The organism is Marinobacter fonticola (assembly GCF_008122265.1).
Taxonomy (GTDB): Bacteria; Pseudomonadota; Gammaproteobacteria; order Pseudomonadales; family Oleiphilaceae; genus Marinobacter_A; species Marinobacter_A fonticola.
The window spans coordinates 1895179-2010521 of the sequence record NZ_CP043042.1; the positions used below are offsets into that span (position 1 = coordinate 1895179).

Annotated in this window: 90 protein-coding genes and 1 other RNA gene (2 of these 91 only partly in view); 68 read left to right on the forward strand and 23 right to left on the reverse strand. The window is 55.3% G+C overall.

Annotated elements, in window-relative coordinates; genetic code table 11:
• Together FXO11_RS08460 and FXO11_RS08465 are read right to left on the reverse strand one after the other, a co-directional pair.
• Nucleotides 1-32, reverse strand: the start of a protein-coding gene (locus FXO11_RS08460; protein WP_227546135.1) for a polysaccharide deacetylase family protein. The gene continues 979 nt to the left of window position 1, outside the view; only the first 32 of its 1011 coding nucleotides appear in the window; it begins with the start codon at nucleotides 30-32; its stop codon lies off the left edge, out of view.
• 81 nt (nucleotides 33-113) lie between these two features.
• Entirely contained in the window at nucleotides 114-1292 is a 1179-nt protein-coding gene (locus FXO11_RS08465) for a carboxylate--amine ligase (protein ID WP_148862571.1), read from the reverse strand.
• Nucleotides 1293-1431: 139 nt separating this feature from the next.
• Between FXO11_RS08465 and FXO11_RS08470 the strand changes: the two genes are divergently transcribed.
• From FXO11_RS08470 to FXO11_RS08490, 5 genes are all read left to right on the forward strand, one after another.
• Nucleotides 1432-2511, forward strand: a complete 1080-nt coding sequence (locus tag FXO11_RS08470; RefSeq protein ID WP_148862572.1) for a glycosyltransferase family 4 protein — start codon at nucleotides 1432-1434, stop codon at nucleotides 2509-2511.
• 57 nt (nucleotides 2512-2568) lie between these two features.
• Nucleotides 2569-3066 carry an arsenate-mycothiol transferase ArsC gene (locus tag FXO11_RS08475; RefSeq protein WP_168203141.1) on the forward strand — a complete coding sequence of 166 codons (498 nt, stop codon included), beginning with the start codon at nucleotides 2569-2571 and terminating at the stop codon, nucleotides 3064-3066.
• Between the two features lie 222 nt (nucleotides 3067-3288).
• Complete coding sequence (locus tag FXO11_RS08480) at nucleotides 3289-4605, forward strand: O-antigen ligase family protein (protein WP_148862574.1); 1317 nt, start codon at nucleotides 3289-3291, stop codon at nucleotides 4603-4605.
• 1255 nt (nucleotides 4606-5860) lie between these two features.
• On the forward strand, nucleotides 5861-7105 hold the full coding sequence (locus FXO11_RS08485; protein WP_148862575.1) for a glycosyltransferase family 4 protein: 1245 nt from the start codon (nucleotides 5861-5863) through the stop codon (nucleotides 7103-7105).
• 207 nt (nucleotides 7106-7312) lie between these two features.
• Entirely contained in the window at nucleotides 7313-8497 is a 1185-nt protein-coding gene (locus FXO11_RS08490) for a phenylacetate--CoA ligase family protein (RefSeq protein ID WP_148862576.1), read from the forward strand.
• A gap of 263 nt (nucleotides 8498-8760) precedes the next feature.
• Here FXO11_RS08490 and FXO11_RS08495 read toward each other — a convergent pair whose 3' ends face one another.
• Nucleotides 8761-9651, reverse strand: coding sequence for a hypothetical protein (locus tag FXO11_RS08495; protein ID WP_148862577.1), 891 nt, complete (start codon nucleotides 9649-9651; stop codon nucleotides 8761-8763).
• Between the two features lie 425 nt (nucleotides 9652-10076).
• Here FXO11_RS08495 and FXO11_RS08500 point away from each other — a divergent pair, with 425 nt between their 5' ends.
• The 6 genes from FXO11_RS08500 to FXO11_RS08525 all read left to right on the forward strand — a co-directional run bounded on the left by FXO11_RS08500 (nucleotide 10077) and on the right by FXO11_RS08525 (nucleotide 16899).
• Nucleotides 10077-10793, forward strand: a complete 717-nt coding sequence (locus FXO11_RS08500) for a PEP-CTERM sorting domain-containing protein (RefSeq protein ID WP_168203142.1) — start codon at nucleotides 10077-10079, stop codon at nucleotides 10791-10793.
• A 631-nt stretch (nucleotides 10794-11424) separates the two neighbouring features.
• Nucleotides 11425-12345: a glycosyltransferase family 2 protein gene (locus tag FXO11_RS08505; RefSeq protein ID WP_148862579.1), complete on the forward strand. Its 921-nt coding sequence runs from the start codon at nucleotides 11425-11427 to the stop codon at nucleotides 12343-12345.
• On the forward strand, nucleotides 12335-13471 hold the full coding sequence (locus FXO11_RS08510; protein ID WP_148862580.1) for a glycosyltransferase family 4 protein: 1137 nt from the start codon (nucleotides 12335-12337) through the stop codon (nucleotides 13469-13471). The genes FXO11_RS08505 and FXO11_RS08510 overlap by 11 nt, the downstream gene beginning before the upstream one ends.
• Nucleotides 13472-13829: 358 nt before the next feature.
• Complete coding sequence (locus FXO11_RS08515; protein ID WP_148862581.1) at nucleotides 13830-14891, forward strand: glycosyltransferase family 4 protein; 1062 nt, start codon at nucleotides 13830-13832, stop codon at nucleotides 14889-14891.
• Between the two features lie 64 nt (nucleotides 14892-14955).
• Nucleotides 14956-15873, forward strand: a complete 918-nt coding sequence (locus FXO11_RS08520; RefSeq protein ID WP_148862582.1) for a hypothetical protein — start codon at nucleotides 14956-14958, stop codon at nucleotides 15871-15873.
• A gap of 87 nt (nucleotides 15874-15960) precedes the next feature.
• The gene (locus FXO11_RS08525; RefSeq protein WP_148862583.1) at nucleotides 15961-16899 is read left to right on the forward strand and encodes an ATP-grasp fold amidoligase family protein; all 939 of its coding nucleotides are present in this window, start codon (nucleotides 15961-15963) and stop codon (nucleotides 16897-16899) included.
• A 44-nt stretch (nucleotides 16900-16943) separates the two neighbouring features.
• Here FXO11_RS08525 and FXO11_RS08530 read toward each other — a convergent pair whose 3' ends face one another.
• The 3 genes from FXO11_RS08530 to FXO11_RS08540 are packed head-to-tail and all read right to left on the reverse strand — an operon-like array spanning nucleotide 16944 to nucleotide 21044.
• Entirely contained in the window at nucleotides 16944-18758 is a 1815-nt protein-coding gene (locus tag FXO11_RS08530; RefSeq protein WP_148862584.1) for an ABC transporter ATP-binding protein, read from the reverse strand.
• A gap of 49 nt (nucleotides 18759-18807) precedes the next feature.
• Nucleotides 18808-20001, reverse strand: a complete 1194-nt coding sequence (locus FXO11_RS08535) for a glycosyltransferase family 4 protein (RefSeq protein WP_148862585.1) — start codon at nucleotides 19999-20001, stop codon at nucleotides 18808-18810.
• Nucleotides 20001-21044, reverse strand: a complete 1044-nt coding sequence (locus FXO11_RS08540) for a polysaccharide deacetylase family protein (RefSeq protein WP_227546083.1) — start codon at nucleotides 21042-21044, stop codon at nucleotides 20001-20003. Before FXO11_RS08540 ends, FXO11_RS08535 begins: the two co-directional genes overlap by 1 nt.
• 205 nt (nucleotides 21045-21249) lie before the next feature.
• Between FXO11_RS08540 and FXO11_RS08545 the strand changes: the two genes are divergently transcribed.
• The 3 genes from FXO11_RS08545 to xrt all read left to right on the forward strand — a co-directional run bounded on the left by FXO11_RS08545 (nucleotide 21250) and on the right by xrt (nucleotide 25170).
• Complete coding sequence (locus FXO11_RS08545; RefSeq protein WP_148862586.1) at nucleotides 21250-22377, forward strand: glycosyltransferase family 2 protein; 1128 nt, start codon at nucleotides 21250-21252, stop codon at nucleotides 22375-22377.
• Nucleotides 22378-22498: 121 nt separating this feature from the next.
• On the forward strand, nucleotides 22499-23581 hold the full coding sequence (locus FXO11_RS08550; protein ID WP_168203143.1) for a DegT/DnrJ/EryC1/StrS family aminotransferase: 1083 nt from the start codon (nucleotides 22499-22501) through the stop codon (nucleotides 23579-23581).
• Nucleotides 23582-23625: 44 nt separating this feature from the next.
• Nucleotides 23626-25170, forward strand: a complete 1545-nt coding sequence (xrt, locus tag FXO11_RS08555; protein WP_168203144.1) for an exosortase — start codon at nucleotides 23626-23628, stop codon at nucleotides 25168-25170.
• A gap of 27 nt (nucleotides 25171-25197) precedes the next feature.
• Here the strand turns inward: xrt and FXO11_RS08560 are convergent, their stop codons facing one another.
• Nucleotides 25198-27159 carry a PA14 domain-containing protein gene (locus tag FXO11_RS08560; RefSeq protein ID WP_148862589.1) on the reverse strand — a complete coding sequence of 654 codons (1962 nt, stop codon included), beginning with the start codon at nucleotides 27157-27159 and terminating at the stop codon, nucleotides 25198-25200.
• 490 nt (nucleotides 27160-27649) lie between these two features.
• Nucleotides 27650-28543 (reverse strand): ParB N-terminal domain-containing protein, encoded by an 894-nt coding sequence (locus tag FXO11_RS08565; RefSeq protein ID WP_148862590.1) that lies wholly within the window; start codon nucleotides 28541-28543, stop codon nucleotides 27650-27652.
• A 342-nt stretch (nucleotides 28544-28885) separates the two neighbouring features.
• Here FXO11_RS08565 and FXO11_RS08570 point away from each other — a divergent pair, with 342 nt between their 5' ends.
• A complete protein-coding gene (locus FXO11_RS08570; protein WP_148862591.1) occupies nucleotides 28886-29707 on the forward strand; it encodes a hypothetical protein in 822 nt (273 codons plus the stop codon).
• Nucleotides 29708-29933: 226 nt separating this feature from the next.
• Here FXO11_RS08570 and FXO11_RS08575 read toward each other — a convergent pair whose 3' ends face one another.
• The 6 genes from FXO11_RS08575 to FXO11_RS08600 all read right to left on the reverse strand — a co-directional run bounded on the left by FXO11_RS08575 (nucleotide 29934) and on the right by FXO11_RS08600 (nucleotide 39398).
• Complete coding sequence (locus FXO11_RS08575; RefSeq protein ID WP_148862592.1) at nucleotides 29934-32621, reverse strand: tetratricopeptide repeat protein; 2688 nt, start codon at nucleotides 32619-32621, stop codon at nucleotides 29934-29936.
• Between the two features lie 49 nt (nucleotides 32622-32670).
• Nucleotides 32671-33996: a PEP-CTERM-box response regulator transcription factor gene (gene prsR / locus FXO11_RS08580; RefSeq protein ID WP_264766220.1), complete on the reverse strand. Its 1326-nt coding sequence runs from the start codon at nucleotides 33994-33996 to the stop codon at nucleotides 32671-32673.
• 404 nt (nucleotides 33997-34400) lie between these two features.
• The gene (gene prsK / locus FXO11_RS08585) at nucleotides 34401-36515 is read right to left on the reverse strand and encodes an XrtA/PEP-CTERM system histidine kinase PrsK (protein ID WP_148862594.1); all 2115 of its coding nucleotides are present in this window, start codon (nucleotides 36513-36515) and stop codon (nucleotides 34401-34403) included.
• 206 nt (nucleotides 36516-36721) lie between these two features.
• On the reverse strand, nucleotides 36722-37669 hold the full coding sequence (locus FXO11_RS08590; protein WP_148862595.1) for an SDR family oxidoreductase: 948 nt from the start codon (nucleotides 37667-37669) through the stop codon (nucleotides 36722-36724).
• The gene (locus tag FXO11_RS08595; RefSeq protein WP_148862596.1) at nucleotides 37669-38484 is read right to left on the reverse strand and encodes a lysophospholipid acyltransferase family protein; all 816 of its coding nucleotides are present in this window, start codon (nucleotides 38482-38484) and stop codon (nucleotides 37669-37671) included. Before FXO11_RS08595 ends, FXO11_RS08590 begins: the two co-directional genes overlap by 1 nt.
• A 20-nt stretch (nucleotides 38485-38504) precedes the next feature.
• The gene (locus FXO11_RS08600) at nucleotides 38505-39398 is read right to left on the reverse strand and encodes a D-hexose-6-phosphate mutarotase (RefSeq protein ID WP_148862597.1); all 894 of its coding nucleotides are present in this window, start codon (nucleotides 39396-39398) and stop codon (nucleotides 38505-38507) included.
• Nucleotides 39399-39644: 246 nt separating this feature from the next.
• Here FXO11_RS08600 and FXO11_RS08605 point away from each other — a divergent pair, with 246 nt between their 5' ends.
• The 22 genes from FXO11_RS08605 (at nucleotide 39645) to FXO11_RS08710 (ending at nucleotide 63428) form a co-directional block, all read left to right on the forward strand.
• Nucleotides 39645-42134 carry an acyl-CoA dehydrogenase gene (locus FXO11_RS08605; protein WP_148862598.1) on the forward strand — a complete coding sequence of 830 codons (2490 nt, stop codon included), beginning with the start codon at nucleotides 39645-39647 and terminating at the stop codon, nucleotides 42132-42134.
• A gap of 142 nt (nucleotides 42135-42276) precedes the next feature.
• Nucleotides 42277-42993: a 2OG-Fe(II) oxygenase gene (locus FXO11_RS08610; RefSeq protein WP_227546084.1), complete on the forward strand. Its 717-nt coding sequence runs from the start codon at nucleotides 42277-42279 to the stop codon at nucleotides 42991-42993.
• Between the two features lie 115 nt (nucleotides 42994-43108).
• Nucleotides 43109-43205: signal recognition particle sRNA small type (ffs, locus tag FXO11_RS08615), an RNA gene on the forward strand.
• A gap of 201 nt (nucleotides 43206-43406) precedes the next feature.
• On the forward strand, nucleotides 43407-45482 hold the full coding sequence (gene dnaX / locus FXO11_RS08620; RefSeq protein WP_148862600.1) for a DNA polymerase III subunit gamma/tau: 2076 nt from the start codon (nucleotides 43407-43409) through the stop codon (nucleotides 45480-45482).
• 104 nt (nucleotides 45483-45586) lie between these two features.
• Complete coding sequence (locus FXO11_RS08625) at nucleotides 45587-45910, forward strand: YbaB/EbfC family nucleoid-associated protein (protein WP_148862601.1); 324 nt, start codon at nucleotides 45587-45589, stop codon at nucleotides 45908-45910.
• A 65-nt stretch (nucleotides 45911-45975) separates the two neighbouring features.
• Nucleotides 45976-46578 (forward strand): recombination mediator RecR, encoded by a 603-nt coding sequence (recR, locus tag FXO11_RS08630; protein WP_148862602.1) that lies wholly within the window; start codon nucleotides 45976-45978, stop codon nucleotides 46576-46578.
• Nucleotides 46579-46625: 47 nt separating this feature from the next.
• Nucleotides 46626-47750 (forward strand): ribonuclease D, encoded by a 1125-nt coding sequence (locus FXO11_RS08635; protein WP_148862603.1) that lies wholly within the window; start codon nucleotides 46626-46628, stop codon nucleotides 47748-47750.
• Nucleotides 47751-47833: 83 nt separating this feature from the next.
• Nucleotides 47834-48127: a YcgL domain-containing protein gene (locus FXO11_RS08640; protein ID WP_148862604.1), complete on the forward strand. Its 294-nt coding sequence runs from the start codon at nucleotides 47834-47836 to the stop codon at nucleotides 48125-48127.
• Nucleotides 48124-48585 (forward strand): YcgN family cysteine cluster protein, encoded by a 462-nt coding sequence (locus FXO11_RS08645; RefSeq protein ID WP_148862605.1) that lies wholly within the window; start codon nucleotides 48124-48126, stop codon nucleotides 48583-48585. The genes FXO11_RS08640 and FXO11_RS08645 overlap by 4 nt, the downstream gene beginning before the upstream one ends.
• Before the next feature lie 21 nt (nucleotides 48586-48606).
• Nucleotides 48607-48951 (forward strand): hypothetical protein, encoded by a 345-nt coding sequence (locus tag FXO11_RS08650; RefSeq protein ID WP_148864849.1) that lies wholly within the window; start codon nucleotides 48607-48609, stop codon nucleotides 48949-48951.
• Between the two features lie 266 nt (nucleotides 48952-49217).
• Entirely contained in the window at nucleotides 49218-51782 is a 2565-nt protein-coding gene (locus FXO11_RS08655) for a vWA domain-containing protein (RefSeq protein ID WP_168203145.1), read from the forward strand.
• A 165-nt stretch (nucleotides 51783-51947) separates the two neighbouring features.
• Nucleotides 51948-52790, forward strand: a complete 843-nt coding sequence (locus FXO11_RS08660; protein ID WP_148862607.1) for an AAA family ATPase — start codon at nucleotides 51948-51950, stop codon at nucleotides 52788-52790.
• A gap of 33 nt (nucleotides 52791-52823) precedes the next feature.
• Nucleotides 52824-54002, forward strand: coding sequence for a vWA domain-containing protein (locus tag FXO11_RS08665; RefSeq protein WP_148862608.1), 1179 nt, complete (start codon nucleotides 52824-52826; stop codon nucleotides 54000-54002).
• 463 nt (nucleotides 54003-54465) lie between these two features.
• A complete protein-coding gene (locus FXO11_RS08670; RefSeq protein ID WP_148862609.1) occupies nucleotides 54466-54972 on the forward strand; it encodes an AraC family transcriptional regulator in 507 nt (168 codons plus the stop codon).
• A gap of 10 nt (nucleotides 54973-54982) precedes the next feature.
• Nucleotides 54983-56791, forward strand: coding sequence for a coiled-coil domain-containing protein (locus FXO11_RS08675; RefSeq protein WP_148862610.1), 1809 nt, complete (start codon nucleotides 54983-54985; stop codon nucleotides 56789-56791).
• Nucleotides 56788-59634 (forward strand): tetratricopeptide repeat protein, encoded by a 2847-nt coding sequence (locus FXO11_RS08680; RefSeq protein ID WP_148862611.1) that lies wholly within the window; start codon nucleotides 56788-56790, stop codon nucleotides 59632-59634. The genes FXO11_RS08675 and FXO11_RS08680 overlap by 4 nt, the downstream gene beginning before the upstream one ends.
• Nucleotides 59612-60349, forward strand: coding sequence for a tetratricopeptide repeat protein (locus FXO11_RS08685; protein WP_148862612.1), 738 nt, complete (start codon nucleotides 59612-59614; stop codon nucleotides 60347-60349). Before FXO11_RS08680 ends, FXO11_RS08685 begins: the two co-directional genes overlap by 23 nt.
• 55 nt (nucleotides 60350-60404) lie before the next feature.
• Nucleotides 60405-60716, forward strand: coding sequence for a hypothetical protein (locus tag FXO11_RS08690; protein WP_148862613.1), 312 nt, complete (start codon nucleotides 60405-60407; stop codon nucleotides 60714-60716).
• A 41-nt stretch (nucleotides 60717-60757) separates the two neighbouring features.
• A complete protein-coding gene (locus FXO11_RS08695) occupies nucleotides 60758-61399 on the forward strand; it encodes a MotA/TolQ/ExbB proton channel family protein (protein ID WP_148864850.1) in 642 nt (213 codons plus the stop codon).
• 16 nt (nucleotides 61400-61415) lie between these two features.
• A complete protein-coding gene (locus tag FXO11_RS08700; RefSeq protein ID WP_148862614.1) occupies nucleotides 61416-61949 on the forward strand; it encodes a biopolymer transporter ExbD in 534 nt (177 codons plus the stop codon).
• Nucleotides 61946-62458, forward strand: a complete 513-nt coding sequence (locus FXO11_RS08705) for an ExbD/TolR family protein (RefSeq protein ID WP_148862615.1) — start codon at nucleotides 61946-61948, stop codon at nucleotides 62456-62458. The genes FXO11_RS08700 and FXO11_RS08705 overlap by 4 nt, the downstream gene beginning before the upstream one ends.
• 118 nt (nucleotides 62459-62576) lie before the next feature.
• Nucleotides 62577-63428 (forward strand): AgmX/PglI C-terminal domain-containing protein, encoded by an 852-nt coding sequence (locus FXO11_RS08710; RefSeq protein WP_227546086.1) that lies wholly within the window; start codon nucleotides 62577-62579, stop codon nucleotides 63426-63428.
• Nucleotides 63429-63439: 11 nt separating this feature from the next.
• On the opposite strand, the gene FXO11_RS08715 is transcribed toward FXO11_RS08710, so the two are convergent.
• The gene (locus FXO11_RS08715; RefSeq protein WP_148862617.1) at nucleotides 63440-63922 is read right to left on the reverse strand and encodes a MaoC/PaaZ C-terminal domain-containing protein; all 483 of its coding nucleotides are present in this window, start codon (nucleotides 63920-63922) and stop codon (nucleotides 63440-63442) included.
• Between the two features lie 173 nt (nucleotides 63923-64095).
• On the reverse strand, nucleotides 64096-65055 hold the full coding sequence (locus FXO11_RS08720; RefSeq protein ID WP_148862618.1) for an alpha/beta fold hydrolase: 960 nt from the start codon (nucleotides 65053-65055) through the stop codon (nucleotides 64096-64098).
• A 663-nt stretch (nucleotides 65056-65718) separates the two neighbouring features.
• Between FXO11_RS08720 and FXO11_RS08725 the strand changes: the two genes are divergently transcribed.
• The 3 genes from FXO11_RS08725 (at nucleotide 65719) to FXO11_RS08735 (ending at nucleotide 72783) form a co-directional block, all read left to right on the forward strand.
• Nucleotides 65719-67395 carry an AMP-binding protein gene (locus tag FXO11_RS08725; RefSeq protein ID WP_148862619.1) on the forward strand — a complete coding sequence of 559 codons (1677 nt, stop codon included), beginning with the start codon at nucleotides 65719-65721 and terminating at the stop codon, nucleotides 67393-67395.
• A 216-nt stretch (nucleotides 67396-67611) separates the two neighbouring features.
• Nucleotides 67612-71529, forward strand: a complete 3918-nt coding sequence (gene hrpA / locus FXO11_RS08730; RefSeq protein ID WP_148862620.1) for an ATP-dependent RNA helicase HrpA — start codon at nucleotides 67612-67614, stop codon at nucleotides 71527-71529.
• A gap of 132 nt (nucleotides 71530-71661) precedes the next feature.
• Nucleotides 71662-72783 (forward strand): beta-ketoacyl-ACP synthase III, encoded by a 1122-nt coding sequence (locus FXO11_RS08735; protein WP_148862621.1) that lies wholly within the window; start codon nucleotides 71662-71664, stop codon nucleotides 72781-72783.
• A gap of 66 nt (nucleotides 72784-72849) precedes the next feature.
• Here the strand turns inward: FXO11_RS08735 and FXO11_RS08740 are convergent, their stop codons facing one another.
• Nucleotides 72850-73257, reverse strand: coding sequence for an acyl-CoA thioesterase (locus tag FXO11_RS08740; protein ID WP_148862622.1), 408 nt, complete (start codon nucleotides 73255-73257; stop codon nucleotides 72850-72852).
• A gap of 113 nt (nucleotides 73258-73370) precedes the next feature.
• Between FXO11_RS08740 and FXO11_RS08745 the strand changes: the two genes are divergently transcribed.
• The 5 genes from FXO11_RS08745 (at nucleotide 73371) to dinG (ending at nucleotide 80597) form a co-directional block, all read left to right on the forward strand.
• Complete coding sequence (locus FXO11_RS08745) at nucleotides 73371-74171, forward strand: MlaA family lipoprotein (RefSeq protein WP_227546087.1); 801 nt, start codon at nucleotides 73371-73373, stop codon at nucleotides 74169-74171.
• Between the two features lie 37 nt (nucleotides 74172-74208).
• Nucleotides 74209-75690 (forward strand): DUF3336 domain-containing protein, encoded by a 1482-nt coding sequence (locus FXO11_RS08750; RefSeq protein ID WP_227546088.1) that lies wholly within the window; start codon nucleotides 74209-74211, stop codon nucleotides 75688-75690.
• Nucleotides 75691-75798: 108 nt separating this feature from the next.
• Nucleotides 75799-77619 (forward strand): ExeA family protein, encoded by a 1821-nt coding sequence (locus tag FXO11_RS08755; RefSeq protein WP_148862623.1) that lies wholly within the window; start codon nucleotides 75799-75801, stop codon nucleotides 77617-77619.
• Nucleotides 77620-77622: 3 nt separating this feature from the next.
• Nucleotides 77623-78459, forward strand: a complete 837-nt coding sequence (locus tag FXO11_RS08760; RefSeq protein WP_148862624.1) for a general secretion pathway protein GspB — start codon at nucleotides 77623-77625, stop codon at nucleotides 78457-78459.
• On the forward strand, nucleotides 78459-80597 hold the full coding sequence (gene dinG / locus FXO11_RS08765) for an ATP-dependent DNA helicase DinG (protein WP_148862625.1): 2139 nt from the start codon (nucleotides 78459-78461) through the stop codon (nucleotides 80595-80597). Before FXO11_RS08760 ends, dinG begins: the two co-directional genes overlap by 1 nt.
• A 316-nt stretch (nucleotides 80598-80913) precedes the next feature.
• Here the strand turns inward: dinG and FXO11_RS08770 are convergent, their stop codons facing one another.
• On the reverse strand, nucleotides 80914-83607 hold the full coding sequence (locus FXO11_RS08770) for a LuxR C-terminal-related transcriptional regulator (RefSeq protein ID WP_148862626.1): 2694 nt from the start codon (nucleotides 83605-83607) through the stop codon (nucleotides 80914-80916).
• A gap of 190 nt (nucleotides 83608-83797) precedes the next feature.
• The gene (locus FXO11_RS08775) at nucleotides 83798-84574 is read right to left on the reverse strand and encodes a sulfite exporter TauE/SafE family protein (protein ID WP_148862627.1); all 777 of its coding nucleotides are present in this window, start codon (nucleotides 84572-84574) and stop codon (nucleotides 83798-83800) included.
• A 167-nt stretch (nucleotides 84575-84741) separates the two neighbouring features.
• Here FXO11_RS08775 and cysB point away from each other — a divergent pair, with 167 nt between their 5' ends.
• Entirely contained in the window at nucleotides 84742-85716 is a 975-nt protein-coding gene (gene cysB / locus FXO11_RS08780; protein ID WP_148862628.1) for an HTH-type transcriptional regulator CysB, read from the forward strand.
• A 145-nt stretch (nucleotides 85717-85861) separates the two neighbouring features.
• On the opposite strand, the gene FXO11_RS08785 is transcribed toward cysB, so the two are convergent.
• Nucleotides 85862-86587 carry a phosphoadenylyl-sulfate reductase gene (locus FXO11_RS08785; RefSeq protein WP_148862629.1) on the reverse strand — a complete coding sequence of 242 codons (726 nt, stop codon included), beginning with the start codon at nucleotides 86585-86587 and terminating at the stop codon, nucleotides 85862-85864.
• A gap of 207 nt (nucleotides 86588-86794) precedes the next feature.
• On the opposite strand from FXO11_RS08785, the gene thrH reads away from it, so the two are divergent.
• Nucleotides 86795-87418, forward strand: a complete 624-nt coding sequence (gene thrH / locus FXO11_RS08790) for a bifunctional phosphoserine phosphatase/homoserine phosphotransferase ThrH (protein ID WP_148862630.1) — start codon at nucleotides 86795-86797, stop codon at nucleotides 87416-87418.
• A gap of 69 nt (nucleotides 87419-87487) precedes the next feature.
• Here thrH and pabB read toward each other — a convergent pair whose 3' ends face one another.
• Nucleotides 87488-88831, reverse strand: a complete 1344-nt coding sequence (pabB, locus tag FXO11_RS08795; RefSeq protein WP_227546090.1) for an aminodeoxychorismate synthase component I — start codon at nucleotides 88829-88831, stop codon at nucleotides 87488-87490.
• A 105-nt stretch (nucleotides 88832-88936) separates the two neighbouring features.
• Between pabB and FXO11_RS08800 the strand changes: the two genes are divergently transcribed.
• On the forward strand, nucleotides 88937-89512 hold the full coding sequence (locus FXO11_RS08800; protein ID WP_227546091.1) for a hypothetical protein: 576 nt from the start codon (nucleotides 88937-88939) through the stop codon (nucleotides 89510-89512).
• Between the two features lie 178 nt (nucleotides 89513-89690).
• Nucleotides 89691-90545 (forward strand): DUF6160 family protein, encoded by an 855-nt coding sequence (locus FXO11_RS08805; protein WP_148862631.1) that lies wholly within the window; start codon nucleotides 89691-89693, stop codon nucleotides 90543-90545.
• A 140-nt stretch (nucleotides 90546-90685) separates the two neighbouring features.
• Here the strand turns inward: FXO11_RS08805 and FXO11_RS08810 are convergent, their stop codons facing one another.
• Nucleotides 90686-91300, reverse strand: a complete 615-nt coding sequence (locus tag FXO11_RS08810; protein ID WP_148862632.1) for a hypothetical protein — start codon at nucleotides 91298-91300, stop codon at nucleotides 90686-90688.
• Nucleotides 91301-91502: 202 nt separating this feature from the next.
• Between FXO11_RS08810 and FXO11_RS08815 the strand changes: the two genes are divergently transcribed.
• The 10 genes from FXO11_RS08815 (at nucleotide 91503) to FXO11_RS08860 (ending at nucleotide 102644) form a co-directional block, all read left to right on the forward strand.
• Complete coding sequence (locus FXO11_RS08815) at nucleotides 91503-92516, forward strand: DUF58 domain-containing protein (protein WP_227546092.1); 1014 nt, start codon at nucleotides 91503-91505, stop codon at nucleotides 92514-92516.
• Complete coding sequence (locus tag FXO11_RS08820; RefSeq protein WP_148862634.1) at nucleotides 92516-94519, forward strand: transglutaminase TgpA family protein; 2004 nt, start codon at nucleotides 92516-92518, stop codon at nucleotides 94517-94519. Before FXO11_RS08815 ends, FXO11_RS08820 begins: the two co-directional genes overlap by 1 nt.
• Nucleotides 94520-94561: 42 nt before the next feature.
• Nucleotides 94562-95581, forward strand: a complete 1020-nt coding sequence (gene holB / locus FXO11_RS08825; protein ID WP_148862635.1) for a DNA polymerase III subunit delta' — start codon at nucleotides 94562-94564, stop codon at nucleotides 95579-95581.
• Nucleotides 95582-95994: 413 nt separating this feature from the next.
• Nucleotides 95995-96345 (forward strand): PilZ domain-containing protein, encoded by a 351-nt coding sequence (locus tag FXO11_RS08830; RefSeq protein ID WP_148862636.1) that lies wholly within the window; start codon nucleotides 95995-95997, stop codon nucleotides 96343-96345.
• An 18-nt stretch (nucleotides 96346-96363) separates the two neighbouring features.
• Nucleotides 96364-97278 carry an alpha/beta fold hydrolase gene (locus tag FXO11_RS08835; protein WP_148862637.1) on the forward strand — a complete coding sequence of 305 codons (915 nt, stop codon included), beginning with the start codon at nucleotides 96364-96366 and terminating at the stop codon, nucleotides 97276-97278.
• A complete protein-coding gene (locus FXO11_RS08840) occupies nucleotides 97275-98189 on the forward strand; it encodes a DUF4892 domain-containing protein (protein ID WP_148862638.1) in 915 nt (304 codons plus the stop codon). The genes FXO11_RS08835 and FXO11_RS08840 overlap by 4 nt, the downstream gene beginning before the upstream one ends.
• Before the next feature lie 5 nt (nucleotides 98190-98194).
• A complete protein-coding gene (locus FXO11_RS08845) occupies nucleotides 98195-99313 on the forward strand; it encodes a patatin-like phospholipase family protein (protein ID WP_148862639.1) in 1119 nt (372 codons plus the stop codon).
• 98 nt (nucleotides 99314-99411) lie between these two features.
• Complete coding sequence (gene prmB, locus FXO11_RS08850) at nucleotides 99412-100308, forward strand: 50S ribosomal protein L3 N(5)-glutamine methyltransferase (RefSeq protein WP_148864855.1); 897 nt, start codon at nucleotides 99412-99414, stop codon at nucleotides 100306-100308.
• A gap of 25 nt (nucleotides 100309-100333) precedes the next feature.
• Complete coding sequence (gene aroC / locus FXO11_RS08855) at nucleotides 100334-101434, forward strand: chorismate synthase (RefSeq protein ID WP_148862640.1); 1101 nt, start codon at nucleotides 100334-100336, stop codon at nucleotides 101432-101434.
• 76 nt (nucleotides 101435-101510) lie between these two features.
• Complete coding sequence (locus tag FXO11_RS08860) at nucleotides 101511-102644, forward strand: MFS transporter (RefSeq protein ID WP_227546094.1); 1134 nt, start codon at nucleotides 101511-101513, stop codon at nucleotides 102642-102644.
• A 7-nt stretch (nucleotides 102645-102651) separates the two neighbouring features.
• Here the strand turns inward: FXO11_RS08860 and FXO11_RS08865 are convergent, their stop codons facing one another.
• Nucleotides 102652-103518 (reverse strand): LysR family transcriptional regulator, encoded by an 867-nt coding sequence (locus FXO11_RS08865; RefSeq protein ID WP_148862642.1) that lies wholly within the window; start codon nucleotides 103516-103518, stop codon nucleotides 102652-102654.
• Nucleotides 103519-103742: 224 nt separating this feature from the next.
• On the opposite strand from FXO11_RS08865, the gene leuC reads away from it, so the two are divergent.
• From leuC to trpA, 9 genes are all read left to right on the forward strand, one after another.
• Nucleotides 103743-105170: a 3-isopropylmalate dehydratase large subunit gene (gene leuC / locus FXO11_RS08870; protein ID WP_148862643.1), complete on the forward strand. Its 1428-nt coding sequence runs from the start codon at nucleotides 103743-103745 to the stop codon at nucleotides 105168-105170.
• Between the two features lie 2 nt (nucleotides 105171-105172).
• The gene (gene leuD / locus FXO11_RS08875) at nucleotides 105173-105823 is read left to right on the forward strand and encodes a 3-isopropylmalate dehydratase small subunit (RefSeq protein ID WP_148862644.1); all 651 of its coding nucleotides are present in this window, start codon (nucleotides 105173-105175) and stop codon (nucleotides 105821-105823) included.
• A 19-nt stretch (nucleotides 105824-105842) separates the two neighbouring features.
• Nucleotides 105843-106916: a 3-isopropylmalate dehydrogenase gene (gene leuB / locus FXO11_RS08880; RefSeq protein ID WP_148862645.1), complete on the forward strand. Its 1074-nt coding sequence runs from the start codon at nucleotides 105843-105845 to the stop codon at nucleotides 106914-106916.
• 196 nt (nucleotides 106917-107112) lie between these two features.
• Nucleotides 107113-108228 carry an aspartate-semialdehyde dehydrogenase gene (gene asd / locus FXO11_RS08885; protein ID WP_148862646.1) on the forward strand — a complete coding sequence of 372 codons (1116 nt, stop codon included), beginning with the start codon at nucleotides 107113-107115 and terminating at the stop codon, nucleotides 108226-108228.
• Nucleotides 108229-108613: 385 nt separating this feature from the next.
• On the forward strand, nucleotides 108614-111964 hold the full coding sequence (locus tag FXO11_RS08890; RefSeq protein WP_148862647.1) for a FimV/HubP family polar landmark protein: 3351 nt from the start codon (nucleotides 108614-108616) through the stop codon (nucleotides 111962-111964).
• Between the two features lie 175 nt (nucleotides 111965-112139).
• Nucleotides 112140-112982 carry a tRNA pseudouridine(38-40) synthase TruA gene (truA, locus tag FXO11_RS08895; protein ID WP_148862648.1) on the forward strand — a complete coding sequence of 281 codons (843 nt, stop codon included), beginning with the start codon at nucleotides 112140-112142 and terminating at the stop codon, nucleotides 112980-112982.
• A complete protein-coding gene (locus FXO11_RS08900; protein ID WP_148862649.1) occupies nucleotides 112979-113599 on the forward strand; it encodes a phosphoribosylanthranilate isomerase in 621 nt (206 codons plus the stop codon). The genes truA and FXO11_RS08900 overlap by 4 nt, the downstream gene beginning before the upstream one ends.
• A 1-nt stretch (nucleotide 113600) precedes the next feature.
• Nucleotides 113601-114809, forward strand: a complete 1209-nt coding sequence (gene trpB / locus FXO11_RS08905; protein ID WP_202980335.1) for a tryptophan synthase subunit beta — start codon at nucleotides 113601-113603, stop codon at nucleotides 114807-114809.
• Nucleotides 114810-114827: 18 nt separating this feature from the next.
• A protein-coding gene (gene trpA / locus FXO11_RS08910) for a tryptophan synthase subunit alpha (protein WP_148862651.1) crosses the window boundary here: on the forward strand, nucleotides 114828-115343 show its 5' portion. The gene runs 297 nt beyond the window's last position; the window shows 516 of its 813 coding nt (coding positions 1-516); it begins with the start codon at nucleotides 114828-114830; its stop codon lies beyond the right edge, outside the window.

A 115343-nucleotide genomic window follows, 5' to 3' on the forward strand; every position in this document is an offset into this window, starting at 1 on the left:
GTCAGGAAATTAATAGCTATTTCAGAAAACATCACGTCAATAAAACCTCGGAGCCGATCGCCGTTGCGGTGCTGTAACTCAAGTAAGCATATTGGATTAAGTCTGTCATGACATTAGCGCAACGACTTCAAGTATTGCTTTAATTCGATCCATGCCGGCCTAAGGTCATGTAGGCGATTAATTTCATGTTTTTGGCCGTAAAATCTGATCGATAGAAACTCCATAATACGACGTATTTTCCGACGGATGGGATAGGAACTTTTCATGAAGATGTAGAGGCTGTCCAAATCACCGAGAACCCAGCGTAAACGTTGATCGTCTTTGTAGCCAGCGTTTGTCGAAGTGGGGGGGCGGTCAAGGTGCAAATCGGCAAGCATCAATGGAAAGTCCACGCCGGCGTCGATGGCAAGCTGAAGCGATCCCCAAAAACGTGTATTGACCTCCATCAGATAAGGCTTACCTTCGTTGGACACCCGAAATTCCACCATGGCGACACCGTGCCAACTGACGGCATTTAACAGGCGCTCCGACGCGGCCTTGAGGTCTTCCGGAACCGGAATGCTCCGGCTGAGCACGCTTACACCCCCCTCAGGCGGCTTCTCTCGAAGGCGCTGGTGAGCGAAGAACTGCACGGGCTTGCCGCGATTGTAGATACAGAAAACCCCACTTCCGTGGCCCGGTATGAATTCCTGCAGCATAAACGGCGCATAGTCGAGATAGTGCATCGCCTGCATGGCATTATTCCAGCCCGCCATGTCTTTGATCACTTTGACTTGCGTGTGTACCCAGTGGTCATCCCGAAAAATGTGTGACAGGGCGGGTTTAATAACCACAGGGAAAGTGAGTTCCCCGGCATCGACTTGGTCTCTAGATTCGTAAACAGCACTCTTAGGCACCGCAATATCGTGTTCTTGCGCGAGCTTTACCAGAGAAGCCTTTTGAGCCAATGCCATCACATTAGTATATGATGCAAAGGGCAGTTCGACGTGGGGAAGATCCTCTTGGAATTGGAGCAAGAGCTGACTGGTGACCTCCGTGGTCGGCATATAGAGGTCAAAATGGTGCTTGGAAGAAAAATCGCTAATCCACCTTACGAATTCTTTAGGGTATTGATTGGGGTCAGGATAGCGGTAGTATGTCTGGCTGTAACGGGAGGCACCACCCAGCGCGGACGGAACTGAGTCCGCTGTACTGATATCGTAGTGGCCTGATTTCCCTAGTGAACGGGTTACTGCCAAAGCGCTGCGTTGATTGGCGTCCAGCACTAATACACATGGCTTTTCGCGATCCATTCGCGGAATCTCCCTTTACATCGAGATGAGAGCTTATCAAATTGTAGGGCATGCCAATACTCTCATATTGGCCCCCTGGAAAGCGCTAGGTTAACATGGAAAGGGTTGTCGTCGGATCAATGGAGTGGCCAGCAGTATCATGAAACCTACCGTACTTCACGTTATCGATACCACGGGTCCGGGTGGTGCTGAAACCGTTTTTCTAAATTTGGCCGAGGAATGTGCGAAGCGTGGCTATGGTAGCGTCGCGGTGATCCGCGGCCCGGGCTGGGTTGAATCGCAGCTCCAGAAGCGTTCGATCAAGTACTACGTTCGTGACTGCAAGGGCAGCATGAACTTCAAGTTTCTGCTCGAGTTGGCAAAGATCGCCAAGCGCGAAAAAGTGACGCACATACAGTCCCATCTTCTGGGTTCCAATGTCTACGCGTCGTTACTGGGACTCCTTTTACGAATTCCGGTAACCGCGACTTTTCACGGTCATGTCGATATATCCGAGAAAGAACGCCTTCGAAACCTCAAATTAGGCATCATTCGGGCGGGTGCGAAGCACACCATTGCGGTGACGGAAGATCTGAGGCAAACCATTATTGAGTCTTCGTCCGGCTGGTACAGATTGACGCCGATGGTCATACCGAACGGTATTGATGTACATGATCTCGAGGCTATCCCGCTTCGAACCCTGGACACGCAGGAAAAGCCCCTGGTCTTTGGCTGCCTAGGCAATGTCAGGCCTGCTAAGAATTATCGATTGGCGGTAGATTTCATGCATCACCTGGAGGCGAAAGGCGTGAACGTGCGGCTCGTTATTGCAGGGGATGATAGCAAGCCCCAGGCACTGGAACTGAAAGAGTACGTGAGATCGAGCGGCTTGAACGATAGAGTAGAGTTTCTCGGATTCATTGATGACGTGCCGGAATTCTTGTCATCGATCGATATCTTTTTGATGACGTCCAGCAGCGAGGGACACCCTTTGGCGCTGACACAAGCCTTGGCTGCCGGTAAACCTGTGCTGTCCACACGCAATGGTATCGAGAAGATTGTCCCGGAGAAGCTGATTTATCTCTCCGACGAACACTCGCCCGAATCGCTTTCAGATGCGGGTACCAGGCTTCAAAAAACAGACCAACTGCCCGAGCTTTTATCCAAAGCGAGGGAATTTGTAAGGGAGCATTATAGTTTGGACGCGATGTTCACCCGTTACTTTAGCCTCTACGGGTAGGTTTGCCATATGCTACGTGAATTTATCCAAAACAATTATGGCAGTAGGAAAGGTCTGTTGCACTACCAGTTCGATGGCCTGTTACAGAAACTGGGTCTGTACAGGCAACGGCTGCCCGAGGATATCGGACGGGTGGTTTTTGTCTGCCAGGGCAATATCTGTAGAAGCGCCTTGGCTGAGGCCATCTTCAAACAGCATTGCGACGTAGACGCGGTGTCTTTAGGTTTGGACACCACTTCCGGAAAACCAGCTAACCCAAGGTTAATGAAAGTCGCAAAAGAGAAGGCCAACATGGACCTTTCAGCGCATCGAACCACGAGCCTGCAGGACTATGAACATCGGCCGACGGATCTGTTTGTGTGCATGGAAATTAGGCAAATTCGGCAGCTTAGGAAGCTCGGGTATACAAATCCATGCGCATTGCTGGGTGCATTTGGTGACAATCAGATGTGCAGAATAAATGACCCGTATTCGGCGAATGACTATTTTATGGAAAAGACGGTGGAGAACATCGCTTATCACGCAACTCAACTTGCTAAAGCTTTAAAGGTATAATGTCGCCGACGATTTCAGGCCAGTTGTCCAAATGACCGCATTTAAGCAGCCAGTTTATTGCGCTCGATTTTCTGCAATTTCCCAGGATTGAGCGACATTGGTCCGGCGACGTCCCATGTCGGGTGTTTCCAGACCAGAGGAACGATACCTTCATGAGCAAAACCATTGATGACATCGTCTACCACACCGTTGAATTGGCAAAGAGCCTAAAAGAGGTAAAGGGTGTTCTCCGTAATCAAAGATGACGTAAAAGCATTCCGGCAGGCTTTGAAAGGGCAGGACCTAATCTTCTATCTCGGCCTGGCGTTTATCGTACTCTATTATTTGCGTCCACAGGTCATCATTCCAGGGCTGGATATCATTCCCTGGATGCAGATCGTTATTCTGGTCGGCTTCCTGACCATGATCGGCAACAATCGGCTCAAGTTCACCGGCACCCATTTTTTGGTCTTCCTGTTTGCGACCCTGGTATGGCTATCGGCCATGAACTCGCTTTACCCTCATATTTCGTCCAGGGATATGACCACTCCCTTCATTTTTGCCCTAGAGGTTCTGTTCCTTTCAAACTGCGTAAAAAACATCAAGCAGCTGCAATTGCTGCTCATCGTCTTTTTCCTGTGTATTTTCAAAATGTCTCTTTTTGGCGCCCGCGTCTGGACCATGCGAGGCTTTGGCTTCACGAATTGGGGTATTCAGGGCCCAACAGGCTTTTTCCAGAACAGCGGTGAGTTCAGCTTGTTGATGGCGATATGTGCGGTGATGTCGATTCCGCTTATTCTGTATATGAAGCCGAAAACGAAGCTTTACTGGCTGCTTCCCATAACCGCGATAATGACGGTAATGGGCGCGAGCTCCAGAGGCGGCCAATTGGCGCTGCTGGTGGGCCTGGTTTATCTGTTGCTTGCCTACAAGAAAGTCAGCTTTAAAAAATTGTTATATGTTGTCGTGTTTGCCGCGGTTGCTTGGACGCTTTTCCCTGAAGAGCAAAAGGCCCGTTTTGAAACAGCAGGCTCGGATCAAACCTCAACCACTCGCCTAGAATACTGGGAGGCCGGTATCGAGATGGCGAAGAATTACCCGTTTCTCGGGGTGGGCTTCAAGACTTTTCCGGAGCATTATCACAGGTACTACAAGGTGAGCGACGGGAGCTATCTGTCGACCAGGAGGGAAGTGGCCCACAACTCTCTGATTGAAGTTGCATCGACGTTAGGTATCCCAGCTCTGATTTTGTATATTGGGTTCCACTTTTCTGTGTTTTCCCGCCGATCTTTAGTGAAAAAGCATAAAGACCCTGGGCTCGACCTTAAGTTTCTCGAAAGCTTCAGGGTGGCGTTGAATGCTTCCGTCCTGACTTACTTTGTAGGGGCGATATTCATGTCGATTACATTCTATCCCTACATCTACTTTCTGTTGGCTCTTGCGATTATCAAAATGCGGTTTTCGAGAGAAAGGGAGCGGGAAATCAAAGTGAAAAAGGGAGTATTCGGTGGCGGCGCCAAAGCCAAGGTCGTAAGAAATAAAAATGCGGTTGTAAAATGACAACGAAGGCCTCTGCAATCTGCTGGATAGTCGAATGATGGGTTCCGATCGATGTATATAAATAGACACGGGGCCTCGACTACCTGGAACAGGGAAAAATGAAACAAGAGCCGATTACATCATGTTCGTTAATTTCGATATGCTTGTAGCCAAGTGAGGAAAACCTTCACCTCGCCAGGTCGCAGAAGAGAAATTGGTATTACTAACAGGCGATATCGTTCATGTTTCGGCAGCGCTTAATTCGCTAGAGCTTTTTTGGTTGTCACAAATTGAGGAGAGAATGGAAGTATATTAACGGCTCAAATAATGTGCTGTTCGGACATGATCAAATTACGCCATAGGTGGTTTCGGTAGAAAATCTACATAGCGGTGAGGGTAATGACTTCTCTATAAGGGCTTCATCATGTGATTCTCCGTCCAAAAATATGGCTCCCCTCACGCACCATCCTATAGTCGGCCTTATCTTTCTAAATATGTAGCTTCATAGATAGTAGCCTTTAACGTTGGCCTTATCTATATGTAGCCCCCTACCACTGGCATCGGCATAGTCATAATATTATCCACCGAAATTTTAGCCCGTTGTGCCCAAGTCAAAGTATGTATAAGTACGCCTGGCAAAGGCCCGCAGGTTATAAGTCTGCGAGGGCCGTTATTAATTAAGTATTAAAGAATATCCGTATCAAGATAAACGAATAATCGGAATCGCATTTAAATGCTTTTGTGAAATGTCAAAGTGATTGCCGCAGACGTGAAGATATTATGGCTAGAGTTTCAATAATCGTGAATCTGCGTAAGCGGAAAACTCAATGAATGCCTGAAAAAAGCTAAACCATAGTCTTGGCAAGTTTAAATATATTGTCCCCTAAAAGAACTGGATGACTATATTTGGCCCGCATCTATAAATGAATAAGACTACCTTTCACTTTGACAGTATCACTAAGATGCTGCCTGTCAAACATGGAGTCCTTAGACGGCTGGCTATGGTCAACCTAGTCTGTTAAATGTAGAATCTAGGCAGATTTATGCTAGATGATATCTTTAAGGCGACTCAGGAAACGGAAGTTTAGCCTGCATTACGGAGTGAGTAGCGCTCACAGATGTCTTCTCCTATAACTTAGAATGCTAATGCTTTTAAATCGTAGTTTGGCGCCAGTCGTCGTTTAGTTTTAGCTTTCAGAGAAATCTTCGTGGGCCGGATAAACAGGCTGATTCACTGGTAGTATTTTTGAAAGCACTTGTCTCAAAAAGGAAAAACATGAAAATTCTCTGGTTATCCCATCTTGTCCCTTACCCACCTAAAGGAGGAGTTTTGCAGCGATCTTACAACATGATAAACGAGATGGGTAAATACCACGAAATTACGCTGCTGGCGTTCAATCAAAAATCGCTTTTGAAAAGTAGTCTTCCGGAAGAGTCCGACCCGCTTCAGTTTGCCAAACAGATGCTTCTGGAATCCGTGGAGTCCGTTGAAGTGCTCGATATACCAGAGGAACGTCTCCCGCAGGGCCGCTACCTGACAGCATTAAAAGCGTTGCTGAAGGGGAGTGCATATAACATGGAATGGCTAAAGTCTTCAGAAGCGCAGAGAGCTATATCTAAGGCTCTCTCAGAGCATTCTTTTGATGCTGTCCATGTGGACACCATAAGCTTAGCCCCCTATTTTCGACTTTTTTCGGGCCTACCGATAGTTCTAAATCACCATAACTTTGAGTCAGATATGTTAAGGCAACGCGCTGATACAGAGTCAAATGTATTCAAAGCGTTATTTTTTCGTTATGAGGCTTCTAGACTATTAAAGAGTGAAATCGAGTTTAGTAGGAAGGCACACCTCAACTTGGCATGCTCTGATGACGATGCGGAAAAGATGACAAATGTAATTGGTGAAGACAACTTCCTCACTGTGCCTAATGGAGTGGACGTCTCGTACTTTTTTCCGAATGAAAAAGCGCATGTCGAAAAAGGTAGCATTGTTATTGTGGGCGGCATGTCCTGGTACCCTAACAGGGAAGCTGTAGAATATTTTATAAGCGATATCTGGCCGATGATCAAGACAGAGTTCCCGGATATGGCGGTGCATATAGTAGGGAGAAGTCCTACCGAAAAAATACGCGATTTTGGAGACAATGAGCCTAATGTATTTGTGCATGGCTTTGTAGAGGATATTAGAGAATATTTGTGGGCTGCCCAGTTCTATTTTTGCCCAATAAGGACTGGCGGTGGTACTAAGCTTAAAATATTGGATGCGTTAGCTACCGGTTGCTGCATAATAGCAGACCCTTTTTCGTGTAAAGGCATCAGCGTTGAAGAGGGTGAAAATGTTTTATATGCGTCCACGCCGAAGGATTATATAGAGAATGTAAAGTTATTGTTAGCTGAGCCTGGTTTGGAAAAACACCTTAAGGTTAACGGCCCTAGATTGATTAAAGAAAGATATAGTTATTCTTCTATAGGCAGGCTTTATTCCGACAGACTTTGTGAATTAGTAGAGAATAATAGATAACGTAATTAATGCGATCTACGAGGTAAGCAATAAATTATGGTCAGTTATTTTTATAATCGTATGCCGGTTTGGGCTCAAAATTTATTGATATCTATATATGGTTGGTATATACGTAGAGGGAGGTTTGGGAATACATATAGAGTTACTTATCAGACTATAGATTTAAGCTCTAGTCCAGTTAACAACTTTGATAAAGTTCGTGAATTTTTGGCTTCCGCTGCCGAGAGCGTACCATTTTATCGGGAAACCGTTGTAACTGATGCCTCGGAGTTAAGAGAATTAAAGGAACTTGAGCAGATAATAGAAAAGTTTCAGATTTTGAAGAAGGACGACCTGCGAAATTGCGCTCCGAGCATGGTTTCAGATCGTTTTAAAGGAAAGCTTATAACTGTCTCGACAAGCGGTTCTACTGGAAGTCCTCTGGAGATACGCATGGATCGAGACAGTAGGGAGATAAATTATGCATTTTTCCACAAATTTCTCGAATCTATTGGGGTTAACGAGTTTGAGCGGTCAGCTACATTTGCCGGCAGAATTTTAGTCCCTCCTCATCAACAAAGAGCTCCTTATTGGCGCGTTAACAAAGCGATGAACACGCTTTTATTGTCGTCATATCATCTGAGCAAGAAGAGTTGTTTGGACTATATTGGCGCGATAGAAGATTGGGCCCCGTTTTTTATAGACAGCTATCCTTCCGCCATATATGAATTGGCTCTTTTGCTAAAGGATGAGGGTTATAGGCCAAATCTTAAACTAAAAGCGATAGTCACGTCCTCGGAAACACTTTTCTATTACCAGAGAGAGTTAATAGAAGACGTGTTCAGCTGTCCAGTTTATGATTACTATGGCTGTGCTGAGCAAAGTGTCCTGGCCTTTCAGACGCCTCTTTCTCAGGGTGACTATATTGTGCCTAGTCAATATTGTCTGGTAGAAGTGCTTGATGAAAAGTCTTCACCTGTGGCTCCGGGAGAGTCCGGAAGGATTATTTGTACCAACATATTCAACAGTGCAACTCCAGTTATTCGGTACGAAATTGGTGATAATGCCATTGTTGGCGATTACTACCCTGGCACCCGATTCGCCAGTCGGTTGGCATCTATTGAGGGTAGAGTAGACGACGTCGTGGTCACTCCGGAAGGCCATAAGGTAGGCCGTTTAGATCCTGTATTTAAGGGGCTTGGAGGTATAAAGGAGACCCAGATAGTTCAGGTGAGTCGGAGCATGCTTACACTAAATGTTGTAACGATAGAGGGGAAACCTATTAATGAAAAGAAATTGGTGAGTATGCTTAGGGAGCGGGTAGGAACTGAAATCGAAATTGATATCAGATACATGGATAGGATACCGCGATCAAGCTCTGGTAAGTTTCGCTCAGTAATATCGAATATTTAAAAGTTTTAGTTACCGGAGCGGGTCGTCGAATGGGAAATAAACAGGGAGTTCGGGCGCTACTTTTGCTGTTGAGGTTTTTTCTTATTGACTCGAAAGTGACCGAATAAGATCAGCAAAACATCGCCATACCTTGTTCGTCTCTCCATTGATTATCGTACGTAAGATACTCATCTAATCATGGTGAACTTAACATGAGCATACTGGCCAAGTTCTGTCTCGACCAGTATGGTTCTAGAGTCAATTGTACGAGTATCAGAAGAGCTTTATCTTACGACTAGCTCTGAGGGGGCATTTGGAGCATTGGAACTTGAGAAAAGTGGGTTGGTAGAAAGCTCAAAATCATCAAGCAGAAAATCAGTAGTTACCGGATAGGGAGCGTTGGCCCAGCCCATTAAATAGCCGCGTGAAAAGCCTTTTACGCTTGAGCTTAGGCTAATCGGCTGGTTCTTAAGGTCATGAGTTTTTACGTACTCAGCGTTTCCTTCCCACTTCCTCCATACCTCCATGACCCCATCAGCGGCACCTGCTGAAGTTTCACTCACAGCATGAACTACTAGGTGCATCCATTTGCCCCTATCACCGGGAACTTCAATAAAAGGAGCGGCTCCTCTGTCTCCACCAGTGCCCTTGTAACCGCCAGGGCTTATTTTTCCATAAAAATAGGAGCTTCCTCCGCCACTGCCTCTAAATTCCATGCTTACCGTGGAGCCTTCGCCTTTGGTTGAATAGCCATCCATCCATAGTGCGAAGAGTTTTTGGTTATCGCTGGCTCCCGCAACAGTAGGGTGGGAGTAGTTGGTGGGCACACGCAGCCAGAAGCTCATCCATATTTCTGGATGAGCCTCGCCTATTTGAAATCTTTGTTCTACCCAGCTTTTTCCGACGTTATAACGGAAATTTAGTGAATGATTGCCGGTTTTTGCTTGCCAGTTACTGTCTAATGGGGCTGGTTCGTTGAGTAGTGACGTCTTGAACACCTCGGTTGTGGCGGTAACAACGGAAGTAGAGGTGGTGTTTGACCAATCGAATCCAACTGAACTTGTTGTAGACATATTTCCGGACTCAAATGAGTCGGATACTAATGATTCGCTGCTGGCTACCGTGCCAAAGGCCATGATTCCCGCTGCAGTGAAGGCAGCCACAAGTTTGTGCATGAAATCCCCCAAAATAATAAGTTTTCTCATATTAAGCGTAACGCAGAGGCGAGTTATTGTATCCAGAATATGGGTGTATTTTGGTTACCGACCGTTAATGGCTAGATGCTGATTTGTCGCTATTTTGGACATGTTTTTAAACGTTGCTGTATACTTGATGGCAGCTGTGGGCGCGCCACCTACTATCCCAATGTAGCATAATTTGGGAACGCTGCGCAGTTCTCCGATGGAGGGCTGGAGGCATCGAAACGGTCAAAATGAGGTTCGTCTAACCAATTTTTTACAGGTATGTCAGGGTCGCTTACACATTAGAGCTTCTCTCACTTCGATCGTCATATTTCACATAGTTTAATATCGCTTTTTTGAAATACGGCCCAATTCATGCATTAGCGGCAGTTCGTACATCATTAATGGGAGTTACGCTCATGGAATCAAATGTGAACAAAGCAAAAAGCAGCTCGCGAACAGTGGCCGCAGCGATCTGCCTGGTGATGGCGGTGCTAGCCGCATCGTCGACGGCCAAAGCCTACTCTATTGTTATTGAGCCGGACCATTTCCATGAGGGAGTCGATCTGTCGAATGTCTCCCCTTACGTTACTCTGCAGTATCTGGTCGGGGATTTGGGTACTGAATCAGTTAATGCCACCAAGCCTGAGTTTAACTTCGCCGCCCCTACAGGTGAATTAGTATTTGGCAACTTCGCGGCTGGCTGGATTCAGTGTGAGGGCCGCATCGAATGCATTTCCGGGTTTGGTATGACGTTTCATCAGCCCGTGGACTGGGTTTCTTTAAAGGGCATTAACGGCGTTTATGGATACACCGGTGAGGATCGGGAGTTTGGTGCGGATGCAGTTTGGTTCGCTTTCGACGCGAACGGAGATTATCTGGCTTTTGGGTCAGAAGGAGGAGGTCATGAAGACAACCGTGGTATACCGTTCGACATGAACTGGTCCATACCGGGCATGGCCTCCCTGGTTGTGGGGGGTGATACGATAAGCGCTTTTGAATTTGATGATCTGCGCTTCAAACTGAAGCTGGCAACTGTCCCTGAGCCTGGCGCCTTGGCTCTTTTAGGTATGGGCTTGGCTGGTCTGGTGGCCTTTGGGCGAGGAAAGCGGGACATGGCTCTATTTCCCGCTTAATCGTTGTGTTGTGACACGCCAGAGGCTTCAGTAATCTTCCGTTAACTTCAGCCGCCGTCAGCAGCTCCCTAATCTGATACCATTGTCCTTAGGGCAGTTGCCGGTATCCCAGCTGAGCTTCACTTTGGTCGTTAAAGCGAATGAGGGTAGCGGCGACGGCCTTCATTCCTCTACCCGGTCACGCCAAAGTGCTGCGGTTGTTATCTGAATTCAGGGTAAAGGAGGCCATTATCTTCTCCAACTTTGCTTTCAAGGAATCAGCTTGTCCATTCGCTCCAAGAAGATCAGTGGCGAGTCTTGAGCTTCATTGAGTGATACCCGGAGCGGGGGGGGGGGGGCTGATCCATAGTGGCAGCGAATTTCATTCGGTTGGTGATTGCCGTATTGTCGCCGATTCTGGGATTCTATTCAGAGTATCTCTAGTTATTTAGGGAGGGAGGTATCTAGTTAAATAGCGTAAGCAGGTGGAATCGATGTCATAAAAAAACCGTAGCTCGTTGCTGGCTTTTGGAAAGGGTTAACTTTTATAATGAAGTATAAATTTAGTATATTGAGTTCCGCTTTCGCCCCTTATCTGTGTCAGGCGTTCTCCACAATATTTTAAGTATTATCTTGTTTAGGTGACACGATTATGCCTTTTTTTTCGGTCGTTATTCCCTGCTTTAATCGCGCCGACATGGTCTGTGACGCTATCGATAGTGTTCTGCTTCAGACTATTAATGATTATGAAATAATTGTTGTTGACGATGGTTCGTCAGATAATACTATAGAAGTTCTCTCTAAGTATAAGGATTTTATAAAGTTAGAGCGTCAGCCTAACTCGGGTGTTGCAGCTGCGAGAAATAGGGGGCTTTCGGCGGCCATTGGGCGTTATGTATGCTATCTGGATAGTGATGATATATGGGCTGAAAACAAACTTGAAGTATATAAAGCAGCCATTGAAGATAATAGCGATCCGGATTTTCTATTTTCTGATTTTAGTAAGCATGATGTGTCGCTTCCAAAGCGGTATGACGTGTCAAATACGGACATGTTTTCATACATCTATAAGTTTTCACAAAAAACTTCTGGTGAGTATTATAAGCTACAGAATACAAGTCTTCTAGAATTGCTACTAAGCGGTTATCCTCTTTACCCCTCAACGTTTTCAGTAAAGCGAGAGGTTCACGATAACTTTCGCTGGGATCCGGGAATTTTAAAGTCCGAAGATTTTAACTTTGTACTGAGGGTGTCGACCAGGCATGATTTTATTTACATCGATAGAGATTTAGCGACTGTGCGGGTTCACCAATCGAATAAATCCGCTGACTTCTTGATGAAGGATCGGACGAACCATGCAAGCATGCGACTGTATCGCGATTTATATGCAAAAGGCGCCAATAAACTTCTTTGTAATTATTATATTTCACGTCGCCAGTTTCTGGACGGAAGAACGTATATCTCAAAAGGGTTGTTTCGTAAGGGTATAATATTGATTGTTAGTTCACTAGGTTACAGAGAAAATTGGAGCCGGTTGGCAGGAAAGATTTGGGGTAAAATAAATGGACGCTAAGCAGGTATCGAAAAAAGGAATTTTGGCTGTTGGAAATTTTGATTCGAATGAGGGATATGCTTGGCGTCTAATGGAGCGATTCTGGTGCGAATTATCCTTGCTTGGAGCGGACCAGGGATACCAAACCTATGTTTGTTTTCCGACAGTAACGGTTGTCCCTCAATGCCTGACTGATGCGTCCTGCCGAGTTGATAAAGTCGATTTTACGGTTTCTGGTCTAAGCGCTCTGTTTAAGCAAGTTAGATATATTATAAAAAATTCTATCCATGTTATGTATTTAACTGATCTTAAAACTTATTCGTGGCGTTATCTTCTATTTCGTCTCGCCGGCGTAAAAACAATTGTAGTGCACGATCACACGCCAGGTATGCGCAGCATTCCTAGCGGGCTTAAGGGGTTTTTGAAACGGTTTTTAAATCAAATGCCTTTTCTGTCGTGTACAGCTGCATTAGCGGTCAGCCCGTACGTCGCTGATCGCCTTGTGAGCGTCAATGGGTTGCCGAGCAGCAAAGTCTTTTGTGTTACAAATGGAATCGATATTGGTGAGGCGCTTAGCCCCGTACATAAGTCGGAAACGTCGGCGTTGGTTCGTGTAGTGACGGTTGGAAGAGTCTGTTTTTATAAAGGGATTGACTTCGCAATTGATGTTATCAATGTCCTTGTGAAGGATTATTCACTTAACAATTTCGAGTATCTCGTTATTGGCGATGGCCCCGATATTGATGACTTTAAACATAGGGTTCGGCAATTGAATCTTGGAGAGCGGGTACATTTTATTGGCAACGTTGCCAACGTACCTGAGCGCCTTCTCAGTTGTGATATCGCTTTCCACCCGTCTAGAGGGGAGGCTATGTCGCTTGCAATACTTGAATATATGCGCGCAGGGCTTGCAGTTGTCGCTTCTGATAACCCTTCCGTCAGCTCAGCGCTTGAGCATGATGAATACGCCGTCATTTACCGACAAGAAGATGTTCAAAGCGCTGCGCTTACTCTCAAGCAGCTTATTGAAGAGCCCGAAACACGCTTTAGATTAGGTGCAGGCGCCCAACGAGAGGTCGCTGAAAATTTCTCTAGTGATGTGATGTTAAGGAAGTTTAGGGACGTGATGAAGAGGTTTGTCGGCTAGCCTAATAAATATTTAGTTGTTATTAATGCTCATTTTTCCGATGCTCGTTCAAGTTAGGTTGTGGTTCTAGTCATAGAATTTTCGTCATGGGCATCCATAAAGATAGAGTCAAAAATTTGGGACTGTTGTCGAGGGAGGCCTCAGTTGTTTGGGAGGCCCACCATGAGAAGTAGAGGTGATTCGTGTCAGTTCACAAATGTTGGTCCAGGCGATGCTGAGTTGCTTTCCAGATGGCTTCAGCTGCCCTGTTAGATGGATGTTGGGATAGATTCTTATAAGCATTACGGCAATCGTTGACATTTAACGTTCATAAACAAGCGATATAGTTGTTGCTCACTTTCATATTAACGGGGTTGATATGGACACAAGCAATGCTAAGAATCGAAAGTACGTATTTCTTTATCCTGATATAGCTACACCCACAATAGCTGAAATAGAAGCGGGGAGGGCGCCTAGGGAACGCCTAACCGGTTTTTATCAACTTCTCAGGAGGGGGTGGGATGTCAACATTTCCGACAAGAGATGGCAGGGCAAGTTTGCTAGTATACGAAAAAAGCTGAAGCGTTTTGTCTTTATACCTAGCTTCGGAATGGTCAGGGACTGTCTTCCTGCGGATGTCATTGTTGTCAAAGATGACTTTAGCCTGGGGTTAACTCTACTGGCGAAGCTGCTGGGTAAAAAGATTGTCTACCTTGATTCGATGTTTAAGTTTCCTAAAAACCGGATTCGGGATTGGCTGGTCAAACTCAACTTGCTTCTTGCGAATCAAGTTATTTGTTTTTCGCAGTCTCAGGCTGATCTCTGGGCTAGCCACTACAGTATATCTAGGGCTCGTTTTCATGCCCTGTCTTATGGTATGGATTTAGATTTCTATAGCACTGGGAAGATGCGGCAGAAAGCCTCTCCGCCGCAAGTGCTATCAATTGGACGAGATGTTGGCCGGGATTTTAGTGTGCTTACCCGAGCGGTTGCGGATCTGAATGTGTCGCTTAATCTGATTACGCTTCCTTATCTACTGCCGGCGCAGTCGGATTTATCTGCCAATACGCATGTCCACGAAAGAGTGAGTTACGATACGTTGATGTCGTTGTACAGCCAGGCGTCCATTGCTGTGGTGCCGCTTAAGTCGGAGCTCTCATACCCCTCCGGCATTCGTGCCGTTATGGAAGCTGTTTTGCTTGGCGTTCCCGTTATTAGTACGTATACCCCCGTCCTTGAGGAATATTTTTCGCCTGACGAGGAAATGCTTTACATACCGCCAGGCGATGTAGACAGGATGAGGTCGGAAATCGAAAGACTCGCGAAGGACGACGCGCTGGCTGAACGGCTTTCAACAGCGGCACTTGAAAAGATTCGCTCTAGGTTTTCGGTGGATATTTACGGGGATCAACTGGAAGAGGTTCTTGAGAAATTATTCTAGTTGCCTAGTTTGACCAAGAGAGGTTTGGGTTACCTAATCTCTCGTCAGCTGACATTTTATGCGAATGCTTTATACCGAAGAGTCGACGGTTCCAGGCAACTTGGGACTGCCGCGCGCTAAAGCGTCGTTAATTCATTCATCGAAAGTGGTTTGGAGTTTTGGCGTGTCATCACTGGTTACCTTTGTTATACCGTTGCGATCGCCTCAGTCCTCGAAAAATTGGGAGGATGTCCTTGATCGGCTCGATGAAACCGCTCGGTCCATCGAAAATATGCATAGAGAATGTAGCGATGTTCGGGCGATTCTAGTTGCCACGGACGATGCTGTGTTGCGGGCGTTACCTATTTGCTTTGAGGTCGTTCGGACGGATCTACCACCGCCGTCCGTCTCGGTTTTCCATGGCGACTGTGATGAGCGTGTTCGAGTTGACGCTGTACGATGGGATAAAGGCTATAAAGTGGCACTAGGAATGATTCGTGCACGGGAAGCGGGTAGTAAATTCGTAATGTGCGTTGATGCGGATGATCTTCTCTCAAAACAAATACCCGCCCTTGTTCGACAAAATGCCAATGCGTTCGGTTGGTATATCTCCAAGGGCTGGATACTGCCTCTAAAGTCGAAGTGGGGAATTCTGCTACAGGATTTTCATAATTGGTGTGGGACTCATGCGATTGTCAGGACAGATCTGTTGCCTTTAGCTGATCATGTCGATGATATCGAACCCGAGCTGGTTAAGCGCTTATTTGGACATCATCGTGATTTAATTCCTTATCTTGAAAATAAAGAGACCCCGCTTACTCCCATTAATTTCTACGCGGCCGTTTACTGTGTTGATAACCCCGGTAGCAATTATGGAAGGGGCAGCCTAAGAGCCACCTTTTTCCAGCCTCGGAAATTATTCAGTGAGCCCCGCAGCTTTATGAAATGGCTACTAAGATTACGATACTTTGGTAGAAAAGAGCGTGCAATGTTTCTTGGTTAAATATATTCTCTGGTTTTTTAGCCGTTACTGTAACGTCAGGTACGCGATGTATCAGTGCATGACACGCTCTAATTTATTGGACATAGTATGAAAGAAAGTATACAGCCATCAGGTTTTCTAGCTCACAGTAAAAAAGTTGCTAGGTCCCTGCTGGACAATGAGCTATTCATTTTTCGTGACTATAAAAGTATCTTTGGGAAGGAAATAAATTTTCTTGCTCCGCAAACATTTAATGAAAAAATACAGATCCAGAAGCTCTACAATAAATCGCCAAAGATGTCAGCTTTGGTTGACAAATACAAAGCTAGGACGTTTATTGAACAAAAAGGTTATGGTTGCATATTAAATAAGTTGCTAGCGGTCTATCGCGATCCCGAAGAGATCGATTTCGATGAACTGCCGGAACAATTTGTTATGAAGTGTAATCATTCATGGGCAACAAATATTGTTTGTACGGATAAAAAGATGCTTGATTTTGATGAGACAAGGGCGTTGCTAAAGTCCTGGCTTGAAATAAATCATTATTATAAGCATAGAGAATGGGCCTATAAAAATATTGAGCCGAGGATAATTGTTGAAGAGTATTTGTCGGGAGAGCTCAAGGACTATAAGTTTTTCTGCTTTGGTGGTGAGCCTGCTTATATTGAAGTCGATACAGAGCGGACATCAACGCGAACGTTGGATTTCTATGATCTTGAGTGGCGCCATATACCGTGCCGGAAAGGCAACAAACCTAACGCCAGCCGTCCGGAGACCCGTCCACATAACCTTGAGGAAATGTTGGAAATAGCCAGAGAGCTATCTTCTGAGTTCAATTTCTGCCGGATTGACTTTCTTGTTAACGAGACAGGGTTCTACTTTGGCGAAGTAACGTTCTACCCTGGCGGCGGATTCTCCGGTTTTGAGCCCAATAGTTATGATCATGAGTTCGGCAGGCGGTTTGACGTCAGTGCCCTGGATATTCCATTTTCTTCCAGATGCAAAATAGGTGTTATTAAATTTCTGAGTAAGATGGGTCGGGTCTAGCTGGCGATACCTCCGAATATCGCCAGCTGAAACTGCAAGCTTCTTCAAACGGATTGGTTTTCGTTTTCAAGGCTTCCTGACATCATTGAGCCAAACGAAGCATCCATTTCCTGTAAATCATCAAAGGAACCTACGTTTTTTATTTGCCCTTTCTCTAGCAGAATAATTTCATCGGATGCGCGTATTGCCGCAGGCCGATGTGATATCAGCAGTATAATAAGATCCTGTTTGAGTGTATTCAGGGTGTTCATCAGTTTCAGTTCAGACTCAATATCCAAAGCGCTAGTAGGCTCATCCAAGACGAGTAGATCGGCTTGCTTATAAAGCGCTCGTGCTATGCCAATGCGTTGACGCTGCCCGCCACTCAAGAGCTTGCCATCCTGTCCGAGGTTGGAGTCGAGCCCTTTAGGCAGGGTTTCCACGAACTCCAATGCGTTTGCCATGCAAAGAGCTTGCTTTACCCGCTCGATATCGACCTCTTCCTCGGGCAGCCCAAAGGCCACATTTCTGGTAACGGTATCTTCCAGAATAAAAATATTTTGGGCGACATAGCCCAATTTTTTCCGGAATTTAGCTAAGTTTGATTTCTCGAGCTTGCTGTTATTGACCAGGACTTCACCGGAATCTAGGTTCAGCAAACCCAGGATAATGTCGGCTAGAGTAGACTTACCTGAGCCGGAGTGCCCCACCAGTGAATAAATTTGTCCCCGCTGGAGCTTTAGCGAAACGTCGCTTACGGCCGTGTGGTCTGCCTTGGGGTAAGTAAATTGAGCGTCTTTTAGCTCGACGGTTTCAATATCGATCGATTTGTCATATTCAGTGGCGGATGTATCTTCCTCAACCGCTTGGACCTGCTTCCTTATTATCCCGGCAACTGATCCGTGGCCACTTAGGCTTGAGATGGATTTATAAATCTGTTGCATTGTGGGCAGTAGTTTGTAACCCGCTAGAGCATAGATGCTGAGTATGGGGACAACAGAATTTATATTATCTCGTGTTATCAGGAGTGTAAGTGCCAAGACAAGGATGGCGCCAAAGGAAATGGATTCGATAATGAATTTTGGGACATCGCCAGATAACGATATGAAAGCTTGAGAGTTGAGTCCCTTGATATTTATTTTGTTAAACTCCGATGTGTACTTTGGTTCCATTGAGTCGAGTTTAACATCCTTTATCCCGATGAAGGACTCGGATAGTATTGACTGAATTTTATGACTACGCTCGTATACAATTTCCCCATGGTGTTTTAGCTTTTTCCTGAGATAGATATAGGTAGCCAGATAAGAACCGCCTATCAATAGCGCAGATATGATTGCCAAAATGGGGTCGAGTATCAGTAAGCCAACCAGTATAAGACCGGCAACGAATAGTTGACTGGTCATAAGTAGAAAAGGCTGGAATAGCATGTAGACAAAGCGTGGAATTTGTTGCGATACAATGGCAATTTTTTTGTTGTAATTCTGGGTTTTGTGGAATAGATAATCCTGATGTAAAAAATTTCGATAGACCGTCTGTTGCAGGCTGCTCCCTAGAGACACGGAAAATTTATAGGTAAACCAAATGGTCAGACCCGCAACAGTGTTCGAAATCAGGATCATGATTAGTGACCCCAATGCAGCAGCTATAATGAATTGGAGATTGGTCGAGAATCCCAGCAGCTCATAAAAGTAGGAAAGAACAGAGTTCTCATGGATGATTGCAGGATTTGATAGTATGGAAATGAACGGCCCAATACTCGCAATACCTACCACTTGAAAGAAAGCGGAAAACAGGAAAAAAAACTGTAAAGCGTAATATTTTTTTCGAGTTCTTCCGTCGAGAGTGCCGAGAATATTCTTAATAACGTTCAGGATATACATAAAGTTTTATAACTGCTCGGTTTAAATTGATTTGGCTAAAGGGGAAGTATTACAGCGCCTTTGAGTGGCTACCGTTTGGAATATGAGAGCGATGTGGGCTTCCCGTGCCTCGCACAAGAGTCGCATACAGTTCTTCGTACTTCTGAATATTTTGGGTGCTCCCAAACTCTCTCTGGAGATGCTTGACGCCAGCTTCCGCGAGGTTATGCATCGTAGCACGATTGTTGAGAAGTTTGGCGATGGCCTCTGCATAACCGGCGCTATCATGGTTGTCTACCAGCACCCCACACCGGCCTTCTCCCAGCACTTCGGGTATGCCACCGATGTTGTGGGCCACGATAGGTACCTTGATTGCGAGAGCTTCAAGCAACGTCATAGGCAAGCCTTCGTGATCGGATGGCATGACGAGCACATCGGTTGTCGTTAGCTCCTGAGCGATGTTGTTCACGAAGCCTTTGAATTCGACGGCGCCTTCAATTCTTTTAGCGGCGTAATCTTTCATAGATGAAAGTAGAGGCCCGTCACCATATATCGCGCCGTTGACGTCGAGTCCGTGCTGATTTCGGAGAAGAGCAATAGTATCGATAAACAGATCGAGGCGTTTGACGGGCACAGCTCTGCCGATAAGCGCAATTTGGTATGGAGGCTCGTGTTCCTTTACCGGTGTAATCTCGGCCTCTTCAGAAGCATACCTATTATTTAGGTCAATAAAATTGCTGATCCTGACCGTTTTGCCGGGATATCTTGCCGAGAGCGCTGATTCGAGCTGTTTAGAGACGGCGACGACGGCATTTTGCCCGTAGCGTGCGATGCTGTCGTCAAGAATCTGGGTGAGCTTTTTAAGCGGCTTTTGCCAAGACAGCGTTGTTTCTGGATTTCCATGGGCGGTGCGCAACGATCTTGGTACCCGTGCCAAGTGCTGTGCAATGGTGCCTAGAACATTTTCCTTGAACCCGTGGGTGTGAACGATGGCTGCCCCGTTCTCTCGTAAATGCGCGCGAATAGCCATGATTTGACCTAAAGGTGACAATGCCGTTTCATCGGCAATCGTAACCTCAATACCCAAGGCGCAGAGTTTGTCGTAGAGAATACCGGGGTTGAACACGACTGCGGTAGGAGCAACGTGTCCGTTCGCATATAGGCCGGAAATCAGTTGATAAACCTGAGCTTCCGCACCCGCCCATAGATCTCCCGAAATGATATGGGTGACAACGGTAGCCTTTTCCTCCCCGGCGACGCGCACTATACCGGTCTCCCCATCGTCGCCAGGAAATTGAGGACGCTACTGCCGTTGCCATCATGGAAATTGAAGCGGCGCAAACCGTAAGGCTTGGCGGGGGTCTGGTTCCAACCGCGTTCCGTTGTGCAGGCAGCGCTATAATGAGTCTTGACCAGTTCTTCACCTTTCGACGAGATGTCGCCGTTTGGATAGCAGAAGATGGATACCGGGTTAAGACCTTTGTCTTTAAGGTCGTCCTGGCAGACGACGATTTCCTGCTGAAGACGGTCGGCATCCTTTAGGCGATTCAGCCGATAGTGGTGTTGCGTATGGGCGCCGTAGGTCACCAGGCCAGAAGCTCGCATTTCGAGTAGTTCGTCGTCGTTCAATAAATGACGTTCGAGTGGCTTCTCGCCCAGTTCGGGAATTGCGCTGCGCGTGTTAGCCAAGTGCTCTTCAATCGTCTTGTCATCGAGAGATTTAAGCCGGCTTATGACCGCGTCGGCTTGCTCGTTAGTCAGCGCAGTGCCGGTTTGATACCCGCAACGGGTAATATCTTGTGCAAGCCAAGCAAGTGCCGGGTCTCGCAGCTTGTCAGCGTGATTTATCAATAGGTCGAGGATTTGCTCTGGCCAAAATTGCCACCCGGTGTTAATCCGGCGGGACACCAGGAAGATTGTTGACGGAACCTCATGCTTCTTGAGAATGGGGTAGGCGTATTGATAATTATCCTGCCAGCCATCGTCAAATGTGACGGCAACAGAGAATCTTGGGAGATTCGTCCCGCGCTCTGCGGCTTCGAGCCACTCGCCCAGGGAAATGAAGGTCGCTCCTAGGGATCTCATCAAGGTGAGATGCTGGTTCAGCGAGCTGGGCGAAATAACCATGCCGGGCTGCTCGATTTTTCTGGCTGAATGCCCCTCAGGCAGAACTCGATGGTAGGTCAAGATGAGCAAGCTCGGAGAGCGGGTCAACTTGATTCTCGCCAGCGACGTAGCAGCACAAAAAGAGTTAAAAGTCAGCTTTGCTGCCTGTCGAATTAGGTTCACGCGAAAAAATCCCCCCATAATCGCTTGGCGATACCCTAAATCGAATACGCCAGTAACCGGAACGTATTCTGCCAGTCCTGCCTTAAGCTGTCATCAGCCATACACGGCCGTGGGCGGGAAGTTAACCTTATGTCAATGTAAACGTAACTTATTATGGTAAGCTCTTAGCGCTCATTTACGCTGGCGACATGGGTCAACTACTCGCGGAAGGTAAGACGTTAACATGCTGCAGACGATATTCTGGATTTCGGCTTTCGGTGCTCTTTACAGTTATTTCCTATACCCCCTGGTGTTGATGTGTGTGCCTGCCAGGCGCACGCTCAAAACCGATAGCCCCCCGAAGCATCCTTCGGTTTCGCTTATTGTAACCGCGCACAATGAGGCCCACCGTATTCGGGAGAAAATCGAGAATACGCTGGCGATCGATTATGCCGACATCGAGCTTATCGTTGCTTCCGACTGCTCCAGCGATGCGACCGATGACATTGTTAGAGAATTCGCCGACAAAGGCATTCTGCTTTCCCGAACGGAGGAGAGGCTAGGGAAGGAAAATGCCCAAAAGCATGCGATTGCTAAGGCCAGCGGTGAAATTATCGTGTTTTCCGATGTCGCGACGCGTATTCCGCCTGATGCTATCGGCACGTTGGTCGGCTACTTCGACAACCCGAAGGTTGGCGCACTTTCCAGTGAAGACGTCTTTATCAGCCGCGATGGCGGTGTGGTCGGGGAGGGTGCCTACGTCAAATACGAAATGTGGCTACGTAAACTCGAGTCTCTCCGTGCGGGGCTGGTGGGGTTAAGCGGCTCGTTTTTCGCAGCGCGTCGAACATTGTGCCAGAAGTGGGATATTCACTCGCCAAGCGACTTCAACACGGCACTAAATTGTGCTGCTGAAGGCTATGTTGCGGTCACTGCGCCGGACGTGCAGGGGCACTACCATGACGTTGCCGACCCCTCCAAAGAGTATCAGCGTAAGTTAAGAACGGTTATCCGTGGTTTGACAGCGCTGGCGCGCCATCCGCAAGCCTTGAATCCGTTTAGCCATGGGCTGTTCGCTTTTCAGGTTTTCAGTCATAAGGTGATGCGGTGGTTGGTGCCTTGGTTTTTGATTGTTTTGTTTGTTAGCAGCTGGATATTGGTGCCGCGAGGCGGTATCTACGGCCTGGCTTTGTTAGCACAGCTCGTTTTCTATGGCGTGGTTATCGCGGCGCATCTTTCCCCCGCGGTGAGGGCAAAAAGTTTCGCCAAGATTCCTTATTTTTTCGTGCAGGTTAACTACGCGATCGCCCATGCGACCCTGCAATTTCTCTCAGGCCGGCGAATGACGGTCTGGTCGCCGTCTCAACGTTAGGAACCGTTTAACCGTGGGAATACAGATGTTAAGGCCCGTGGGTAGCCGTGTTCCGAGCCCAGAGACCACGGAGACGTCAGTAGACGGTTTCCCCTGGAGTAGCCATTACCACACGGAAATATTGAACAGCGGGACCGCCGCACTGTCTTTGGCGATTGAGCTTTCAATCGCTGCCAGGGAGGCAGCGGATACCCCCGAGGTTATCTTGCCCGCTTATGGCTGTCCTGACCTGGTCGCGGCTGTGGTATTTCAGGGCGCAACCCCCGTTTTGGTGGACCTGGACGGGGAGCAACCGAACCTGTCCCTCTCCGCGATAGTAAGGGCTATGTCGTCAAAGACGGTTGCGATAGTGGCTGTCGATTTTCTCGGGCTTGCCGAAAATCTAGCTGGCATCAAAACACTGATTGCGGAAACGGATATACGGATTATCGAGGACTCCGCGCAGGGATTCCCGCCGGCATCGTCGGGCTCCGGCATAGCGGATTACGTTGTTCTCAGCTTCGGTAGGGGCAAGCCCATCAATCTCATGGGTGGGGGTGCGCTGCTGATACGTCATGACCATCGTGATGACGCGGCTCCAATTTTAAACCGGCTCCCACAGGAGTCGGTGTCATTGGATTCAAAATGGCGATTACGCCGTTTTTTATTCAATACACTCTTGTCGAGGCCATTCTATGGTCTGCTCCTCCGGTTTCCGTTTCTCGGACTTGGTAAAACAGAATACGCCCCCTTGGGAACCATTTGCCGGGTAAACCTACCAACTCAAATGCTTGAGGCGGGCATCCGCTATCATCGGCAACGCCAATACCTCGAAGACTATCTGTCAAAGGCGCTAACCACACTGGAAACTCGTGGTTGGTCAGGTCCTCGACCACTAGCACTGAATTCAGAGGGTGCCGGCCCGACCAATAAAGTTTTGCCGCGGCTTCTTCGGTTTCCTTTATTAGCACCTTCCGTTGAACTTCGGGACCAGGCGGTCTCCGAATTAAACGCGGCTGGAATCGGCGCCAATACGTTTTACGGGCGTCCTTTGCCGGCCATTTCCGGATTAGAGCGTGTTTTAAGCAGCTCAGTACAAGATTTTCCCTGCGCCAGTGACTTTTCGAGGCGCCTGATTACACTACCTCTCCACGAGGATGTCACATCAGCGGATATCGACCGTATGGCTGACGTCTTGGAGCAGTTGACTTCTAGAACCTCTTAATCAGAGGTTCCCTAAATAAATCTACGATGGCGGAGTTGTTGGACATGGCAGTAAAGCAGGGCAAGCGAAATGTCGACGCGGTTTATCCTGTCATCTTCATCGTCGCCTTTCTTCTATTCAGTTGGTCAACCCTCGAAGGTCTTGCCGCCCGCTGGGTCAAGTGGGACGAAACCTTTTCCCATGGTTTTCTTCTTTTAGCCATAAGTGCTGTTTTATCCGTCAAAACCTGGTGGCGCCTCCATCCCAAAGTCGGTTTCTACTGGGTCTGGTTGCTGCCTTTCATCGCTGCCCTGTTATTACATTTGTCTGGCAGCATTCTTAGGATCGAGACGTTCCAGCAACTGGCCTTTGTTCCCGTGTTGCTTGGGGGCCTGGCTCTCATGTGGGGGTGGCGCCAGATAATACCGTTTATCGTTCCCGTCGGGCTCTTGGTCTTTGCACTTCCGTTCTGGGAGTACCTCGAGTGGCCCCTGCAGGTCGTAACGGTCAACGTAAATGAGCTGATGTTGTCGCCGTTGAATATTGAATTTATTGTCGAGGGGGTTTTTGTTTATTTTCCCGGTGTTGGGGCGTTTGAGATTGCAAACGGATGCTCCGGGCTACGCTATTTATTGGTCGGATTGACCTTATGCGTCCTGTACGGCGAGCTGAATTTAAACGCTTGGAAATCTCGCTTCCTGTTAATTGCTGCAGGTGTGGCTTTGGCTCTGGCAGCAAACTGGATTCGTGTATTCGTCATCCTCCACCAAGGCTACGAGACGAATATGACGTCGTCCTTGGTGGAAGACCATGACATGTTTGGTTGGTGGGTCTTCGCAGCAACGCTTATTCCCGTGTTTCTGTTTGCTCGCTATCTGGAGAAAAAGGAAGCTGGGGCGCCCCAAGGTGGAGTAGGCGATACGCAACGTCCCAGTCAAGTACAGGGCCGCCCGCTGTTCGGTGTTTTATCGACGATCGTGCCCATGCTCCTCATTGGCGGCTTTACCTGGTACAGCATGGCGCAGTTCCAGTCGCCGGCTCAATCTGCGGCCGCTTACCAAGAATTTACTGCAGTCGACGAAGCTCATTGGCTACCGGTTTTTCAGAAGCAGTTAGCGGGGTGGCAACCTCATGTTCAGCGGCCTGATCGAAGTCTGGAACGAACCTATGTTGAACGCGGCTCCATAAGCAGCGCCGGCGCGCGCAAGCAGCTCTTCGTTGGGCTCTACTCTTATGATTTTCAACGGCCGGGACGCGAGGTTGTGCAGTACTACAACCGTCTCTTCTCCAACGAGAAACTGATGCCTGAAAGTACGTTCAAGGTAGATGCTGGAAACGGTGTGGAGATGGGCGGGCTTTCTCTACGTTATCGCCAGTCGGAACAACGTATCCATATTGCCTACGGCTACTATGTCGAAGGCCAATGGAAGAGCACCGAACTGCAAGCAAAACTCGCTCAGTTACCCGGGATTTTCAATGCAAGGTCCGATGCCTCACTTTTGGTGTTGGGCATTGTTTGCCAATCCTGTGATCCAAAGCAGGCTCTATCGTCTCTGGCCGGTTCGATTAGCGGGGAGGTCGAACCCTATCTCGACAGCCTCTATAGATAGGGTTCGCTTAATCAATGTCGAACGCCGTTACTCAACTGTCTTTGAAACGGTGTCCGACGGCGGGCTTGTTAGCCCCTGAGTGTCTACGACCTGAATCGTAAAATACCAGGTACCTGTGCTTAAATTGTCGAAGGAATGAGACGTGGCGTCCCCGGGGACCGTCACGGATAGATTCAGTTCTTCAGGTACCAGTCCGTAGTCGATCTCGTAATGATCAATCTCGCTCAGGGAGAGTGAGCTGCCATCTTGACGTGTGAGCGGTGCACTCCAACTGAGTCTGGCATCGCCTGATATATCTATCTCCTTTTCGGGAGAGTCAGGCGCTGACCCAGCAGCCAAATCCAGGGACCAAGGATTGAGTCCGCTTTGATAGGCTTCAAGGCTGGTGACACCGCTACTGTTGAGGATGCTGCTCGCATCGCTCGACAACGGGTTCAGCCCGAAACGCAATTCCCACGTATCGGGGATGCCGTCGTTGTCGGTGTCCTGGAAGCCGCTGGAGTAGGGGTCCGGGGACTCGAAGACGGCCGTTGCCGGAAGCGTTTGACCGCTGTTTAGATGGGTGACGGTGAGTTCTGCGGTCGCGCCACCCCCTCGCTCGTAGTATTCCATTACGACAGGAACCGTTTGGCCCGCCGCCAGGGTTGATGTATGGCTAAAGGTCATGGCGCCATGATCACGCCAATCATTGACCACTAATTGTCCATCGACGTACAGGCGTACGCCATCGTCCGTACGTGCCGTGAACTGATATTGCTCCGAGCCGCTGCTATGAGGTGCCGTAAACTGGCCACTCCAGCGGACGCTGAAGTTATCTGCTGGCACCCCCGGGGCGGGGGTCGTATCTCCGGACCAGTGGAAATTGACTGTGCCATCGTGTCGTGCAGTCACGAACTGATTAAAATTGCGCCCGGTGTAGTACTGGCCGACCAAACCGTTCACGGCGGCCGGTTCCGCGGTCTCCGCAGGAACATCGTCCGCGTCGTCGACATCGGTATCCGCCCTGTATTCCTCAAGGTTTGTATACCCGTCGCCATCCATATCCAGCGAAGCGTCGTTAGGATCTCTCGGATCCAGGCCATAAGCGTATTCATACCCATCGGGTATGCCATCGTTGTCGGTGTCCGCTTGGATGGGAGACGTTCCAACCAGGAATTCATCCGCTGCGGGAAGCAAATCCCCATCATAGTCTGACAATGCATCGCTGGGGTCGTCGGGATTAAGCCCGTATACGACTTCCCAGTTGTCGTAGAGCCCATCTCCATCCTCGTCCCGCGGAGGGAATGAAGGGTCTAAAGGGAGCCCCTGGTCCCCATCTACGTAGCCAACACGGTAGCCGAGGGAGTACGCCTCTTGGGTGTTCATGTCTTCCGATAGTCTTGGTTGAGCCCAGGTTGCAATGTAGTCACTGGTGATGACTTGACGGGCAATGCCTGGACCTTGCCAAGCGACACTGAAATGATCGCCGCCGACGCTTTCCTTAAACCGGATCTCGAAGTAGTAGCGTTGTCCGGCCTCCAGGGTTTGGATCGGAGAAGACTGGGAGCTGTACTTGCTGTAATCCTCACGGTTAGTCCAGCCGGTGACCGACGCGATCATCTCCGCGCCGTCTGGGGATGGCGAGTTACTGACGAACAACTGGGTTTCGTCGTCACCGCTGACGAAGAATTGGTATTCGCCGCTTGACGGGGGAATAATGTAGCCGCGAATAAGTGCGCCGTAGTTTTCCCCACGATTCTCGATGACTTGAAGAGAGGTGATTTCTACCACCTCATCGGGATCGTCAGGGTAGCTCTCAAGAGTAGTAAGGCTGCTTACTTTGTTACCGTTTACGTTATTGAAGTAGCGTACTTGCACTTTGCCGGGCTCGCTACGTTCTGGCAGTGCGGCGGTCGGGGGAAGTGTACCAATGTCCTTGTATTCCCAGGTTTGACAACCATTTATGAGAATGATCGCACTACCTAGCCCCAACGCTCTTCCAATAGACATAGGGTCACCTTAACGGTTGGTAGATGGTCCTTCCTCTTTATTATTGTAGCGATACGGGGATGTTGCGAACTGAGGCTTGGAACGTTTCGATATTTTTAAACTAGTGTTATAGCTGTTAGTTATTTATCGGCCAGCTAACTGAACAACTTGTCATAAAATAACTACATGCTTTAAGAATAGACAATTTATTATTGCGTTTTGACTCGGACTAAAGCGAGCTACGGGCCGTCCTTAACGTCAAGGGTTGGTGTCTCGGTCAGCCCGAGAACAGCCTCAATGTAAAAAGGATACGTATTGGAGTGTGTAAATGTGGGAGGATTATATGTTGGCTTTCTAGAGCTTTCTAGAGCTTTCTAGTCTCGTAGCAGGCCATGAGGAAATATTTATATTTCATGATTAATGCTTAATAATTAATACTTCTTTTTTACGATAGTAATACGACTAAATCTAACATGAGAACTCATTTTCTCGAATTTAATGCCGCTATTTATTACTTTATCAAGCGCTGCTGTTTGGCCCATTTTTCCGATTCGAAATCGAAGAGGTGATCTATATAGGCTCGGGCCTGAGAGGTGCTCCATACGCCTCGGTATACTTGGGGCCAGTGTTCTATTTCATTGTAATGCAGTAACTTCGTAATATTGACGGGGACTTGTCTGTACTTTAATGCTGCCAGGGCGGCCATTCGGTGCTGGCCATGCATGATGCAAAAACGATACTCCCCGGTTCGCTCAATCGCTATCGCAGTGATATCTTCCTTGCTGATGGTACGATCATATCCTTTTTCTTTGATCGCTCGATTTACTTTCAAAAGCCGTTCAAATTCGAGTTGGCCTTTTTCGGGCGTAACGGGGCCATGCAGACCGTAGCCTGCTGAGAAGGGCAGCTCTGGATGGTTGGCTGTGGCATTTTCGTACGCGATGGTCCGTTCCATCAATATTTGTCGATGCTCGGGGGTGGCGTCCATCCAGGGCGAGTGGATGGTAATCGCTGAAACTGCCCTCAGTCCATCTGGCGCATGGTTAAACCCAGGATAGACACCGCGGCCATTCTCGGGGGTCCAGGCCTGGTAGTAACGTTCTAGAAACGAGCCTAAGTATGAAGGTGTTTGTGGATGGTTATTAATTTCTTCTAGGGCTGTCACAAATGGATGGAATCTATCTTCAGAAAAAGAGAACCCGGTCGGGGTAACGCATTTTTCCAGTGGGCAATTATAGGCTACCGAGAGTCCGATGTTTTTGGCGTAAATAGCTTCGTCCAGTGTTTCGTAAACCGGAGGAAGAACACCCTTTTTATTTTCTTTGCTTTCAATTTCCAAGCCCACTATAGAAAATGTTGACTTGAGCGATTTTTTAAATAGCGATCTAAGCGGTATGCCCTTCATGAGACCGGATTTGTTCCTTTATCAGGTAGCTGAGAAGAAGTGGATAGGTGGTGTAATAAAGTTGTAATATTAGCAGTCATTAATACCTGTTTACAATATTCAGCAAACTCTTGGGCGTATAATCGAATGCCGGGCTAAAGATCATTTTAGATCTCTTGAGTTACGGCTGGGAATATGCTTGTAGATTTAGTGGTGTGTTATTTTTCGTAATAGAGAATTTTAAAATTGAACCAGGAGTTAGCAGCGATGAGGTGCGAGCAGAAGGGAAACTTATTAAAATAAGAGATGTTTGGAATTTTTACTTAAGTATTTCCGTTAAATTGACCTGGCAAGGAGTTTGAGGTGCAGCGTGTTTTAACCTTTGTGGTGCCATTAAGGTCGCCGGCGGCTTCAAGAAACTGGGAGCGAGTTCTTGAGAGGCTCGCTGAGACAGTTCGATCAATTCAATCCGCCTGCGATAAGACCCCCGGTCTTGGCGCCGTTTTAGTCGCTAACGACGATGCCCAGCTTCCAGAGTTGCCAGGTTGCTTCGAGGTTGTTCGTGTCGATCTCCCTCCGCCGGAGGTATCTGTATTTAAGGGCGAAGGCTCAGATGAGGCAAGGCGGAACGCAGTTTGGTGGGATAAGGGTTTCAAGGTTGCCACGGGCATGAGGCACGCCCACTTGGCGGGCTCTCGATTCGTAATGAGCGTGGATGCCGATGATTTTATCTCCCAGAACATCGGTGAACTTCCTGCTCGAGAGCCTGAGTCCGATGGCTGGCTTGTCAATGAAGGGTGGCTTTTACCGGCCGGCGCAAGGTGGGGTATCGCTCTTGATGACTTCCACAATTGGTGTGGGACCTATGCCATTGTGCGAACCGATCTGCTGCCGCTTGAGGCGCCGGTGGAAACACTTGCCCCTGAGATTATAAAGCGTCTATTTGGGCACCACCGGGAGCTTGTTCCTGATCTAGCATCGAAGGGTAAAGTACTCAAGCCGGCCGGGTACCTGGCTGCGGTGTACACTGTTGCTCACTCGGAGAGTAATTTCGGCAGGGGCTCGCTTTTAAGCAGTGTGCTCTCTCCAAGCAAGTTTTTTGCTAACCCTCGGAAATATGTCAAGAGATTGCTGAGATTGAGATATTTTGCGCGCCGTGACCGCGCGGAGTTTTCCGTGCTTTGACGGCAGAAATGCAGCAGGAGCAAAAATCAAACTCGACCTTCTGAAACCTAACCCTGGAGCCAGTTAAAGCTAATCCGGTGTTGATTAAGGTCTGGCTGAAGGGGCGGTAACTTTGAAGTCCCGGCGATAATGCCGGGATTCTTCTGTATAACGGCTAAATGCGAGCAGCATACTTGCTTGCTTGCTTTCTTGGCGCAGGGCATGCCCTGCGCCAGTTCGCATCCTCTTACATTTTCTCAAGTATCGTCTTGGCCTTAGGTTCCTGGCCCGTCGCCTTATAGGCTTCTGCCAGGTGCCGTGCGATCTCCTGCGTGTCCGGAGATAGATTATAGGCTTTCTCAAGGACTGGTACGCTTTCTTGATGATTGCCTTTATTAAACAGGATCCAGCCATAAGTATCGGCTATAGCGGGGTTCTCAGGATCCAGTTCATAGGCTTTCGCAGCCAGTTCTTCAGCCCGGGTTTCGCCGGTTTCGTGATAGATCCAGGCAAGGTTATTCAGGGCAATGGTGTTCTCGGGGGATGCCTCCAGAACCCGCTCGTAAGCGTCAGCGGCCTGTTTTTGCTCGCCGATCTTTTGATAGGCCATTGCCAGATTCAGCGCAATCGCTCCGCTGGCCGGATAATTTTCAAGAGCCTGGTTGAGCACATCGATGGCTCTCTGCTGCTGTCCATGCTTCTGTAGCGCATCGGCATAGCGCAGGTAAATTTCCGGGTTGGATTCCTTGTTCAGGGCAAGTTCGTAAAGCTCGGCGGCTTTGTCGAACCGTTCGGCGCGTGTTTCGTATTGCGCTTCCACCAGATAGGGGCGAGGGGATTCAGGATGCTGTAGGCGAGTATCCTTCAGCAATTTTTGAGCTTGCTCTACCTGCTGAGTCTGGAAGTAAAGCTCAGCCGTTTGTACGGCGACAGTCTCATTGTCGGGGAACAAAACCTGCGCCCGCTGCATGATGTCTAGAGCCTCTTCGGGCTTGTCTTGACGGGCTACGCTTCTGGCCGTGCTGCTATAAATGCCGGCAACAACCTGAGTATTGGGGGAGAGCTCATTTTCACTGACAGGTTCAAGCAGGCCGGCGACCAGATTGTCAGCCTTGGTCGAGTCGCCATTCTGCAGGGCAAGGTCCAGTAAGACCAAGCGCGGTCCAACCGCGTCCGGGTTTTGTTTGCGCAAGTCCTCCAGGAACGACGTTAACTCGTCCTCACTGGAAACTCGGGCCAGACCCTGCAATGCCCGTCTATTATCCGGCGCTTTGGTGACGGCTGCCCTGAATTGCTTACGCGCTTCGTCTGCATTGTCCTGACGCATAGCCTGCATGCCCAGGGCAAAGTTCGCACGCGGGTCCGAATCGGAGAGTTCCAGCGCCTGCTGGTAGTATTTGCGGCCCTGTTCGGACTCTCCAGTGGCAATGGAAAGATCGCCGTGGGTAATCAGAGCGGCAATACTCTCAGGGTGCTCTTTGACCCAGGCGCTCGCAGATTCCAGGGCTGCGTCCTGGTTGCCTGCCTTCATATGAGCGCTAATCATCACCATCCGTGCGGATTCGTTCGCGGGCTCCTTGTCCATGACGGTACTGGCCTGATCAATGGCCGTATCGGTATTACCGGTCTGAATCAGGTAATTGGCGTATCGCAGGCGCAGGGGGCTGTTGTCCGGATTCAGTTCAAGTGACTTTTCGATATATTCCTTGCCGGCCTCGACATCGCCTGTGGCCAGCGTAGCGATGCCGATCAAGGCTAAGACACCTGGGTCCGATTGGCTGTCGTCCAGATTCTCAAGGAGCTCGCGGGCCTCTTCGGGGCGCTGAAGCCGCAGCTGAGTCGCGGCAAGTAGCTTGCTGGCGGACGTTGAATCTTCAACGTTAGCAACCGGCTGCAGAAGCTTTTCAGCTTCTTCCACGCGTCCTTGCTGGAAGCGAATCATGCCCAGCATGGCGGAGCTTTGCACGTGGTTCGGTGCCTGCTTGAGGACTTCGGTAAGATAGCGCGCGGCCTCCTGCAAATCGCCTTTCTGATAAGCCTCCTGGGCTGATGCGAAGTTGCTCTTGATCGTGCCGGGCGCGGATTTGGCGAGGATTTCCTCGTATACGAAGGCTTCCGCCTCCTTGTTCTGCTCACGCAGCACCTTGATTAGGGAGGAAATGGTGGTGTACTTACGGTAGGTCATGATGTCGTACCGACCGATATCCTCCAGTGCCCGGGTATAGGCTTCTTCGGCTTGGTCCCATTGTTGCTCAAGCTGGGCCAGCTGCGCTTTCCAGAGCCAGAGTTCGGGGTCGGTCTTGTCGACGCCTTCCGCTTTGGCAATCAGGGACTGGGCTTCCTCGAGGTTCTCGTTGGCGTAAGCAATACGCGATAGACCAATAAGGGCCATCACAGAATTCGAATCCAGCTCAATGGCCTCGTTATAGGCGGTTTTGGCCTGCTCAAGCTGACGCGCCGCCAAATGGATATCGCCGCGCATGACGGAGGCTTTGAGTTGCTGGCTACGGTCCGGCGACTGCAGGTTGTCGAGGGTTGCCAGCGCCTCACCGGTTTGGTTGCGCATCAAGTGTGTGCGGGCCAGAACCAGTTGAACGCGGTTTTCGACGCTATCCGGCGTTTCCTCGTCCTCGAGACGGCTGTCGATTTCCTGAACCTGTCTGGCCGCATTGACGGCGTCTCCAGCGGTGACCAGATTATCGACGATAATGAAGTAGGGATCTGCCTTGGATGGATTAAGATCGATGGCGCTGCGGGCTTCCAGCGTGCTGGCTTTGAGCTCGCCCTGACGCTGGAAGAAGCGGGCCTGGTCGATATGGCTGAGGTACTGAACCTCCTGCTGACTCATTTCCTGTTCACTTTCACCGCAACCTGTGAGGGTCAAACCCATTGCTGCGGAAAGCAGAGCAATGCGAAACAACTTATTGAGCATCATGGAATAATAATCCTTGGTAATTCCCGGTCCTACTTATCCTTCTCTTGTCTCAGGCGTCAGAGACGACGGGGGATGTTTCTATCTTGTATTTATCCGTCAGGTTGTAGAGCGTGGGCCGGGTAATCCCGAGTAGCCGGGCGGCCTGCGCCATGTTGTAGTTGCTGGTCTGCAGAGCATGATTGATCGCCGTCCGCTCTGCATCCTCGCGCACCTGTCGCAAGTTCAGGACGTTGCCATCGAGTACGGCTTGGTCGCTACGTAGCTGTAGATCCTCCGCGGTCACTCGCTTGCCTTCCGCCATGATTGTGGCGCGCTTGATCTTATTGATCATTTCTCGCACGTTGCCTGGCCAGCTATAGCTTTGAATGGCCTGGGCCGCGTCTTCCGAAAACGATAACTGCGGACGGTCGAGTTGCTTACTCAGCGATTTGAGCAGGGATTGGGCGATAACCATGGCATCGCCATCGCGCTCGCGCACCGCTGGCACGTCCAGCGTAATTTCGCTGATCCGGTAGTAGAGATCTTCACGGAATTCACCGCTGGTTATCAGCTCTTCTACGTTACGGTGGGTCGCGCAGACGACGCGCACGTCGACGTGTACGGGGTTGACGCTTCCGATGCGATCGACCACTCGTTCCTGTAGAAAACGCAGTAGTTTGGCTTGCAGCGCCATCGGCATGTCGCCGATTTCGTCCAGGAACAAGGTGCCGCCGTTAGCCATTTCAATCTTGCCCTTCTTGCTCTGGGTAGCACCGGTAAAGGCGCCTTTCTCATAGCCGAAGAGTTCGCTTTCCAACAGATTTTCCGGGATGGCTGCACAGTTGATTGCGGCAAACGTTTGGTCAGCCCGTTGACTTAGGTCGTGAATGGCGCGGGCCAAAAGCTCTTTGCCGGTCCCGGTTTCGCCGAGGACCAAGGTCGTGACGTCGGCAGGCGCGACTTTCTCGACCATACGACACAGCGAGAGCATTTGTGGGCTCGCGGCCACGATACCTTTTATCGATGTTCCGTTACGGCTTTGAGACAGCTCGCGATTATCCCGCTCAAGTTCTGCGAGTCGGAACGCCCGGTTAACCACGAAGGTTAGAATGTCGGCATCCAGAGGCTTCTGGTAGAAGTCGCTGGCGCCCATGCCGATAGCCTTGACGGCGTTCTCACGGTCTTCGCGACCGGTGACGACGACGACTTTCGTGCTGGGAGAGAGGCGAACGATATCCTCTAGCAGGGCAAAGCCTTCGGTGGCACCGCCGGGGTCGGGCGGCAAGCCTAGATCGAGCGTGACAACCTGAGGTTCGAAGCGGCGAAGAGAGGTGAGCGCGTTCTCGCGATCGCTGGCGACGACCACTTCAACGGCGTCACTGAAGCACCAGCGCATCTGGCTCTGGAGGCCGGGATCATCCTCGACGATTAATAGACGCTTATCCACAGCAGCGCTAAATCCTTTTCTTAATTAGAGACATCAAGTGCACAGTGGCAAACATCGCGTTCACTGACAGGCGCACTCGTAACGACCGGAAATGCAGCGCCTTGAGGTGCAGCAACATTGGTCCAGCTCGTTGCGAAAAACATTACCACAGATTCTGCCCCTTATTCGGCACTTTGCAAAGGATGGGGCGTCATTGAATGTGAAAATGTCGTAAATTTGACATTCATTTTTCAATGTCCAAACGATGTTTCTTTCTTTCGCGTATCTATCCTTTGCGTACCTATCTTTCTTTTGTGTACCTATCTTTCGCCTATCTATATACCTATAGCTTCACCTATAGTTTTTATTTTCGTTCAGCCGCTTTCCGCGAGTTTCTCCGGCGGTTCCTGACGGCTGTCATGGCGCTGCTGTGTGCGGCCAAGCGGGAGCCGCACCGAGAAGCAGGAGCCGAGCCCCGGTTCGCTGGTGACGTCGATATTGCCACCAAGTTGACGCACGTATTCACGCGCCTGGTACGCGCCAATCCCCATCCCGGCGAGACCCTTTGTGCTTTCGAACGGCTTGAAGAGCTTCATTTTAATGAATTCTTCGGTCATGCCCGAACCCGTATCCTGAATGAAGAGCACCACATGATCCGGGCTTTTCTTGAGCGTCAATGTGACTTCGCCGCTGGGGGGAGTGGCATCCTGGGCATTTTGGATTAAGTGGCCCAATACACTGCGCAGTTGTTCGGGATCGCCTTTGACCCAGAGCGACTCACCCAGGCCTTTGTAGATCGGATTGGGCTGGCTGCGTGTATGGTGATCCACCAGCTCGCCAATCATGGCTTCCAGCTCGATGGCCTGCACGGGCAGCTCTTCGGTGGCTGGTCTGCGAATGTGATCCACCAGGTTCGTGAGCTTGGTCACGGCGTGGTCTGTGGTGCGTATCATGTCGTCGATGAAGTCGGGATTGTTGCGGTGGCGTTCGGCGTTCCTAACCAGCAGCGAGAGCTGGGCAATCATTGTTTTGAGGTCGTGTACCAGAAAGGCCGACGCCTTGGATACCGCTTCAAACTGCATGGCGCGGGAGAGCCGGTTCTGGGCGTCGGCCTGGGCCAAAACGTTACAGGTCTGGCGCGCCACCACTCGAATCAGGTCGAAATTTTCCCAGTTCAGTTCCACCTTGGCATAGGGAGAGCCGATCAGGCAGATACCGTAAAGATCTTTGCCGAGGTAGAGCGGAATGATCAGCCAGCCGTCGGAGAATTTCAGGATTGGGTCCGGGATTTCCAGCAACTCGTAGCGCACCGGATCCTGGTGGTACTCGTTCAGGTCGATAATCCATTCCCGCTTGCCGAAGAAGCTGACCATATCCGCCGAACCATCGATCATCGTGTACTTCGGCGGTGGCAGATTGACCGCCGTTTGCAGGATGTAGTTATTGTCCTCGTCTTTGACCCAGAGCGCGCCGGCGTTGCTCTCAACAAGGTCGGCCATGACACGGACCACACGCTCTGGCAGAGGTGGGTCTTCGGACAGGTTGGCGAAGATTTGCGTCATCTTCAGCCACTCTTCCCGATAGTCGTATTTGTAGTCGAAAAAGTTTTGACTGATGAAGATCATCAGTCTTGCACGAAAGCGTCTGGAACTGAGTAGTGCAGCGAAAAGCGCGAGAAAGGCGGTCAGGAACAGCACTTGCAGCGCTTCACCCCAAGCGCCACCCAACGCCCGCACATAGTAGCCGCCCAGCGCGACGAAAATGAGATAGCCGCCGGCAAAGATCAGGGCGCCCACATGGAAGACCGCGTTGCGCGAGAGCTGGAAATCCACTGGCTGTTTGCGGGTGTTGATGACGTTCACGGCAAACAATGGCGCGAAGAAGGCGTTGGCGGCGCCCCGGGCGGACCAGAAGGAGTCCGAAATCTGGCCAAACAGCAGGGCGTCGGCATACATGAAAAAATCGTATGCGAAAATACCGCCGATCCCGATGCACAAATATTTCATGCTTGATCGACCGAAGGAAATCGAGTTGCGCCAGATCTGCTCGATAAGACAGATACCCAGTAGCGATACGGCAATCTGGCCGATGATCTTGGTCTTACCGTCGAGGATGCTCCAGCCCTGAGCGTATTCCAGAGTGGCGCTCAGTAAGAGCACGATAATCAGTAGGCCGATGGCCGATCCCAGAACCCGTCTGAGGCGGGTTGCCAGGGCGCCGGCGCGACTGCTATCCCGGATCAGGGCAAAAAGAACCGCAACCCACGCGGCATCGCGGATGAGTTCCAGCAGATAGCGAATGAAAAAAGGAGGCTGGTTCCAAATCAATTGGGCTACGAGAGAGCAGGCCCATACCGCAGACACGGTCGCTGCCATCAATAGCGCACGATCGGTATTGCGCCGCAAATACTTTGAACTGACCAGAATAGCCAGCGCTGAAAAGGCCAGCGCCGCGGCGGAATGGCTGATCAGACTGAAATCTATGACCATGGATTAGGTGTCCTGTGAGTCGGGCGCTCAGAGGGTTCGGCTAACGAAATTCAGCCTTGAGTTATTACAACCCCCTACAACATGTGGGGCGCCCAATCCGGCATCAGTATAGAGGGTTTGCTGGGTCGGAGGCCACCGCCATAATCTTCAGTGTTGCAGCCACTTGGTCGCGGGTGCTTTTAATGGGGACATAGAGAGCAAGCGCTCTAGACCGGCTGTTTGTTTTCGCGGTAGTAGCGAAAAACTTCTTTAAGCGGACGTTTCGGCTTGAACTCGAAGGTGTCCTGAAAGGCGCGCCCGTCGATGACGACAGGGTACTTGAAAAAGTGCATCAGGTACGGCGGGAAGCTTTTCAGGTTGAGTAACCGGGCGATGGCCCGCGGCAGCATCGGGGGAATCGACGGAATGGGAATCCGCGAACAGCCACAAAGCAGCAAAGCATGCTGGTAGGCGACCCAGTCTTCAGGGGCGACATTGAAGACGCCGCGCTGGTTTTTCTTGTAGGCCAGAACGATGGCGTCTGCCATATCGTCGATATGGATAAACTGCATGATGGGCGAGAACCCGGCCAACACCGGTGCCCGGCGGCTGGCAAGTAGGGTGCTGATGGAGTTGCGTACGCCCGGACCGACGATATTACAGGGGCGCAGCAAGGTAATATTCAGATCGGGATAGCGCCAGAGGTAGATGTTGGCCAGGTTCTCCAGCTCTACCGAATCGATCAGGTCCATGCTCAGGCCCGCACCCTTTAACGGTGCTTCCTCATCGATGAGTGCCGGGTTATAAGCATTAGCGCCGTAGACATGGTAGGTCGAGAGGATCACAACGCGCTTAATACCGTATTTGTGGCTCAGGTCCAGCATCTTCTGAGTGCCGAGCACATTGGCGTTATAGCGGCGCATTCGGTTTTCCTGGCTGGACATGATCCGGCCCAGGTGAATGACGCCATCAAAGTCATAACGACGAAAAAGATCCTCGAAGACGCGCTTGTTGAAGTCGATGCAGTAACTGGGAATGTCGTCGCCCAGATAGACTTGCTCGCGGAAATCGGCGGCGACCAGAAAATAGTCGTTGCGCAATCGGTTGATCACTTGCTGGGCCAGGGCCCCCGCTGCACCTGTAATAAGGATGTGGGGTTTACGCTCGTTAGCCATTAGAACAACCGCTTCCTTTCGCTGAGTCCCTGGTCGATCAGCTTGCTGATTTCCGCTTTCACAAGATCGACACGCAGGGTCACTTTATCTTCGGGAATATTCGCATTATCGAAGATCATGGGGTCTCCGAATTTCAGGTGCACTTTTGCCGGGAGTACGAAGGGAAGGGCAACGGGCACGTAGGGCAAGCCGAGCGCCTGGGCGAGCGGGCGGATGTTCGCGATGGCCGGAATGGTTTCTTCGCAGCCGACGACGCCCACCGGTACGATGGTGGCGCCGTGTTCCATGGCCAAATGCATGAAACCGTTGCCGAAACGTTTGAGCTGGTAGCGGTCGCGATAGAGTTTTCCGGAACCTCGAATGCCTTCCGGAAAAACAATGACGGCTTCGTCGTTAGCCAGCATCTTGGCGCAATTGACTGGATCTCCCAGCACGGCTCCGACCTGGTTCAGGATATTGCCCACGTAAGGCACTGTCGGGAAGAAGCGCTCGATCATGGCCCTGGGCATACGCGGCTTGTCCTCTCGTGAAGCGAGCGCGAAGCCTATTAACAATCCATCCAACGGCAATTGGCCGCTATGATTAGCGACCAGCAGTACCGGGCCTTCCGCGGGAACCTTCTCGACACCATCGGCCTCGACCCGAAAATATTTTTGATAAATATAGCGGGCGGCGGAAAAGCCGATCTTGATTGAATCGGCGTTGTAGCCCCAGGGATCGTAACCGAGCGAACCGATCGACTTTCTTATGCGGTTAACCTGATCCTGCTGGGCCTGGGGGACCAGTTTGTCCTTGAGATACGATCGTAAGGTCATGTGCTGCTTCCGTACCTAATTCATCCTTTTGATAATAGCAGGCTAGTCGTATGCGACTGTCCTTCCATTAAACGGATGCAGTGCGGCGTTGCATTGGCGGTTTCGACGCACAGCATTGACTTCCAGGCCGTGTCGGGGAAGTCCGACAGCCGCGCCGCCTTCTCCGGGCCGGGGTTCCAGACCACTGTCGAGTCGCTGCCCTGGGTTTCCAGCCGGGTTGTTCCCTGTGGCGAATCAATATGAATAGGGCCGCCTGCGTGGTAGATCCGATCCGTTTCGCCATCGAACCGGATCGCCCCCGACTGGTCGAATGTCTGCCATTGGCGCAGCGTATCCGTATAGCGCGTAGCGTCAAAACCGCGCACGGTAGTTTCAGCGACGTCCTTGGTTGGAAAATAAGTATGGAGCGCTTCGGTGAACGCCACAGGCTGTTGGCTAAGGCTTCGTGTGGTTAGGCTAATGCGGCAGCTATCGGCGGTAAAGCGAAAAGTGATGTCCGCCCGCACGGGCCAGTCACCGAAGGCGTGATCGAGCGTGTTTGGCTCCAGGGACAAGGTGACCTCAACGTGCTGGGAAGATGACTCGGTCCTTTCCAGGGTCCATGGCAAGGTGCGGGCGAAGCCGTGAGCCGTTTGCCGCGCGATTCGCTCCGCGACTGCCGGTGGGTTTCTGGCCGGGTCGCCAAACCAGGGCCAGCAAACGGGGATTCCGCCTCGGATGGCCACGCCGGCTTCATACCGGGCTGTAGGGCTTAACCACAGCCAGTTATCGCTCTCTGCCGGGGCAAAGTGGGTCAAATGCGCGCCCTGCAGATAGATGCGAGCAAAGAATTGGGGGTGTTGGATTTCTACGGCCTCCTGGCCGTTGGCGACGGTCAGTGAGGTGAAAAGCGCGCAGGACGTGTGCGAAGTCATCCAGATCGGTCCTCGGTTCGCATATCTTGGGGAACCGCAAATTTCTTGAGGTTTCCTAACAGCTTATTTTGGTTTGTGTCTTCTTCGAATTTGTGATCATAGTGTGGCTGTCAGGTTCCTGGCCAGTCCGGCGTTATGTTTTTTCAGGGATCTGTGTCGTGTCTGGTGGCGTGCGCGAGCTTGCCAGAATCGGGGTTACCCATTCCGCGGACCCCCTCAACCATGTCGGTAAAAGGAGAAGCCTGCATGAGTGTTCTTTTTCTTCTGATCAGTGCACTGATACTGCTTTATTTTGGAGTCGGGGGTTCGATTGCCGCCGGAATCATGGCCGCAGCAACGGTTTTCGGGATGTACCAGGACGGCTGGCATTTCGCCAGCATTTTACTCGGCGGGCTTTTGCTGCTGTTTGCCGTCACGCTTGTAACGCCTAGCAAGCTCCGCAAGGAGGCGCTCAGTCGCCCGCTGTTGAATTGGGTAAGGGGTTTGCTGCCCAAGTTGTCCAGTACGGAAGAAGAGGCGCTCAAGTCGGGCAGCGTCGATTGGGACGGCGAACTCTTTTCCGGCCGGCCCGACTGGTCCAAATTGCTGGAAGCGGAACCTGCGCGCCTGACTGCCGAGGAGACCGCCTATCTCGAGGGTCCGGTCGAAAAGCTTTGCTCGATGCTCGATGACTGGCGTATCACTCACGAGCTTTACGATCTGCCGGAGGAGGCCTGGGCGTACGTCAAGCAGGAAGGCTTCTTCGGTTTGGTGATCCCGAAGGAATACGGAGGTAAGGGCTTCAGCGCCACAGCGCACTCAGAAATCGTAATGAAAGTGTCCACGCGCAGCGTATCGGCCGCGGTTACGGTCATGGTGCCCAATTCTCTGGGCCCGGGCGAGCTGCTGGCGCATTACGGGACCGACGAGCAGAAAGATTATTATCTGCCACGCCTGGCCAAGGGCGAAGAGGTGCCGTGTTTTGCGCTGACATCGCCTGTCGCAGGCTCCGATGCCGGTGCGATACCGGATAAGGGCATCGTCTGCCGCGGCCAGTGGAACGGTGAGGAGGTGTTGGGCCTTAGAGTCACCTGGAACAAACGCTATATCACCCTGGCGCCGGTAGCCACGATCATCGGCCTGGCCATTAAGGCCTATGACCCGGAAGGACTGTTGGGCGGCGAGGAAAGTCTGGGCGTCACCTGCGTCCTTGTGCCTCACGACCTGGAAGGCGTCAATCACGGGGCTCGCCACTTGCCCATGAATACTGTGTTCATGAATGGGCCCACCTGGGGGCAGGACGTCTTTATTCCCATGAGCCAAGTCATTGGCGGTCAGGAGATGATCGGCAAGGGTTGGACCATGTTGCTGGAATGCCTGTCCATCGGCCGCTCGATCTCGTTGCCGGCGCTGGGTACCGGTGCCGGGAAGCTCGCCTGTCTGACCACCGGGGCCTATGCCAGTGTGCGTGAGCAGTTCGGGCGCTCGATCGGCAATTTCGAAGGCGTCCAGGAAGCGCTTGAACCGATTGCCGGCTACACCTACATGATGGATGCCGCACGGATGCTGACGGCTGGCATGCTCGATCGCGGGGTGCGCCCGTCCGTGCCGTCCGCTGTCCTGAAATATCGCAATACCGATTTGATGCGTGAGGTGATTAACCACGCTATGGACGTCGTTGCCGGCCGCGGTGTGATCACCGGTCCGCGGAACTTCCTGGCTCGGGCCTACGAGGCTGTTCCTATCGGCATCACGGTTGAAGGTGCCAACATCCTCACGCGCAGCCTGATGGTCTTCGGGCAAGGCGCGATTCGGTGTCACCCGTTTATCGTCGACGAAATCGAAGCTGCGGGCATGGAGGATCAGAATAGGGGCGTGAAGGCATTCGACAACGTCTTCTTCAAGCATATGGCGCACACCACGCGCAACGGCATGCGTTCGCTGGTCCTTGGCATCAGTAATGGCTGGCTCGAGCCGGTACCGGGCCGCGGCAACATTCAGCGTTATTACCGCCAATTGTCCCGGTTTGCCTCGGCTTATGCCGTGGTGACGGACATCTGCCTGCTGACCGTCGGTGGTGGGCTTAAGGCCAAGCAACGCCTTTCCGGCCGAATGGCCGATTGCCTGGTCGCGCTTTACTACAGCTCAGCGATTATCAAGCAGTGGCACGAAGACGGTTATCCGGAGGAGCACCGTCATGTGGTGGAATGGGGGCTGCGCCGGTGCACGTACGACTTCCAGCAAAGCATGAAGCAGGCGATTGAGAATTTCCCGGTCGCCCCCTTGCGAGCGTTGCTTAAAGTGCTGGTGTTCCCGATCGGAGCGCACTTGTCTGCGCCCAACGATCGCCTGGGTGGCCAAGTGGCGAAATCCATCGTCCAGGACACGCCGTTGCGCGAGCGCATCGTTCGGGGTGTCTATGTCACAGAGAACCCGGACGATCCGGTCGGACGAGTGCTAAATGCGTACCGCCTGGCAAACGAAACTCGCGAGATGCGGGACCGCCTGCACGAGGCTATCCGCAAGACCGATCCGACGGAGTTGGAAGGGACCGATATGCTTATGGCTCACCAGCGCGAGGAATTGGTGGATTGGGCGGTTTCCAAAGACGTTATCCGGGACGACGAGCGGGACACCCTGATTAAGGCGATGGAGGCCCTTTACGAAGTGATCCGGGTGGATGCCTTCGATAAAGCCGCCATCCAGTCGTTGTCCGAGTGTGCGGACGGTAAGTTGCGAGAAGTCGAACGGCCTTAATGGCGTTCGCGCGCATACTGCCGGCAATTAGTGGTACCGCCTCCGGAGGTAGGGATCATTCCTTACCTCTGGTCTGGTTAAAAAAGCAGCGGGCAGGGTGGTTTCGTCGTAAACTCGCGCCATTCATGAACGAGGAACCTCCGTGCCCGCCATCCCTATCGAAACCCCTATCGTCCTCCCCTTCGACGACAGCGCTGCCCGCTCGTTGCCAGTCATCGATCAGGCAACCGTGCTGGATCAGTGGCTCGACACGGTCAGTGATGAGTTGGCGGAATTTGGCTGGACCCAGCATTCGATCGAGCCGCTTGTCTCTCCCGGCTTGCTGGAAAATCTTCATCAGGAAGTGACAACCCTTCATCGCACCGAGGCTATGAAAAGCGCGGGTGTCGGCCGGGGGGCGGATCATGTTCAGGATCGCTCCGTGCGCCGTGATCATATTGCCTGGCTGCATGGCGAAACTCTGGCACAGCAGAGCCTGTTCGTCCTGTTCGAGCGGATCCAGGTTGGCCTGAATCAGCGACTCTTCCTGGGTCTGAAACGCTTTGAGGCGCATTACGCCACGTATGAGCCCGGTGACTTTTACCGTTGCCACTTGGATAGTTTTCGTGGGCGCTCATCCCGTATCGTCAGTCTGGTGCTGTACCTAAACGAGGGGTGGCGTTTGACTGACGGCGGTTTGCTGCAGGTATTTAACCGCGACAACCCAAACGAGGTGTGCGGCAGCGTACTGCCGGAAGCAGGCCGCGTCGTGCTGTTTGTCAGCGAAGAAGTGCCGCATGAAGTATTGCCCGCTCAACGTACCCGCCACAGTATTGCGTGCTGGTTCCGGCGTGATCCGATTCAAGGTATCGCGGTCTGATCCAAGGTATTGCGATCTAATTGCGTGTGCGGTCCAAAAAACCATTGATGCGCCCGGGGCAGCCTGCTACGATGCGCGCCGCATCCGGGGCAATCCCGGAACGATATGGTGGCTCCGCCGGTGCCTCCGCAATGATAAACCGTGAACCCGGTCAGGCCCGGAAGGGAGCAGCCGCAGCGGTGGATTCGTGTGCCGGAGTGTCGCTGGTGGAGTCACCCCCAGTTTCCCGCCGCTTTTAAGTCCTGGCACGCCGATATCGCGCTCTCGAAATCGTTTCAATAAGCTCGATTATTCAACCTGTTGGCGCATTCTTTAGCTGACGGCACAGCCTTGCTCGACCCTCGCGTTTCCTTCTTATCGCCGCCTGTCCGTGCTATCGTAAACGCCAGTTTAAACGGCACGTGACGTATTCGATGAGCTATCAGGTTCTGGCCCGTAAATGGCGGCCAAAAACATTTCAGGACATGGTCGGTCAGGAGCATGTGCTCAAGGCGCTGGTTCACGCATTGGATCATCAGCGTTTGCACCATGCCTACCTGTTTACCGGCACGCGTGGGGTCGGGAAAACGACCATCGGTCGTTTGTTGGCCCGCTGCCTCAATTGCGAGACCGGGATCACGTCGAATCCTTGTGGCGAATGCGGCACCTGTCAGGAAGTGCTGGGCGGGCGCTTTGTCGATCTGATCGAGATCGATGCCGCTTCACGCACCAAGGTCGAAGACATGCGCGAGCTATTGGACAATGTCCAGTACGCGCCGACCCGCGGCCGCTTCAAGATCTACCTGATCGACGAAGTGCACATGCTTTCCAATTCCAGTTTCAATGCTTTGTTGAAAACTCTGGAAGAGCCGCCCGATCACGTAAAATTCCTGTTTGCAACGACGGACCCGCAGAAGCTGCCGGTCACCATTCTGTCGCGGTGTCTGCAGTTCAACCTCAAGCGCATGACGCCGGAGCACATCGTCGGGCACCTGAACCATGTGCTGACCGAAGAGAATATTCCCTTCGAAGATCCTGCGCTCTGGCTGCTGGCCCGGGCCGCCGACGGCAGTATGCGTGACGCTTTGAGTCTCACCGATCAGGCCATTGCGTTCGGCAACCAGAAGCTGGCGGCAAGCGATGTCAGCGCCATGCTCGGCACCATCGACCAGCGGGATATCCAGCGTATTGTTGAATCCCTGGTCAAGGGCGATGGGCCCGGCATGCTCTCCGAAGTACACAGGATCGCCGAATTTGCTCCGGACTACGGCGTCATTCTCAGCGATCTGCTATCTCTGTTTCATCGTGTCACGCTGGAGCAAGTGGTTCCCGGTAGTGCCGACAACGCCATGGGCGATGCGGATCAGGTCAAGGCTGTCGCCCGCCAGCTGAGTGCCGAGGATGCGCAACTGTTCTACCAGGCAGCGTTGATCGGCCGTAAGGACCTCGCCATCACCCCGGATGCGCGTATGGGCTTCGAAATGGCACTGCTACGCATGCTGACATTTCGTCCGGGGACCGACCGCCGGGATCCGCCTGCGGCGAGATCGAACAACACCCAGGGGCAGGGCGGCAGCGATACGCGTAAAGACGAACCCGAACCTGCGCCCGCCGCGCAGGGAATGGGGGGCGCACCTCAGCCAGTAGAGTCTGCTGAGGCGGCAGGCGCACAGGCGCAGGCGTTCCCGGAAGTGCAGTCCGCTGTGCAACCTCCGCCGGTCGAACAGGCTGCAGGGAATCAAACCGAGCCGGTGCCGGGTGCAGCAAAGCCGGCGTCTGCGGCGGAGGCGCCCACCGAGCCCGCGGCGGCGCCACAGCCCGAGTTTCAGCGTGAACAGCCGCCTATCGAGGAGCAATCCGAGAGCGCGTCGCAAATCGAAGATATTCCGTTAAGCGCCTACGACGATCCGTCACTGTCGGCATCGGAGGACGACGACTACGCGCCGGAATCAGCCCATCAGGCTGCCGATCCCGTAACAACCCCAGCGCCGGTTGCCGAAAACGAAACCCTGGAACCTGAACCTGCTCAGCAAGCGGAGCCCGTAAATGCGCAGGCAACCGCTGAGCGTCCCGTGCCGCCCCAGGCTGCGCCGGAGCCTGAACCGGCCGCAGAGCAGGACGTTGCTGTCAGTCCCGATGCCTTTGTATGGCAGCGAGACTTCCGGGTGCTGGGGCTGTCAGGCATGGCGGGCAATTTGGCCAGTCAGGCAGAATTTCGCAAAGAAGGCAGCAAGATCATCCTGACCCTGGATTCAGGACACGCCCGCTTGCTGACAGAGCGTCATAAAGGACGGATCGCCGAAGCCTGTTCAACGTTCTTTGGCGAGAAGCTTGAGCTGAGTGTCGAGGAGGGGCAGGCTGGCCAAGCCACGCCCGCCGCTTTCGCCGAGCGAGCACGGATCGCGCGTCAGCAGGCCGCTGAATCGGCTATCGCGGACGATCCCATCGTGCGGAACATCGTGAACCGTTTCGAGGGCACGATTGTCGAAGGCAGTATCGAACCGGTTTAGGCGTCTGTGTCAGACCCTTCCGCAACGGTATGCCGTAAGGGTTGAAATCGGTGTGAGAATGCCGCACTAACGCAGTTAGAGTAACGAATCGTGAGGTAAGAGCCATGATGAAAGGTATGGGCGACATGATGAAGCAAGCCCAGAAAATGCAGGAAGAATTCAAGCGCATGCAGGAAGAGGCTGAAAAGGCCGAGGTTACCGGCGAAGCCGGCGCCGGCCTGGTCAAGGTCACCATGACCGGGCGTCACGACGTGCGCAATGTGGATATCGATTCTTCGCTGCTCAGTGAAGACAAGGAAATCCTGGAGGATCTGCTGGCAGCCGCGGTAAACGATGCTGTACGGCGTGTCGAAGAAAGCCAGAAAGAGCGTATGTCCGGTATGGCGTCTGAGATGGGTATGCCGCCGGGTTTCAAGATGCCGTTCTGAGGCTGACTGTCCTCCAGCCAGCTTGCAGAACTTAGCCCTATTGCCCTGTATTCAGAGGATGTCTGATGGCGTTTAGTCCCCTGGTCGACGAGCTGGTCGAATCATTGCGTTGTTTGCCTGGAGTCGGACAAAAGACGGCCCAGCGCATGGCCTTTCACCTTCTTGAGCGCGGCCGGAGTGGCGGCGAGCGTTTGGCGGATGCGCTGCAGAACGCCATGTCGGGCGTTCGGCGCTGTAATTCCTGCCAGAATTTCGCCGATACAGAGCTATGCAACCTGTGCGCCGACGAGAGCCGGCGAACCGGTACGCTGTGTGTCGTCGAGAGTCCGTCGGATCTGCTGGCCATTGAGCAGGCGGGTTACTACGATGGCAGCTACTTTGTACTGATGGGGCACCTGTCGCCAATCGACGGTATTGGCCCCCGGGAAATCGGCATTGAGCAACTTCTCAAGCGTGTACGCGAGGAAGGTGTGACTGAGCTGATTCTGGCGACCAACCCCACCGTCGAGGGTGAAGCCACCGCGCATTACATTGCCGACCGGCTCGACGGCCAGAATGTCTTGATCACTCGCCTCGCGCACGGCATCCCGGTCGGCGGTGAGCTGGGCTATGTGGACGGTTTTACGCTCAGCCACGCCTTTCGCGGCCGCAAACCTCTCGCTGACTGACGTACGCCGCGATTGCCGCTGCGTCTCCGAAATTGACTGGACGAACGATGAGCAACGATAAGGCAGTGCGTTGGCTGGAAACAGCGTCCGAACTGGATGACTGGCTAGCGTCTCACAACGATACGCCGCTTGCCCTTGATACCGAATTTGAGCGCGTCAATACGTTTTTCCCCATTCCCGGCCTGGTGCAGCTCGGATTAGGTGACGACCTGCGTCTCGTGGAACCTGCCGTTGCCGAAACCTCCGAAGGATTTCGAAACTGCCTGAGCGATACCCAGCGTCCCAAGCTTCTCTATGCCATGAGCGAGGATCTCGAGCTGTTTCGTCAATGGCTGAAGCTCGAGCCGCGTTATGTCCTGGACCTGCAGCTCGCCGCTGCCTTGGCAGGGCTGGGGTTTTCGGTCGGTTATGCCCGAATGGTGGAAAACCTGTTCGAGGTGGAAGTCGACAAGTCCGCCACACGCTCCGATTGGCTTGCACGCCCGCTGACCGACACTCAGTGTCGCTATGCTCTCGAGGACATTCGCTATCTGATGCCGATGCATTCGCGCTTGCGGGTATTGTTGGAGTCCCGCGAGCTTTATCAGGCCTGGATCGAAGAATGTGATCGCTTCGCCTCGGAACTGGCCAGCCAGTCCGAGCCTGAAAATTATTACCTACGTATTCGTGGAGGCTGGCAGTTGAGCCCCCGCCAGCAAGTTGTCCTCAAGTGTCTGGCGGACTGGCGAGAAACCGAATGCCGCCGGCGCGATCGGCCGCGTGGCCGTATATTGGCGGATCCGGTATTGATAGGCATTGCTGAGCGTATGCCGGAGTCCAAGGGAGCGCTTGCCGCGGTCTCCGATGTGCCACCGGTGGTGGTGCGCCGTTACGCCGAGCACATTCTCGACTGTGTCGAGCGAGGCGCGTCTGCACCGCCCAACCCTGATAAAATCGAGTCTCCGCTGACCCGGGAAGAACAAGGGCTCTTTAAGCAAGTCAAAGGGTTGTTCCGGAATGTGGCGGATGCGCGGGAGGTGCCGGTGGAACTGCTGGCACCACGCCGGCGGATCGAATCCTTTATTCGCTGCAGACACGCAGATGAAGGCGCGGTGCGCTTTTTCCGGGAGGGGTGGCGCGGCGAGCTGCTTGCGCCGGTCCTGGACGATGTAACACGCGTGTTGAGTAAGTAAAGAAGCCGTATTGGCAATCCGTGTATTGTTTAGCCCGGGTACTGAATAGTTCGGGTACTGAATAGTTAAAGAGAACTGAGTGAATGACAGAACGACAGTTTGTTTCCGTATTCCGCAGTAGCAAGAGAGCGGACACCTATCTTTTCGTCAGGCGGGGTCAGAAATGGGATGACCTCCCCGAGCCGCTGCGCACCATTTTCGGGGCGCCCCAGCACGCGATGGACCTTCTGCTAACCGAGGAGCGAAAACTGTCCCGGACCACCGGCAAACAGGTGCTGCAGGCCATTGAGGAGAAGGACTTCTTCCTGCAAATGCCCGAAGAGCACGAGAGTTACATCGTCGAATTCAAACAAAAGCTGAAATCGAATCCGGAATGATTGCAGACATTCCCTTCTGGCAGCGCAAGCGCTTCCGCGACATGTCGCCTCGGGAGTGGGAGTCGCTGTGCGACGGCTGCGGCAAGTGCTGTCTGACCAAGCTGGAAGATGAAGATACCGGGGAGGTCTACTACACCGACCTGGCTTGTGAATACATGGATGGAGACACCTGCCGCTGCACGGTCTACAGTACCCGCCGTCGAAAAGTGCCTGATTGTATCGTGCTTTCGCCCGTCGTTTTTGGACCTGATAGTATGCAGGATTTCCACTGGCTGCCGCGGACCTGTGCCTACCGGCTGCTGGCGGAAGATAAACCGCTACCGGACTGGCATCCATTGGTTTCGGGCGATCCGGACAGCGTGCACGACGCCCAGGTTTCGGTAAGACAGAGAACGGTTTCCAACGCCGACGTTGATGAGGCCGATTGGGAAGAACACATCATTCATTGGGTACTTTAAGTGATTGAACAACCACTTGGCATGAATGCCGACGCGCAAATGGCCTACGCCATTTTCTGGACGATCTACGCCGTCGCGTTCGTCCTGTTTTTCTATTTGTTTTCCCAGTTGTTGCGCATTATTCCCATCTATGGCGTACGAACGTTGATCCAGGCCGCGTTGGTGGTTTTGCTCCTCACGCCGGTCGAATCGGCCGAAGCGGTTAACTGGTGGATCCCGGCTTGGCTCCACGGCGGTTACGAAGGCATTCTTGGCCGTGCCGAAGAATCTGTCCGCGCATTTTCCAACGTGGCTTTGGCCGGGGGATGTATGCTCATCGTGTGGATATTGGATCTGGTCAGAGTCCGCATCTGGCGTCGCCGATAGCACGTAATCAGCACCAACGGTCGCCAAATCGACCTTTCTGCATAATGCTGGATAAGGTGCGCTGCCAGGCCTTTGTTCAGTAAGCGTTCATTACAACGACAGACAACAATACGATGACGACAGTTTTCCGGCCACAATTCCGACATCTTTTCCTGATCCTCTTTCTGCTCGGAACAGCTAGGTTCGCTGTGGCCGCTAACGAGGCTGCAATTCCTTCGTTGCCGTCGGCTAAAGATGTACGCATTGTGGTCGATATTTCGGGCAGTATGAGAGAGAGCGACCCGCAGAACCTGCGACAGCCGGCGGTAAGGCTGCTTGCGCGGATGCTGCCGGGAGATGCCCGCAGCGGTGTTTGGACCTTTGGGCAATACGTCAATATGCTGGTGCCCTCGGGTGAAGTTTCATCCAGCTGGCGAGATACCGCCGTCGAGCGCTCGGATAGAATCAACTCCGTTGCCCTCAGAACCAACATCGGCGAAGCGCTGGAAGTCGCCAGCGACGATTTCTACGGCGACCGCCGTTTTGACAATACGCACTTCATCCTGCTGACCGACGGCGTTGTTGATATCTCGCCCAACGCCTTGGCCAACGCCCGCGAGCGTAACCGCATTCTTGACGAGGTTGTCGAGCGAATACAGGGGCGCGGCGCTACGATCCACACCATTGCATTGTCCGAGAATGCGGACCTGGCCCTTTTGGAGCGGCTGGCGGTTAAAACCGGAGGCACCTTTGCCGTGGCGCCGGACGCCGAATCTCTCAACCGGGTGTTTGCGGAAACGCTCAATACCGCGGCGCCACAACCGGAAGTCCCGATCCGCGACAACCAGTTTACGGTCAGTGAGGACGTCAAGGAATTCACGGCACTGGTCTTCGGTGAAGGTGGAGAGAAGCCCCTGGCGCTGGTGACGCCAAGTGGCCAGCGGATCGAAGCGGCGCGCTTGCCGGACAATGCCCGCTGGCACGCTGAGGGTGAGTACGACCTGATTACCATGACCGAGCCTGAAGCCGGTGTCTGGCGGATTGACGGCCAGTTGGGCGAGCAGTCGCGGGTGACGGTCGTCAGCGACCTGCGGATGGCGGTGTCGCCAGTCCCTAATTTCTTTTACAGCGGGCAACCGGTCGCCATCGAGGCGGCCTTCTACGAGAAAGATAGCCGCATCACCAATCCCGACTTCCTCGGGGTGCTGGACGTGGCGATGACACTCCAGACCGAGGATGGCCGCTCGGGCACTAAGACCTTATCCGGCGAGACACCGCCGGAAAATGGGGTTTACGCCGATACTATCGAAAAACTCAGCGAGCCCGGCACCTATGACCTAACGCTATCCGCCGACGGTAAGACATTTGCGCGCCAGTTCTCTTCACGCATTACCTTGCGGCCACCGGTCAATGTGGAGGTTAAAGCCGAAGGTCAAGGCGGTGAGGCTCGCTATATCGTGGAGGTACGGCCCGAGCACCCTGAGCTGAACCCTCAGGCGTCGGATGTCGGCCTGAAGGTCGCGGTGCCTGGCCAGACCGGCGAAGCCGCTTTCGAGGCGATAACCTTCGATGAGACGGATGGCGTCTGGCGGGCCAGCGTCACGCCCACTGCCGGCGACGGTGACTATACGGTAAACCTGCGTTTCCGGGGCGAAACCGGCGATGGTCGTTCGCTAAGCTATGCACCCGCTTCTTTCGTTGCCCAGTTTCCGCGGTCCGATGCCGGTCAAACGGCTTACACGTCGTTGAGTGCGCCAACAGTCACTGCATCTAATGTCGGCAAGAACGGCGGGGAGCCAACGGCCGAGCCTGCGAATCAGGAATCGCTCCTGGGGCCGGATATCGCGGATGAAGCGCCGAGCGCCGAAACTGGGGCCGAGGAAGCCGAACCACAGCCGTCAGAACCGCAACAGCCGGAACCACAGCAGTCAGAATCCAGTGCGCCGCCGGCTGATACTAAGCCTGCGCCCGACGCTGCAGACGCTCAAGAAGAAATAGCGCCACCGATAGATGTTTCTCAGGCGGAAGCGCCCGCCGAGCCACCCGAAGAAGCCTCGCCGCAAGAAAATTCACCCTTCTGGGCACAGATACCTATTTGGGTCTGGGCGGCGCTGGGGGGAGCCGTCGCGCTGGCGGCTATTGTTTTTGCCGTTATACGTGCGCGGCGCCGCAAGGAGGAGCCTAAACCGGATGAAACCGAAGGCAAATCCGCGACCGATGAATCGGATGAGGCCGAAGACGAAGCGCTGCCCCCGGTGATAGAACCCGCCGAGGCGGAAGAGCCTGAGGAGCCTCTTGCCGAAATGGGGGCTTCCGAAGACGAAACGTCCGAAGAAGAGACGCCCGCTGAGGTTGAACCCGAGCCACCGGTCGCCGAAGAGGAAGAGCCGGCTCTGGACGTGCCGGGCGAGACCGAGCCCCCCGTAGCCGAAAGCGATAGCGATGATGTTCCGGTACTTGGCGATACGGAAACGGAAACCGTGGAACCGGAAACCGCGGAAACTGAAATCGAGAGCGCCGAGTTCGCCGAGGAGGCCAGCGAGGTGCCGGATGAAGTCGAGCCGCCGATAGCGTCTACGGAAATACCCGGCGAAGAGGACCTGACCGGAGCGGACGAGACGGCCGACGAGATAGAGCGATTCCTGGCGGAGGCGCGACAGGACGACGCCGGGCTGGACATCGCCAACGAAGACATCCTCGAAGAGCCGGAATCACCGGCCGCAGAGAGCGAAGAAGACGAACACATGCTCGAAGACTTTGATCTTTCCGATATCGATGATTTGCCCGATCTGGACGAAGAGCCGGACGAGGATTCATCGACAGGGGAATCGGAAAACAAACGTCAGAACTGACGCCACGTCCAGACTGCGTTGTTCATCCTGATCGGGCGTGACCCGACTAGGCGCGAACAGTGCGAATACGACTGGATAGATACGATCCCGTATTCGGGAAGCGCAGGACGTGGCTGCGAACGGCATGTGGATACCCATTGAAAAAAGCGTAAAGGACAGACACCCATGAAATTTACCGGTACCGAGAAATACGTTGCCACCGAAGACTTGCAAATGGCCGTTAACGCGGCAATTACCCTGCAACGGCCGCTGCTGATTAAGGGCGAACCGGGCACCGGTAAGACCATGCTGGCGGAAGAGCTGGCGGCGGGACTCGGCTCGCGTCTGATTACCTGGCACATCAAATCCACCACCAAGGCGCAGCAGGGTCTGTACGAGTACGATGCGGTATCCCGCCTGCGGGATTCCCAGCTTGGTGACGAAAAGGTCAAGGACATCGGCAACTACATCGTCAAGGGAAAGCTCTGGGAAGCGTTTGAAGCGGACGATCAAGTGGTGCTTCTGATCGACGAGATCGATAAGGCGGACATCGAGTTCCCCAACGACCTGCTGCTCGAACTAGATCGCATGGAGTTCTTCGTCTACGAGACGCAGAAAGTAGTGAAGGCGAGAAAGCGCCCGATCGTGGTCATCACCAGTAACAACGAGAAAGAACTGCCGGACGCCTTTCTGCGCCGCTGTTTCTTCCATTACATCAGCTTTCCGGACCACGACACCATGAAAAGCATCGTCGATGTCCATTTCCCGAACGTACAGCAGGATATCGTGCGGGATGCGCTGGAGGTCTTCTTCGACGTGCGTAAAGTACCCGGCCTGAAGAAGAAACCCTCCACCTCGGAGCTGGTGGATTGGCTCAAACTGCTGATGGCCGACGAACTCTCCGCCAAAATGCTGCAGGAAAAAGATACGTCTTCTGCCTTGCCGCCGCTTTACGGTGCCCTGGTGAAGAATGAACAGGATGTCCATCTCCTGCAGAAACTGGCCTTTATGGCGCGTCGCCGGAGCTGATCGGGAGCCTCCGGCCTCTGGAGGGAGGACACTATGCTGATTGATTTTTTTATGGAGGTGCGCCGAGCTCGTGTGCCGGCGAGCCTGCGCGAGTATCTCGACCTCATCGATGCCTTACAGCACCGTCTGGCCTTTGCCGACTTGGAAGAGTTCTACTACCTCTCCCGGCTTTGCCTGGTGAAAGACGAGCGCCATTACGACAAGTTCGACCGAGCCTTCGATGCCTATTTTAAGGGCATCGAAAATCTCGACGACCTGATGCAGCAACTGATCCCCGAGGACTGGCTGCGCAAGGAATTCGAGAAGCAGCTTAGCGAGGAGGAGAAGGCCAAGATTGACTCGCTGGGTGGCCTGGAGGAGCTGATCAAGGCGTTCAAGGATCGTCTGGAAAACCAGAAGGAGCGGCATCAGGGCGGTAATCGTCAGATCGGTACCGGTGGCACATCGCCTTTCGGCGCTCACGGTTATAATCCGGAAGGATTTCGCATCGGTCAGGAAAAAGGCCGCCACGGCCGTGCTGTCAAAGTCTGGGAGAAACGCGGTTTCAGAGATTTGGACGACAGTATCACTCTGGGCATCCGCAACATTAAAGTTGCGTTACGGCGCCTGCGTAAATTCGCTCGACAGGGTGCCGCAGAAAAGCTCGATATGGACGATACGATTCGTTCGACAGCGCGAAATGCCGGCTACCTGGACCTGAAGATGGTCCCCGAGCGGCATAACGCAGTGAAGGTGCTGATCTTCTTCGACGTGGGCGGCTCTATGGATCCTCACGTTAGGGTCTGCGAGGAGCTGTTCTCGGCAGCGCGGATGGAGTTCAAGCACATGGAGTACTTCTACTTCCATAATTTCGTTTACGAAAGTGTTTGGAAAAACAATATCCGGCGTTTTAACGAAACCACCAGTACCTGGGACGTCCTGCATAAGTACACACCGGACTATAAGGTGATCTTCGTCGGTGACGCGAGCATGGCGCCATATGAAATATCCCATCCCGGTGGTTCCATCGAGCATTGGAACGAAGAGGCCGGCGCGGTCTGGTTCCAGCGCATCCAGGAACACTTTAGCAAGGTAGTGTGGCTCAATCCCTTGCCAGAGGACTACTGGGGTACAGGGGGTTCCATTGGCATGACCCGGCAACTCGTGGGGGAGCATATGTATCCCCTCACCATTGACGGGCTTGAATCGGCTATGCGCCATCTGAGCAAGTAACGGGAGAATACCAGCGTATCAAGCAGACAGGCGGTCCTCAGTGGCCGCTTTCATTCTGCGCAAAAAAAAGCCGATGCGGTTGAGGCGCATCGGCGAAGCTCGGCATATCGAACGGCTTAACCTTCAGTGAAGAATTGCACCGCACGTCTCATGGAGCACAGTCTCTGCCAGTTATAATTAAACTGTTTTAAAACAGCAGCTTACAGTCGCCCTGTGTAAGCCGAAGTAATAGGGGTCCGAAATATGATGTTGGGGTGTAAATCGAACCGACGGTAAAGCCTTTAACTGTAAGTTTTATGGACGCTTTTTGCGGACTTACTTCCGGGTCCTTATTAATTGGTGATCTGGGTACTGTTTCGCCGACGGCGCCAATGCTACGATTTGTTGCTGAATGTAATCATGATGGTGTCCATGGGGACGGCTATCGACGAAGTGCTCCAGGGAAGAGGTGTAAGAAGCTCCCATGCGTCTGATCGTTCTGTTAATGGTTGTTTTGCTTAGCCTGAGCGCAGGCGTGGCGATGGCTGAGTCCATTGACCGGGAAATATCCGATTTGAAGGCCGATGTGGCTTCGCTCAATCACGAGCTTTTCGAGTTGGAGGAGGAAATACTGCACCCGGCGAACACCCAGGTGGCGGTGTATCTTTCGTTCAGTGCCCGTGACTATTTTGTGCTCGATTCGGTGGAGCTCTCTATCGATGGCCACCCGGCAGCCTCGCATCTCTATACGGAGCGAGAGCGTATGGCCCTGGAAAAAGGCGGGGTTCAACGCCTTTACCTCGGCAGTCTGTCGGTCGGCGAGCATACCCTGAGTGCCGTCTTCAACGGCCAAGGCGCTAACGACCACTACCATCGCAAAGACGCCAGCTTCACCATTGAGAAGGCTTCGGGTAAAGCCCAGTACGAGCTGGTGTTGGACGCGCAGGCGCCGGCCTATGAACCGAAACTGCAATTAAAGGAATGGGAGTAGGGCGCCTTACATGGGATGGTATTTGACCCGCATTGCCTTACTTCTGGCGCTTTTAAGCGGTCAGGCAGAAGCTGACTCCGGTCGTATCAATGAGCGTTTGGCGCTATACGCGCTGGAGACGGGCGAGGCGGCGGAAGCACTTCACTGGATTGCGGACGCTTCGTCGCCCAAGGCGGCCAGCATCCGTGGCCGCGCATACGCTCAGCTAGGCTTGGTACGGCAAGCTCGTGATGCCTTGTCGGCAGCCAACGACGAACACCCGCTGGAACCAGAAGCCCGACTGACACTGGCGAAAGCTAACAGGGCGCTGGGGAAAGACGGCGATGCCGACCAGCTGCTGAGGGCTATTCAGCGGCAGGGCCAGGGAAAGGTTGCGGAAGAAGCCGCTTTTTTGCTCGCCGAACAGGCGATCGGCCAATCGTCCTATGATCGGGCCGGGCAAATTCTGGCTAATTCGCCCGAAGGCTATTGGAGTGCCCTAGGCTATCTTAATCTTGCCACGGCCTACGGGCGTCAGGACGAAGACGTCACCCGCAGCCTCATTTCACTACGCGTTGCCCAGGCCATGCTGGGGGATCGCGCGACCACGTCCTATCCAGATCTGCTGCAACGAATCCAGCTCACGGCGGCTTTTCTGGCACTCAAGGGCGAGGACGCTGACAAAGCCTTGACCTTTCTCAATAAAATTTCACTGAACGGCTACCACACGCCGCAGGCATTATACCTGCACGGTCTGGCGCATGCCCGCAAGGACAACTACCGCGCGGCCATGCAGTCCTGGCATCGGGCTCGCAAATTTCCGCTGAGCTTCCCTGGGGCGGCCGACGCCTGGTTGGGTATGGGCCGGGGTTTCGATGAGTCCGGCTATCTGGGCCAGTCCGGCGAAGCCTATCTCGGCGCCATTGCGGCATTTGAGGGAGAGCTGGCGACGCTGGATACGCTTAAACGGCAGATTCGGGCGCAAGGGGGATACGAGGCCATGGCGCTGTCCGCAAAAGCGGAGGATGTAGAGTGGTTTCTGGCCGACAGTAAAACCTTGACCCAGCCCCGACTCGCTTATCTCATGCACTTTATGGAAAGCGCAGAAGCCCAGCAAGCCGTCGCCCGGGTAGCCGATCTGGAACGAATGGAAGAGCGTTTGCGCAAGCGATTGAATGATTTGGATGTCCTTGGCGGGATGCTTTCCGAGCGTCGGACAACGCTCCGCAGGCACCTCGATACCGGTGACCTGGATGCGTTGAAGTCTCGCATGACGGGACTGCGTGAGCGTCAACAACGGTTGCAAAGCGAGATTCAAACGATGGCCGAGTCTGGCCGTTCCGTGGAGCTGGCGAGGGGGGAGTTGGCCCGAAAGCTCGAGCAGGTCCGCGTACTGGAAGCGAAAAATAACCTGACGCCTGAAGAGGCTGAACGCCTCAAACGTTTGCGAGGCGTGCTGGAGTGGGAAGCCCAGGAGCAGTTCGAACTGGCCCGGCGTGAGCACGAGCGTGAACTGGCTCACATTGGCGCCGCCCTGGATGCGGCAGAAAAGAGTTACGGACGATTCGAGCAGCAACTGCGCGGGGCGTCAGAGCGTTTTGCGCAGAGAAGTAAGCGGGTCGATCAGCTTGAGACTCAGACGCGTATAACGCTCGAACGCGTCGTTGGGTTGCGTCAGAGTGCAGGCGAGCTGCTTAACTCAGCCTTGCTGGGCTTCCTTGATCGTCAGTCCGTGGTGATGAGTGCTCACCTTGATCGTAGCGAGCAACAGCTTGCTCACCTCTATGAATACCTCGCCCTTAACCGTAAGGCGGATTCAGCCGCGGGGGCGGAGCAATGAATAAATTACCCATGTGCAGTCCGCTGACAAAGAGACGAACGTGGACGTGGATGGTGGTGTGGGCCACTACCGTTTTCGTCAGCCTTTCGGTGCGTGCAGAACCGGCGGGCAGCTTTCAAGTGAATCTTGGAGAAGACGGCGAAACCATTGGCGAAATGCGGCCCGTGTTCCTCGAAATGTCGTCCCGCGAACTACCGGCTATATCTCTCAAGGAGGTGGCGCGCCGCTACAAGCGACTGTTTGAAGAAGCGGAAGATCCGGAGGTGCGGATTGACGCGCTGCACCGGCTCACCAACCTCCATTCGCTGTCCGGAGACGGTCTGGACCTGACGCCTGAGCAGGAAGCGGTCATCTATCGCGAGGCGATCAAGAGTTATGAAATGGTCGTCAATCAGGGCCATTACCAAGGCAGGTTGGATGAACTGTTATATCAGACAGCGAAGGCCTACGCCTTCATCGGTCAGGACAAGCAATCCATTACCCGTTTAGAACAGCTTGTGGGGCTCTATCCGCAATCCGATCTGGCGCCGGAAGCCCGTTTCAGAATTGCCGAAGACGCGTTCTCCCGCGGCAGCTATACCCAAGCGGAAGCGGCATATCAACAGGTTACTCAAGATGCCGAGCGCGATGATTTACGCCAGAAAGCGCTCTATATGGAAGGCTGGAGCCAGTACAAGCAACAGAAGCTGAGTAAGGCCAGCGGCACTTTTTTTCAGGTACTCGATGATTATCATGCCAGCTCCGACGGCTTCACGACGCTTGAAGGCGGTAGCGAGGACTTGGTCAACGACACCTTCCGTATCCTGGCCTTGATGGCTTCCCGCCGAGGTGGCGTTGAAGCTGTGGACGACATGCTGGCAGAGCGCGGGGGGCGTCCCTACGACTACCTGCTGTATGATCGCCTTGGGGATTATTATTTGTCGAAGCAGCGCTATTCGGACAGTGTCGCGGTTAACCGTCACTTCGTGGAAGCACACCCCGGGCACCCTAGCAACGCTGCGTTACGTGCTCAGATTGTCTCTATATGGGAGGCCGGCGGTTTCGAAGAGGAGGCCCAAGAGGCCCGGGAAACTTACGTCAGGGCGTACGCTGACTCGTCGGTTTACGCTGTTTTGGCCGATCAAGAGAAAGCCTTATGGCGCGAACTCGCTGAGCATGTGGCCGATGTATTCTATCGCCGGGCCGGGCTGCCGGATTCGACGGACTCTGACGCGCTTTTCGCCGAGGCTGGCGGATACTACGGTCGCCTCGGCAATTTATCGGCGCAGGACGACGCCTATGTGGAGGCCGGCGAGTTCTGGCGTCTGGCCGGCGATGCCTGGCTACAGGCGGGTGTTCGCGCTCAGGCACTGGCTTATTTTTACAAGGCGGGCTATGAAGCGCCGGGCTACGCGGAGGCGGTGGACGCAGGCTGGGCCGAGCTCTTGCTTTATCGTGACTTACCCTCACCGGAAGGGGATGAGCCGCTGACCAAGCTCGTGAACCGTTTTGCCCAAACGTTTGCTACCGATGCCCGAGTGCCCTCTCTGCATGCCGATCTGGCAAATCGGTTGCTCAAATCGGGCAAACTGGTCGAAGCTGGCCGCCAGGCCATTGCTGCGATGACGCACCCGCTGGTTGACGACGCCGAACGGCGTTCGGCGTTGTTGGTTGTCGCCCAGGTTGCCTATGACCGCAGGGACTATGTCGCGGCAGAAAAAAGTTATCGTCAGGCATTGGCGATCAACGAGCCCGTCAATACACAGGCAGCGAAGACCAACGCGGCTATTCGTGACCAGTTGGCGCGCGCCATATACCGCCAAGCCGAAGACGAAGTGAACCAAGGCGATGTTAAGCAAGCGGTGGCCCACTTCCAGCGGGTCGAAGCCGTGGGCGCCAAACGCTCGATTGGGATGAATGCCCACTACGATGCGGCCACAGCACTGCTTAGAGCAGAGGAGTGGTCATCTGCTATCGAGCAATTGCAAACGTTCCGCAAACGTTATCCGGAGCAAGCGCTGACGGCCACAGTCAGCGAAAAACTGGTCATGGCTTACAGAGAGTCCGGCCAGAAAGCCCTGGCGGCGGATGAGTTGCTCGCGCACGCCGAGCAGCGCCCGTCTCCGTGGGAAACGCGTTTGTCCGCTGCGAACCTGCTGATGGAAGCTGGCAGTACGCGGCGGGCCAACGGCATAATCGTTGATTACCTTGATCAGGCCGGTGAACCGCAGGATGCGCAGGCGCATTTGCACCAGCAATCTTTGCGTCAACAGCTGATTGAATCCGCAGCAGGCGGCTCTGCTATGTCCATGCGAGCCGAGCTGGTGGAACGGGAAATAGCCAGCGACTGGCACTCGGATGAGAGCCTGGCTTGGGCCTCTTCCTCGGCCCTGGCGTTAGCTGATAACGAAGCCAGCCGTTTCAGGAGTATCAAGCTGACCCTCCCCCTCAATCAATCTCTGGCGCGCAAACGCCGCGCCCTCCAGGCCACCGTCGACCGCTACGGTCAAGTTGAGCGCATGGGCGACGCCGAGGCACGCTCGCAGGCCATGTACGGGAAGGCTGAGTTATTCCGGGTACTGGCGCGGGACATCATGCAGTCGGACCGGCCGACAGGACTGAACGAATTAGAGCAATCCCAGTACGCGATTTTGTTGGAGGAGCAAGCCTATCCGTTCGAGGAGAAGGCCATCGATATGCACGCCGCTAATCATGAACAGGTAGGAGAGGGCGTTTATAACGCGTGGGTTAAGCGTAGCCTCGACGCGCTGGCGGAAATGTTCCCGGGCCGGTATAGCCGCAAGGTTCGCTGGATTGAATGGACGTCCCAGGAGGTGGATTATGCCCGCGCAGAGACCCGCTAGGGTGCCGCTGAAAAAGTTAAGGCTGCCCCCCATGGGCCCGTCCGGCGGACTCGGATTATCCCGGTCGCTTTTTAGCTCATTATTTAGCTCACTATTTAGCAAAACAACGATTCGCCCGAATAACGCGCTGCCGGCTATCGCCACTCTGTTTCTGGTGTCTGTTCTGGCGGCGGGTTGTACGTTCATGCCTGCCGGGGAGCAGCGCCAGAACGGGGTGGCGCAGGGTGAAGCGGTGGACCCATTGACCGCCGAGCATCAGGCTCGAATGGACAAAGCCCTGCAACTAGCGCATGCCGAGCAATACGATGCGGCAGTACAGGTGCTGAGAACAATCCAGGCAAAGCGACCGAACGTGGGCCTGATCGACGCGCGTATCGGCTGGGTGTTGCAGAAACAGGGTTGGGATATGGAGGCGGAAGATGCCTATCTGCGTGCGTTGGAGAAGGACCCTTCTGAGCCCATGGCGGCGAATAATCTGGCGTTGATGCGGCAGTCCGAAGGGCGTTTCGATGAAGCGCGCCAGTTTCTTGAGGTCAGCCTGCAGGCGCACCCGGAGTCCCCGGAGCTGCACTACAACCTGGCCGTACTGGCGGAACTCTACCTGCTGGATCTGCCGCTTGCGCTTAAACACTACCGCGAGTACCAAACGCTGACCGATGGCCGCGAAAAGCAGGTCGCAGGTTGGATCGCCGATTTGGAACGCAGGGTAAATTAATATGGTGTTCGTCGATTGTCATCGCGTTTTCAGAACAATGTTGTTGGCCTGTTTAATGGCGGTCAGTGGTACCCTGGCTCCGGTATGGGCAGCGAACACGGTGACCACTGAAGAGAAGGCATCGGCCGATGCGACGACAGCCGGCAACCGGACGGTATTAACGGTCCGGGGTATTTCGGTACAGGGCGACGACGACTACCCCAGGGTTCTGAACATTCTGCCATGGCAACCGCCGACAATATCCCGGCGCGCCCGGAACCCTCTGCGGCTTGACGACGAGGGCTTGTTGGAACCGGCCGATCCCAATGCCATGGAGGGCCACCGCCAGTTCAGGCAAACGCTGAATCCGCATCGCGGCAAGCAGTAATAACGACGCAACAGGACAAAACGGAGAGTTATTCCATGCCTTTGCTTGAAACCGTAATTCGCTTTTTCCAGAACGGCGGGCCGTTCATGTATCCCATCGCGCTGGTTCTGGTTATTGGACTAGCTATCGCGCTGGAACGTTTTATCTACCTCTCACGGGTGCGCCGTGCAAATCGGCGAGCCTTCGAAACCGGAATTCTTCCGCTGCTGCGTAAGCGCGATTACAAGCAGGCGATGCAGGCAGCCAATAATTCCAACAGTGCCATCGCCTCGATTTTAGGCGCTGGACTGGGCCGGCTGCTGGGCGACCATCGTCGTGAAGATATCGAGTACGCCATGGAAGAGGGGCTGATGGAAGTCCTGCCGCGCCTGGAGAAACGTACACAGTATCTCGCAACGCTTGCCAACGTGGCGACGTTGCTAGGGCTTCTCGGCACGATAATCGGTTTGATCGCAGCCTTCACGGCGGTCGCTAACGCCGATCCGGCGGAAAAAGCGACCCTGCTATCCCAGAGTATCTCCGTGGCCATGAATACCACGGCCTTCGGCTTAATGTCCGCCATTCCCTTGTTGCTGTTCCATGCGGTTTTGCAAACCAGAACCAATGAGTTGGTGGACAGCTTCGAGATGGCGGGCGTGAAGTTCCTCAACACGGTATCCGAACAGCGCGCCCAGGCGTCCTGATCCACCGGTGGCTAGCATGAGACGTAAACACCGGCGCCTGCCGACCAATGCCGAACTGGACATTACCGCCTTTCTGAACCTGATGATTGTGCTGGTGCCTGTTTTGCTTCTAGGCATGGTCTTTACCCAGATCCGCATGATCGAGCTGGACTTTCCAGGTATGGCCGCGGGTGAAGCGCCCGAAGCAGAGACATTTCGTCTGGAAGTGCTGCTGGTGCCTTCGGGCATTCGGGTGGCCGATAGTGACCGGGGGCTGATCGACAGTTTTCCTCTGCAAGAGGGAGAGCAGGATTTCGCCGCTTTGAGGGAGACGCTCAAGGCCATCAAGGCGCGTATGCCGGAGAAAACAGACCTGGTACTGCGAATCGGTCCGGATGTCGATTATCAAACTCTGGTGACGGCGATGGATACCGTGCGTTCCTATCCTGAAGTTGTGGCCGCCAGTGTCGTGCGCGCCGAGCTCTTTCCGGACGTATCCCTTGGGGATGCTCCCGCGGACGTTAAGGTAAGCGTTCTGGAAACCACTGGACAAACGGAGGCGACACCGTGAAAGCATCACGTCGTGCGCGCCGGATGGAGCGGCACTACAGCCGCATGCATCGAGCTGGGGGCCTCAACCTGGTGTCGCTGATGGATATCTTCACCATTCTGGTGTTCTTTCTGATGGTGAATTCCTCCGATGTGAAGGTGATGCAGCAGTCGACCGATGTCTCGTTGCCCTTGTCGACGGCGGAAAAACCCAGCAAAGAAACGCTCTTGGTAGAGGTTAGCGGCGAATCCATCCGGGTGCAGGGCCGCGAAGTCGCCCAGTTGTCGGGGGCTGGGGCCGATGGGCAATCGCCTCACATCCAGGGGCTTCTGGATGAGCTCAATTATCGTAAAGCCAAGCATGCCGGAATCCCGGCAGAAGGACTGGAAGTCACAGTGATGGCCGATCAAGGCACCAAGTACCGGGATCTGCGCCGAATCATGCAAACCTGTGTCGACGCCGACTACCGCCGCGTGCGCCTGGCCGTCGAGCAACGTTCCGAAACCGCCAGCGAGGCTGCCAATGGGTAGCCGGTTCGACGATATACGGACTCAGCATAACGCCGAGGGGCCTGACACCTCTCTAGCGCTGCCCTGGAGCAGAGAGCCGGGCGAGAGTCGGCGCTTTTTGCTTTGTTTGGCGTTGTTCGTGTTGATTTTTTTGCCGCTGGCCGTGTTTATCCCGACCATCGACCTACCTGAGCCTGAGCGGCAAACGCAGGAGCAAATACCGCCCCAGCTCGCTCGGCTGATCGAGAAGCAGCCGGAACCTGAGCCCGCGCCTGAGCCCGAACCGATCCCTGAGGTCGATCCCCAGCCTGAACCTGAATCCAGGCCAGAACCGACACCGCAACCTGTCGCCGAACCGGAGTCGCCTGAGCCAGCGCAGCAACAGAGCGTTCAAGAGGCGCGCGACGTGGCCTCTCGCTCGGGGCTTATGGCTTTGCAGGACGAGTTGTCGTCGATGCAGTCCATGACCGATTCGGAGTCGTCGTCACGGATGAGTGCGAATGTCGAGGATGACGCTGCCGAACCGTCGGCACAGCGTGAAGATGAGCAGAGCGACGTATTGGCGGGTAGCGACGGCGTGAACGACGTGGACGGTCCGCAGGAAGCGGTCGACCTTGCCCAGCACGACGTTAAGGCGGTGGAGGCACCAGAACAGAGAACAACGCCTGAACCGCAAGAAGCCGCTCAGCCCAAAGGGCCGGGCGAACGCTCGATGGCCAATATCCGCCGTGTATTCGATCAGCAAAAATCGGCACTTTTCTCTCTCTATAACAGAGAGTTAAGAAGGAATCCTGCCTTGGCGGGTGAAGTTTTGCTGGAGCTTACGATTGAGCCGGACGGGCGAGTCTCCGACTGTAGGATTGTGAGTTCCGAGCTGGAAGCACCTACCCTGGAGCAGAAGATTGTCGACCGGGTACGCTTGTTTAATTTCGGCGCTGCGGACGTTGAGCAGCGCCAGGTACGGTTCCCGATCGACTTTTTGCCTTCGTGAGCCAAGACGCGTTAGCCGCTGGCCGTCTCAATCGTGATCCGTGGCAACTGCGGCTTGGTCAGTGACATCTTTTCGCTAGGCGCGATGACTCTGGCCTCGCCGGTGACGACTTCCTCATTGCGCTGATTCGTCACCAGGCAGTGGAGGGAGACACGATTCCTCGAACCCTTGCTGGCAACCGTCAATTTGACGGTGAGGGTGTCATCCAGTTTTACCGGCCGTTTGAAGCTCAGACTTTGCTCAAGGTAGATGGTGCCCGGCCCGGGCATCACCGTGGCGAGCGCCGCTGAAATCAGCGAACCACTCCACATCCCGTGAGCAATGCGCTCCTTGAACATACTGTTGGCGGCAAAGGCTGGGTCGAGGTGAACAGGATTTACATCCCCTGAAACCGCCGCGAAAAGCACTAGCTCTTCCTCCGTGAGAGACCGCGTATAACTCGCGGTATCGCCCACTTGCAGGTCGTCGTAAACGATATTTTCCAAAGTTTCCATGTGCCTCTTACTCCGATAGTGCTCGACGTTCCGTAATTAAACGATACAGCTTCTGAAGGCTTTGGCTCTGCGTTGCTGCTCTTTGACATGGAACCACCATGCCTGCAGACCAGCGCCTTGCGACAAAGCCTTCAGAAGCTCGCAGTAAGTCAGCGAATTGACCAGATAATGCATTAGTGCCGGTCGATCCAGTCTAGCAACGCCTGTTCTGCCTCTTCGCGCCGGCGCTCGTTGAACGGCTCGTGACGCATCCCCTGAAAAACGATACAAGTCACGTCGCGATGGCCGGATTGACGATAGGCCTGTGCCAGTCGTTGCGTACCGCGACCGAACTCGCCAACCGGATCGTCGGCCCCGCTAACGATCAGAATGGGGAGATTTGCCGGTATGCGTTGGAGTGCATTGCGCCGTCGCAAGCTGGCGAGGCCGCTCCCAAAGTCTGACCAGAGCTGGTTGGTGCAGTCGAATCCGCAGTATGGATCATTAATGTAGTCGTCAACAGTTGCCGGGTCATGACTGAGCCAGTCAAATTCGGTACGAGGTGATTTGACGCTTTTGCTGAATGCCCCGAACGTCAGTTTGCGAATGACTGAGCTGCGGGTGTTTGCACCCTGTACCCGTCGAACGATCTTCAAAAGCGTTCGGAGTAGCCCAAGACGGACGCGTCTGTCGCGATTGGAGCCGGATAGAATCAGTCCTGCCGGCAATGAGCCCGCCGGGCCGCGCATCAAGTAGCTCTGCACGATAAAGGAACCCATGCTGTGTCCGAGCAGGTAGCAGGGTAGTGTCGGCCAAGTACCATGAACCCAATGCTGAACCACGCCAACATCGCCGGCCACCTTGTCCCAGCCGTTTTCGTTGGCGTAGTGGCCAAGCGATTCTTCCGGTGTGTGCGGGCCATGGCCCCGGTGATCGTGCGCTACGACTAGCAGGCGGTACCGGCTCAGCCGGCCGGCCAGAGGGGCGTAGCGCTGCGCGTGCTCGGCCATGCCGTGGCAGATATGTACGATGCCTTCGGGTTCGCCTTCGGGCCGCCAAATATAGACGGGTATTGCGTGTTCGTCCGGGCCGTCGAGCCAGACCTGCTCGACGGCGTTCAGGGCTGCGTCGGCTCGGGTCTCTTGTGGGCTCATCTGTTCTGCATCCTGTTCACGAAGGCTATCGGTCTGGAACAATCAACTTTCAATCAACTGCCAATCAACTCTCAATCAACTGCCAATCAACGCTGACGACGGTCGTCGAAGAGCTTTTCAGATTGGGGCTGAGCGCATTTAGTGTACATTCAAGCGATACGAAAAGGGCACAAAAAACTGTGACCAGTGTCTCGTTATAGGCTCAATAGATGTCTCGTTTCGAATTGCGCGCCGGGCGTTTCGACCAGCTACCTCATCCGATTGAAAACTGGTATTCTCACGTCACTTTTGCGGGTTAATTGTGCTGTCAAACCCGAGTGTTTTCGGACAAAGCATGATTTTTTGGGCAAAACATCGTGTTTTCGGAGACGCTATACAGCGTGGGATGAAAAGCCGGGCTTGACTGTAGGGGATTGCAGTAGGCAACGCCCAAGCTCTTGGGTGGGCACAAGGTATTAGGTTGGCACAGACAATCAAGGGGCATTGACTACAAGAGTGACTGACAATAAGAGTTGATAAAAACCTAAAGGCTAATAAAGTCGATTAGGTTAAAAAGCCGATGGTCAGCAACGCTTAATAGTCGATAATTCCTTGAATGCTTAAAACAGACAGTCACGACAAAACAATCATTACAAGCATAAATGCAATACAGGAGATGGTGTGATGGATTTGGAGCAGTTTTATCAGGATAAATATCCGCCCGGGATGAACAGCCAGATCGACCTGAACAAGTACAGCAGCATGCTGGACGTCTTCGACACGGCTGTGAAGAAGTTTGCCGATCGTCCGGCATTCAGTGCTATTGGCGTCACGCTGACGTATCACGATCTGGATGTGCAGAGCCGCAACTTCGCTGCCTGGCTGCAAACAAAGACCAATCTAAAACCGGGTGACCGGATCGCCATCCAGATGCCCAACGTGACCCAGTATCCGGTTATCGTCTTCGGAGCTATGCGCGCCGGTCTCATCGTCGTCAATACCAATCCGCTCTACACCCAGCGGGAGATGGAGCACCAGTTCAACGATTCCGGCGCCAAGGCGCTTGTCGTGTTGGCCAATATGGCGGCCAACGCCGAGAAAGTACTGCCGCATACGGGCATTGAGCACGTCATCGTGACTGAACTCGCCGACATGCATAAACCGCTCAAGCGCAAGCTCATGAACGCGGCGGTCAAGCACCTTAAAAAGATGGTGCCGGACTTCAACCTGCCCAACGCCCATAGCCTGCCTAAGGTTCTGGCAACCGGGAGCAAATGCAAGTTCACGCCGGTTCAGGTCAAGAAGGACGACATTGCTGTCTTGCAGTACACCGGTGGCACAACCGGCGTGGCTAAAGGTGCCATGCTGACCCAGGGCAACCTGGTGGCGAACCTGCTGCAGACCCGCCCAATGATGGAAGACAACGTGGAAGAGGGTAAGGAGGTGGTCATCGCGCCGTTACCGCTTTACCACATCTATTCCTTCACGTTGAACTGCGGCATCATGCTTGAAGCCGGCGCGCATAGCGTGCTGATTCCCAACCCGCGTGACATTCCGGGCTTCGTCAAAGAGCTGAAGAACTATCGCTTTACGTCGTTCCTGGGCCTGAATACGTTGTTCGTCGCTCTGTGCAACAACGATGACTTCCGCAATCTGGATTTCAGCACCCTGAAAATGACGTCTTCGGGCGGCATGGCGTTGACCAGCGCGACGGCCAAGTTGTGGAAGCAAGTGACTGGCTGCGAGATTACAGAGGGGTACGGCATGACCGAAACCTCGCCAGTGGTTTCCTTCAACCCGCCCAGCGCGATCCAGCTCGGCACGATTGGCCTGCCAATTTGCGACACGCTGATCAAGACCGTCGACGACGAAGGCAACGATACGCCGATCGGCGAACCGGGTGAGTTGTGCGTCAAGGGGCCTCAGGTCATGAAGGGGTACTGGCAGCGTCCGGAAGAAACCAAAAAGGCGTTTACCGACGATGGTTTCTATTGCAGCGGCGATATCGCGGTGATTCAGGAAGACGGCTATATTCGCATCGTCGACCGCAAGAAGGACATGATCATCGTCTCTGGCTTCAATGTGTTCCCCAACGAGATTGAAGACGTGGTGTCCGGCCACCCTCAGGTGATCGAGTGTGCTGCCGTCGGTGTGCAGGACGAAAAGAGCGGTGAGGCGGTTAAGGTATTCCTGGTGAGCAAATCACCAGAGCTCAAAGAGTCCGAGCTGAAGGAATTTTGCCGCGAGCGCCTGACCGCGTACAAGGTGCCCAAATTCTTCGAGTTCCGTGACGAGCTGCCGAAGACCAACGTGGGCAAGATCCTGCGCCGCGAACTGCGGGACGAGGAACCCAAGAAGTAAGCCAGTAATGGCGTTTCCCTAAAACCCTGCCCCGGTCGTTGGCCGGCGGCAGGGTTTTTTGTTGCTGTCGCCGGTGTTAACGCTCTCTGGCCGGGCAGCGCACGAATGTCGCTCAATACCATGTCGCTCAATACAGGGAAACGTCTGTCCCGAATCTCTGTTATCGTTACCGTTTAAGTCGATATAAACCCGTCTACGAGCAACTACACCCGATTGATGAGTCATTCCAACCCTTCCGTCGCGCATCATCCAGCACCGGGCAGTGCCGAGCTCAGTGCGCGTTTTAATCAGATTCCCCAGCGCCACGTCGCTCGCATCAAGAAGCTGTTGGCCCGCTGCAAAGGTAAGCCGGATGCCCGGGATTCCGAAAAAATAGCCCGCTGGCTGGAGGAGGGCGATGCGGAATACGAGCGCCGCGTTCGCCTTCGGCCGGACATCCATTATCCGGATGGATTACCGGTTTCCGAGCGTGTGGCGGATATCCGCGAGGCGATCGACAATCACCAAGTCGTGATCGTGGCGGGGGAGACCGGTTCAGGCAAGACGACCCAGATTCCCAAGATTTGCCTGGAAGCCGGTCGCGGTACGCGCGGACTTATCGGCCATACTCAGCCCCGGCGAATTGCAGCGCGCAGCGTATCTTCACGCATCGCCGAGGAAATCGGCGAACCCGTGGGTGGCCGTATTGGTTACCAGGTCCGCTTTACGGATGTCACTTCGGATGATTCGCTGGTCAAAGTGATGACCGACGGCATCTTGTTAGCCGAGGTCCAGAACGATCGCTTCCTTGACCGCTACGATACGCTGATCATCGATGAGGCTCACGAGCGTAGCCTCAATATCGATTTCCTTTTGGGTTACTTGCGCAACCTGCTGGCCAAGCGCCCGGACCTGAAAATCATCATCACCTCGGCGACGATTGAAGTGGATCGCTTTAGCGCCTTCTTCAGCGACGCGCCGGTTATTGAGGTCTCCGGTCGAACCTATCCGGTAGAAGTGCGGTACCGCCCGCTGGTCAGTGGCGAAGACGATAAGGACCAGGGCTGGACAGATGGCGTTGTGGAGGCGCTGGAGGAAATCGAGACGCACGAGCGCGACAACGGTCATCGTCCTGGCGACGTGCTGGTATTCCTCCCTGGCGAACGTGAAATTCGCGAGATGAGCAAATCGCTGCGCCACGCCGAGCTGCGTCATACCGAAGTACTGCCGTTGTACTCACGCTTGAGCAGCCGCGAGCAAAACCGAATCTTTCAGTCCCATGGCGGACGGCGCATCGTGTTGTCCACCAACGTGGCGGAAACCTCGCTGACCGTCCCCGGGATCCGCTACGTCATCGATACCGGGGTGGCCCGGATCAGTCGCTACAGCGTGCGTTCGAAGATCCAGCGTCTTCCGGTCGAACCCATCTCCCAGGCCAGTGCCAACCAGCGCAAAGGGCGCTGCGGCCGCGTTGCGCCAGGGATCTGTTTTCGGCTGTACGACGAAGCGGACTTTTTGAGTCGTTCGGAATACACCGACCCTGAGATCCTGCGAACCAACCTGGCCTCGGTTATTTTGCAGATGGCCATGTCCGGTTTGGGCGATATCCGCGCTTTCCCGTTTCTGGAGGCGCCGGATAACCGGCTGGTTAACGACGGCTATAAGCTGCTTGAGGAATTGGGAGCGGTTTCCCACAAGCGCCAGCTAACCAAGCTGGGACGCACGATGGCGCGCCTGCCGGTGGATCCGCGTTTAGCGCGAATGCTGGTGGCCGGTGCGGAAGAGGGCAGTCTGGCAGAAATCCTGATCGTGATTGCGGGCCTCAGCGTGCAGGATCCCCGCGAACGGCCACAGGAAAAACAGCAGCAGGCGGATCAAGCTCATGCGCCCTTCAACGACAAAGAATCAGACTTCGCCACGCTGCTCAACATCTGGAATTTCTACGAAGAACAGCGCCAGGCCCTGTCCCAGAACCAGTTGCGCAGGCTGTGTCAGAAGAGCTTTCTTTCCTACATGCGCATGCGCGAGTGGCGCGATGTTCACCGCCAATTGATGCAACTTTGCCGCGAGCAAAAGCTTGGCGCCAATCAGAAGAAGGCGTCTTACGATGCTTTCCATAAGGCTGTCCTGGCGGGGTTGCTCGGGCAAGTCGCTATTAAATACGAAAAGCGCGAGTATCTGGCGACGCGCAATCGTAAGGTCATGCTTTTCCCGGGATCCAAAGTCGCAAAAAGTCCGCCCAAATGGATCGTCGCAGCGGAGATCGTAGAGACGAGCCGCGTATTTGCGCGAATGATCGCTCGCATCGAGCCTGAGTGGGTGGAACCGTTAGCCTCCCATGTGGTCAAGCGGCACTATTTCGAACCCCACTGGGAGCGCAAACGCGCCCAGGTGGTGGGTTACGAGAAGGTGAGCCTTTACGGTCTCGATGTGGTGCCCAAACGACGTATTGGCTACGCCAAGGTTGACCCCGGTGAAGCGCGACAACTCTTTATCCGGCGCGCACTGGTGGAAGGGGATTACGATACCCATGCGCCTTTCATTCAGCGCAATCAGGCGCTGTTGGAAAGCGTCGAGGATATGGAGCGCAAATCCCGCCGTCGCGATCTACTGGTGGACGAGGAAACGCTGGTTGCTTTCTACGACGAGCGGCTGCCGGAATCGGTGGTCAGCGGGCAGCACTTCGAGACCTGGTGGAAGGGGCTTTCTGCGGAGCAGCTGAATGCCCTGGATCTCACCGAGGAGGATATTCTTCAGCGCGCGCCCGATGCCCAGATCGGGATGGCCTATCCAGACGAGCTGGAGTGGGAAGGCGCGCGTTACCCGCTAAGCTATGAGTTCGAGCCGACCCGGGCGGACGATGGGGTCACCTTGCACGTGCCGCTTATGGCGCTCAAACAAGTGCCATCGCATCGGGTCGATTGGCTGGTGCCGGGGCTGTTGCGGGAAAAGTGCATTCATCTGATCAAGGGTTTGCCCAAAGCTATTCGGCGCAATTTCGTGCCTGTGCCCGATTTTGTCGATGCGGCCCTGGCCAATATGGCGCCCTCCAATGAACCGCTGACCGTCAAGCTGGCCGATGAGTTACGCCGCATGACCGGTGTGCGTATCGAGCCGGAAGCTTGGCCTCAGGATGAATTGCCGACCCACCTGCGCATGAATATCCGTGTTGTGGATGACAAGGGCAAGACGCTGGCGGAAGGCCGGAACGTCACCGGCATTCAGTCGCAGCTGGACGCGCAGGCTGAGCGGGCGCTAAGCCAGATGGCCAGCGATGATGCACCGGTAGGCGAGACCCGGGAATCCACAGAATGGATTTTCGGTACCTTGCCGGAGGCCGTCGATACCGAACGCAGCGGTATGCAGGTGCGCGTTTATCCGGCTTTGGAAGAGCTTGGCCGAAATGTGCGCGAGACCCGGTTTCTTGACCCGTTGACCAGCGAACGGACCATGGCGCGGGGCGTCGCGCGCCTTATCATCAACCGGTTTGCCGGCACGCTGGAGGGGATCGATCGCAAACTGGCGGATTTCAAGGCTGCTGCATTGCTGTTTGCGCCAGTCGGCAAGGCTGGCGAGCTATTGGACGATCTGCTGCTGTCGACAGTGATCGAACACTTCCTGAAGGATGGGAGTCCCAGAAGTCGTGCGGCGTTCGATCAGGTTTTTGATCAGGGGCGGGGCCATTTCATCCCTTTCCTTGAAGAGCGGACCGCTTTGGTCCATCAGATCCTGAAGGCCTACAATGCCCACATGAAGCAGCTAAAGGGCAAAATTCCGTTAGCCCTGGCGACCAGTATGGCTGACGTGAAATTTCAGTTGAATCATCTGGTCTATCCCGGATTTTTGGTATCAACGCCGGGGGAATGGCTCACCCAGTATCCGCGTTACCTGGATGCGGTGACGGTTCGATTGGACAAAATGGCTCGGGAAATGGGACGTGAGCGCACCTTTCTTCATGTGTTCGAGGGCCTTTGGGAGCGTTACGCCAAACGCCGGGAGGCTCAAGAAAAGCAGGGAATAAGCGATCCCGAGTTGACGCTCTATCGCTGGATGCTGGAAGAGTACCGCGTGTCGTTTTTCGCTCAGCAGCTGGGCACCGTGATGACCGTATCGCGCCAGCGACTGGACCGGCAGTGGGAGACGGTTCGGACCTAAACCGAGAAGTTGTGCACCTGGAGCGAGTGGCCCCGAACCAACACAGGATTTTAGACGTTCGTTCGGGCTCCGGTATCGCCGGTCTGTGTTAGTATTTTAAACAACCTCTGATTTCATTCTATGGAGTGTCACGTGATTAAAGCCGTCATTAGCGGAACGGGGCTCTATACGCCGCCGGCATCTATCGACAACGAAGAGCTGGTCGAGGCATTCAACGCCTACGTGGAGCGACATAATCAAACCTATGCCGACGAGATCGCCCGTGGCGAGCGTGAGCCGCTTCAACCTTCGGCACCGGAGTTTATCGAGAAGGCATCGGGCATTAAGCGCCGTCACGTGATTGACCGCGAGGGTATCCTCGATCCTGATCGGCTCTGTCCTTATATTCCGGATCGCGGTAACGACGAGCCGAGTGTGCAGTGCGACATGTCGGTCGCAGCTGCCAAAGAGGCGCTTGAACAGGCTGGACGGTCGGCGGCCGATGTCGATGCGGTGATCGTTGCCTGTTCGAACCTTCAGCGCCCCTATCCGGCGGTTGCTATCGAAGTTCAGGAGGCGCTGGGTATTGACGGTTTCGCCTACGATATGAACGTCGCATGCAGCTCGGCGACGTTCGGCCTGCAGGCCGCCGTAAACTCCGTGGAAAATGGTACGGCCAACGTGGTGCTGGTGATCAGTCCGGAAATCTGCTCCGGCCACCTGAACTTCCGTGACCGCGACAGTCACTTTATTTTCGGGGATGCGTGCACAGCATTACTTGTCGAGCGCGAAGACCGTGTGGCGGCAGGCCAGGGCTTCGACGTGCTGGGCACGCGCATGAAAACCAAGTTTTCGAACAATATCCGCAATAACTTCGGCTTCCTCAACCGAGCGGACGAAAGCGGTGTGGGCCAGCCCGATAAACTGTTTATTCAGCAAGGCCGCAAGGTTTTCAAAGAAGTGTCGCCTATGGTGGCCGAAACGATTCAGGGCCATCTGAAGGCGCTTGAACTGGCGCCGGACGACTTGCGCCGGATGTGGCTGCACCAGGCCAATCTCGGCATGAATCAGCTCATATCCAAGCGTGTACTGGGGCGCGACGCCACCGAAGAGGAGGCGCCGGTTATTCTCGACGAGTACGCCAACACCAGTTCTGCCGGTTCGATCATCGCTTTCCACCTCCATCGAAAAGACCTGGTTTCTGGCGACCTGGGCGTGATCTGCTCTTTTGGGGCGGGGTATTCAATTGGCAGTGTGGTTGTTCGCAAGCGTTGATTGGTGATCTGTTGCACCAGAGCAAAAAGCCCGCATAGAGCGGGCTTTCATATCGTTGGCGATCGCTTATTCGGCGGCCAGCGCCCGGAGTTCGTCCGGTAGGCGGGTAGACTTGCGGGTTTCGTGGTCAAACCAGACGATCTTGGCGTAGCCTTCTGCGTACTTAACACCGGTTTTGCTGTCGAATATCTCATACCAGCTTTCCAGGCTGGTATTGCCGGCTTTGCCAGCGTAGGTCCTGACCTGGACTGTGGCCGGATAATTCAGTTCCTTGAGGAATGTGGCGCTGGTTTTGATGATGATGGGGCCGGTACCTTTGGGGGCGGTTTTCATCGGCACTGAATCGAGCCACGTAATACGGGCTTCTTCAAAAAAACGGAAATAGACCGTATTGTTGGCGTGCCCATAGGCGTCTTGGTCGCCCCAGCGTAGGGGGATCTCAATGGAGTCCACCAGGTTCCCGAACTCTGACATGCGTTTTCTCCCATCTCGGGGGTTCATGTAACGATAATTGCGGATCACCGCTCAAGGTGCGACGCGCTATTTTCAGCAAAACACGTACAAAGTCAAAAATCCCAGGCGACCTGATGAAAAACCTGAATAAGCAATCAGTCGTTCGCAGCTTGCGCGCGGCTATTATCGTCTTACCTCTCGTATCCGTGGGTGAGACCCTGGCACAGCAGCCTCCACCGCCAGGCCAACCTACCCAGGAGCCGATGCCTAATGCCCGCGCCGAGGAGCGCGATCCCTGGGAGCGCTGGAACCGCGAGGTGCACGGTTTCAACCAGTTCCTCGACGATTGGTTCTTGCGGCCCGTGGCCCAGGGGTACCGTTTTATTACACCTGACCTGGTGGATACCGCAGTCACCAATTTCTTTAGCAACCTGGGCGAAGTGAAAAACTTCGCCAACAGCGTGCTGCAGCTTAAGGGTGAATCCGCCGTGGTCGCGCTGGGCCGGTTTACCTATAACACCACGTTCGGGCTTGGGGGCTTGATCGATGTGGGTACCGCATTCGGTTTACCCGAAAGACCGGAAGATATGGGCCAGACCCTGGGCTATTGGGGTATGGCCAGCGGGCCCTATCTGGTACTGCCGTTCCTGGGGCCGTCCACCGGTCGGGATTTCGGTGGGCTGGCGGTGGATCTGACCGTGATGCCCAGCACCTGGGACTACATCGAGTCGCCGGAGAATTACTACCTGCGCGGTTTGCAACTGGTGGACGTGCGTGCAGACCTGATTCCGGCAGAGAACTTTATGTCGGGAGACAGCTATACTTTCGTCAGAAACGCTTATTTGCAACGGCGTGAATTTCTGATCAATGACGGTGAGGTTAAGTCGGATCCGTTCGCCAGCGACGATGAAGATCTAATGCTTGAGGATTTCTGATCCCGTCACGCTGGCGCCACACAAGAGGCCTGGGGGCATGATGATTGGAGCGAGTCGCATCGAGAAGTTTCGCAAGCTGCTCGCCGAAGCGCCGAATTATGAAATGTGGAAGGCGGCCGCGCTGGAGCTCGATTACCTCGAAGGTAACGTGGAGTGGAAGGAGGAGAACCCCTCCGATCTTTACCACTACGAGCTGATCTACGACCGCTTGACCCATTTGCGAGACTACCACCAGAACCATGACTACGAGCGCCTCAGGCGGGCGCTACGGGAAGGTCTGCACCACGACCTGGGCAATATGGGCAACCCCGTGCTTTACGCACGCTCCCGGGTCGGCACCAAGCACTTGATCGAGACCTACATCACGCAGGTCTGCGAATCCCTGGATTTTCTCTGTGATCGTCCCATCCCCGGCTTTCCTCTCGACGAAAAGCTGCGTTTTTTCCGCGATACGCTGACCAGTTATGGACGGCCGGCGCTCTTATTGAGCGGCGGCGCCTCGCTGGGGACCTTCCATCTGGGGGTCGTCAAGGCACTTTGGGAGCGCAACCTGCTGCCGCAAACCATCGCCGGTTCCAGCGTTGGAGCGATCATGGCGGGCATTTTGGGCACGCATACCGACGATGAGCTCCCGGAGCTGTTTGATCCCGAAACCCATCACCTGAAAGCATGGAAGTGGAATGGTCTGCTCAATGGCCTCAACGGCAAGGGCTTTATGGACCAAGGGCAGTTGATGAGCAATTTACGGGCGAATATGGGTGAGTACACCTTTGAGGAAGCTTTTGACCGGACGGGCCGTTCGATCAATATTAGTGTGTCGCCGGTAAGAGCGAACCAGAAGCCCCGGTTGCTGTGTGGATACACCTCGCCCTATTTGTTGGTTTGGAGCGCGGCGCTGGCCTCCGCTGCAGTACCGGGCCTTTTTCCACCGGTTACCCTGATGAAAAAGGACCTTATTGGTTCGATTTTGCCGTACATGCCCCGGCTGAGATTCGTCGATGGGTCGGTGGTAAGCGACTTGCCAATCGAACGGCTCATGCATCTGTACGACGTGAATTTTACCATCGTCAGTCAAAGCAATCCCCACGTAGTACCCTTCCTGAATCGCCGAGGCAAAGATGAAAAACTGAGCCTGCTGAAGCTACCCATGCATGCGCTCAAATCGGAGATTCAATTCCACGGGCAGGGCGCGTTCGATTACCTGCGCAAGCGTGTCCGGCCCGAACTGCTGCGGCAAGTGTCCGGCCATCTCTACACCATCATGGCCCAGCGCTATTCCGGTGATATCACGATTGTGCCAGATTACCGCTGGCGGCATTTCGCTCGCATGCTGGCCAACCCGACACCGGTATTCGTGCGCGAGATGATGCTGGAGGGTGAGCGGGCGACCTGGCCGAAAATTTCGATGATTCGTTCCCACGCCAAGATATCCAAAACCCTCGAGCGCTGTATAACGCGCGTGCAGGCCCAGATGCATAACAGAAGGGGCGAACTGAGGCTGGTGTCGCAGGCTGAGTAGACGCCGTCACAGGGATGACGGTAATAGCCGCCGGGATGGGTGACAGTGACGAGAGCCTGACGGTATCATACGGGTCCGTTGCGCGACCCTGACCCTGACTGGACACCCATGTACTACGAGTTTTTTGGCTTTCGGGAACCGCCGTTCTCGATAGCGCCGGATCCCCGCTATCTCTACCTTAGCGAGCGGCATAAAGAGGCGCTGGCCCACCTGATGTATGGTGTACAGGGGCAGGGCGGTTTCATCGTGATCACCGGCGAAGTGGGTACCGGTAAGACCACGGTTTGCCGGTGCTTCATCGAGAATGTACCGGAGAACGTCGATATTGCGCTGGTGCTCAACCCCCGGCTGTCCGCCCGGGAGTTGCTTTCAAGCATCTGCGACGAATTGGGTATCCGCCATCCTTCCGGCAGCACCATCAAACGTCTGATCGACCAGATCAATCACCATTTGCTGGAAGCCCACGCCAACGGCCGTCATCAGGTATTGATCATTGACGAGGCGCAGAATCTTTCGGCAGACGTGCTAGAACAGTTGCGCCTGCTGACTAACCTGGAGACTGCAGAAAAGAAGTTGTTGCAGGTTGTCCTGCTGGGACAGCCGGAGTTGCAGGAGATTCTCGATACACGGCAATTGCGCCAGCTCTCCCAGCGTATTACGGCACGCTACCACCTGGATGCGATTAGCCGCGAAGAGTTGCCGGCTTACCTGCGTTATCGTTTGAGCGTCGCCGGCCAGCGTAGCGAGTTTTTTACGTCTTCCGGCCTGAGCCTGCTTTATCGCCTGAGTGGCGGCATCCCAAGGGTAATCAACCTGATTTGCGATCGCGCACTTTTGGGCGCCTACTCGGAAGGCACCCATGAAGTGAGCAGGCAGAATATCGCCCAGGCGGCTAAAGAAGTACTCGGCAAAAAGCGCCGCCCAGCCAGAAAGCTGGGTCTGTTACGGGTGGTTTCCCTGGCGGCGGTGATGTTGGCTGCGACCGTCTTCACCTGGGCCGTCGTCGACCGTATAGGCCCCGGGGGCGACGCCGACGCTGTGGCGTCGGAAAACGACATCCCCCCGCTCGTCGTAACCTCTCCTGAGTCGTCTGAATCGCCCGTTGAAGCTAGTGACAGCAGCGTCGCCGATACGGAAGAGGAGTCGCCCGCCGAGAGCGAAGCGGCGCCTCTCGAAGAGGTTACTGGCGAAGAGGTTGCTGGAGCTGGAGAGAGCAGCGAGGCCATCGCGGCGCAGCCTTTTATCGGCGGTCCGGATGCCGGCACGCCCGAGGCTCAGGTGCCGCCGAACTGGCTGTCTGTTATCGAAAAGCCCGGCAAGGATCAGGCCGAGGCATACCGCAACCTGTTTGCCCGCTGGGGTTTCGAGTACAGCGCAACCGAAAGCCCCTACGCCTGTGAGTTCGCTGAAACCGTCGGCCTCCGTTGTCTGCATCGGCAAGGGAACTGGCGCAGCATCGAACTGCTGAATCGCCCGGTGATTCTGCGCCTGTTCGATGATCAGGGGAACGTGCGCTATGCGACGCTGATTAATCTGGAAAATGGCATAGCCAGTTTGTTGCTGGGTGACGAACGCCTCGATTTAACCTTGGAAACCGTCGACCGTTATTGGCTGGGCGATTACTCGTTGGTCTGGCGATTGCCTCCTTATCAGTCGGCACTGGTTCCCTCCGGAGAAGCCGCGGGCGAAGAGGCGTGGCTCAGCGCTAAACTGATGGAGTTGATTACGACGCTGGAAAGCAACGTGACAAGGCAGGACGAATTGATCGCGGCGCCGCTGGAGGCCCAGATTCAATGGTACCAGTCCCGCAACGGACTGATTCCGGATGGTATTGCCGGTGCGAAAACCCTGATCCAAATCAACTCCGCTCTTTATCCTTCGATACCCACGCTTGTGCCATCGCGGCGTCAGACCGCGGAGGTTCGGTAAGCCATGTCCTATATTCTCGATGCACTTCGGCGTTCTGAATCCGAACGCCAGCAGGGGCGGGCGCCGGATCTCGCAAACTCCGTACAGATGGTGCACAAGCCCAAGCGGCGGGCTATTCCAGTGGGTGTTTGGGTGGCGTTGGCATTGTTCTTCAACGGCGCCATCCTGGCGGTGATCTTCTGGCCCGGTTCCGGATTTCTGGCGAGCACGGTCGATAATCACCCCGCAGAACCTGTAGAGGAGCCGGCACCGAAGCCCGCATCCGCGGTAAAGCCATCGCCGGCAGGAGTAACAGCCGAACCTGTGGAGATGCTTGAGCCCAAGCCGGAACCCCAGGTTGCCCGGGTGGAGCCTGCGACAAACGCAGGAGCCCAAGAGCCGGCCCAGGAGGAAGCGGAGCCGTTGCCGGAGCCCATGCTCATTACGCCGTCATCGACCCAAAGCGAGGAGATATACCCTGAGGCACAAGCTGGCTCCGTCATGTCCGAAAAGCCAACGCTGATCGTGCCCAGCCGCAGGGACGATGCTCCGGCAACGCTTCCAGGCGCCACCGGTCAAGCGCCGCCAAAATATGATTTCGCCGACGGACCGCCGGTTCAGCATCTGGTGGAGAAGCCTATGGCGTTCCAACGCAGTATTCCCGACCTGCATTTCAGCAGTCACATCTATGCTTCCGATCCAGCGGCTCGGCGGGTCATGATCAATGACAACTACCTTCGGCCAGGGGATTCTTTCTCCGGCATTCGCGTGGAAGCCATCACCGGTGACGGCGTTGTTTTGAGTGCCTACGGAGAGACCTTTCGGGTGGGTGTCGTCCGCGACTGGGTCACGCCTCGCTGATGCCTTTGTCCGACGACGTCAAACAGAGCATTCAGCAAGGTTATCGGGATGTCCTTAACGGCAAATCGATCAGAGCGCGCTATGGTCAGCGCCTGATGATTGCCGAGATCGCCCGCTACCTGGGGGGAATCACCGAGAGTGAGGGCAAGCGCACGTCACCTGCGTCAGCCTGTGTGGTCGAGGCCGGTACCGGTACCGGCAAGACCCTCGCGTATTTGCTGGCCTGCATCCCGACGGCCAAGGCGCTGGGCAAGAAACTGGTTATTTCCACCGCCACCGTGGCGCTGCAGGATCAGATCGTGCAGAAAGACTTGCCCGACCTGCGCAAGCATACCTCTATCGATTTCGACTGGGCTTTGGCCAAGGGGCGTGGCCGGTATCTGTGCCTGTCCCGCCTTGAGGGGCGATTGCATGACGAGGGGGTTCAGGACAGCGACACCATGCCGCTGTTCTTGCTGGACCGGCAGTCGGAAGATGAACCCGGCACCCGTGAATTCTTCGAGGACATGTTGGGCCAATACGCCTCGCGGAACTGGGACGGTGACCGGGACCACTGGCCTCGACAAATTCCGGACGATCTCTGGCGCCAGGTCACGACAGACCATCGGCAGTGTACCAACCGTCAATGCAGCTATTTCGACAGCTGCGCCTTTTTCGATGCGCGCAAAGGCATCGACGACGCTGATGTCATTGTCGCCAATCATGACCTAGTTCTGGCGGATCTGGCCCTTGGCGGGGGCGCCATCCTGCCGCCACCGGAAGAGGCCGTCTTTATCTTTGACGAAGCTCACCATCTCCCCGACAAGGCCCTGAATCACTTTGCGGCGTCCGTTTCTCTCAATGCCACGCGCAGTTGGTTGAAACAGCTTTCGCAGGTCATCGTGAAAATGAAACCTCACCTTGCGCCGGCTTCGCTTGCGTCCAAGACGCTGGATCGTATCAGTGAGGCGTCGAGAGAGTATGACGCTAACCTGTCCCAAGTGTATGAGCTGGCCGAAAAGACGACGGACTGGGCTTTCGAGGACGAACGTAGCATGGCGCAATGGCGCTACCCGGATGGTGAATTGCCGGAGGCGTTGGCGTCGGCATCGGCAGAGGCAGGCGTGGTGTCGGCGACGCTGACCCGGCAACTGGGTGTGCTGGTGGACGAGCTGCAAAAAGCATTCGACGAGAAGCGCGAACACGATGTTGACCGGCAAACGGCAGAGGGCTGGTTTCCAGTGGCCGGAGGGCTGCATGGCCGGGCCGAAGACCAGCACCGTCTCTGGGTCGCATGGCAAGCGGCAAAAGAAGATAAAGGTCCGCCGCCGGCGCGCTGGGCTATACGCCAACGGTTCGATCATGCTGAAGACATAACCTTTTTCAGTAGTCCCGTTCTCGCCGATAGCCTGCTATATGGCCGTCTCTGGTCGCGGGCGTTCGGTGTGGTATTGACCAGTGCGACGCTCACCGCGCTGGGTAAATTCGACCGGTTACGAAGTCGGGCGGGCTTGCCGGCAGCCAGTCACTATCTCGTGGTGCCGAGCGCCTTCCGTTACGCTGAAATGGCCTCGGTGGAAGTACCCGCCATGTCAGCTTTGCCGACAGACAACGATGCCTTTACCGAGGCCTTGGTGAAACGGTTACCGGAGCTTTGGCAAGACAGGGAAGCGACGCTGGTGCTGTTTACCTCAAGACGGCAGATGAATGCGGTCAGGGACCGATTGGCGCCGGAGTGGCCCGAGCTGATCACCACGCAGGACGATATGGCAAAGGGCGAGGTGCTGAGACAACACAAAGTCCGGATTGACGAAGGCCGTGCCAGCGTCCTGTTTGGCGTGGCCAGTTTTGCCGAAGGTATCGACTTGCCGGGTGAGTATCTCAAGCACGTTGTCATCACCCGTTTGCCGTTTTCGGTACCGGACGATCCTATCGATGCCAGCCTCGCCGAATGGGTCTCTGCCCGCGGTGGCAATCCATTCATGGAGATCACGGTGCCGGATGCCTCGATCCGGCTGGTTCAGGCGGTCGGGCGCCTCCTGCGTACCGAGCAGGACAAAGGGCGTATTACGATACTCGACCGGCGTATTGTCACCCGCCGTTACGGTCAACTTCTGTTGGATGCACTCCCGCCGTTCCGGCGTGTCATTGCATCATAGTCTCGCTTAACGCAAATCAGTGATATGCAGCTCGTCACAGGTCATTGGCGATAAACAGAGGGTGGTACAACGCCAGCGAAAAAAAGGCGCCAATCCAAAACGGATGGCGCCTTCGATAACAGGGCTCTGACTTGATAACCCTGGGGTTTTAAGCAACACGGAACATGGAATCCAAAGGCCTGAAGTTTCAGATTCCGGTGGTGAGGTTTCCCTCACCGTCAGGAGCATAATAGGGCGAGAAGGGGCGTATCCGGATCGTCCAAAGGGCGTAGTGGGCCGAAAAAACTCGGAAAAAGTGTGATCGTTGTCACAAATGTTACGCCAGCAAATCGAGCTGGCGGGCCCTGGCGAGTGCTTCGGTCCGGCTTTTCACCTGGAGCTTGCCGTACAGGTTACGAATATGGGCTTTTACCGTAGTGCCCGCCACCTGCATGCGTAGCGCAATATCCTTATTGGCCAGTCCCTCGTTGATCAATTCAAGCACTTCACGCTCACGTACGCTCAGCGGCTCTACCAGACCGGGCGCCGGTTGCGGTTTGAGATCTGCGGCTGCTGCCTGCTGCTCAGGCAACATCGTCCTGAGCCGATTCAGGTAATCGTCATCCACCGTTGGGGAATCGATGCCCCGGATGAGGTGGTGGACTGCCGGACTTTCCTCGACGAACAGGCGGAACATCTGTTCTCTGGAGGCGCGCTTGAGGGCTTCCGTCAGCACCGCTTTACCTTCGGCATTTTTACCTTCGCGGGAAAGGGCCTCCGCATACACCGTCAAGACTTCGATCAGGTGTTTGTTGTGCTGACCTTTTTCCGTAGACAGGCGTAGCGGGGTCAGTAGCGTGATGGCCTCGCCGGGGGCATCGATGGCAATGAGCACGCGAGCTGCGGTGATGGCATCCTGCTCCGCATTAAGCGGGTTGCGGAATGCCTCCGGATTGCGGCGATCCAGCCATTCACGGGCCTGGTCGGTACGGCCCTGCGCCAACTGAACTCGCGCCTTGAGCGCCTCCAGGTTTGGGGGCTCGAACACAATATGCTCGCGCCGCCGTCGCAGTACGCGCTCGGCATCGTCCAGCGCGTTTATCGCCTGCATGTAGTCGCCGCGGGTAAAGGCCAGGTGGGCGCGGGCGTACTGGATGATAACGTGCTGGCCCGGTTCGGTGCCTTGTTCCAGGTGCCCGAGGAGCGGGGCTAGATGCGTCTCAGCCAGTTCGAGTTCACCCCGTTCGCGGTAGATCTCGATAAGGGCGCAGTTTTGCCAACAGGAGATCAGTTTGGGCTGTTTCGGGTCGGCGTAGTGGCGATCGATCCAGCGGCGCACCGACACGCAGCTTTCCAGCGCCAGATCAATGTGTCCCAGGTTGAATTGAATCCAGGCCAACAGGCCGCCGCTGGAGAGCACCGTGGAAGGTTTGCGCTCGATTTGCCCATGGGATACGGCGGATTGAAGGGCTTCTTCGGCGGCGGGCAGGTCGCCACGGCCAAAATAGTCCAGTCCGAGACCGTAGTAAGTGACCGATTTGAGGGGGATTTGGGTGTGGTCGATATCCCGGAGCACTTGCTGCGTCAAATCCGCCGCGCTTTTGAGGTCACTGCGCGTGCGGGCCAGGTAGGAGCGGATCAGGGCGATTTCACTCTGCAGCCCCAGTGCGCCCTCGGCGTCCGGATGGGAGTCGGCCACACGGCGGTCCAGCAGGTCCTCCAACCTTTCCAGGCGCGGCTCGATAGCATCCAGGCGGTTGGCAAAAAAGTGTCCCCATATCTGCAACATGGATAGCCGTGGATTGTTGGCGACCACGCCGTCGGGGAGCTTATCCAGCCAGTCCAGTACCGGCAGGTGGAAACCACCGTGAATCAGGTTGTTGCCATGCTGTTCCAGCACGCCACCCAGCCATTGCCAATCCTCAAGTTGAACCAGCTGCGCGATGGCTTCCTGAATGTGGTCGTGGTCCAACAGCCAATGGATCGCGCGGGATTGCAAGGTCTGGATCCGATCGGGATCGCTCTGCTGCAAACGTTGAAACAGCGCTTCCCGGAACAGATCGTGATAGCGGAACCACTCATCGCGGTTATCCAGGGGGATCAGGAACAAGTTGCGCTGACTCAGGGCTTCGAGCATCTCCTGGCTGTCTTTCGACTGTCGCACGCTGTCGCATAGCGACGCGGTCAGCCGCAGGCAGCAGGCGGTATCGAGTAGGAAGCGGGCAACGTCGTCCGGTTGCTGATCGAGAATTTCGCTGAGAATGTAATCGTTAATCTGGCGGAGCGAGTCCGGCACAAGGCTGGCCGGGGCGCTCTGGCTGCCCGCTGGTTTGTTGCGCGCCGATAGGGCGCTCAACTGCATGGCCGCGACCCAGCCTTCGGTTTTCTGCCAGATTTTGCGGGCCTCGTCCCGATTCAGCTCGATGGCCATACAATCCTGGAAGAATTGCCGGCATTCATCCTCGGAAAAGGCCAGGAGTTGAGGATGAATGTCATCCACCCACTGCCGCACGCGCCAACGGGACAGTGGCAGATCAGGTTCGGTTCGCGATATCAGTACGACCGTCATACCCGGTGGCAGGTAGTCGATAAAGTAGGTGAGCTGGCGGTGGATCTCGGTGGACTGAATCTGGTGATAATCGTCGACGACCAGGTTCAGGCCTCCGGCACCGCAGGTGACCAGGGTGTTGATCAGTCCGGTGATCGCGCCTTCCAGTTCATGTGCAGCAAACGTATTGAAGGCTTTTTGACACTTTTCCAGTTCCGCAAAACCGGCGTGAATGAGGGCGCCGGTAACATACTGCCAGAATCGTCTGGGATCGTTATCGTTGGCGTCCAGCGAAAGCCAGGCCACGGGCAGGGGTTGGGCCGCGCTCCATTGATTGACGAGCGTGGTCTTGCCAAAACCGGCAGGCCCCACCACCAGGTCAAGCCGTTTGCCTTGGCGCCGTTCAAGCAGATCCAGCAAGCGACTGCGGCGAATCGCCCGGGCATCGGCTGCGGGTCTGAGGAACTTGGTGGCTAACAGCATGGGGTCTAGCGGGTCCGGTTATTGAACTGCTTCGTCCCTTGCGGTGACTGTCGGGACGTACTGGCGCGCCTTCCAGCGGGCTTTGAATCGATCTCCCGATTTTCGGCGCTTGCCGAGCGAAGTCAAGGCTGTAAGCACGCCTTCTTCGTGTTGCTCCGCCAAGCCGACGGAGCGTAACACCCGTAGCGGATCAGAAGAAGGTGTACTTGAGGCCGATCAATAGCAGGATACCGGCGAGAGTCGATTGCAGAACGCGATTGGGTACCTTGCGGGCCAGCCGCGTACCCAGCTGGATGGCCGGTATGGAGCCGATGAGCAGCGCGCCGAGCAGATTCCAGTCAATGTTGCCCAAATGCCAGTGGCCCATGCCCGCGAGGAAGGTCAGGGGCACCGCGTAGGCGAGGTCGGTACCGACGATCTTTACCCCGCTCAGGTTCGGATAGAGCATCATCAGAATGGCCGTGCCGAATGCACCGGCACCGACCGACGACAAGGTCACGGCGAAGCCGAGAAAGACACCCGCAAGGATAGTCAGACCGGCCTGGTGACGCACCATGAACGTTTCGTCGGATTCGACATCGCGCTGGCGCAGTATCCACGGCCGGAAGATGAGCACAATGGATGTGAGAATCAGCATCGCACCCAGGGTGGATACCAGCAGTCCGCGATAGCTTTCAGGATCGGTGAAAAAATAGGAGAGCAGGACAATTGCACCCAGGGATGCCGGTATGCAACCCATCAGCAGCCGGCGCACAATCGGCCAAACAATGGTTTTTTGCCGGTGATGCGTGTAGACGCCGGTTGCCTTGGTGGTCGCAGCGTAGATCAAATCGGTGCCGATGGCGATATGCGGCGGGAAGCCGAACATCAGCAGCAGCGGCGTCATCAGGGATCCTCCCCCGACGCCTGTGAGGCCGACGGCAAGACCGACACCCGCACCTGCAAGAATATAAAAGACGATATCCATAAATTATGATCTACACTGAAAATCGTGGGCCCTCACGTTCCCTTGGAGCGTGGACTTTTTCTGAGGCCCAAACAGGGTTCCAACTGTAGACCTTTGCATCTATTCTTAAAAAGAATTATTGCTTATATTTTTATTCGAATAAAAACGAAGATGGAGCGAGACGGTCGATGAAACTACAGCAGCTGCGCTACATCTGGGAAGTGGCGCATCACGATTTGAATGTCTCCGCGACGGCTCAGAGCCTCTTCACCTCCCAGCCCGGCATTTCGAAACAAATCCGTCTCCTTGAAGATGAGCTCGGTGTCGAGGTCTTTGCCCGCAGTGGCAAGCACCTGACGCGAATCACGCCGGGCGGCGAGACGATCATCCGGGAGGCCGGAGAAATTCTGCGCCGCGTGGAAGGCATCAAGAAGATTGCCCAGGAGTTCAGTAACCAGCGCAAGGGCGATCTGAGTATTGCGACGACCCACACCCAGGCCCGCTACGCGTTACCGCCCATTATCAGTGGCTTTATCGAGGCCTATCCTGACGTGTCGCTACATATGCATCAGGGCACGCCGATGCAGATCTCGGAGATGGCCGCTAACGGCGCGGTGGATTTTGCCATTGCGACCGAGGCCCTGGAGCTGTTCAACGACCTGATCATGATGCCGTGCTATCGCTGGAACCGGAGCATCATCGTGCCCCGGGACCATCCGCTGACGAAGTGCCGGCCTTTGACGCTTGAGGCCGTGGCAGAGTATTCGATCGTCACTTACGTGTTTGGCTTTACGGGCCGGTCACGGCTTGACGAAGCGTTCCAGAGCAAGGGGCTTACGCCCAAAGTGGTTTTTACCGCGGCCGACGCCGACGTGATCAAGACCTATGTCCGGCTTGGACTGGGTGTCGGGATCATCGCCAGCATGGCTTTTGACGAAAAAACAGACGGCGATCTGGTGGCCCTGGACGCCAAGGATCTGTTCGCGCCCAGCGTAACCAAGATCGGCTTCCGCAAGGGCACGTTCCTGCGCGGATACATGTACGACTTCATCCAGCGCTTTGCGCCTCATCTCACCCGTGAAATGGTGGATGAGGCGACGCATCAATCCAGTCGCGCGGATGTGGAGGCCTTGTTCGAGGGTATCGAACTACCGACACACTGATACTGAATCATACGAAGATACTGAATCATACGAAGATACTGAATCATGCAAATGTCGGGGCAGCCCAGCGGGCTGCTTCGAAGCGAAGCTGAAGGTATCACGCCTTTTTCCCGGTACCCCTGCTTCAAGCCCTCGAAGGCCGATGCTATTTCTCCGAGGCAATCAGATTGCCGGCATGCAGTCCGCATTCCTTCTGTGTTGCCTCTTCCCACCACCAGCGGCCCTCGCGCTCGTGCTGGCCGGGCAGTACCGGACGAGTGCAGGGCTGGCAACCAATACTGACGAAGCCTTTCTCGTGCAGCTCGTTGTAAGGGGCTTCAGTGACCCGAATGTAGTCCCACACCTCCTTGGAACTCCAGTTGGCCAGCGGGTTGAATTTCACCAGCTGCTTGTCCGCCGTGGAGAACCCGTCGTCGATTTGAACGATCGGCACGTCGTTGCGGGTACCCGGGCTTTGGTCCTTACGTTGGCCTGTGATCCAGGCATCGACGGTAGCAAGTTTTCTTCGCAGGGGATTCACCTTGCGGATGCCGCAGCACTCCTTGTGACCGTCCCGGTAGAAGCTGAACAGGCCTTTCTCCGATACCAATTCCTGCACTTCGGTGGCGTCGGGAAACAGGATCTCGATATTCAGGTTGTAGTGTTCACGCACGCGTTCGATAAAGGCATAGGTTTCCGCATGGAGGCGCGCGGTATCCAGTGTGAATACCTTCAGGTTGTCGGTCAGCTTGTGAGCCATCTCAATCAGCGCGACATCTTCCGCGCCGCTAAAAGACACCGCGATTGAATCGTAGTGTCCGAAGGCGTGCTTAAGGATGGCGCGGGGGGATTGGCCGTTCAGTCTCTCATTCAGTTCTGTTATGGATTCCATGATATTCATCGCATTATGAGCTGTGCTGAGAATCTAACACCGGCACCGCCGAAGCAAAAGTAACGAGCTTTCATAAGGTTATATCCGCGGTGCAATTCGGCATTCTTTTCCTTATGATAGGGCCGCTAAAGGCGGGTGCCTTCGCAACCGCTCGCCAAACTATCTTATCAAAGGCTGTTTGCGGCCGACGTCAATTAGGAGTGACCTGTGGAACTTGCTTGCCTTGACCTGGAAGGGGTCCTGATCCCGGAAATCTGGATCGCGTTTGCCGAGAAAACCGGCATCGAGGAATTGAAGGCGACCACCCGGGACATTCCCGATTACGACGTGCTAATGCAACAGCGTCTGCGTCTACTCGACCAGCATGGCTTTGGCCTGCCGGAAATCCAGGACGTGATCAGTACGCTGGAGCCGCTCGAAGGGGCCCGTGAGTTTCTCGACTGGCTGCGTGAGCGTTTCCAGGTGGTCATCCTCTCGGACACCTTTTACGAGTTTGCTATGCCATTGATGGCCAAACTGGGCCATCCGGCACTGCTGTGTCATAAGCTGGAAGTCGACGAGAACGGCCGTATTACAGATTACCTGCTGCGCCAGAAAGATCCCAAGCGCCAGTCTGTGCGCGCGTTTCAGCTGCTGAACTACCGCGTGATCGCCGCCGGGGATTCCTACAACGACACGACCATGTTGAAGCAGGCGGAAGCGGGCATCCTGTTCCATGCGCCGCAGAATGTGATAGACGAGTTCCCGCAGTTCCCGGCGGTCCACACCTTTGCGGACTTGCGCCGAAAGTTCGAAGAGCTGAGTGAGCGAATTAACCGCACGGCACACTAGGACATCAGTGCTCAGGTCGTCGCAGCCCGGTGGGCTGCTCCGAACCTGAAGAGGCATCGAAGGTGCCCGCTATCCAGCCACAATTCCCTCAAGCGTCTCCATCAACCGACGCACCTTGGTCAACGACTCCTCGTACTCCGCCTCGGGCTGAGAATCCGCCACAACGCCACCGCCACCCCAGCAAATGACTGCGCCATCGGCTTGTGTCATCAACGTGCGAATGGCGATATTGCTCTCCAGGGTCCCTTCTGCGCTGATATAGAAAACGCTGCCGCAGTAGGGCCCCCGTTCGTGGGGTTCGAGTTCGTCGATAATCTCCATGGCCCGCCGCTTGGGCGCCCCGGTGATGGAGCCCCCGGGAAAAGCCGAGAACAGGGTGTCAATCAAAGACACGCCATCTTCCAGCTCGCCGGTGACGGTGCTTACCAGTTGATGGACATTGCGGTAACTCTCGATCTCGAAAAGCTTGGGCACCTTCACCGAAAACGGCTTGCAGAAACGTGAGAGGTCGTTGCGGATTAGGTCCACGATCATCAGGTTCTCGGCGCGGTCCTTGAGGCTGGCAGAGAGGTTATCCCACTGTTGCCGATCTTCGTCGGCTGAATCGCCACGGGGCCGTGTGCCTTTGATCGGCTTGCTTTCTACGGTGCCGTTGCGGATGCGCAGATAGCGTTCCGGAGAGATGCTGAGAACCTGGTAGGGCCCGGTATCCACGTAACCTGCGTGGGGCACGGGAATGGCTTCTACCAGTGCATTGAAGGCGACGAACGGCTGCCCGGTGAAGCGCCCTGAGAGCCGCTGCGACAGGTTAACCTGGTAGCAGTCGCCGGCGAGAATGTAATCCAGAATACGCCTGACACTCTGTTGGTACTGGGCCTGAGTCTGGTCGGGCTGGAACGGTTGGGTGATCCTGAAGGTCAGCGCCGGCGCGTCTGCGGGGGGCTGGCCAGCGATGAGCGGTTGCAGTGCGTCGATGATCGTCTGCGGACAGTCGGGGTGGAAAGCCAATGACGCCTGACGACCGGGTGCCGCGGTTAAGTTCAGTCCCCAGAGGTACTGGCCGACCCAGCCCAGGTCGCGCGACGCCGGAGCCATAGAGTGGAAACCGGCGACAGTCTGTTTGCCGGCTTCGTAGTCAACCGCGCCGACCAACCCACCGGTGAATAATTCCGCCCCGTCGCTCGCTGAATCTCCGGCCACCAAATCCCTCTCGGCCTTCTTCAATTCACTTAATGTCTGGCGCCAAGCCTCGGTTCCGGAGGGCAAGCGCCAGGTACGTATCGGCCAGGCAGTGAGGAAGGCAGAACCGTCTACGCGGTGGATATAGGCAAAGCCCGCCTCGGAGGCCAGGTGATTCGCCCAAAGTGCCGCACATTTGGCAGAAACGGGAATTTCTTTTAGGGATGATGGCACGCTGAACCTGTAAAGCCTGAGTTGCTCATGCGAAGCGGAGAGGCATGATACCGCAAACAGGTATGCAGATTGACACCCATAACAAGAATTCGCGAGGAGTACGGCATGCGAGTCATCCAGCAACGACTGTCCACCCAGCTTATTTTTCTAATGATGCTGAGCGTTTTTTCCGGCCACGCGTTTTCGCAGGAGCCGGGCAATGCGCTTAGCAAGGCCGAGATAAAGCAGTTTGCCCAGGAGCAGTTCCAGACTATGTACAAGCGGGCGATGGAGAGCGCCTCATCGCGTCTTGCAGCGGACGAGCCGATCAAGGCATTTGCCGTGGTTGCCGACCGGGGTGGAGAGATCCGGTTGATCAGGATCGACAAAATCGAGCAGATGCGTCCGGATATTGCGCTGGAAATTATGCGCCGCAGTCTACGGGTACTTGTGGGCAAGGGAAATGTGGGGGCCACCTGCCTGGTTTATGTGGCGGACAATCCGAACCAGGAAGCCAGAGCAGACTACGTGTTAGTTGCTGAAATGGAGCATATCTTCGGGCCCACGCTGGCGCAGCTGACGCCATACACGTTGCAGGACGGTAAAACGGTTTTTGGCGAGCCGGTGACGGTAGAGTCCGAGCCTTCCATCTTTAATTTTAAGAAAGAGGGCGAAGAGGGCAGCGGTGAGGCTGCGGAATAACCTCATCGACTCAATCACAGTCCTTCAGAGTCCTAGGGTTGTCCGACAATGTGATTATTGGGACTGTGAATATGGTCACGGAACCAGCGACCTGATCGAACTACGCTTTGAATCGTGCGGTAACAAAACAAAACAGACCGCATTGGAACAACAACAATTTTCCGTTAAGGAGAACACTATGAAAGGCCTGAAGAAACTTGCACTTGCATCCGCAATCGCGGCTGCCCCGTTCGCTGCCCAGGCAGAGCTGAGAGCACTTGACGACGGTGCCATGGGCAACGTCACCGGTCAGGCGGGTGTGACCATCGAACTGGAAACCAAAGTTGACGTGGGTGAGTTCCGCTACGTGGACGAAGGTAGCTTCGCAGTAAGCGGCATCCACATCGGTGGTGGCAATCTTGTCACTGATGCGGACGGCAACATCACGGGTGTTGACGGTCTTCTGGATGACCTGAAGATCGACATCGACGTTGAAGCCGACGGTGACGCTGTCATTCACGTTGGTAACGTCAATGGCCAGGTGCCTATCGACTTCACCGTGGGTATCGAGTCTGCTTCACTGCGCGCCCAGGGCGTTTCTGCGGCTAACGCAACCGATTCGAACTCCACGCTGCTCGCCAGCAATATCGGCATCGTCGGTAACCTGGCGCAGCTGGATATCCGCGTTGACACCGAAACCGATCACCTGATCACCGATGTTGCCTTCAACATCACCAACATGGATATGGATGTGGACTTCCTGGGCGTTAACATCCGCGGCATGCAGGTCATGGGTGCTAACTTCTTCGAAGAAGTCGCTGAAAACGGTCAGCCGACTACTGCGGCCGGCCTGTTCGCTGCTGCACAGATCACCATCAGCAAGGCGACTGGCACTGGCTCTGCAAACGGCGACGCCCTGCAGATCGAAGTTCCCCAGTTCGCTACGGATATCAACGTAGCTGCTACCGAAATCGGTGGTACGTCTATCGGTACAATCCAGTTGGACAACCTGGTTATCAGCCAGACCACTATGAAGGTTTACGGCCACGAGTAATTCAGCCTAGGCTCTCTAGTGAACACGCCCCGCATTCGCGGGGCGTTCTTGTTTCTGAGCTAAACAAATGAAAGACCAAGACACAAAAAAGCCAGTCAATCGACTGGCTCGTTGTCGGCATAAAGGACCGTAAGACCAGGTTACCGATCCGGCACCGCTATTGAGAGATCAAAACCACCGCCTGGCCGTGGCGTCAGCTGCACCGGCCCTTCATTGATCCCCTGCGGAATCGGAATCTGATTGATGCCCGGCGGGTTGCCGATGGAAAAATTCACGTTCTGGCCATCGAAGCCGATACCCAATTGATCGTTCAGGAAGGTTTGGGTGAAGGGTTCGTCCGGTATTTCCATTTGCTGGCCGTAGATAACCGGCGGAACGAATGGTGTCAGGTTAGCGACTGGCTGGGCGCGGGCGGCTTCTTCGATAGGCTGCAGTAACGCGCGGCGAATAAACTCTTCCTCCGCTTCCTGCAGTGCATCGTCCTGACCCTCGTACTGCGCTTTCCTTAGGATATTGGCGTATGCCTCTTCCTCGGACTCTTCAATCGCCGGTTCACCCGGAGAGATGGTCAGCGAACGAATGATCCGCCGCTTTTCCGCTTCCGATTTCTGTTGCGCCCGCGGAACAACGATAATGGCGGAATCCTGAATGTAAGTGTCGACCATCTCCTCGGAGGTCAGGCTCTCAACCCCGGCCCATGCGGGTAGCGCTAAGGACGATGCGATTGCCGTGGCAATCAGTGTGCGGGTAAACATAACGCGCTCCTGTGAGCCCCTCGCGAGGCAATATATCGGGCGATCCATCTCCCTATCCATGGCACCAAAGAAGGGAGAAATAGGAGAGCCTTTGGTACAGTATTTGGATCGATTTCGCACATTTCAAGTCATTTGTGGTGGAAATGTGATCAACTCTTCAGGAGCATTCAGTGGCTCCCTCATGCGTCGGCCGGAAGAACCCATGACAGGCAGTATCAGACAGCGTTGGCGTCTATGGGTGAATCGCAAGATCCCCAGATCCGACGAGCAGCACTTCACGCGGAAGAACATTTTCATCCTGCCTTCAGGCGCGGGTGCCGTCTTCGGTTTGCTGCTCTTGATCATGCTGATGACGGGCATTAACTACCAGAACAGCCTTATCTATTTGCTGACCTTCATACTGGGCGCGATATTCGTTGCGGCGATGCATCAGACCCATCGCAATCTGGCTGGCCTGACGCTAACGCTGGTGTCGGCCAGCGAGGGCTTTCCCGGCGAGAGGCTGAACTTTCGCCTCAGGGCGACGTCCCATGACGAGGCGTATGCGATCCGGTTCACCACGCCGGAGAAAGAAACCGTCCGGATCAATGTTCCGCCGGGTGAGGTTTTGGATTTCGACGTGCCTGTGCTTGCGCGGAAACGTGGCCCGGTGTCGGCAGGGGACATAAAGATAGACACACGTTTTCCATTCGGTTTGCTCAAAGCCTGGTCCTGGATGCGGCCCGAATCCACCGGTGTTTGTTATCCACGCCCGGTCACGCCGCCATACGCGGCGGGCGGGGAAGAAGAGGGCGATCGAAATAGTCAGCCGCGTAAATCCGACGACCTTTCTCATGCGGACCTTCGCCCGTGGCGGCAAGGGGATCTTAGTCAACGCGTGCAGTGGAAGCGGTATGCGCGAACCGGCGAAATGGTCATCGCCGATTGGGAAGGCGAGAGCGGCGAACCGGTTTGGCTGGATTATGACGCGTTTCCCGGCGCAGATCGGGAGTTGCGCTTGAGTTACCTGGCGGCATTGGTAGAAGCCCGTTGCAGGGAAGGCGTTGTCTATGGTCTTCGCTTGCCGGGGCTGAGCGTCGAACTGGACCAGGGCAGTGCGCATCGTCTGCGCTGCCTGCGTGCTCTGGGGCTGCAGGGCTACGCCGAAACGCCCTCCACCTTGAGCGGCAGCACTTCGGCAGGCAAAGGCCACACGTTCTACGCGGAGATCCCCTGATGCAAGCTGTTACCGCGCAGGCGCTACCCTCCAAAGCCATTGTTTGGCTGCTGGTCAGTTTCGGAATGCTATTGGTGCCCCAGTGGGATCGCCTGCCCTGGTGGCTTATCGTCGCGTGCCTGGCCCTTGCGACCTGGCGTTGGTTGGCCCAAACCGGACGCGCCGCGCTGCCCGGCAGACTGGTCGGCACGCTGATCATGCTGAGCCTGATTGCGGTTTACGTAATGACGGTACAGGGCCGGTTCTCGGTTGAGACAGCGGCGTCCTTCTTCGTGCTGGCGGTCGGACTCAAATGGTTGGAAACCCGGACGGCACGGGACTTCTACGTTCTTTTCTTTATTCTTTGCTATTTGGCCGCCGTTAACTTCCTGTTCCAGCAGGGCATCTTATGGACGCTGTTGAGCCTTGCCGGCATCTTCATTCTGCTGGTTGGTCTGCAGATTCTGAATGCCCCGGATGTGCCCAATGTCGCGTCTTCGGGCTGGAAGCGGCTGGGTGTGCTGTTTCTGAAGACACTACCGGTGGTTGTGCTGCTCTTCGTTTTCTTTCCCCGGATGGCCCCCTTGTGGAGCGTGCCGCTGGTGTCGGGAGAAGCGAAGACGGGGATATCCGACCAGATGGAGCCCGGTTCTATTTCCAATCTGGCGCAAAGTAGCGAGCGCGCATTTCGCGTGACCTTTGGTGGCCGGATCCCGGCCCACCGTGAGCGTTACTGGCGTGGCCTGATCCTGGACCGATTCGTGGACGGTCGCTGGGAACAATGGCAGGTGGATGTCCGCCAACGCGCGGGACGGGTGCAGTCCGACGGCGGTATCGGCCCGCTTCAGAACGGGGAGTACGATGTCCTGTTAGAGCCGACGTACCAGCCCTGGGCGTTTGCCCTGGAAGGTTCGGGCGTCGTCTCCGACAACGTAGAGGAAACAGCCACCGGCGTGTTTCGATTCCAGCGGCCCGCCGACACAGCCGTTCGCTACCGGATGGCTATGGATGGGCGCAAGAATGACGACGCGTTTCTGAGTCCTCGCGAGCGCCAGCGTTACCTGCACTTGCCGGCGGAGGGCAATCCCCGTTCACGGACGTTGGCGGCATCCTTGCGCGACGGCACAGCATCTGACTCTGCGTTTATCGATTCGCTGCTCCAGCGGTTCCGTCAGCAATCCTACTTCTATACGTTGCGTCCGCCGCAAATGCCACAGGATGCCGTCGACACGCTGATGTTCGATGCCAAACGTGGGTTTTGTGCGCACTACGCCAGCGCCACGGCTTTCCTTTTGCGTTCGGCGGGTATACCTGCGCGTATCGTCGTGGGGTATCAGGGCGGCAGTCCTGGCGCCAACGGTGAATACCTGATTGTCAGGCAGTATGACGCCCATGCCTGGGTTGAGGCCTGGGTTGATGGTTCCGGGTGGGTGCGGGTCGACCCAACGGCTGCAATCGCTCCAGACCGGGTCGAATCGGGGTTGCGTCAGGCGATGGCCGAGGAAGGATCGTTCCTGGAAAATGAGTGGGCGTCGCCCCAAAAGTATGGCGACATGGCGCTGTTGCAATGGCTTTCGCTCAGATTGGACCAAGTTAATTACGAATGGCAGCGCTGGGTGGTCGGTTATCAGGGGCAGACCCAGATGAACCTGATGTCCCGTTTGCCCGGCAACCTTTCGCTGCGGGACTTGGGGTATATCTCGGCCGGCGTGTTGGGCGGCGCGTTGGTCATTGCCGGTTTGTGGGCCGGCTGGCGCAACAGAGCCGGCCGAACGAAAGATCCGGCGCTTAAACTCATGGCCGAATGGCAGCGCCTCCTACACAAACGCGGTGTTCGCACCGAGCCGTCCGATACGCCCGCGGCGTTGGCCTCGCGAGCGTCAGAGAAAGAGCCAGGATATGCGCGATTGCATCAGGCTTTTGCGCGGGCTATGAACAATCACTATTATGGCTCGGGCCCGCTGAGCCACGACGACCATCGCCGCTTGCGAAGCGTATTGCGCCAGCTAAGGCGTGCATCGTAACCCTTGCCCTTTGCAACAGTGCAACAGACAGTTGAGGCTGACTTGATCGAACGCATTGACGAACTTCCGTGGCTTGAGACGCAATGGGAGCGCCTTATTGAGCGCTGGACCCTGGGGCGTCTTCCTCACGCCCTGCTGTTCGAGGGCCGCAACGGCATCGGCAAGAGCCCCCTTGCCGGACTCCTGGCCAAGCGATTGGTTTGCGAAGGCACGGAGCGCGGGACAGCACCGTGCGGCCGTTGTAAACAATGCGAGTTAGTCGCTGCGGCCTCCCACCCGGATATACGCACCTATCGCCCGGAAGATTCCCGCGTGATCAAGGTGGATCAGGTGAGGGCGCTGGGCGAGTTTGCCGTTGCGTCGCCACAGGTGGCCCGGCATAAGGTGATTATTCTCGACAGCGCGGATCGGTTGAATATCAATTCCGCTAACGCGCTGCTCAAGACGCTGGAGGAGCCCAGCCCCGACGTAACGCTGATCCTGCTTCAGCAGGCCGGGAAGCCATTGCTGCCTACGATCCGGTCCCGGTGTCAGTCAGTTCTGCTGCCGGGACCCGACGCCGATACGGCTGCCGACTGGCTGGCCTCGGCTTTGGCCCAGCGCCCGGAGTCCGAGCCGGTCGATGTGGCCCTGCAGGCTCGGGCATTGCGTCTCGCCAATGGCGCCCCGCTGTTGGCACGCGACTATATCGATGACGGTTTCGTGGGTGGCGTTGAGGCCTGCCTGAACAGCTTTCGGCAGTTCCTGAAATCCCGCCTGGCCCCGGAAGAGGCGACGAAGCCCTTCGTCAAACTGGGCCTGGAAAATAGCCTCGGGCTCATGGAGCGTTGGGCGGCCGATCTTGCCCGTCTTGGTGTGGGCGGTGAACCGGAGGATCCCGAAGTGGCGGATATCCTGAGCTATCTCGCGACGCATAACCCGCCGCACCGGGTACACGGTATCCTCGGCGATATTGCGGAGGCGCGTGCGGGGCTGACTTACAACGTAAACCCCGATCTGGAGATCGAACGGCTCTTGCTCGCATGGCTAACGTTTATGCCGCGAAAACAGCGAGCCGGTTAGGTTTGTGGACAAACCTGGGTTTCGGGACAGTGCACTAGTGCACGGTTTGGTTAATTCGCTGACTTACTGCGAGCTTCTGAAGGCTTTGGGCAAGGCGCTGGTCTGCAGGCATGGTGGTTCCATGTCAAAGAGCAGCAACGCAGATCCAAAGCCTTCAGAAGCTCGCCCGAAGGGAGGCCCTGAGAATCTGGCTAGCGGCGTTGCGGCGACTCGATGTGGAACCACCACACCCTCATCACCGCGCCTTGCTATCCAGATTCTCAGGGCCTCATTAAGTCAGCGAATTAACCAAACCGTGCACTAATGCATTCGGGCTTCGTCATGTGGGCCAGGGCTGCTAAGATTGATGACATTAACGTTAGCTTTGGCGAGTTATCCGGCTAACGATTCGGTACCGATGGAAGGAAGGCACAATGGGCCCAGGTTTTGGCGCGCGCAGCGGTATTTTGACGCTTACGATCAAGGATAAGGCCGTTCTATACGCGGCCTATATGCCGTTCATCAAGGATGGCGGCCTGTTCATTCCGACCCAAAAACAGTATCAACTTGGCGACGAAGTCTTCCTGCTACTTAACCTAATGGATGAACCCGAGAAGCTTCCGGTGGCGGGCAAAGTGGTTTGGATTACCCCCAAGGGTGCCCAGGGCAATCGCGCTGCCGGTATCGGGGTGCAGTTTACCGGCGACGACGAGACTGCAAAAAACAAGATCGAGGCCTATCTGGCCGGAGCGCTGGGTTCGGATCGCCCGACCCATACCATGTAAGCGGGTTGGCTGCTTTCCATGACTATCAATGAATCCTCCCCAGTCGGCAAGGAGAGCCCGGTGGCGTGCACAAGCTTGGAAAAGGTATGGCCGCTGCGGCATCTGACGCTGCGCGGACTAAGCTGGCAGGCTCCGAACTCTCCGACGCATGCCACACCCATTATCGGGCTCCATGGCTGGCTGGATAACGCGGCGACCTTTACCCGTATTGCGCCTGAATTATCTCGCCTGGCACCGGTGCATTGCATCGACTTGCCGGGCCACGGCCATTCCGATCATCGGGCGCCCGGCCAAGCCTATCCACTCGTCGATTATGTAGCCGATGTCGCTGAGCTGATCGATGCCCATTTCGAAGGGCCGGTACATATTGTCGGGCACTCGTTGGGCGGCATCCTTGGCGCTATCTATGCCGCCAGTTTCCCCGAGCGCGTCGAGCGACTGGTAATGATCGATAGCCTCGGGCCTTTGACGCTCGCCCCGGAAAAGTCCGCCGGCCAATTACGCAAAGGCATTACCAAACTGTTGCGCGGATCAGGCCAGTCGATGACCTACGGCTCGCTACAGGATGCCGCAAAAATTCGCGCCGGAGGCCTGAGCCCGCTGTCATCGGAGGCCGCGAATCTCTTGGTGCCCCGCAATCTGCGGGAGGTTGACGGCGGCTATCAGTGGCGAACGGATGCACGCCTGCGTTATCCCTCGCTAACACGGTTCGATGAGGCTCAGGTTGAGGGTTTCTTGACGGCTATCGAATCGCCTACGCTTTTTGTCAGGGCGGAAGACGGGTTGCTGGGCGGACGCGAAAACTGGCGCAACCGGTCGGGACTGATTTCCGACTTCAGGGAAGTGTGCGTGCCCGGAACCCATCACTGTCACCTTGATGGCGATGTGGAACCGGTTATTGAGGCTATTCGCGTATTTTTGGATCAAAAATGAGCATTTTAAAACACCTAACTCTCGGCCTGGGCACCGTCGTTTTGGTGCTGGCGCCCGCCCTGGTATCGGCCGATAGTTTACCGGTCTTCCCGATGGCGACCGTTGAGAATAAAGTCGATATCGATAGTGCCAACCACCGCGTATTGCTGAGCCCGGTGCGGGAAGTGAACGACGAGATCCGGGCTGATCTCGAGGTTCGCCTGGATGTCGAGGGCCAAGCGCGATTGCTGCGGATCGATCCGGATTCATCCCTTGAGCGTGTGAGCGAATTCTACCGGGAATCCTTGGCACGTCGTGAAAGCCGCACGCTATTTAGCTGCTCGGGCCGCGACTGCGGACGCAGCAACGTTTGGGCCAATGGCATCTTCAATCAGGCGACGCTGTATGGCCGCGACGGCGACCAAGCCTATTCGGCCTACTCCTACCGGGACGAGCAGGGCCATCTGCGCCTGGTGCTGATGTATACCATCACCCGCGGTAACAAGCGTGACTATCTTTGGTTGGAAGAATTAACCATCCAGGATGAAACCTCGGTGGCGGCCCTGTCGCCTGAAGCGGGGCGAATCCTGGGACCGCTGTATGTCTCTTGGAGTGGCCGTCTTACCCATCGTTTCGATTGGGACCTTGACGCCCGGGAGAAGCTGGTAAGCTGGGCCGAAGATCCCGGTGCGACGGTGATGATCGTTAGCCATGTTGTGCTGGGTACGGAGGAAACGATTGACGAAGCCCTGGCGCGCGCCGCCCGGGTGGGAGATTCCATGCAAGCGTTGTTGGTTCGGTTGGGCATTCCGCGGGAGCAGCAACTGTTCGTCAATGCCGGTCCGGCAATGACGGCCGTGCAGGACGCACGGGCCAATGGTAACCGCCTTGAGATCGTCGTTATCAAGGATATCCTGACCGAAGGGAGCTGATCCGCATGCCGGAGAGTGAGCAAAAGCCGGAGAGTGAGCAAAAGCCGGAGAGTGAGCAAAAGGCAGCTCCCAAGCCCAAGGAACTAAAGCGCAAGCGCACCTGTGCGCTGGTGCTGGGCAGCGGCGGCGCACGGGGCTACGCCCATATTGGGGCGATCGAAGTTCTGGAAGAGCGTGGGTACGATATCGTCGCCATCGCCGGTTGCTCCATGGGCGCTCTGATCGGTGGCGTCTATTCCGCCGGGAAAATGCAGGACTATAAGGATTGGGTGACCGGTCTCAAGCAGTTCGACGTCATCAAGCTGCTTGACCTCTCTTTGTCGCCTGCCGGAGCCATCCGGGGGGAGAAGGTCTTTTCAGTCGTCAGGGAAATGATCGGCGATACCCAGATCGAGGCGTTGCCGGTGTCCTATACGGCCGTCGCCACCGATCTATTGTCGCATAAGGAAATCTGGTTCCAGGAAGGGCCGTTGCACCAGGCTATCCGGGCTTCGATTGCCATCCCCGGTATTGTTATGCCGGTGGTTTTCAATGGGCGGGTCCTTGTCGATGGTGCGCTGCTAAACCCGCTGCCGATCGTCCCGACCATTGCAGCTCATGCCGACTATATCTTCGCAGTCAACCTCTCAGGCGAGAACCGCAGTACCTACCGCCTTCCCGACGATATTTATCTTAGAGAGAGCGCAGGGCAGGATGACTGGCTTGATCGCATGCGCACGACGGCCTCACGCTGGTTCGACTGGGAGGTGCTGCGCTCCTTTGGCGGCCGGGCGTCGCCGGACCCGGTTGGCGGGGAGGAGGACGAGCTCGAGCTTGAGCCGCACGAAGTGGAAGAACAGGCACGCGAACTCAGCGACGGCACCGAAACCATTGCCTGGGACCGTTTGGGGATCGGCAAGTTCGATATTATGAACATGACGATCGAGACGATGCAGAGCGCCCTCATTCAGTACAAGATTGCCGGCTATCCGCCGGACATGCTGGTCAACGTACCCAAGGACGCTTGCCGCACCTACGATTACCATAAAGCCCCGGAAATGATCCTGCTGGGCCGCGAACGTATGGAAGCGGCCCTTGATCGGTTTGAAAATGACGAAAACAGCTCCGGCCCGCTGGCGCCCTAAGGAACTTTAGTAAGGAGGCGCCGCTACCGTCATCGTTCCCCACAAAAAGGCGCAAACCTGCGTATAATGCAGGCTCTAATTTGCCCACGGGATCGTTACTGGTGTCACCACAGCACGTTGAACAATTGCAGACTATCCGCGACTTCCTACGTTACGCCACGACGTGCTTTGCGGGTTCGGACATCTACTATGGCCACGGCACCGACAATCCGTGGGACGAAGCGGTTCACCTGGCGATGCGTAGCCTGTCGCTGCCGCTGGAAAACAACACTGTGTTCCTCGACGCACGACTGACGCTTGAGGAGCGCAAGCTACTCCTTGAACGAATCGAGCGCCGTGTCGAAGACCGTATACCGGTGGCTTATCTGGTGGAAGAGGCGTGGTTCATGGGGCTGCCGTTCAAGGTGGATGCCCGCGTGTTGGTTCCGCGTTCACCGATTGCCGAGCTGATTCTGGCCGAGTTTCAGCCCTGGCTGGCCGATACACCGGTCAATCGTATCCTTGATCTATGCACCGGCAGCGGCTGTATCGGTATCGCCGCCGCGACGGTATTCGATGACGCCGAGATCGATCTTGCCGATATTTCCGAAGACGCCCTGGATGTCGCGCGGGCGAATATCGACATGCATGGCTTGGGTGATCGGGTGCGAGCGGTACGCTCGGACGTACTCGACAGTATCGAGGGCCGCTACGATCTGATTATCAGTAACCCGCCGTATGTGGATGCCGAGGATCTGGCCGGCATGCCGGCCGAGTATCAGCATGAGCCGGAGCTTGGATTGGCAGCGGGTGACGACGGGCTTGATATTGCCTTCCGCATTCTGGCCAAAGCGAAAGATCACCTGACCGAGAACGGTCTGCTGATCGTTGAAGTAGGTAATAGCTGGGTTGCTCTACAAAATGCCCGCCCGGAGGTTCCGTTCACTTGGATCGAGTTCGAGCAAGGCGGCGACGGCGTTTTCCTGCTGACGCGCAGCGATCTCGAAAATATTTGAAGAAACGAGCATAAGAATCTGAATTATGTCTGGAAATAGCTTTGGAAAGCTCTTCACGGTGACCACCTTCGGGGAAAGCCACGGCCAGGCCCTGGGTGCTATTGTCGATGGCTGTCCGCCGGGTCTGGAACTGTCGGAGGCTGACCTGCAGCGCGACCTCGACCTACGCAAGCCGGGCACGTCGCGCCATACCACGCAGCGGCGCGAGCCGGATGAAGTGCGTATTTTGTCCGGTGTGTTCGAGGGCAAGACCACGGGCACGCCAATCGGCTTGCTGATCGAAAACACCGATCAGCGTTCTAAAGATTATTCCAAAATCAAGGATCAGTTCCGGCCTGCTCACGCCGATTACACCTACATGCACAAATATGGTGTGCGGGATTATCGCGGTGGCGGTCGCTCTTCTGCCCGCGAAACGGCCATGCGTGTTGCTGCGGGCGCCATTGCCCGCAAGTATTTGGAGCACCGCTTGGGCATCCGGATTCGCGGCTACCTGAGCCAGCTGGGTCCGATCACGATCGAGCACCTGGACTGGGATCAGGTCCACCGGAATCCTTTCTTCTGTCCCGATGCCAACAGGCTTCAGGAGCTGGAGGACTACATGGACGCCCTGCGCAAGGAGGGCAATTCCATTGGCGCGCGCATTAACGTGGTGGCCGAAAATGTTCCTCCGGGCCTGGGAGAGCCCGTTTTTGATCGCCTCGACGCCGATCTGGCCCATGCGCTGATGAGTATCAATGCCGTAAAAGGTGTGGAAATCGGTGCCGGTTTTGGTTGTGTGACACAGAAGGGCACCGAGCACCGGGACGAACTTACCGCAGACGGTTTTCTATCCAACCATGCGGGCGGTGTACTGGGCGGCATCTCGTCAGGCCAGCCGGTACTGGCCAGTATCGCGTTGAAGCCCACCTCCAGCCTGCGTTTGCCGGGACGGAGCATCGATGTTAACGGCGACCCGGTCGAGGTCGTCACCACCGGGCGTCACGATCCGTGCGTGGGTATCCGCGCCACGCCCATTGCCGAAGCCATGATGGCTCTGGTGCTGATGGATCATTATCTTCGCCACCGGGCACAAAATGCCGACGTCAGTATCACTACCCCGGACATTGAAAAAGGGCGCCGGTAGTAATAGGTGACCGGGCCACAAGGACGGGCTAACGAAACGGGCCACAGAAAAGGGGGAGGCTGCTATCTACTGGCGATTGTCTAACCTTTACTTCTGGTTCTTTGCGCTGCTGGGAGCGCTACTGCCTTATTGGTCGCTTTACCTGGAAGACCGGGGTTTCAGTTACCTGCAAATAGCAACGCTGATGGCGACGATCCAGCTCACCAAGATCGTCGCCCCCAATCTCTGGGGCTGGCTGGGCGACCGCACCGGTCAGCGGGTAAAGCTGGTCCGCGTTGGGTCGGTCACCGGCGCGCTCTTTTTTACCGGGGTCTTCCTCGAACCCGGTTTCTATGGCCTGATGCTGGTCATGCTGGCGTTTACGTTCTTTTGGAACGCCGTGCTTCCGCTTTATGAAGTGATTACCCTCCAAGGCTTGGGAGCGGATCGGGCCCGCTACGGCCGGGTGCGGCTCTGGGGCAGTGTAGGCTTCATTGCCTCCGTTGCGCTGATCGGCCTGATCCTCGAATACGTCGATATGCGTTGGTTGCCGGCTCTGCTTATGCCGCTGTTCCTGGGTATCGTTGTCGCCGCTTTCTGTGTGCCGTCGAACCAGGGGAAAACCCGGCCCCATGATGGCTCGGGCAATTTCAAAGCCATTCTGCTGCAATCGTCGGTGATGGCGTTCTTCGCCATGAACATTTTGCTCCAGGTCTCCCATGGGGCGTACTACACGTTTTTCAGCATCCACCTTGAAGATCTCGGTTACGACAAATTCTCCGTCGGTCTGCTCTGGTCACTGGGCGTCGCGGCTGAAATCGTGCTTTTCATCGTGATGCACCGCGTGTTCGATCGCTTTACGGTACGGACCATTGCGTTGGCGGCCCTGGGAATGACCTTGCTGCGTTGGATTTTGATTGCGGAGTATTCTACGAACGTTCCTGTCCTGATCTTCGCCCAATGCTGTCATGCGGCTTCTTACGGAGCGCTCCACGCGGTGTCGGTGAACTACATCCATAGCTATTTCGGCTTTCAGCACCACGGTCAGGGGCAGGCGCTTTACAGTGGCCTGACGTTTGGGGCAGGCGGCGCCGCTGGCGCCTGGTTGTCGGGCCTCCTGGTGGAGGGGTATGGTACGGTTGCGGCGTTCTGGGGTAGCGCCAGTGCGATCGCTTTGGCCCTGGTCATCGCTGCAATCTGGCTGCGTTCACCGCCTCGAGTAGCGCATTGACAGCCCGCTAATGCAGTTCACGAACGATGTCCAGTAGCGCGCCCGCCGCGGGACTCAGCGCACGGCCCTGGAGGCCTATAGCGCCAAGCATGCGGGAGACTTCATGCTTAATCGGCAGTACATGCAGCGATCCATCCACCATGCTCTCCGGTAAAACGCTCCAACCCAGGCCTACGCTTGTCATCATTTTGATGGTTTCCAGGTAATTGGTCGGCATTTGTGGCCGCAAGGTGAGCTTCTCTGTCAGAAATAGCCGGCTTACCACGCGAAACGTGGCGGTGTTGGTTTCCGGCAATAAAGCGCTGTATCCGGCGAGGTCGGCCAATACAGGGCTTTCATATGACGCCAGTGGATGGGTCAGGCCGACGATGAACACCATGGGGTCTTGCCACTGGGCCTGAATATCGAAGTGGCGGTCCATAGCGTCGTTTAGTGTAACGAAGGCTAACTCGCACGTGCGGCGCTTAAGTTGGTCGAAGGCGCTTTCCGAATCCATAAACTGTAACTCCAATGCGACGTCGGGAAACTCCCGATTGAGTCGCCTAAGCCACGCCGGTAGATGATGTAGCCCGATATGGTGGCTGGCAATGACCGACAGGCGGCCGCCAATGCGACCGGTCGACGCCGCCAGGTCCAGACGCGCATTGTGTAGTTCGTCCAGGATGCGCCGGGCGTACGGGAGGAGGCGCTGGCCTGCCTCGGTTAAGGCGAGGCTGCGTTGGCCCCGTTCTATCAAAGGCGAGCTGATCTGATTTTCTAGCGAGGCGAGACGTTTGGACACCGCAGGCTGAGTGAGATGCAGGGCCTCCGCGGCTTCGGAAAAGGACCGGTGGTCGACAATGGCAATGAACGCAGCGAGCGCTTGGGTGTCCATAGAAACCTCGATGGTAAGACTTTAATTCCCTGATGGAAGAGGGTGCATTTTTAATGTCATGGCGGGCATCCCATTCCAGGTAAGCGACCATGAATTCCATTCAGGAATGCATTCTATAAGAAACATGAATTGAGGTTATCATATGGCGAGCGCTATCATAACTTCATCGATAACAACCTGATGAGAAACGTTGCTGTATACCGGTAACGTGTTTGGAGGCCCTAATGGCTGGCAAAACCTTATACGATAAATTGTGGGACGATCACTTGGTGAAGCAGCGGGACGACGGCTCTGCGCTGATTTATATTGATCGTCATCTGTTGCATGAAGTCACGTCGCCCCAGGCGTTCGAGGGCTTGCGCCTGGCTGGTCGTCGCCCGTGGCGCCTGGATGCCAATCTGGCTACGCCGGACCACAACGTCCCCACCACCGACCGCGACCGCGGCATCGAAGGGATTGTCGACCCGGTATCCCGCATCCAGGTGGAAACACTCGACAAAAACTGCGACGAATTCGGCATTCTCGAATTCAAGATCAAGGACCAGCGCCAAGGTATCGTGCATGTTATCGGTCCGGAACAGGGCGCGACGCTCCCGGGCATGACCATCGTTTGCGGTGACAGCCACACCTCCACCCACGGCGCCTTTGGCACGCTGGCCCACGGTATTGGTACGTCGGAGGTAGAGCACGTACTGGCAACCCAGTGCCTGGTCCAGCAGAAGATGAAGAACATGCTGGTCAAGGTGAACGGTAAGCTGGGACCGGGCGTCACCGGCAAGGACGTTATCCTGGCCATTATTGGCCGTATCGGAACCGCCGGCGGTACAGGCTACGCTATCGAGTTCGGTGGCGAGGCAATTCGTGATCTGTCCATGGAAGCACGCATGACGATGTGCAATATGTCCATCGAAGCGGGTGCCCGGGTCGGCATGGTCGCCGTCGACGACACCACCATCGACTACGTGAAGGGCCGTCCTTTCTCGCCTAAAGGCGAGATATGGGACAAGGCGGTGGCCTCCTGGCGGAACTTGCACAGCGACGATGACGCTGTGTTCGACAAGGTGGTGGAGCTGGAAGGCCCGGATATCCAGCCACAGGTGACCTGGGGAACGTCTCCGGAAATGGTCGTCGGCGTGGATGGCCAGGTGCCCGATCCCGAGCGTGAAGCCGATCCGATCAAGCGAGAGGGCATTGTCCGGGCGCTCAAGTACATGGGGCTGGCGCCGAACACCGCCATCCGCGATATCAAACTGGACCGCGTGTTCATCGGCTCCTGCACCAACTCCCGTATTGAGGATCTGCGTGAAGCCGCGGCAGTAGTCAAAGGTCACCAAGTGTCGCCCTTGCTTAAGCAGGCCATGGTCGTACCGGGTTCCGGCATGGTAAAGGCCCAGGCGGAACAGGAAGGCTTGGACAAGATCTTTCTCGAGGCCGGTCTGGAGTGGCGTGATCCGGGGTGCTCTATGTGTCTGGCGATGAATGCCGACAAGTTGGGACAGGGCGAACACTGTGCGTCCACGTCAAACCGGAACTTTGAAGGTCGGCAGGGATTCGGCGGACGCACGCACCTGGTCAGCCCTGCGATGGCGGCCGCGGCAGCTATCACAGGTCATTTCACCGACGTTCGTGAATTCGTCCAGCAAGGAGCCTAACCATGCGCGCATTTACCCAACACAAAGGCATCGTGGCCCCGATGGATCGCTCCAACGTGGACACGGACATGATTATTCCCAAGCAGTTTCTCAAGTCGATCAAGCGGTCGGGTTTCGGACCTAACCTGTTCGATGAGTTGCGCTACCTGGACGAGGGTAAACCGGACCAAGACTGTTCCCAGCGTCCGCTGAACCCGGATTTCATTCTCAATCAGCCGCGCTACAAGGCGGCGAGTGTGTTGCTGGCACGCCGTAACTTCGGTTGTGGTTCCAGCCGTGAACATGCGCCATGGGCGCTGGACGATTACGGCTTTCGCGTCATTATCGCGCCGAGTTTTGCCGATATTTTCTACAACAACTGCTTTAAGAATGGATTGCTACCCATTGTTCTTGAAGAAAAAATTGTTGATGGACTTTTCCAGAAAGTCGAGCGTGAGGAGGGCTTTCAGCTTGAAGTCGATCTTGACGCCCAAGAAGTCAGAACGGCGTCAGGCGAGCGCTTTTCATTTGAAGTGGATTCGTTCCGCAAGCACTGCCTGCTCAACGGTCTCGACGATATCGGCGTGACCCTGGAGGATGGCGAATCCATTCAGGAATACGAGGCCGCCCGGCGAAAAAGCGCGCCCTGGTTGTTCGATTCGTTTAATGCATAATCGGGTTAAGGAAAATCACATGAGTCAGTCCGTATTGTTGTTGCCGGGAGACGGCATTGGGCCGGAAATCGTTGCTGAAGCCGAGCGGGTACTGCGCAGGATCAACGAACGTTTCGAACTGGATTTGCAGTTCGCCACCGCTGACGTTGGCGGCGCCGCGATAGACGCTACTGGCGAGCCCCTGCCAGGGAAAACGCTGGAGCAGGCGCAGAAGTCGGATGCCATCCTGCTGGGTGCGGTCGGTGGGCCGAAGTGGGACGGGTTGGAGATGGCGTTGCGCCCGGAAAAAGGGCTGCTGGGACTGCGTTCAAACCTGGAACTGTTCGCCAATCTCCGTCCGGCTTTTCTTTACCCGCAATTGGCGTCTGCCTCGTCGTTGAAGCCGGAGGTCGTATCCGGCTTGGATATCCTGATCGTGCGCGAGCTGACGGGCGGGATCTACTTTGGCCAGCCCCGCGGTGTGCGCGAGCTTGAGGGCGGCGAGCGCCAGGGTTACAACACTTACGTCTACAGCGAATCCGAGATCCGCCGTATCGGTCGGGTCGCGTTCGAGGCGGCCCAGCAGCGCAATGGCAAACTGTGCTCCGTCGACAAGGCAAACGTGCTGGAAGTGACCGTGCTCTGGCGGGAAATCATGAACGAGCTGGCGAAGGATTACCCGGACGTCGAGCTGTCTCATATGTATGTCGATAACGCGGCCATGCAACTGGTAAAAGCACCGAAACAGTTTGACGTGATTGTGACCGGCAACATGTTTGGTGATATTCTTTCCGATGAAGCGGCGATGCTCACCGGATCTATCGGTATGTTACCCTCTGCATCGCTGAATGCGGAAAAGCAGGGCATGTACGAGCCCTGCCATGGCTCCGCTCCGGACATTGCTGGCCAGGGTATCGCCAACCCCCTGGCGACGATACTGTCTGCAGCCATGATGCTTCGATATAGCCTGCAGGCTGAGGAAGCGGCCCAGGCCATCGAGGCTGCTGTCAGCGCCGTGCTGGATCAGGGGCTTCGCACTGCAGACATTATGTCTGAAGGGGCAACCCGCGTAAGTACCCGGGAAATGGGCGACGCGGTTTTGGCTGCCCTCTAAGGTCTCGCTGCATAAGAGGGTTCTGACGCCAGAGCTGAGTCGGCTTGTGCATCAGTGCCCTAAGTTGTGCATCGGTGCCCTAATCAGACATTAAGACCTGACGCTGACAAGATGCCGTCATCGCAGGATCATTCATCCGGTCCTTTCCCGGCGAAAGGGGAAGCGGGCTGGCACAGAAGAGGTTCAAGAGTCGCACATGAAGCGAGTTGGACTTATAGGCTGGCGAGGCATGGTGGGTTCCGTCCTCATGCATCGCATGCAAGAAGAAAATGATTTCGCGGACATCGATCCGGTCTTTTTCTCTACATCCCAGGCGGGCCAGGCGGCGCCCGACGTCGGTAAATCCGGCGTTCCGGCCCTGAAGGATGCATTCGATCTGGACGCGCTGCGGGAAATGGACGTGGTCGTGACCTGTCAAGGGGGCGATTACACGGACAAGGTATTCGGCCCACTGCGCGAAAGCGGATGGGACGGTTACTGGATCGACGCCGCATCTGCGCTGCGTATGGCCGATCACTCGGTGATCGTGCTGGATCCGGTCAATCGCAAGGTGATTGACGATGCGATTGAACGTGGCGTCAAGGACTACATTGGCGGTAACTGCACCGTCAGTCTCATGATGCTCGCGCTCGGCGGTCTGTTGGAAAACGACCTGATTGAGTGGATCAGCCCGATGACCTATCAGGCGGCTTCCGGCGCTGGCGCGCAGAACATGCGCGAACTGCTGGAGCAAATGGGTGGTCTGCGCGGCAGTGTTGCCGAACTACTTGAGAACCCGAGCTCCGCAATCCTTGAAATCGACCGTAAGGTCACCGAAACCATGCGTGACGGTGGCTTCCCGGTGGATCACTTTGGCGTGCCCCTGGCCGGCAGCTTGATTCCGTACATCGACAAGCAGATGGATAACGGGCAGAGCAAAGAGGAATGGAAGGCGCAGAGCGAAACCAACAAGATCCTGGGACGCAGTGATAACCCCATTCCCATCGACGGTATCTGCGTTCGTATTGGCGCCATGCGTAGCCACAGTCAAGCGCTGACCATCAAGTTGCGCAAAGACCTGCCCGTCAGCGAGATCGAATCGCTGCTGGCCGAGTCCAATGAATGGGTCAAGGTCATTCCCAATGATCGTGATGCCAGCATCAGCGAATTGTCCCCGGCGAAGGTCACAGGGACGCTGAGTGTACCGATTGGCCGGATCCGCAAGCTGGCCATGGGACCGGAGTACATCTCCGCGTTTACGGTAGGCGATCAACTGTTGTGGGGGGCTGCAGAGCCTCTACGCCGGATGTTGCGTATCCTGCAGGAGAAGTAGGCAGTCTAGGCGGTATTCCGCATTCAAATCAGGCATAAAGCAGAAATGCTAACCGTGTCTGTTTTAAAGACTTGAGCCAGGGGGCGAAAGCTGCATTAAGCTTTCGCCCCTGTTCGTTTTAGGGTTATGTCGCTTTTGGTGTCATAGTTTTGAAATGTTATGCGGTGTTTCGTCAGCAGGCACAGGATGTTCCGAACATTTGTTTAAGAACACTTACAAACAATATCTCTGATTGATTGATAAACCGGGCTTTATCAACAATACTTTCGCAATCAAAAAATTAGATTTGCCTAATAATAAGATCGAAAGACGATAGTCATCCAACCTCGTCGAGTCTGAAGTGAAGACGGCAGTAACGAATAACGGAGACTGGTAAGGAAAAAGCATGAAGGTACGCAAACTTGCGGTTGCGCTGGCTCTGGTGGGAGGGCTTGGCTCAAGCGTCGCTAACGCGCTCGGGCTCGGTGAAGTAGAACTTCAGTCCTATCTGAACGAACCCCTCGACGCGGAAATAGAGCTTCGCAACGCCGGCGGGGTAACTCCCAACGAGGTCTTTGTCAATTTGGCGCCGCCGGCAGTATTCGAGCGAGTCGGCGTCAGTCGTGACTTTTTCCTTACCAATCTTCAGTTCGAGGTGATTACCGCACCCAACGGGCAACTCGTGATCAATGTCACGACCCGCCAGCCCGTGCGTGAACCTTATCTGAACTTCCTGCTCGAAGTGACTTGGCCTAGCGGAAAGTTGCTGCGTGAGTATTCGATGCTACTCGATCCGCCCGTGTATGCTGCGGAGCGTGGTGAAGCCGCACCTACACAGGCGCCGTCAACATCGACATCACGGTCGAGCTCAGGCGGTAACCAGCCATCCGAGCGCGCGTCAGCGCCACGCTCTACCCAGTCGTCAGGCTCCGGGCAGACGGGTCGCACCTTCGGGCCCACAGACGCCTCGGACACCCTGTGGGGTATTGCCCTGCAGGTACGTCCTGATGCGAGCTACACGCCGCAGCAGGTCATGCTGGCGCTACAGGATCTCAACCCTGACGCGTTCATGAATAACAATATCAATCGCCTCATGCGGGGCCAGGTGTTGCGCATTCCCACCGCGCAGCAGATTAATGCCCGCTCGGTGGATCAGGCTTACCAGGAAGTCACCGCTCAGAATCGTGCTTCGGAGCGCCCAGCGACTACGGTGGATGCGACGGGGCAGCAGCCAGCGGCTGCCCAGCAAGGTCAGGCTCAGCCACAGGACGAGCTACGTCTGGTGGCTGGAGACGAATCGACCAGTGCCGAGGATGGTGCGTCGTCCGGCGGTGCCGAGGGCGTTGCCGGCGGCTCCGAGGGCAGCACCGCTGTCGTCATGGAGCAACTGGATCAGTCCCGGCGCGAGAACGAGGAGCTCAACTCCAGGGTGGAGGATCTCCAGGCTCAACTGGCGACCATGCAGCGTCTGGTCGAGTTGAAGAACTCGCAATTGGCCGAGCTTCAGGCTGAATCTGCACAAGCGCCTGCGGACAATCAGGCGTCGACGGCCGGTGACGAAGGCACCGAGCCTTCCGAACCTTCGGCAGAGGGTTCAGATTCCGCAATTGATGAAGCTGCCGATGGCGAATCCGATACGGTAACGGCTGCAGGTTCCGACGGCGAGGGCGCATCCGACGAGGCGGCTCAGGTCAACGAAACCAACGCTAGGACACTCGAAGAGGGTCAGCCGGTCGGTGAAGAAGATGGTGCTACCGGAGCTGAAGTTGGTGCTACCGGAGCTGAAGACGGCGCTACCGGAACTGAAGGCGATGCGGGTGTGGCTGGAGGTGATGCAGCGACTACCGAAGGTGATACCGGTGTAACGGAAGCCCCGGATGAACAAGATGCTCAAAGCGAAATGGCTGAGCAGCCCATGTCTGCTGAATCGTCTTCCGACGAACAACAGGCGACGGGCGAGCAGGCTCGGGGAGACGCACCTGAACCTGCTGTCGAGCAGCCGGCTCCGGCCGAACCTGCTACGACGCAGGAATCCGAACCTACGCAGCCTGCGGCGGATCGGGGTTTCTTCGGTAACCTGATCGAGGAACTCAAGACCAACCGCCTGTACCAACTGGTTGCGGGTGGGGGCGCGGTTCTTCTTCTGCTTCTCCTTGCTTTGGTCGCTCGACGCAACGCGAACCGCGAAAAAGCATTCTACGATCAGTTGAATGCCGAATCCGAATCCGATTTTGACAATGAGTCGATCGATCTGAGCGGTGAGGGAAGTCAATCGGCGAGTGGCGAAGAGAAAGATGCTCTGGCAGAGGCCGATGCCTATATTGCGTATGGCCGCCACGATCAGGCAGCGGAAACGCTCGAATCCGCGATTTCCCGCGAACCGAGTAGAAGCGACCTTCGACTTAAATTGCTCGCCGTTTACGCTGAAAGCGAAGATCGTGCTGCTTTTGAAAAACAGTACGGCGAGCTGGAAGCGCTTGATGATGAAGCGGCCATGGTGGAAGCCCAGGCCTTGCGCGAGCGACTGGAAGAAGCTGAATCGATGCCTAGTATCGATGACTTGGAATCCCAGCTCCGCTCCACATCCGCGACATCCGAAGTTGATTCGGCACCGGAAAGCGATCCCTATTCCTTTGATCAGACGTTCGCCAATCTGGATTCCGAGTCTGCCACTCGTGAAGATGAAGACTTTTTCGGTCGCACCTCCGAGGCGTCCTCCGCAAGGGAAGCCGAGGACACTGCCAACGATTTCGGTTTGGACGACGCCGAACTGAATGACCTGGAACTGGATGATCAGGCGCTGGCGCAGGATGATCTTGGAGATGCCGGCCAGAAGAACATCGATGAGAAGAGCGCCGACGCGCCGATTGAATACGACATCTCCGAACTCGACCTGGACGAGGAAAATATTGAGTCGAAAGATGTTGATGATCCGGAAGCCCAAATCGAGGCATTCGAGTCAGCAACGGAATCGGAGGAGCTGGATATCAATTTCGATCTGGACGAAGAGCCTGAGGATGAGTTCGAGTCCTCTGAGCTGGCCGAAGATGATTTTGGCTCCCTGGAACTCGACGACGCTTTCCTGAACGAGGAATCCGATCAGCTCGAGCCGACGCAAGCGGATGGTCGCGCAACCAGTGACGATGAGCTGCCGTCGCTCGATGAGGAGCCGGAGCTTGCCACCGACGATGCTGGCAATCTCGACGAATCGTTCCTTGATGACCTGGATGCAGAGCTGGAGAAAGTGGCCAGTGAAACTGCGGACGAAACCGAGCCTTCCGAGTCGGAAACCGACACGCTGGATGAGCTTGAGCTGGACGTCTCCGATGAGGACCTGGCGCTGATGGAAGAAGTGTCAGAAGGCTCACGGGATACCGCCAGTATCGACGAGCAGGCTGACGACGACATTCCCGAGCTTGATGAAGAGCTTGGTCTGGAAGATTCGCTGGAGTCTCAGGACGAAGACGAGATTCCGACGGCTGAGGAATCGTTGGATTCAAGCGACGCTGGTCAGGTGGATAAGCCAAAGGACGCAGCGCCGGGCGCTACGGAGTTTGATGAAGCCGCACTCGATGACGAAGATGATTTCGATTTCCTCTCCGGTACCGATGAGGCCGCGACCAAGCTGGATCTGGCGCGGGCCTACATTGAAATGGGCGACGCCGACGGCGCACGCGACATTCTGGAGGAGGTCGCTATCGAGGGCGACGAAGGCCAAAAGGTAGAAGCGCAGGACTTACTTAAAAACCTGGCCTAATCCGTTATAATGATTGGCCTCTCGGCACAGCCAGAGGCCTCGTCTGAACGCCGGAGGTGATCACACTTCCGGCGTTTTTGTTTGCGGCATTTCACAAACGGATCGAACTACGTTGTTACCTACGTTTGACGATTTTAACCAAGACGCCTTGATCGGTGAGGGCCGCGTTGCCTTAATGTTCGAATATGACGGCGCTGCCTTTCATGGTTGGCAAATGCAGAAGTCTAACGTTCGCGCCGTCGAAGGCGAGCTCCAGAAGGCCGTCGCAAAGGTTGCCAATCACGATGTGGATCTGGTCTGTGCCGGCCGCACGGACGCGGGTGTACACGCCTCGGCCCAGGTCGTCCATTTCCATACTTCGGTCAAGCGCAGCTTTCGTTCTTGGGTTATGGGCATTAACACCGCGCTCCCTTTCGACATTGGCGTGCGGTGGGTCGGGACGGTGGCCGATGACTTCCATGCACGCTTTTCCGCCGTCAGTCGCCGCTATCGCTACGTGATCTTTAACCACCAGGTTCGTCCCGGCATACTGAGGAATCAAGTGGCCTGGACATTCCGTACGCTGGATGTCGAGCGTATGCATCGAGCTGCTCAGGCGTTGGTGGGTGAGCACGATTTCACCTCCTTTCGCGCAGCGGGCTGTCAGTCCAGAACGCCGACTCGTAACGTCCACTTCGTGCGTGTGAGCCGGCACCGGGATTTCGTGGTCATCGATATCCAGGCTAACGCGTTTTTGCACCATATGGTGCGCAACATCGCCGGAGCACTGATGGCGGTCGGCAATGGCAAGCAGCCGGAAACCTGGATTCGTGAGATACTGGAAGAAAGAGACCGGCGTCGAGCGGATATCACCGCACCCGCCCAAGGATTGTATTTGGTCAACGTGACCTATCCGGAGGGCTCGGGCATTCCTGAAGAGGCGCCAGGTCCGGAATTCATGCAGCCCTGGTTTACGCCCGAACAACAGGCCCTGGTCCGCGGACCGGTATTCAGGAAATCCAAGAGCGCCGAGTCATGAGAACCCGAGTTAAAATATGCGGGATCACGCGCATAGAGGATGCGGTTCAGGCTGTTGAAGCGGGGGCCGATGCCATTGGGCTTGTGTTCTACCCTCCGAGCCCTCGTGCCGTCGACGTTGAGCAAGCGGCTCGAATCGTTCGCGCCTTACCGCCGTTCGTTGAAGCGGTGGGCCTGTTCGTTAACCCGGATCCCGACCTGGTTCGTACCGTGATAGACGAAGTAGGCATCGGCTTGCTGCAGTTTCATGGGGACGAACCCAGTTCATTCTGCGCCCAGTTCCATCAGCGTTGGCTCAAGGCGGTCCGTGTCCGGGATATGGAGGACGTGCCGTCAGCCTACCGTGTGTACCCGGATGCGTCCGGCCTGTTAGTGGACGCCTACGACCCCAAAAAATATGGCGGGACTGGCCAGATCTTCGATTGGTCCTTGATCCCTCAAGAGCGCCCGCGGCCCCTTATATTGGCCGGTGGTCTCAACTCTGCTAACGTGGCTGCCGCCGTGGCGGCCGTTAGGCCCTGGGCCGTGGACGTAAGCGGTGGCGTCGAGCGCGAGAAGGGGATCAAGGATGCATCCCGGATAATCGAATTTATCAGAGAGGTGAATCGTGTCGGTTAAGCTGACTGAAGAAATGCTCCGTTCATTGCCTGACAGCCGCGGCCACTTTGGCGCCTACGGCGGGCGCTTTGTGTCGGAAACCCTGATGGACTCGCTGATGCAGCTGGAACGAGAATATCTCAAGCTGCGGGACGATCCCGAATTCCAGGCGCAATTCGATAAGGATCTGGCTGATTACGTTGGTCGGCCCAGCCCTCTCTATTTTGCCGAGCGCTTGACGCGCGAAACCGGTGGAGCGCAGATCTGGCTCAAGCGCGAAGATCTCAATCACACCGGCGCCCACAAGGTGAACAACACGATTGGTCAGGCTTTGCTGGCCAGCTTCCTCGGCAAAAAGCGCGTCATCGCCGAAACCGGTGCCGGCCAACATGGGGTAGCGACGGCCACCGTCTGCGCCCGGCTGGGACTCGAGTGCCATGTGTTCATGGGCGCCGAAGACGTCCAGCGTCAGTCGCTGAACGTTTATCGGATGAAACTGCTTGGCGCAGAAGTTCATCCGGTGGAAAGCGGCACGCGAACCCTCAAAGACGCCATGAACGATGCCATGCGTGACTGGGTGACCCATGTCGACGATACCTTTTACATCATCGGCACGGTAGCCGGGCCACACCCGTATCCGCTGTTAGTGCGTGATTTCCAGGCGGTCATCGGTCGCGAGACCCGCCGTCAGGCACTCGAGAAAGCGGGCAAGTTGCCGGATGCGCTGGTGGCCTGTGTCGGTGGCGGCTCCAACGCGATCGGTATGTTCTATCCCTTCCTGACAGACGAATCGGTCGAGATGTATGGCGTGGAAGCGGGCGGACTCGGCCTTGAAAGTGGCCGCCATGCCGCGCCCTTGTCTGCCGGCCGCCCCGGCGTACTTCACGGTAATCGCACCTACCTGATGGAAGATGAAAATGGCCAGATCGCCGGCACCCATTCGGTAAGCGCCGGCCTGGATTACCCGGGCGTGGGTCCGGAACATAGCTGGCTCAAGGATATCGGTCGTGCCCAGTACGTTACGATAACCGACGATGAGGCGCTTGCCGGCTTCCGGCAACTGACCCGGGTAGAGGGTATTATGCCGGCGCTTGAGTCAGCCCACGCGGTGGCCTATGCCACCAAGCTTGCAGCCACGATGCACAAAGACCAAATGCTGGTTATTAATGTCTCCGGCCGTGGCGACAAAGACATTCACACCATCGCCAAGCTTGATGGCATCGAGGTTTAACGGGAGTCGGGGCATCGCATGAGTCGTATTGAGGCTGTACTGAAACGATTGAAAGGGCAGGGACGCAAGGCGCTGATTCCCTATATTACCGCAGGCGATCCCCATCCGGAGGTCACTGTGGACCTGATGCATACCCTGGTGGGCGCTGGAGCCGACATCATCGAGCTGGGTGTGCCATTCTCCGATCCCATGGCTGACGGTCCGGTGATTGCACTGGCCTGCGAACGTTCGCTCAAACATGGGACGTCCTTGCGCCAGGTGCTCAAGATGGTCGAGACATTCCGCACTCGGGACCCTGACACGCCAGTCGTGCTGATGGGTTACCTCAACCCAATCGAAGCCATGGGCTACACTGCCTTTGCCGACGCCGCTAAATCGTCCGGTGTGGATGGTGTGCTGACGGTAGACCTGCCGCCAGAGGAAGCTGACGAGGTGGCGCCTTTGTTCACCGAGCGTGGCCTGGATGCTATTTTCTTGCTGGCACCCACGACGACGGATGACCGGATTCGAGCAATTAGTAGTCACAGTTCCGGC

Coding starts and splice junctions, on each gene's coding strand:
- FXO11_RS08465 (WP_148862571.1), bottom strand. CDS start 1,292: ATGGATCGCGAAAAGCCATGTGTATTAGTGCTGGACGCCAATCAACGC.
- FXO11_RS08470 (WP_148862572.1), top strand. CDS start 1,432: ATGAAACCTACCGTACTTCACGTTATCGATACCACGGGTCCGGGTGGT.
- FXO11_RS08485 (WP_148862575.1), top strand. CDS start 5,861: ATGAAAATTCTCTGGTTATCCCATCTTGTCCCTTACCCACCTAAAGGA.
- FXO11_RS08495 (WP_148862577.1), bottom strand. CDS start 9,651: ATGCACAAACTTGTGGCTGCCTTCACTGCAGCGGGAATCATGGCCTTT.
- FXO11_RS08500 (WP_168203142.1), top strand. CDS start 10,077: ATGGAATCAAATGTGAACAAAGCAAAAAGCAGCTCGCGAACAGTGGCC.
- FXO11_RS08505 (WP_148862579.1), top strand. CDS start 11,425: ATGCCTTTTTTTTCGGTCGTTATTCCCTGCTTTAATCGCGCCGACATG.
- FXO11_RS08510 (WP_148862580.1), top strand. CDS start 12,335: ATGGACGCTAAGCAGGTATCGAAAAAAGGAATTTTGGCTGTTGGAAAT.
- FXO11_RS08515 (WP_148862581.1), top strand. CDS start 13,830: ATGGACACAAGCAATGCTAAGAATCGAAAGTACGTATTTCTTTATCCT.
- FXO11_RS08520 (WP_148862582.1), top strand. CDS start 14,956: ATGCTTTATACCGAAGAGTCGACGGTTCCAGGCAACTTGGGACTGCCG.
- FXO11_RS08525 (WP_148862583.1), top strand. CDS start 15,961: ATGAAAGAAAGTATACAGCCATCAGGTTTTCTAGCTCACAGTAAAAAA.
- FXO11_RS08530 (WP_148862584.1), bottom strand. CDS start 18,758: ATGTATATCCTGAACGTTATTAAGAATATTCTCGGCACTCTCGACGGA.
- FXO11_RS08540 (WP_227546083.1), bottom strand. CDS start 21,044: ATGGGGGGATTTTTTCGCGTGAACCTAATTCGACAGGCAGCAAAGCTG.
- FXO11_RS08545 (WP_148862586.1), top strand. CDS start 21,250: ATGCTGCAGACGATATTCTGGATTTCGGCTTTCGGTGCTCTTTACAGT.
- xrt (WP_168203144.1), top strand. CDS start 23,626: ATGGCAGTAAAGCAGGGCAAGCGAAATGTCGACGCGGTTTATCCTGTC.
- FXO11_RS08560 (WP_148862589.1), bottom strand. CDS start 27,159: ATGTCTATTGGAAGAGCGTTGGGGCTAGGTAGTGCGATCATTCTCATA.
- FXO11_RS08565 (WP_148862590.1), bottom strand. CDS start 28,543: ATGAAGGGCATACCGCTTAGATCGCTATTTAAAAAATCGCTCAAGTCA.
- FXO11_RS08575 (WP_148862592.1), bottom strand. CDS start 32,621: ATGATGCTCAATAAGTTGTTTCGCATTGCTCTGCTTTCCGCAGCAATG.
- prsR (WP_264766220.1), bottom strand. CDS start 33,996: ATGCGCTGGTGCTTCAGTGACGCCGTTGAAGTGGTCGTCGCCAGCGAT.
- prsK (WP_148862594.1), bottom strand. CDS start 36,515: ATGGTCATAGATTTCAGTCTGATCAGCCATTCCGCCGCGGCGCTGGCC.
- FXO11_RS08590 (WP_148862595.1), bottom strand. CDS start 37,669: ATGGCTAACGAGCGTAAACCCCACATCCTTATTACAGGTGCAGCGGGG.
- FXO11_RS08595 (WP_148862596.1), bottom strand. CDS start 38,484: ATGACCTTACGATCGTATCTCAAGGACAAACTGGTCCCCCAGGCCCAG.
- FXO11_RS08600 (WP_148862597.1), bottom strand. CDS start 39,398: ATGACTTCGCACACGTCCTGCGCGCTTTTCACCTCACTGACCGTCGCC.
- FXO11_RS08605 (WP_148862598.1), top strand. CDS start 39,645: ATGAGTGTTCTTTTTCTTCTGATCAGTGCACTGATACTGCTTTATTTT.
- dnaX (WP_148862600.1), top strand. CDS start 43,407: ATGAGCTATCAGGTTCTGGCCCGTAAATGGCGGCCAAAAACATTTCAG.
- FXO11_RS08625 (WP_148862601.1), top strand. CDS start 45,587: ATGATGAAAGGTATGGGCGACATGATGAAGCAAGCCCAGAAAATGCAG.
- recR (WP_148862602.1), top strand. CDS start 45,976: ATGGCGTTTAGTCCCCTGGTCGACGAGCTGGTCGAATCATTGCGTTGT.
- FXO11_RS08635 (WP_148862603.1), top strand. CDS start 46,626: ATGAGCAACGATAAGGCAGTGCGTTGGCTGGAAACAGCGTCCGAACTG.
- FXO11_RS08640 (WP_148862604.1), top strand. CDS start 47,834: ATGACAGAACGACAGTTTGTTTCCGTATTCCGCAGTAGCAAGAGAGCG.
- FXO11_RS08645 (WP_148862605.1), top strand. CDS start 48,124: ATGATTGCAGACATTCCCTTCTGGCAGCGCAAGCGCTTCCGCGACATG.
- FXO11_RS08650 (WP_148864849.1), top strand. CDS start 48,607: ATGAATGCCGACGCGCAAATGGCCTACGCCATTTTCTGGACGATCTAC.
- FXO11_RS08655 (WP_168203145.1), top strand. CDS start 49,218: ATGAGAGAGAGCGACCCGCAGAACCTGCGACAGCCGGCGGTAAGGCTG.
- FXO11_RS08660 (WP_148862607.1), top strand. CDS start 51,948: ATGAAATTTACCGGTACCGAGAAATACGTTGCCACCGAAGACTTGCAA.
- FXO11_RS08665 (WP_148862608.1), top strand. CDS start 52,824: ATGCTGATTGATTTTTTTATGGAGGTGCGCCGAGCTCGTGTGCCGGCG.
- FXO11_RS08670 (WP_148862609.1), top strand. CDS start 54,466: ATGCGTCTGATCGTTCTGTTAATGGTTGTTTTGCTTAGCCTGAGCGCA.
- FXO11_RS08675 (WP_148862610.1), top strand. CDS start 54,983: ATGGGATGGTATTTGACCCGCATTGCCTTACTTCTGGCGCTTTTAAGC.
- FXO11_RS08680 (WP_148862611.1), top strand. CDS start 56,788: ATGAATAAATTACCCATGTGCAGTCCGCTGACAAAGAGACGAACGTGG.
- FXO11_RS08685 (WP_148862612.1), top strand. CDS start 59,612: ATGCCCGCGCAGAGACCCGCTAGGGTGCCGCTGAAAAAGTTAAGGCTG.
- FXO11_RS08690 (WP_148862613.1), top strand. CDS start 60,405: ATGGCGGTCAGTGGTACCCTGGCTCCGGTATGGGCAGCGAACACGGTG.
- FXO11_RS08700 (WP_148862614.1), top strand. CDS start 61,416: ATGAGACGTAAACACCGGCGCCTGCCGACCAATGCCGAACTGGACATT.
- FXO11_RS08715 (WP_148862617.1), bottom strand. CDS start 63,922: ATGGAAACTTTGGAAAATATCGTTTACGACGACCTGCAAGTGGGCGAT.
- FXO11_RS08720 (WP_148862618.1), bottom strand. CDS start 65,055: ATGAGCCCACAAGAGACCCGAGCCGACGCAGCCCTGAACGCCGTCGAG.
- FXO11_RS08725 (WP_148862619.1), top strand. CDS start 65,719: ATGGATTTGGAGCAGTTTTATCAGGATAAATATCCGCCCGGGATGAAC.
- hrpA (WP_148862620.1), top strand. CDS start 67,612: ATGAGTCATTCCAACCCTTCCGTCGCGCATCATCCAGCACCGGGCAGT.
- FXO11_RS08740 (WP_148862622.1), bottom strand. CDS start 73,257: ATGTCAGAGTTCGGGAACCTGGTGGACTCCATTGAGATCCCCCTACGC.
- FXO11_RS08745 (WP_227546087.1), top strand. CDS start 73,371: ATGAAAAACCTGAATAAGCAATCAGTCGTTCGCAGCTTGCGCGCGGCT.
- FXO11_RS08750 (WP_227546088.1), top strand. CDS start 74,209: ATGATGATTGGAGCGAGTCGCATCGAGAAGTTTCGCAAGCTGCTCGCC.
- FXO11_RS08755 (WP_148862623.1), top strand. CDS start 75,799: ATGTACTACGAGTTTTTTGGCTTTCGGGAACCGCCGTTCTCGATAGCG.
- FXO11_RS08760 (WP_148862624.1), top strand. CDS start 77,623: ATGTCCTATATTCTCGATGCACTTCGGCGTTCTGAATCCGAACGCCAG.
- dinG (WP_148862625.1), top strand. CDS start 78,459: ATGCCTTTGTCCGACGACGTCAAACAGAGCATTCAGCAAGGTTATCGG.
- FXO11_RS08770 (WP_148862626.1), bottom strand. CDS start 83,607: ATGCTGTTAGCCACCAAGTTCCTCAGACCCGCAGCCGATGCCCGGGCG.
- FXO11_RS08775 (WP_148862627.1), bottom strand. CDS start 84,574: ATGGATATCGTCTTTTATATTCTTGCAGGTGCGGGTGTCGGTCTTGCC.
- cysB (WP_148862628.1), top strand. CDS start 84,742: ATGAAACTACAGCAGCTGCGCTACATCTGGGAAGTGGCGCATCACGAT.
- FXO11_RS08785 (WP_148862629.1), bottom strand. CDS start 86,587: ATGGAATCCATAACAGAACTGAATGAGAGACTGAACGGCCAATCCCCC.
- FXO11_RS08800 (WP_227546091.1), top strand. CDS start 88,937: ATGCGAGTCATCCAGCAACGACTGTCCACCCAGCTTATTTTTCTAATG.
- FXO11_RS08805 (WP_148862631.1), top strand. CDS start 89,691: ATGAAAGGCCTGAAGAAACTTGCACTTGCATCCGCAATCGCGGCTGCC.
- FXO11_RS08810 (WP_148862632.1), bottom strand. CDS start 91,300: ATGTTTACCCGCACACTGATTGCCACGGCAATCGCATCGTCCTTAGCG.
- FXO11_RS08815 (WP_227546092.1), top strand. CDS start 91,503: ATGACAGGCAGTATCAGACAGCGTTGGCGTCTATGGGTGAATCGCAAG.
- FXO11_RS08820 (WP_148862634.1), top strand. CDS start 92,516: ATGCAAGCTGTTACCGCGCAGGCGCTACCCTCCAAAGCCATTGTTTGG.
- FXO11_RS08830 (WP_148862636.1), top strand. CDS start 95,995: ATGGGCCCAGGTTTTGGCGCGCGCAGCGGTATTTTGACGCTTACGATC.
- FXO11_RS08835 (WP_148862637.1), top strand. CDS start 96,364: ATGACTATCAATGAATCCTCCCCAGTCGGCAAGGAGAGCCCGGTGGCG.
- FXO11_RS08840 (WP_148862638.1), top strand. CDS start 97,275: ATGAGCATTTTAAAACACCTAACTCTCGGCCTGGGCACCGTCGTTTTG.
- FXO11_RS08845 (WP_148862639.1), top strand. CDS start 98,195: ATGCCGGAGAGTGAGCAAAAGCCGGAGAGTGAGCAAAAGCCGGAGAGT.
- aroC (WP_148862640.1), top strand. CDS start 100,334: ATGTCTGGAAATAGCTTTGGAAAGCTCTTCACGGTGACCACCTTCGGG.
- FXO11_RS08865 (WP_148862642.1), bottom strand. CDS start 103,518: ATGGACACCCAAGCGCTCGCTGCGTTCATTGCCATTGTCGACCACCGG.
- leuC (WP_148862643.1), top strand. CDS start 103,743: ATGGCTGGCAAAACCTTATACGATAAATTGTGGGACGATCACTTGGTG.
- leuD (WP_148862644.1), top strand. CDS start 105,173: ATGCGCGCATTTACCCAACACAAAGGCATCGTGGCCCCGATGGATCGC.
- leuB (WP_148862645.1), top strand. CDS start 105,843: ATGAGTCAGTCCGTATTGTTGTTGCCGGGAGACGGCATTGGGCCGGAA.
- asd (WP_148862646.1), top strand. CDS start 107,113: ATGAAGCGAGTTGGACTTATAGGCTGGCGAGGCATGGTGGGTTCCGTC.
- FXO11_RS08890 (WP_148862647.1), top strand. CDS start 108,614: ATGAAGGTACGCAAACTTGCGGTTGCGCTGGCTCTGGTGGGAGGGCTT.
- truA (WP_148862648.1), top strand. CDS start 112,140: ATGTTCGAATATGACGGCGCTGCCTTTCATGGTTGGCAAATGCAGAAG.
- FXO11_RS08900 (WP_148862649.1), top strand. CDS start 112,979: ATGAGAACCCGAGTTAAAATATGCGGGATCACGCGCATAGAGGATGCG.